This is a genomic window from Hoyosella altamirensis, from assembly GCF_014191505.1.
GTDB lineage: Bacteria > Actinomycetota > Actinomycetes > Mycobacteriales > Mycobacteriaceae > Hoyosella > Hoyosella altamirensis.
The window spans coordinates 573,723-689,065 of record NZ_JACHWS010000001.1; the positions used below are offsets into that span (position 1 = coordinate 573,723).

Annotated in this window: 102 protein-coding genes, 3 tRNA genes and 3 rRNA genes (2 of these 108 cut by a window edge); 76 read left to right on the forward strand and 32 right to left on the reverse strand. The window is 61.9% G+C overall.

Translation table 11 applies throughout. The features are described 5' to 3' along the window. Both FHU29_RS02805 and FHU29_RS02810 read right to left on the reverse strand, forming a co-directional pair. Positions 1–167, reverse strand: partial view of a phosphoribosyltransferase gene (locus tag FHU29_RS02805; RefSeq protein WP_064439760.1) — the 5' end (the start) only. It extends 466 nt beyond the left edge of the window; only the first 167 of its 633 coding nucleotides appear in the window; the start codon lies at positions 165–167; its stop codon lies beyond the left edge, outside the window. 95 nt (positions 168–262) lie between these two features. Continuing rightward, positions 263–1,072 carry a hypothetical protein gene (locus FHU29_RS02810; RefSeq protein ID WP_157095005.1) on the reverse strand — a complete coding sequence of 270 codons (810 nt, stop codon included), beginning with the start codon at positions 1,070–1,072 and terminating at the stop codon, positions 263–265. A 189-nt stretch (positions 1,073–1,261) separates the two neighbouring features. On the opposite strand from FHU29_RS02810, the gene FHU29_RS02815 reads away from it, so the two are divergent. After that, on the forward strand, positions 1,262–3,025 hold the full coding sequence (locus FHU29_RS02815; protein WP_064439762.1) for a DEAD/DEAH box helicase: 1,764 nt from the start codon (positions 1,262–1,264) through the stop codon (positions 3,023–3,025). Here FHU29_RS02815 and FHU29_RS02820 read toward each other — a convergent pair. Further along, positions 3,005–4,144: a glycosyltransferase gene (locus FHU29_RS02820; RefSeq protein ID WP_064439858.1), complete on the reverse strand. Its 1,140-nt coding sequence runs from the start codon at positions 4,142–4,144 to the stop codon at positions 3,005–3,007. The genes FHU29_RS02815 and FHU29_RS02820 overlap by 21 nt on opposite strands. A gap of 126 nt (positions 4,145–4,270) precedes the next feature. Between FHU29_RS02820 and FHU29_RS02825 the strand changes: the two genes are divergently transcribed. After that, positions 4,271–4,786 (forward strand): DUF6328 family protein, encoded by a 516-nt coding sequence (locus FHU29_RS02825; RefSeq protein ID WP_064439763.1) that lies wholly within the window; start codon positions 4,271–4,273, stop codon positions 4,784–4,786. Here FHU29_RS02825 and FHU29_RS02830 read toward each other — a convergent pair. Further along, a complete protein-coding gene (locus FHU29_RS02830; RefSeq protein WP_064439764.1) occupies positions 4,779–5,546 on the reverse strand; it encodes a hypothetical protein in 768 nt (255 codons plus the stop codon). The genes FHU29_RS02825 and FHU29_RS02830 overlap by 8 nt on opposite strands. A gap of 188 nt (positions 5,547–5,734) precedes the next feature. Between FHU29_RS02830 and FHU29_RS23600 the strand changes: the two genes are divergently transcribed. From FHU29_RS23600 to FHU29_RS02850, 4 genes are all read left to right on the forward strand, one after another. Further along, positions 5,735–6,574, forward strand: coding sequence for a helix-turn-helix domain-containing protein (locus tag FHU29_RS23600; RefSeq protein ID WP_198156521.1), 840 nt, complete (start codon positions 5,735–5,737; stop codon positions 6,572–6,574). 68 nt (positions 6,575–6,642) lie between these two features. Then, positions 6,643–7,224 carry a dihydrofolate reductase family protein gene (locus tag FHU29_RS02840; RefSeq protein WP_064439765.1) on the forward strand — a complete coding sequence of 194 codons (582 nt, stop codon included), beginning with the start codon at positions 6,643–6,645 and terminating at the stop codon, positions 7,222–7,224. Positions 7,225–7,322: 98 nt separating this feature from the next. After that, complete coding sequence (locus FHU29_RS02845; protein ID WP_064439766.1) at positions 7,323–7,766, forward strand: hypothetical protein; 444 nt, start codon at positions 7,323–7,325, stop codon at positions 7,764–7,766. Positions 7,767–7,788: 22 nt separating this feature from the next. Then, on the forward strand, positions 7,789–9,486 hold the full coding sequence (locus tag FHU29_RS02850; RefSeq protein WP_074390811.1) for a hypothetical protein: 1,698 nt from the start codon (positions 7,789–7,791) through the stop codon (positions 9,484–9,486). Between the two features lie 27 nt (positions 9,487–9,513). Here the strand turns inward: FHU29_RS02850 and FHU29_RS02855 are convergent, their stop codons facing one another. From FHU29_RS02855 to FHU29_RS02865, 3 genes are all read right to left on the reverse strand, one after another. Beyond that, a complete protein-coding gene (locus FHU29_RS02855) occupies positions 9,514–10,140 on the reverse strand; it encodes a Type 1 glutamine amidotransferase-like domain-containing protein (RefSeq protein ID WP_064439768.1) in 627 nt (208 codons plus the stop codon). An 11-nt stretch (positions 10,141–10,151) separates the two neighbouring features. Beyond that, positions 10,152–10,877 carry an AMIN-like domain-containing (lipo)protein gene (locus FHU29_RS02860; RefSeq protein ID WP_064439769.1) on the reverse strand — a complete coding sequence of 242 codons (726 nt, stop codon included), beginning with the start codon at positions 10,875–10,877 and terminating at the stop codon, positions 10,152–10,154. A 62-nt stretch (positions 10,878–10,939) separates the two neighbouring features. Next, complete coding sequence (locus FHU29_RS02865; RefSeq protein ID WP_183377457.1) at positions 10,940–11,827, reverse strand: DUF4349 domain-containing protein; 888 nt, start codon at positions 11,825–11,827, stop codon at positions 10,940–10,942. Between the two features lie 145 nt (positions 11,828–11,972). Here FHU29_RS02865 and FHU29_RS02870 point away from each other — a divergent pair, with 145 nt between their 5' ends. From FHU29_RS02870 to FHU29_RS02880, 3 genes are all read left to right on the forward strand, one after another. Continuing rightward, positions 11,973–13,025, forward strand: a complete 1,053-nt coding sequence (locus FHU29_RS02870) for a CobW family GTP-binding protein (protein ID WP_064439770.1) — start codon at positions 11,973–11,975, stop codon at positions 13,023–13,025. Next, on the forward strand, positions 13,022–14,656 hold the full coding sequence (locus FHU29_RS02875; RefSeq protein ID WP_064439771.1) for a hypothetical protein: 1,635 nt from the start codon (positions 13,022–13,024) through the stop codon (positions 14,654–14,656). Before FHU29_RS02870 ends, FHU29_RS02875 begins: the two co-directional genes overlap by 4 nt. Positions 14,657–15,264: 608 nt before the next feature. Beyond that, positions 15,265–15,600 carry a hypothetical protein gene (locus FHU29_RS02880; protein ID WP_183377458.1) on the forward strand — a complete coding sequence of 112 codons (336 nt, stop codon included), beginning with the start codon at positions 15,265–15,267 and terminating at the stop codon, positions 15,598–15,600. Between the two features lie 24 nt (positions 15,601–15,624). Here FHU29_RS02880 and FHU29_RS02885 read toward each other — a convergent pair whose 3' ends face one another. Then, positions 15,625–16,077 (reverse strand): HIT family protein, encoded by a 453-nt coding sequence (locus tag FHU29_RS02885; RefSeq protein ID WP_064439773.1) that lies wholly within the window; start codon positions 16,075–16,077, stop codon positions 15,625–15,627. Positions 16,078–16,260: 183 nt separating this feature from the next. On the opposite strand from FHU29_RS02885, the gene FHU29_RS02890 reads away from it, so the two are divergent. Together FHU29_RS02890 and FHU29_RS02895 are read left to right on the forward strand one after the other, a co-directional pair. Further along, on the forward strand, positions 16,261–17,490 hold the full coding sequence (locus FHU29_RS02890; RefSeq protein ID WP_064439861.1) for an MFS transporter: 1,230 nt from the start codon (positions 16,261–16,263) through the stop codon (positions 17,488–17,490). 11 nt (positions 17,491–17,501) lie between these two features. Next, positions 17,502–18,518 (forward strand): ABC transporter substrate-binding protein, encoded by a 1,017-nt coding sequence (locus tag FHU29_RS02895; protein WP_157095007.1) that lies wholly within the window; start codon positions 17,502–17,504, stop codon positions 18,516–18,518. Positions 18,519–18,664: 146 nt separating this feature from the next. On the opposite strand, the gene FHU29_RS02900 is transcribed toward FHU29_RS02895, so the two are convergent. The 3 genes from FHU29_RS02900 to FHU29_RS02910 all read right to left on the reverse strand — a co-directional run bounded on the left by FHU29_RS02900 (position 18,665) and on the right by FHU29_RS02910 (position 20,413). Next, positions 18,665–18,737: transfer RNA gene (locus FHU29_RS02900), tRNA-Arg, on the reverse strand. Positions 18,738–18,830: 93 nt separating this feature from the next. Continuing rightward, a complete protein-coding gene (locus FHU29_RS02905; RefSeq protein WP_064439775.1) occupies positions 18,831–19,520 on the reverse strand; it encodes a DUF305 domain-containing protein in 690 nt (229 codons plus the stop codon). Then, positions 19,517–20,413: a DUF3105 domain-containing protein gene (locus FHU29_RS02910; protein ID WP_064439776.1), complete on the reverse strand. Its 897-nt coding sequence runs from the start codon at positions 20,411–20,413 to the stop codon at positions 19,517–19,519. Before FHU29_RS02910 ends, FHU29_RS02905 begins: the two co-directional genes overlap by 4 nt. A gap of 220 nt (positions 20,414–20,633) precedes the next feature. Here FHU29_RS02910 and argS point away from each other — a divergent pair, with 220 nt between their 5' ends. From argS to prfA, 8 genes are all read left to right on the forward strand, one after another. Further along, positions 20,634–22,286 carry an arginine--tRNA ligase gene (argS, locus tag FHU29_RS02915; RefSeq protein WP_064439777.1) on the forward strand — a complete coding sequence of 551 codons (1,653 nt, stop codon included), beginning with the start codon at positions 20,634–20,636 and terminating at the stop codon, positions 22,284–22,286. Beyond that, entirely contained in the window at positions 22,283–23,701 is a 1,419-nt protein-coding gene (gene lysA / locus FHU29_RS02920) for a diaminopimelate decarboxylase (RefSeq protein WP_064439778.1), read from the forward strand. Before argS ends, lysA begins: the two co-directional genes overlap by 4 nt. Beyond that, the gene (locus FHU29_RS02925; RefSeq protein ID WP_064439779.1) at positions 23,698–25,029 is read left to right on the forward strand and encodes a homoserine dehydrogenase; all 1,332 of its coding nucleotides are present in this window, start codon (positions 23,698–23,700) and stop codon (positions 25,027–25,029) included. The genes lysA and FHU29_RS02925 overlap by 4 nt, the downstream gene beginning before the upstream one ends. A gap of 14 nt (positions 25,030–25,043) precedes the next feature. Next, on the forward strand, positions 25,044–26,126 hold the full coding sequence (thrC, locus tag FHU29_RS02930; RefSeq protein WP_423785867.1) for a threonine synthase: 1,083 nt from the start codon (positions 25,044–25,046) through the stop codon (positions 26,124–26,126). A 23-nt stretch (positions 26,127–26,149) separates the two neighbouring features. Next, complete coding sequence (gene thrB, locus FHU29_RS02935; protein ID WP_064439781.1) at positions 26,150–27,100, forward strand: homoserine kinase; 951 nt, start codon at positions 26,150–26,152, stop codon at positions 27,098–27,100. A gap of 381 nt (positions 27,101–27,481) precedes the next feature. After that, positions 27,482–29,464, forward strand: a complete 1,983-nt coding sequence (gene rho, locus FHU29_RS02940; RefSeq protein WP_232322936.1) for a transcription termination factor Rho — start codon at positions 27,482–27,484, stop codon at positions 29,462–29,464. A 152-nt stretch (positions 29,465–29,616) separates the two neighbouring features. Further along, on the forward strand, positions 29,617–29,847 hold the full coding sequence (gene rpmE, locus FHU29_RS02945) for a 50S ribosomal protein L31 (RefSeq protein ID WP_064439783.1): 231 nt from the start codon (positions 29,617–29,619) through the stop codon (positions 29,845–29,847). A gap of 81 nt (positions 29,848–29,928) precedes the next feature. Then, positions 29,929–30,999, forward strand: a complete 1,071-nt coding sequence (prfA, locus tag FHU29_RS02950; protein WP_064439784.1) for a peptide chain release factor 1 — start codon at positions 29,929–29,931, stop codon at positions 30,997–30,999. A 53-nt stretch (positions 31,000–31,052) separates the two neighbouring features. Here prfA and FHU29_RS02955 read toward each other — a convergent pair whose 3' ends face one another. Continuing rightward, complete coding sequence (locus FHU29_RS02955) at positions 31,053–31,541, reverse strand: hypothetical protein (RefSeq protein WP_064439785.1); 489 nt, start codon at positions 31,539–31,541, stop codon at positions 31,053–31,055. 108 nt (positions 31,542–31,649) lie between these two features. Between FHU29_RS02955 and prmC the strand changes: the two genes are divergently transcribed. The 14 genes from prmC (at position 31,650) to FHU29_RS03025 (ending at position 44,302) form a co-directional block, all read left to right on the forward strand. Beyond that, complete coding sequence (gene prmC / locus FHU29_RS02960; RefSeq protein WP_064439786.1) at positions 31,650–32,519, forward strand: peptide chain release factor N(5)-glutamine methyltransferase; 870 nt, start codon at positions 31,650–31,652, stop codon at positions 32,517–32,519. Between the two features lie 82 nt (positions 32,520–32,601). Further along, positions 32,602–33,264 carry an L-threonylcarbamoyladenylate synthase gene (locus tag FHU29_RS02965; protein WP_064439787.1) on the forward strand — a complete coding sequence of 221 codons (663 nt, stop codon included), beginning with the start codon at positions 32,602–32,604 and terminating at the stop codon, positions 33,262–33,264. A 20-nt stretch (positions 33,265–33,284) separates the two neighbouring features. Next, complete coding sequence (locus FHU29_RS02970; RefSeq protein WP_064439862.1) at positions 33,285–34,571, forward strand: serine hydroxymethyltransferase; 1,287 nt, start codon at positions 33,285–33,287, stop codon at positions 34,569–34,571. A gap of 107 nt (positions 34,572–34,678) precedes the next feature. Beyond that, positions 34,679–35,779, forward strand: a complete 1,101-nt coding sequence (locus tag FHU29_RS02975; protein WP_221194799.1) for a glycosyltransferase family 4 protein — start codon at positions 34,679–34,681, stop codon at positions 35,777–35,779. 96 nt (positions 35,780–35,875) lie between these two features. After that, positions 35,876–36,358, forward strand: coding sequence for a Cg1360 family ATP-synthase-associated protein (locus FHU29_RS02980; RefSeq protein ID WP_064439788.1), 483 nt, complete (start codon positions 35,876–35,878; stop codon positions 36,356–36,358). A 293-nt stretch (positions 36,359–36,651) separates the two neighbouring features. Continuing rightward, complete coding sequence (gene atpB, locus FHU29_RS02985; RefSeq protein ID WP_183377459.1) at positions 36,652–37,452, forward strand: F0F1 ATP synthase subunit A; 801 nt, start codon at positions 36,652–36,654, stop codon at positions 37,450–37,452. Positions 37,453–37,576: 124 nt separating this feature from the next. Beyond that, complete coding sequence (locus FHU29_RS02990; protein WP_013808049.1) at positions 37,577–37,822, forward strand: ATP synthase F0 subunit C; 246 nt, start codon at positions 37,577–37,579, stop codon at positions 37,820–37,822. Between the two features lie 2 nt (positions 37,823–37,824). Continuing rightward, positions 37,825–38,379 carry a F0F1 ATP synthase subunit B gene (locus FHU29_RS02995; RefSeq protein ID WP_064439789.1) on the forward strand — a complete coding sequence of 185 codons (555 nt, stop codon included), beginning with the start codon at positions 37,825–37,827 and terminating at the stop codon, positions 38,377–38,379. A 5-nt stretch (positions 38,380–38,384) separates the two neighbouring features. Beyond that, positions 38,385–39,200, forward strand: coding sequence for a F0F1 ATP synthase subunit delta (locus FHU29_RS03000; protein ID WP_064439790.1), 816 nt, complete (start codon positions 38,385–38,387; stop codon positions 39,198–39,200). A gap of 109 nt (positions 39,201–39,309) precedes the next feature. Next, positions 39,310–40,950 carry a F0F1 ATP synthase subunit alpha gene (gene atpA, locus FHU29_RS03005; RefSeq protein WP_064439791.1) on the forward strand — a complete coding sequence of 547 codons (1,641 nt, stop codon included), beginning with the start codon at positions 39,310–39,312 and terminating at the stop codon, positions 40,948–40,950. Between the two features lie 48 nt (positions 40,951–40,998). After that, positions 40,999–41,973, forward strand: a complete 975-nt coding sequence (locus FHU29_RS03010; protein ID WP_064439792.1) for a F0F1 ATP synthase subunit gamma — start codon at positions 40,999–41,001, stop codon at positions 41,971–41,973. Positions 41,974–41,978: 5 nt separating this feature from the next. Next, positions 41,979–43,427, forward strand: a complete 1,449-nt coding sequence (gene atpD, locus FHU29_RS03015) for a F0F1 ATP synthase subunit beta (RefSeq protein ID WP_064439793.1) — start codon at positions 41,979–41,981, stop codon at positions 43,425–43,427. Positions 43,428–43,433: 6 nt separating this feature from the next. Continuing rightward, entirely contained in the window at positions 43,434–43,802 is a 369-nt protein-coding gene (locus FHU29_RS03020) for a F0F1 ATP synthase subunit epsilon (protein ID WP_083962242.1), read from the forward strand. Between the two features lie 71 nt (positions 43,803–43,873). Continuing rightward, positions 43,874–44,302: a DUF2550 domain-containing protein gene (locus FHU29_RS03025; protein ID WP_064439866.1), complete on the forward strand. Its 429-nt coding sequence runs from the start codon at positions 43,874–43,876 to the stop codon at positions 44,300–44,302. Here FHU29_RS03025 and FHU29_RS03030 read toward each other — a convergent pair. Further along, positions 44,297–44,902, reverse strand: coding sequence for a cob(I)yrinic acid a,c-diamide adenosyltransferase (locus FHU29_RS03030; protein WP_064439794.1), 606 nt, complete (start codon positions 44,900–44,902; stop codon positions 44,297–44,299). The genes FHU29_RS03025 and FHU29_RS03030 overlap by 6 nt on opposite strands. A 50-nt stretch (positions 44,903–44,952) precedes the next feature. Between FHU29_RS03030 and murA the strand changes: the two genes are divergently transcribed. The 4 genes from murA to rrf all read left to right on the forward strand — a co-directional run bounded on the left by murA (position 44,953) and on the right by rrf (position 51,834). Next, on the forward strand, positions 44,953–46,209 hold the full coding sequence (gene murA, locus FHU29_RS03035; protein WP_064439867.1) for a UDP-N-acetylglucosamine 1-carboxyvinyltransferase: 1,257 nt from the start codon (positions 44,953–44,955) through the stop codon (positions 46,207–46,209). 423 nt (positions 46,210–46,632) lie between these two features. Next, positions 46,633–48,154, forward strand: a 16S ribosomal RNA gene (locus tag FHU29_RS03040). A 343-nt stretch (positions 48,155–48,497) separates the two neighbouring features. Then, a 23S ribosomal RNA gene (locus FHU29_RS03045) occupies positions 48,498–51,629 on the forward strand. Between the two features lie 87 nt (positions 51,630–51,716). Beyond that, positions 51,717–51,834, forward strand: a 5S ribosomal RNA gene (gene rrf, locus FHU29_RS03050). Together the 16S, 23S and 5S rRNA genes form the textbook arrangement of a ribosomal RNA operon. Before the next feature lie 54 nt (positions 51,835–51,888). On the opposite strand, the gene FHU29_RS03055 is transcribed toward rrf, so the two are convergent. Continuing rightward, entirely contained in the window at positions 51,889–53,469 is a 1,581-nt protein-coding gene (locus FHU29_RS03055; protein ID WP_064440335.1) for an adenylate/guanylate cyclase domain-containing protein, read from the reverse strand. A 118-nt stretch (positions 53,470–53,587) separates the two neighbouring features. Here FHU29_RS03055 and nucS point away from each other — a divergent pair, with 118 nt between their 5' ends. The 3 genes from nucS to FHU29_RS03070 all read left to right on the forward strand — a co-directional run bounded on the left by nucS (position 53,588) and on the right by FHU29_RS03070 (position 56,799). After that, positions 53,588–54,247 carry an endonuclease NucS gene (nucS, locus tag FHU29_RS03060; protein ID WP_064440115.1) on the forward strand — a complete coding sequence of 220 codons (660 nt, stop codon included), beginning with the start codon at positions 53,588–53,590 and terminating at the stop codon, positions 54,245–54,247. A 126-nt stretch (positions 54,248–54,373) separates the two neighbouring features. Next, positions 54,374–56,449: a transketolase gene (gene tkt, locus FHU29_RS03065; RefSeq protein ID WP_064440116.1), complete on the forward strand. Its 2,076-nt coding sequence runs from the start codon at positions 54,374–54,376 to the stop codon at positions 56,447–56,449. A gap of 26 nt (positions 56,450–56,475) precedes the next feature. Then, on the forward strand, positions 56,476–56,799 hold the full coding sequence (locus FHU29_RS03070) for a hypothetical protein (protein WP_074390853.1): 324 nt from the start codon (positions 56,476–56,478) through the stop codon (positions 56,797–56,799). Positions 56,800–56,828: 29 nt separating this feature from the next. On the opposite strand, the gene FHU29_RS03075 is transcribed toward FHU29_RS03070, so the two are convergent. Further along, on the reverse strand, positions 56,829–57,800 hold the full coding sequence (locus FHU29_RS03075) for a coiled-coil domain-containing protein (RefSeq protein WP_157095058.1): 972 nt from the start codon (positions 57,798–57,800) through the stop codon (positions 56,829–56,831). 99 nt (positions 57,801–57,899) lie between these two features. Beyond that, positions 57,900–58,367, reverse strand: a complete 468-nt coding sequence (gene mce / locus FHU29_RS03080) for a methylmalonyl-CoA epimerase (protein ID WP_064440117.1) — start codon at positions 58,365–58,367, stop codon at positions 57,900–57,902. A 139-nt stretch (positions 58,368–58,506) separates the two neighbouring features. Here mce and FHU29_RS03085 point away from each other — a divergent pair, with 139 nt between their 5' ends. The 4 genes from FHU29_RS03085 (at position 58,507) to FHU29_RS03100 (ending at position 61,495) form a co-directional block, all read left to right on the forward strand. Beyond that, positions 58,507–59,694, forward strand: coding sequence for an acetyl-CoA C-acetyltransferase (locus FHU29_RS03085; protein WP_064440118.1), 1,188 nt, complete (start codon positions 58,507–58,509; stop codon positions 59,692–59,694). A 40-nt stretch (positions 59,695–59,734) separates the two neighbouring features. Continuing rightward, complete coding sequence (locus FHU29_RS03090; RefSeq protein ID WP_064440119.1) at positions 59,735–60,115, forward strand: DUF3817 domain-containing protein; 381 nt, start codon at positions 59,735–59,737, stop codon at positions 60,113–60,115. Positions 60,116–60,145: 30 nt separating this feature from the next. Next, positions 60,146–60,457 (forward strand): MTH1187 family thiamine-binding protein, encoded by a 312-nt coding sequence (locus FHU29_RS03095; protein ID WP_064440120.1) that lies wholly within the window; start codon positions 60,146–60,148, stop codon positions 60,455–60,457. Between the two features lie 72 nt (positions 60,458–60,529). Continuing rightward, positions 60,530–61,495, forward strand: a complete 966-nt coding sequence (locus tag FHU29_RS03100) for a tetratricopeptide repeat protein (RefSeq protein ID WP_083962287.1) — start codon at positions 60,530–60,532, stop codon at positions 61,493–61,495. Here the strand turns inward: FHU29_RS03100 and FHU29_RS03105 are convergent. After that, positions 61,489–62,907, reverse strand: coding sequence for a neutral zinc metallopeptidase (locus FHU29_RS03105; RefSeq protein ID WP_341478956.1), 1,419 nt, complete (start codon positions 62,905–62,907; stop codon positions 61,489–61,491). The genes FHU29_RS03100 and FHU29_RS03105 overlap by 7 nt on opposite strands. Next, on the reverse strand, positions 62,889–65,126 hold the full coding sequence (gene glgB / locus FHU29_RS03110; protein WP_064440122.1) for a 1,4-alpha-glucan branching protein GlgB: 2,238 nt from the start codon (positions 65,124–65,126) through the stop codon (positions 62,889–62,891). Before glgB ends, FHU29_RS03105 begins: the two co-directional genes overlap by 19 nt. Positions 65,127–65,262: 136 nt before the next feature. Between glgB and FHU29_RS03115 the strand changes: the two genes are divergently transcribed. From FHU29_RS03115 to FHU29_RS03140, 6 genes are all read left to right on the forward strand, one after another. Next, on the forward strand, positions 65,263–66,075 hold the full coding sequence (locus FHU29_RS03115; protein ID WP_064440338.1) for an ABC transporter ATP-binding protein: 813 nt from the start codon (positions 65,263–65,265) through the stop codon (positions 66,073–66,075). A 47-nt stretch (positions 66,076–66,122) separates the two neighbouring features. Continuing rightward, on the forward strand, positions 66,123–66,902 hold the full coding sequence (locus tag FHU29_RS03120) for an enoyl-CoA hydratase/isomerase family protein (RefSeq protein ID WP_064440123.1): 780 nt from the start codon (positions 66,123–66,125) through the stop codon (positions 66,900–66,902). A gap of 59 nt (positions 66,903–66,961) precedes the next feature. Continuing rightward, on the forward strand, positions 66,962–67,981 hold the full coding sequence (locus FHU29_RS03125; RefSeq protein ID WP_423785861.1) for a class I SAM-dependent methyltransferase: 1,020 nt from the start codon (positions 66,962–66,964) through the stop codon (positions 67,979–67,981). 15 nt (positions 67,982–67,996) lie between these two features. Further along, positions 67,997–69,172, forward strand: a complete 1,176-nt coding sequence (locus FHU29_RS03130; RefSeq protein ID WP_064440124.1) for a THUMP-like domain-containing protein — start codon at positions 67,997–67,999, stop codon at positions 69,170–69,172. A gap of 87 nt (positions 69,173–69,259) precedes the next feature. Then, positions 69,260–70,372: an alanine dehydrogenase gene (ald, locus tag FHU29_RS03135; RefSeq protein WP_064440125.1), complete on the forward strand. Its 1,113-nt coding sequence runs from the start codon at positions 69,260–69,262 to the stop codon at positions 70,370–70,372. A gap of 11 nt (positions 70,373–70,383) precedes the next feature. Further along, positions 70,384–71,133, forward strand: coding sequence for an acyltransferase (locus FHU29_RS03140; protein WP_064440126.1), 750 nt, complete (start codon positions 70,384–70,386; stop codon positions 71,131–71,133). A 92-nt stretch (positions 71,134–71,225) separates the two neighbouring features. On the opposite strand, the gene FHU29_RS03145 is transcribed toward FHU29_RS03140, so the two are convergent. From FHU29_RS03145 to FHU29_RS03160, 4 genes are all read right to left on the reverse strand, one after another. Next, positions 71,226–72,068, reverse strand: a complete 843-nt coding sequence (locus tag FHU29_RS03145) for an SDR family NAD(P)-dependent oxidoreductase (protein WP_064440127.1) — start codon at positions 72,066–72,068, stop codon at positions 71,226–71,228. A gap of 64 nt (positions 72,069–72,132) precedes the next feature. Beyond that, positions 72,133–73,362, reverse strand: coding sequence for a glycosyltransferase family 4 protein (locus FHU29_RS03150; RefSeq protein WP_064440128.1), 1,230 nt, complete (start codon positions 73,360–73,362; stop codon positions 72,133–72,135). Continuing rightward, positions 73,359–74,903 (reverse strand): 1,4-alpha-glucan branching protein domain-containing protein, encoded by a 1,545-nt coding sequence (locus tag FHU29_RS03155; protein WP_064440340.1) that lies wholly within the window; start codon positions 74,901–74,903, stop codon positions 73,359–73,361. The genes FHU29_RS03150 and FHU29_RS03155 overlap by 4 nt, the downstream gene beginning before the upstream one ends. A gap of 59 nt (positions 74,904–74,962) precedes the next feature. Continuing rightward, positions 74,963–75,748 carry a class I SAM-dependent methyltransferase gene (locus FHU29_RS03160; RefSeq protein WP_064440341.1) on the reverse strand — a complete coding sequence of 262 codons (786 nt, stop codon included), beginning with the start codon at positions 75,746–75,748 and terminating at the stop codon, positions 74,963–74,965. 236 nt (positions 75,749–75,984) lie between these two features. Here FHU29_RS03160 and FHU29_RS03165 point away from each other — a divergent pair, with 236 nt between their 5' ends. The 9 genes from FHU29_RS03165 (at position 75,985) to FHU29_RS03205 (ending at position 85,938) form a co-directional block, all read left to right on the forward strand. Then, positions 75,985–76,770 carry an electron transfer flavoprotein subunit beta/FixA family protein gene (locus FHU29_RS03165; RefSeq protein ID WP_064440129.1) on the forward strand — a complete coding sequence of 262 codons (786 nt, stop codon included), beginning with the start codon at positions 75,985–75,987 and terminating at the stop codon, positions 76,768–76,770. A gap of 46 nt (positions 76,771–76,816) precedes the next feature. Further along, positions 76,817–77,776 (forward strand): electron transfer flavoprotein subunit alpha/FixB family protein, encoded by a 960-nt coding sequence (locus FHU29_RS03170; RefSeq protein ID WP_064440130.1) that lies wholly within the window; start codon positions 76,817–76,819, stop codon positions 77,774–77,776. A 207-nt stretch (positions 77,777–77,983) separates the two neighbouring features. After that, positions 77,984–78,832, forward strand: a complete 849-nt coding sequence (locus FHU29_RS03175) for a GNAT family N-acetyltransferase (RefSeq protein WP_064440131.1) — start codon at positions 77,984–77,986, stop codon at positions 78,830–78,832. 20 nt (positions 78,833–78,852) lie between these two features. After that, complete coding sequence (locus tag FHU29_RS03180) at positions 78,853–79,710, forward strand: lysophospholipid acyltransferase family protein (RefSeq protein ID WP_183377461.1); 858 nt, start codon at positions 78,853–78,855, stop codon at positions 79,708–79,710. Between the two features lie 85 nt (positions 79,711–79,795). Continuing rightward, positions 79,796–81,016, forward strand: a complete 1,221-nt coding sequence (locus tag FHU29_RS03185) for a cysteine desulfurase family protein (RefSeq protein WP_064440133.1) — start codon at positions 79,796–79,798, stop codon at positions 81,014–81,016. Continuing rightward, complete coding sequence (gene mnmA / locus FHU29_RS03190; protein WP_064440134.1) at positions 81,016–82,143, forward strand: tRNA 2-thiouridine(34) synthase MnmA; 1,128 nt, start codon at positions 81,016–81,018, stop codon at positions 82,141–82,143. The genes FHU29_RS03185 and mnmA overlap by 1 nt, the downstream gene beginning before the upstream one ends. Next, entirely contained in the window at positions 82,140–83,240 is a 1,101-nt protein-coding gene (locus FHU29_RS03195; RefSeq protein ID WP_064440135.1) for a uroporphyrinogen decarboxylase/cobalamine-independent methonine synthase family protein, read from the forward strand. Before mnmA ends, FHU29_RS03195 begins: the two co-directional genes overlap by 4 nt. Before the next feature lie 51 nt (positions 83,241–83,291). Next, entirely contained in the window at positions 83,292–85,358 is a 2,067-nt protein-coding gene (gene ligA, locus FHU29_RS03200; protein ID WP_157095090.1) for an NAD-dependent DNA ligase LigA, read from the forward strand. Between the two features lie 16 nt (positions 85,359–85,374). After that, positions 85,375–85,938 (forward strand): GNAT family N-acetyltransferase, encoded by a 564-nt coding sequence (locus tag FHU29_RS03205; protein WP_232322951.1) that lies wholly within the window; start codon positions 85,375–85,377, stop codon positions 85,936–85,938. Here FHU29_RS03205 and FHU29_RS03210 read toward each other — a convergent pair. Next, complete coding sequence (locus FHU29_RS03210) at positions 85,882–86,532, reverse strand: ACT domain-containing protein (RefSeq protein WP_064440138.1); 651 nt, start codon at positions 86,530–86,532, stop codon at positions 85,882–85,884. The two genes, FHU29_RS03205 and FHU29_RS03210, sit on opposite strands and share 57 nt — an antisense overlap. A 176-nt stretch (positions 86,533–86,708) precedes the next feature. On the opposite strand from FHU29_RS03210, the gene FHU29_RS03215 reads away from it, so the two are divergent. From FHU29_RS03215 to gatA, 3 genes are all read left to right on the forward strand, one after another. Continuing rightward, positions 86,709–87,356, forward strand: a complete 648-nt coding sequence (locus tag FHU29_RS03215) for an antibiotic biosynthesis monooxygenase (RefSeq protein ID WP_064440139.1) — start codon at positions 86,709–86,711, stop codon at positions 87,354–87,356. A gap of 70 nt (positions 87,357–87,426) precedes the next feature. Beyond that, a complete protein-coding gene (gene gatC, locus FHU29_RS03220; RefSeq protein WP_064440140.1) occupies positions 87,427–87,726 on the forward strand; it encodes an Asp-tRNA(Asn)/Glu-tRNA(Gln) amidotransferase subunit GatC in 300 nt (99 codons plus the stop codon). Next, positions 87,723–89,207 (forward strand): Asp-tRNA(Asn)/Glu-tRNA(Gln) amidotransferase subunit GatA, encoded by a 1,485-nt coding sequence (gene gatA, locus FHU29_RS03225; RefSeq protein WP_064440141.1) that lies wholly within the window; start codon positions 87,723–87,725, stop codon positions 89,205–89,207. Before gatC ends, gatA begins: the two co-directional genes overlap by 4 nt. A 6-nt stretch (positions 89,208–89,213) precedes the next feature. On the opposite strand, the gene FHU29_RS03230 is transcribed toward gatA, so the two are convergent. The 3 genes from FHU29_RS03230 to FHU29_RS03240 are packed head-to-tail and all read right to left on the reverse strand — an operon-like array spanning position 89,214 to position 93,131. Continuing rightward, positions 89,214–89,894 carry a response regulator gene (locus FHU29_RS03230; RefSeq protein WP_064440142.1) on the reverse strand — a complete coding sequence of 227 codons (681 nt, stop codon included), beginning with the start codon at positions 89,892–89,894 and terminating at the stop codon, positions 89,214–89,216. Next, entirely contained in the window at positions 89,891–91,483 is a 1,593-nt protein-coding gene (locus FHU29_RS03235; RefSeq protein WP_064440143.1) for a sensor histidine kinase, read from the reverse strand. The genes FHU29_RS03230 and FHU29_RS03235 overlap by 4 nt, the downstream gene beginning before the upstream one ends. A 37-nt stretch (positions 91,484–91,520) precedes the next feature. Next, a complete protein-coding gene (locus FHU29_RS03240) occupies positions 91,521–93,131 on the reverse strand; it encodes an SLC13 family permease (protein WP_157095062.1) in 1,611 nt (536 codons plus the stop codon). 221 nt (positions 93,132–93,352) lie between these two features. Here FHU29_RS03240 and FHU29_RS03245 point away from each other — a divergent pair, with 221 nt between their 5' ends. Next, positions 93,353–94,384, forward strand: coding sequence for an ATP-dependent 6-phosphofructokinase (locus tag FHU29_RS03245; protein WP_064440144.1), 1,032 nt, complete (start codon positions 93,353–93,355; stop codon positions 94,382–94,384). A 22-nt stretch (positions 94,385–94,406) separates the two neighbouring features. After that, positions 94,407–95,948, forward strand: coding sequence for an Asp-tRNA(Asn)/Glu-tRNA(Gln) amidotransferase subunit GatB (gatB, locus tag FHU29_RS03250; RefSeq protein WP_064440145.1), 1,542 nt, complete (start codon positions 94,407–94,409; stop codon positions 95,946–95,948). Between the two features lie 6 nt (positions 95,949–95,954). On the opposite strand, the gene FHU29_RS03255 is transcribed toward gatB, so the two are convergent. Then, a complete protein-coding gene (locus FHU29_RS03255) occupies positions 95,955–97,097 on the reverse strand; it encodes a PQQ-dependent sugar dehydrogenase (RefSeq protein WP_064440343.1) in 1,143 nt (380 codons plus the stop codon). 91 nt (positions 97,098–97,188) lie between these two features. Between FHU29_RS03255 and FHU29_RS03260 the strand changes: the two genes are divergently transcribed. After that, entirely contained in the window at positions 97,189–98,346 is a 1,158-nt protein-coding gene (locus FHU29_RS03260) for a DoxX family membrane protein (protein WP_064440146.1), read from the forward strand. A gap of 71 nt (positions 98,347–98,417) precedes the next feature. On the opposite strand, the gene ilvD is transcribed toward FHU29_RS03260, so the two are convergent. Further along, positions 98,418–100,259: a dihydroxy-acid dehydratase gene (ilvD, locus tag FHU29_RS03265; protein ID WP_064440147.1), complete on the reverse strand. Its 1,842-nt coding sequence runs from the start codon at positions 100,257–100,259 to the stop codon at positions 98,418–98,420. Between the two features lie 71 nt (positions 100,260–100,330). Then, positions 100,331–100,774: a PH domain-containing protein gene (locus FHU29_RS03270; protein WP_064440148.1), complete on the reverse strand. Its 444-nt coding sequence runs from the start codon at positions 100,772–100,774 to the stop codon at positions 100,331–100,333. Positions 100,775–101,085: 311 nt separating this feature from the next. Here FHU29_RS03270 and FHU29_RS03275 point away from each other — a divergent pair, with 311 nt between their 5' ends. From FHU29_RS03275 to ilvC, 3 genes are all read left to right on the forward strand, one after another. Next, positions 101,086–103,110, forward strand: a complete 2,025-nt coding sequence (locus FHU29_RS03275; RefSeq protein ID WP_064440149.1) for an acetolactate synthase large subunit — start codon at positions 101,086–101,088, stop codon at positions 103,108–103,110. Continuing rightward, positions 103,107–103,610: an acetolactate synthase small subunit gene (gene ilvN / locus FHU29_RS03280; protein ID WP_064440150.1), complete on the forward strand. Its 504-nt coding sequence runs from the start codon at positions 103,107–103,109 to the stop codon at positions 103,608–103,610. Before FHU29_RS03275 ends, ilvN begins: the two co-directional genes overlap by 4 nt. A gap of 117 nt (positions 103,611–103,727) precedes the next feature. Then, complete coding sequence (ilvC, locus tag FHU29_RS03285; protein ID WP_064440151.1) at positions 103,728–104,741, forward strand: ketol-acid reductoisomerase; 1,014 nt, start codon at positions 103,728–103,730, stop codon at positions 104,739–104,741. 85 nt (positions 104,742–104,826) lie between these two features. Here ilvC and FHU29_RS03290 read toward each other — a convergent pair whose 3' ends face one another. Continuing rightward, entirely contained in the window at positions 104,827–105,477 is a 651-nt protein-coding gene (locus tag FHU29_RS03290; protein WP_064440152.1) for a chymotrypsin family serine protease, read from the reverse strand. Positions 105,478–105,796: 319 nt separating this feature from the next. Here FHU29_RS03290 and serA point away from each other — a divergent pair, with 319 nt between their 5' ends. Together serA and FHU29_RS03300 are read left to right on the forward strand one after the other, a co-directional pair. After that, the gene (serA, locus tag FHU29_RS03295; protein WP_064440153.1) at positions 105,797–107,392 is read left to right on the forward strand and encodes a phosphoglycerate dehydrogenase; all 1,596 of its coding nucleotides are present in this window, start codon (positions 105,797–105,799) and stop codon (positions 107,390–107,392) included. A gap of 14 nt (positions 107,393–107,406) precedes the next feature. Beyond that, complete coding sequence (locus FHU29_RS03300; protein ID WP_064440154.1) at positions 107,407–108,420, forward strand: 3-isopropylmalate dehydrogenase; 1,014 nt, start codon at positions 107,407–107,409, stop codon at positions 108,418–108,420. A gap of 36 nt (positions 108,421–108,456) precedes the next feature. Here the strand turns inward: FHU29_RS03300 and FHU29_RS03305 are convergent, their stop codons facing one another. Next, positions 108,457–109,722 carry an MFS transporter gene (locus FHU29_RS03305; RefSeq protein WP_341478958.1) on the reverse strand — a complete coding sequence of 422 codons (1,266 nt, stop codon included), beginning with the start codon at positions 109,720–109,722 and terminating at the stop codon, positions 108,457–108,459. A gap of 112 nt (positions 109,723–109,834) precedes the next feature. Here FHU29_RS03305 and FHU29_RS03310 point away from each other — a divergent pair, with 112 nt between their 5' ends. The 4 genes from FHU29_RS03310 to FHU29_RS03325 all read left to right on the forward strand — a co-directional run bounded on the left by FHU29_RS03310 (position 109,835) and on the right by FHU29_RS03325 (position 112,458). Further along, the gene (locus FHU29_RS03310; protein WP_064440155.1) at positions 109,835–110,611 is read left to right on the forward strand and encodes a fumarylacetoacetate hydrolase family protein; all 777 of its coding nucleotides are present in this window, start codon (positions 109,835–109,837) and stop codon (positions 110,609–110,611) included. Positions 110,612–110,638: 27 nt separating this feature from the next. After that, a complete protein-coding gene (gene gltX / locus FHU29_RS03315; RefSeq protein ID WP_064440156.1) occupies positions 110,639–112,117 on the forward strand; it encodes a glutamate--tRNA ligase in 1,479 nt (492 codons plus the stop codon). 97 nt (positions 112,118–112,214) lie between these two features. Then, positions 112,215–112,286: transfer RNA gene (locus tag FHU29_RS03320), tRNA-Gln, on the forward strand. Positions 112,287–112,385: 99 nt separating this feature from the next. Next, positions 112,386–112,458 (forward strand) — tRNA-Glu (locus FHU29_RS03325). A 62-nt stretch (positions 112,459–112,520) separates the two neighbouring features. On the opposite strand, the gene FHU29_RS03330 is transcribed toward FHU29_RS03325, so the two are convergent. Then, the gene (locus tag FHU29_RS03330; protein ID WP_041451129.1) at positions 112,521–113,222 is read right to left on the reverse strand and encodes an IclR family transcriptional regulator; all 702 of its coding nucleotides are present in this window, start codon (positions 113,220–113,222) and stop codon (positions 112,521–112,523) included. A gap of 142 nt (positions 113,223–113,364) precedes the next feature. Between FHU29_RS03330 and leuC the strand changes: the two genes are divergently transcribed. Together leuC and leuD are read left to right on the forward strand one after the other, a co-directional pair. Then, a complete protein-coding gene (leuC, locus tag FHU29_RS03335; RefSeq protein ID WP_064440157.1) occupies positions 113,365–114,822 on the forward strand; it encodes a 3-isopropylmalate dehydratase large subunit in 1,458 nt (485 codons plus the stop codon). 26 nt (positions 114,823–114,848) lie between these two features. Continuing rightward, positions 114,849–115,343 carry the 5' portion of a 3-isopropylmalate dehydratase small subunit gene (gene leuD / locus FHU29_RS03340; protein ID WP_064440158.1) on the forward strand. It continues 111 nt past the right edge of the window, so the window shows 495 of its 606 coding nt (coding positions 1–495); it begins with the start codon at positions 114,849–114,851; its stop codon lies off the right edge, out of view.

Consider the following 115,343-nt stretch of genomic DNA (forward strand, 5'->3'; position numbering starts at 1 on the left):
TTCCGCACCACGATGATGTCCAAATCGGCGCGCAACGCGTCTGCGATCGCGGAAGCGACGGGCACGCCACCGCGCGGCAGCCCCAACACGACGGGTGAGTCGTCAATGAACTTGCGTAGTTCGCTGGCGAGAACCGCACCCGCTTGCTGTCGGTTCGTATACGTCATGGCGCTCACCGGTCCTTCGCAGCCATTATCTCAGGCCTGCCCGTCTCGCGAAGAAGGGAAGATATAGCGGTCTCCGGCGAGGGATTTCAGTGGAACTACACCATATTCCTGAGCGCGGGCTGTTCGGGAACTTTCGCCGTGCCTGATAAGTACCACCTAAGAATCGTAAATCGGAGCGTACCCACCGGTACCCCTAACGCGTCGGCAGTATTTGAAACGCTGTCGAACGCCGATGTCGCTGCGGACGGGCTTGCTGTGAGCTTGAGCAATGCCATTACGGCGCTTGCCTCCAGAGCCGGGTCGATTGGACTGGTCAGGGCCAGCAAGTGTCGCCATGAGCGGTCGACTGGATCGCCTAGGCCCGTTCTCCACCCTTGCTCGATTACGGCTCGGCGACTGGTGTCCGCCAGCGCCTTCGTGAGGTCCAGTGCCGAGTTCACGCCAGCACGGTAAAACGCGTCTGCGACGTGAAAGATTCCTGCGGCGCACACGGCTGGGCCGTCGCCTGTGTATCGACGCCGGAAGTTCCCGACCTTGCCCGCCCAGATCGCCGGCCCGCCGACGTCATCAAAAGTCTCGAGCAGATCCCGCAGGCCGTCGTTATTGCCGAGGTGCCCTCGAGTGGCGCGATAGGCCTGATAACGATCGATCACGTTGCTCACGGCGATGAAGTCTGAGCACGTTGCCTGGGCAGCTTCGATAGTGCACAGCGCGAGACTTTGGGCGAGCGCGCTGCGGGGAAGCCAGCCGGAACGAGGACCGAGCACACTCTGACAGATTGCTGCGACGTCTGCCACGTAGCCCGGAGCGCTTGCCGCGACGCCGCCGTTCAGCGACGCATCTGACGCGTTGTACGCCGGTCTGCTTTCGGGCCGCCGCACCGACGATGTTGCTAAAGCACTCACGATCCCTCCCGGTGCTTCCGCGCTGGTCCGGCCGGTTAGCCAAAGACCTTCCTGGGTGATGTATCGCACGCTCTAGCCTGAGTGTTGCACCTATCACGAAAGAATCACGGAACCGACGCGCCGGGCGTTTTCACCAATGGGGGACACGCGGTAATAATGCTGCTCAAGAGGCAGTAGACTGAGTAGCTAATGAGTAACAGTGAACCCGACCAGGCTTCGTTCGCCGGTCTTGGAATCGACGATCGAGTGCTACGGGCACTGGGAGACGTCGGCTATGAAACCCCGTCGCCCATTCAGCTGGCGACCATCCCGCACCTCGTCGCGGGCCGCGACGTCGTTGGTCTTGCCCAAACGGGAACCGGAAAGACCGCGGCGTTCGCAACCCCGATCCTGACGAGAATTGACGAAGAGCACGCACGGCCTCAGGCGCTGGTCCTCACGCCCACTCGTGAGCTCGCCATTCAGGTCGCGGAAGCGTTCGGCCGGTACTCGGTACACCTGCCCGGCATCCGTGTGCTCCCCATCTATGGTGGTCAGAGCTACGGTGTCCAGCTGTCCGGCCTGCGCCGCGGCGCTCACATCATTGTCGGCACTCCTGGCAGGGTCATCGACCATCTGACACGCGGCACCCTCGACATCTCGCAGCTGAGATTCTTGGTCCTGGATGAAGCCGACGAAATGTTGAAGATGGGCTTCCAGGAGGATGTCGAGCGCATCCTCGCGATGGCCCCCGAGGGGCGGCAGTCCGCGCTGTTCTCGGCCACGATGCCGCGCGCGATCCGCGAGATCTCCCGCATGTACTTGCGCGATCCCGCAGAAGTCACAATCAAGTCCACAACGAAGACCTCAGATACGATCAATCAGCGCTGGGTTCTGGTTTCGCACGCACGTAAACTCGACGCCCTCACCAGGTTCCTCGAGGTCGAGCCGTTCGATGCGATGCTCATCTTCGTGCGGACGAAGCAGGCTACTGACGAGCTTGCGGAGAAACTGCGGGCACGCGGTTTCGCGTCGACGTCGTTGAACGGTGACATTCCGCAGCCTGTGCGAGAACGAATTGTCGGCGAACTCCGTGCGGGGAAGATCGACATTCTGGTGGCCACAGATGTGGTGGCGCGCGGACTTGATGTCGAGCGCATCTCTCACGTTGTCAACTTTGATATTCCTACCGATAACGACTCCTACGTTCACCGCATCGGCCGAACCGGACGGGCCGGCCGCAGTGGAGAAGCGTTGCTGTTCGTCACACCTCGTGAGCGGCGACTGTTGCGTTCCATCGAGCGCTCGACTGGCCAGCCTTTGGAAGAGATTCAGGTTCCTACCGTCGAGGACGTGAACGCGCAGCGCGTGTCGCGATTCGAGGATGCGATTACGGAAAACCTATCGAATCCGGACCTCGCGCTCTTCCGTCGACTGATCGAAGGATACGAGCGCGAGCATGACGTGTGCATGGCAGATATCGCCGCCGCGCTCGCAGTGCAATCAACAGACGGCGATACCTTCTTCCTGAAGCCAGACCCCCCGGAGCGTCCGCGCAGCGAGCGTCCTGGGCGGGAAGGCCGCGAAAAATCCGGCAGCAAGTTCTCAGATAAGCCCGTCGGCGGTCGCCGCAGGGCAGCTGGCGATCGCCGGATGGCGACGTACCGAATCAACGTCGGAAAGAAGAACAAGGTCGCTCCAGGTGCGATCGTTGGTGCTCTCGCGAATGAAGGCGGACTGAATCGCGACGACTTCGGATACATCGATATCCGGTCGGACTACAGCCTCGTGGAGCTTCCCGCGGAGTTACCTGGTGAGGTATTCGACGCGTTGCGTGCGACCCGGATCGGTGGGGTCCGTATCGGCCTTCGCAAGGACGACGGTGCTCCCCGCGGGAACGACCGCAGCGGTGACAGAAATCGGCCCGCGAAATCTGATGACAGGCCGCGAAAGTCATTTCGGGACCGAGGCTAGCAGCGTCAAGCCAGCAGTTCGGGTGAGAGCGTCGAGCATTCCGGCTGCGGACGCTCCCCAGCCGAACTGTTCGGCACGCGCGCGAGCCGAAGCGCGTAAAGTCTCGCGGGGCTGCTGCACGAGACCCGCGATCGCGTCAGCGAACGCGCCATCTGTGTCTGCGGCTACTGCGCCGCAACCAAGAGTGATGATCTCGTGCAGCGCGGACGAGTGAGAGGCCACTACCGGCGTCCCTGAGGCCAGTGACTCGAGCGCTGAAAGACAGAACGTCTCGTGTGGTCCCGGTGCAAGGGAGACATCCGCTGTGGCGAGTAGTGTGGCCAGTTGCTGCTGGTCGTCGATAAACCCTGAAAATGTCACTGGAATTCCGCGGGCTCTCCGTTCGAGTCGCTCGCGCCGGGGCCCGTCACCGGCGATGACCAAACGGACGCGGTAGCCGGCATAGTGCAGCGCCCGTGTCGCGTCGATGCTGCGCTCAACGTGCTTCTCCACCGAGAGTCGCCCGCTGTGAACGAGGAGGACACCGCCGTTCGGCATCAGCCTGCGGTGCATTTCCTCGCTCCGGAGGGCCGGATGATAGCGGTGCGTGTCAACGCCGAGGGGCACCCGGCGAACGTTGGTGGCATCGATCGACCGAAACTCCGCGGCAGCGAATTCTGTCGTACACACGACGGTGTCGTAGTCTCGTGCCATGTGCGCGTTAGCGGTGTTTGCCAGTCGCTGTGCCGCCTGCACTGGCATGATCTGGCCGAGCAATCTGTCCAAGCGCTCATGTGAAACGACGACGCTCGGGATCCCTCGCTTGCGGGCCCAGCGGCCGAAGCCGCGCAGGGTCAGCCTGTCCGAGACCTCCACCGCGTCGGGGGCGACTCCGCGCAGCACATCAGCGACCCGCCGAGGATCTGCCACTCGATACCCGCCTGTGCGCGGAAGCAGCAGCGAAGCGAGGGTAATCCGGCGTACGCCGCAGGGGAGGACTTCTTCTAGATCTCGGGGCCCCGGCACGACAATGGTGACATCATGGCCCACCGCTGCGTAGGCAGCACCCCAGTTGTTAAGGGCAGTGCGCAAGCCGCCCGAGCGAGGTCCGTAGAAGTTAGCCAATTGCACGATCCGCATCAGTGGATGATCGGCGCGCGACACCTACGCGGGGTTGTACCGGGATGGTCGACGCGTGAATACGCGATGAACAGCAATTTCGGTATCGCCGCTGCAGGCTGGATCCCGGACTAATATTGAGTCCCTATGAACAGCGAAGATCGCGCACCGTCGGCGAAACGTCGGTCGGCGGCGGACGCTGAGCCGCATTACACAAGGCTCAGTCGCAATATGACCGATCTGCTCAGCGAACTGCGTGTGGCTCAAGCGTCGGTGCAGATTCTGTTCGGCTTTCTTCTGGCAGTCGCGTTCACTAAACGCTTCCGTGAGGCTTCGACCTTCGAGAAGAGTCTGCATCTCATCGCGGTCCTCCTCACCGCCCTGTCAACGGCGTGCCTTGTTGGACCGGTGGTCTGGCACCGAATGCTGTTCGGAGAGGGTTTGCGCAGGGAAGTGGTGACTGCCGGAAATCGTGCTGCGCTGATCGGCACCACAGCACTTTTCGGGGCGATCGCCGTGGTCATTGCGCTCATCGTCAAGGTGACATTTGGACCTGTCGCCACAGCAATCGTGGCGGCTGGGATTGTCGCGATGTTCATAGCAATGTGGTTCGTACTACCCCTGCGTCTCAGGGCGGCGGCGCGCAAGAGAGACGCTAATTGACTGCTATTGGATCTTCCAGTTCCGTGAATACGGTATTTGCGAGCGTCGGCTCAAGCAAAACGCGGTGAGAAGCGTTCCATCTGCGGATCGACACGACCAGATCAACATTGGCGACGTCTAGTCGCTGGGCGACCGCATGCACAACGGAGGACAGTCCCTCTGCATCGCCTGTCACGCTGGGAAGGTCGAGCACCGTACGCATGAATGGTAAGCAGCTTTCCATAGACCATGTGGACTCCACAGGGATGACGCCCGCGATTGTAAGCAAGTAGTCCCAGTTCGCCGCGAAGCCGTGGCTCACAACCGAGCGCCAGGCCCGCACTAGAAGGGCCCGCGTTTCGGGATGTCTCTGAAGAGCGGCGAGATCAGCGGTCGAGTCCACACGCAGCCCGTAGAACGCGTCGGCTGCTTTACCGATCGACCGGGCCTTTACCCGTTGTGCTGGGCTGGAGTCGCGGCGCTTGTAGGTCGCGACTTTGCCGGCCCAGGCATGAGCCGATCCGGATTCCTCAAATGTTCGCAACAACGCGCGTATCCCGTCGGCGAGCTCGACGACACCCTGCGCTGACCTATATGCGCAGTAACGATCTGCGACTGAAAGTGCCGTGGGATAGTGCCCTGCAGTTGCCTGGATCGCGTCGATCACGCAGAGGCCCAGACTTCGGCGATACCACTCCGCTGCCGGCCACACCTCTGGCGAGCCCAGATGGCGGCGGCACCCAGCAGCGACACGATCGAGCACATGCGCTGACAAATCCACGCCAGGCCTCCGTCCGTTGAGCTCCTAGCAGCCTTTCATCCAGAGTACGAGAACTTTGCGGGACGAGGTGGCGAGCCGCGAGCCTCCTAGCTGGTTCTCAGGTTTATCTGAGGGACTGCAGTTCTGCGAACAACTGGCTCTTCACCATGCAGGGGGTAGTGGGGCGCGGCGTCGGCGATACTGTGGGCGTGGAGTACGTGTCCAAAGTGCCGCGATCGCCGCTGGACGGACTGATCGACGACCTTTACTACCTGGAGGGTGTGTCGCCGTACTCCAGGCTGCTGCTGCCGGCGGCGCCCGCGCCGTTGCTCATCGTCAATCTCGGGGAGCCGTTCCACATCCGCGCCGGCACCGCCGACGAGGCGGCGGAGTACGCCGACGGCTGCGTGGTCACCACGCCCACCCGCGCGTGGGAGTTCGGATACCCATCCCGGACCCGGTCCGTCGGCGTCCACTTCAAACCATGGGGGCTGGCGCCGTTCCTGCCGGTGCCCGCGGCCGAGTTGTGCGACCGGCCAGCGTCGGTAGGTCAGGTTTGGGGCCGGCCTGCCGCGGTTGAACTGCGAGACCGACTTGCCAGTTCAGACGGAGCCCACGAGATGATGATGCTGCTCGAAGATGAGCTGACGCGACGGCTGCGCGAGATCGACGGCCTTGACCTCGTACGTCAAATGAGTAGCGCCATCGCGGCGACCGGCGGAGCGGTGGCGATCGGCGACCTCGGCGTCGCAACCCGCGCAAGCAGCACCTATGTGGCAAAGCGGTTCAAGGAAGTCGTCGGCGTCACGCCGAAGCGACTGGCTCGCAGCTACCGCTTTACCTCCACCGTGTTGGCGATCGACATCGCCGCACCAATCGACTGGGCCGACGTTGCCTCCCGCGCGGGCTACTTCGACCAAGCCCACTTCGTCCACGAGTTCCGGGAGTTCACCGGGCTCACGCCGACCCGGTACGTCGAAGTCCGGCAGCGGTTCCTGCGTGATCACCCCGACCATGTGCTGGAGGGCTGGCCGCTCCCGGCCGATTGATTTCCTACAAGAACGACAGCTCACGACACGCCAAACTTGGGGCACCCCACAGTAGAGGAGGAAACCCCGTGGGCAAGGTAACCATGTACGCGTCGATGTCGGTAGACGGCTTCATCGCGGACGAAAACGACGATCCCGGTCCGCTGTTCGAGTGGCTCACCAGGGGTGACGTGCCGCTGGATGAGAGTGGCTTCTTGAAGGTGTCGCAGACGTCTTTCGACTACGTCCGGCCCTACTGGGACCAGGTCGGGGTGACAATCGCCGGGCGCCACGTCTTCGACATCACGGACGGCTGGGACGGGACGCCGCCGAGCGGGATCGACCACGTCGTTGTCGTGACACACCGGCCGGCACCCGACGGCTGGGACCCCGAGGCGCCGTTCCACTTCGTCGACAGCATCGATGCAGCCGTGACCAAGGCGCAGGAGCTCGCGGGTGACCGCATCGTCGAGTTCGCCGCCGGCGACGTCGGCGGCCAGGCGCTTGCTGCGGGCCTGATCGACGAGGTGCGCATGGACGTCGCGCCCGTCGTGTTCGGGTCCGGCAAGCGCTACTTCGGGTCGGTCCACGCGCAACACCTGTTGGAGGATCCTGACGTGGTGATTCAGGGCACCCGGGTGCTTCACTTGCGCTATCAGGTGCGCCGTTGACCGATCGGAGCGGGTACGCGGTGAAGTCTGCTTCCGACGGACAGCCCCAGGGGTGAAGAGCCACAAAAATTGTCATACCCCGTCCGTAGTGTGCGGCCATGATCATCGTGAGCACCGCAGTAGCGAGTTCCGTGGCAGAGGGCGCAGGTCGGGAGTTCGTGTGGTCCTGGGTGGACCACATGGGCGGTAGTGGGATGGGGGAGTCGCACGGCACTTCGGATAATGCACACTTGCGTGCGGTACTTGATTCGGTCAAAAGTCACCCAGGTGCCGAACCTTTGATGGTCGAGTCGGGATCGTCAGTTCTGGCCGAGCAGTGGAACGTGGGGCGTGGATCCGGCCGGTTGGCCGCGGAGGTCGTCGGCCTCGATGACTGTCTCCTGGCTGAGCTGGGCGATGTAGTCGCAAAACGGACGGGTCCGGTCAAAGTGCGATGGGCGCGCGGTGAGGTTCTCAGCCATTACCAGGCAAAGGCGGCGCAGCTAGCAGCGTGTTCGACCACGGTTCGGCAAGAAATTCGGGGTACGTTGGCATCGTGCTGATTCTGAAGTAGGGGGAGTTCTTGTGCGTAGTCGGGTAAAGGGGCTTGTAGTTGCTGCAGTATGTGTCGTAGGCGTTTCTCTATCCCCGGGGTGCGCGATCCCAGGCCGGGCCGGAGACAATGCCCCCGCGCAAGTGAACGACTACGTCCCGGAGGAGACTGACTCTGAAACGGGACACCCGCTCCCAGAGGTAGTGAGCGACGGTGACGGCGGGCTGGCACTCTCTGCCTCACAGAAGTTCTTCGGCAGAGCGCCCTTCGTCGTCCTCGCGCCTGAGGACGATCACGATGCGATAGCGCGGGGCGCTTCGCTGGCGGTGGCAACGTCTGTTCCGTTTCTCGTTGTCGGCCCCGCCGACGTAGCGGCGATCGCTCAGGAGCTCGACCGCCTCAGTACCGGCACTGCAGTGGCGATTGGAAGTGTTCCAGCGATTGACGGTGCGGACATTCTTGCGATCGACGGGAGCCCACAGCAGCTCAGCGATCTCACCGGACTCACCTTCCGGCAAGAAGAACTCTCGGACATCTCCGAAGCCGGCGCGGCACTTGCTGCGCTTGACTCGAGTGAGCACGATCTGCTGACCATTCCGTCGGCAGCGACGGAGCCAAGCGAGGCCGCCGTTGACATGTCCGTGGATGCGACCCTCCCCAGCTTTGGGCGCGGCAGCCGGGACACACAGGTGGTCGTCTTCACTTCACCCAATGGTGCTGCCGAACCTGGTGAGCGGGCAGATCACGTCGCGGCGACTGCAGTGGCAAAAGCAGCGGGAGCGCAGGTCGTGGTACTGCCTGCGCCAGACCCGAGGGTGAACCAGGAGTCCGTCGATGCGGTGAGGGAAAACGCGGACGCGACCATTCTCGCGCTGGGGAGCCACTTCGGAACTTCTGCACAGATACGGGAGCGAATCGACAGCGCACTTAATGTTGCGGAGCTACCTGGCGGGGGCCAGCTGATTTACCCCGGCAGGCGAATGATTGCCTTGTACGGCCACCCGGGTGTGCCGGCGATGGGAGTGCTCGGTGAGCAGGGACCAGACGATGCAATCGCCCGCGCACGCGAGCTGGCAGGGCTCTACGAGGACTATTCAGGTGAAGCGGTAATACCGGCACTTGAGGTCATCGTGACCGTGGCTTCGGTCTCTCCGGGAGTGGACAACCAGTACTCGAATGTGTCGCGGGTCGAGGATATCCGCCCCTGGGTTGATGCCGCGCGTGATCAGGGCACGTACATTGTTCTCGATCTACAGCCTGGCCGCACGGACTTCCTGACCCAGGCCAAGCTGTTCGAAGAGCTGCTAGCGGAACCGCACGTTGGTCTCGCGCTTGACCCGGAATGGCGACTTCGCCAAGACCAGGTTCATCTCCGGCAGGTCGGGCAGGTTGATGCGAGCGAGGTTAACGAGGTTATTGAGTGGCTGGCCGATTTGACCGCCGAGCACAACCTTCCACAGAAGCTTCTGGTACTGCACCAGTTCCAAACTCGCATGATCACCAACCGGGACCAGCTCGATACGAGCCGTGAGGAGGTCTCCCTCCTGATCCATGCCGACGGTCACGGGGTGCCCGCTCAGAAGATGGACACGTGGAACGTCTTGAAGCAGGACCTGTCTGACGAAATTTGGCTTGGCTGGAAGAACTTCTACGACGAGGACTCGCCGACGTTCACACCAGCCGAAACGATGTACGTTGAGCCAGCGCCGTGGTTTGTCTCATACCAGTGATCTCTGACCACTCCGGCTGTTGGGTCGTTAGTCGGTCACGATGGTGAGGACTTCGCTGTCGCGGAGGGTGCGAAAATCGACGCCCTCGCGCGTATAGCGATGAATCAGTTCGTCAACACGCTCAGGGTGTTCGTGGCCTTCCGACTGATAATGCGGAACGATCTGGAATGTCACGATCCCCAAACCGTCCCAAATCGGGGCGGCCGCACAAACGAGGGGCACGTCCGCGGGGTCGTCGAACAGTTCTAGGCCGCGGAGAGTCGGTGACAGGATGCACGCTCCGGCGCTGTATCCGCCGTACGCGATGGCCCCGGTGCTGACGAGTTCCTGCAAAGCGACGTCCGCGCCGCTTTGCGCCATGCGGGCCCGAAGGACGAAAGTATTGCCACCACGAACCCATATAAGTGGAAACGTCCGCAGATGTTCTAGCGTCTCGTTCGGTGCGCTAGTGAAACCACGCAGGTCAATTTCTTCGGGCTCGTAGCCGAGCGGTCGTAGCATTGTGAACTCGCTCGTTACCGCCCAGTCACGTGCCGCGGACGGCCATCCGTCTGCGGCATTCGCGATGACACCCACTCTGCACGGCGGGGCACAGAGACGTTTCAATGCACCCGGATCTGGACCCAGCCGGTACGAAGCGAGAAAGAGGCGCATGCGCCAGGCAGCTAGTCAGCGATGTCGATGACTACACGCGTCGGGTTCTGCAATGTGCTGACCCGATAAGGCTTGTCGCTGTTGCGGACTCCCACGAAGATCTGCGCTACTCCTTCGTAGAAGCTGCCGAGCTGAACTTGGGCGACTGACCCTGATGCGGGACCACCCATGGTGCGAGGCCCAGCATATGGATCCACGCCGGTGTCGAACGGGTAGCCCCATCCACTGATGTTCACCTGCAGGATGGTGGCACCCTCCACCGGCAGGAGATGGCCCGAACCCGCTTCGTATGCTGCGTCGACGTAGCGAGCGTCGTAGCCAGGCTGATTGCCCTGCCCATCCATGTCGATCACGATTCGGGTGTACCCATCGTGCTGACCGGTGCGTACCCCTGTGACACTGAGGAACGTCCCGTCGCCTTGTGCTTGCGACTGTGGCCCTGCGTGACCGTCGAAATTGGACACCGCAGGGGGCGCTGGCGCCGCCTGCCCGGGCGGCTCGACCGGGGCGGGCGGCTGGGCATCTGGTGACTCTGCGGGGGATGGCGACGGTTCCGGCGTGAGGTCCGTTCCCGTCGCTGCACCTTGCGGCGCCTGGGTCGGCGTCACCGTCGTGGTGGGCGCCGCAGGCGTATCAGTGTCTGGTGACGAGCAGCCACCCGCGACGACGACTGCTGCGATAGCAGCCAGGGTGACTGTCCGACGCGCAAAGCGCTGATTCAAGGCCCGATGCTTCATGGCTCGATCGTATGAAACTCGCCGCTGAGTGGGTCGCGTTGCGATAACAGTTTGGCGAGGATCTAGCGGCGGCGCGCAACTAACCTCACCGCGAGATAGATGATGCCGCCTCCGAGGAGGAAGAACCCAAGCCATGGAAGTGAAAGCCCAGCACCGATAATCGCTGTCCGGACTGCCGAGAGTAACGCTTCCCACCCCTGCTGGACCCCGCCCCAGAACCCAGCTGCAGGGTTCTGCTCGCCAGCGGGACGCTGCGTGAGTGAGAGCGTGATCGTCGAAAGCGAGACCTGGTCGGCTAGATAGGTGCGTCGCGCTTGGAGACTCTCCAACTCGGCCTGCCGCTGCGAGAGGGCGTTCTCGCCGGCGATGAGATCCTCAGCTGAGGTAGCGCCGGAAATTATCTCCTGGAGCCGCTCTATTGAACGCGTCAGCGAATCGATCCGCGCGTCGATATCGATTACTTCGGTCGTGACGTCGCGCGCGGAGACGGTGACTTCCTCAACGGTGCCCAGTTCGCGGAATTCATCTATGACCCTGTCGAGTTCGCTCGCAGGCACTCGGATGGTGAGCCGTGCTGACCCTGCGGAGTGCGCTATTTCGGGACGCTCCGTTCGATCGTCAACACGCCCCTCGACAGACTCTGCGATCCGTGTCGCTTCGGCCGCGCTCGCGGCAGCATCATCAACGCGGATCATCATGTGCGCGGTCTGGATGATTTGTCGCCGCATTGCATCCGCGTCATCGGGAGCTGTCGGGCTTGACTCAGGGAAAGTGCCGTCGCTGCGAAAATCTTCGGACATGCCCGGGACATCGCGGGCCGGAGAACTGTATGAATCGTCGCCGTCGCTACAACCTGCAACCACGAACAGGAGCGAAGCGAGAATGAGAGCTGCGGCGCGCGTGATGCCGAACGTGAGACGCCGGGGCTGACCAGCCTTCGTGTGAGCCATATATTGAAGGTACGCGCCGACGTTGACGACTGTGGGCACACTCTTTGTGTCGGTGTGCCCGACTAGGATTGGGCCGATCACGAAGCCGGTGCCGTACGTGGCGCGGCTGAAGGCCAAGGGGCTGGATGACCAAAGGAGGTGGGCGTTGTCGCGCAAGTCCATCCCGGTGCTGGTGATAGCGGGATTTCTAGGGTCCGGAAAGACGACGCTCCTCAACTACTTGCTCAGGCACAATCGCGGCACACGCATCGGTGTCATGGTCAATGATTTCGGTGCTATTAATATTGACGCGCTGTTGGTCGCCGGTCAGGTGGACGTCATGGTTTCACTGAGCAATGGCTGCATTTGTTGTGAGGTCGACACGGGAGACATCACGGATATGCTCGGAAAGCTTGCTAACGCCAAGCCGAGTGTGGACGTAATCGCGGTCGAAGCCAGTGGCGTTGCCGAACCGGGAGCGCTAGCGAGGCTGGTGCTTTCCGCAGATGATCCTCGCTTTCATTTCGCGGGGCTGGTCCTTGTCGTCGATGCCGAAGCGTCCGCGCACGAGCAGCACCCGGAACTCGCCCAGCACGTTCGGGTAGCGGACCTGGTGCTGCTCAACAAATCTGATCGCATCGCTGCCGATCAGCGTGCGGAACTGCGTAACCAGATCGCGCTGCCGAATCCGAAGGCGCCTGTTGTTGATACGGCGTTCTGTCGCGTCGATCCCGAGCTTCTGTTCGACCCCGTGTCGCGTCCTCGGCGCTCGCGCCAGGCTGAGCAACTTTCCTTCGATCAGCTGCTCGAGCAAGACGATCATCATCACCACCACCATCCGCCGTATCAGTCTGTCGCGTGGTCATCAGGCCGGCCTCTGCACCCCCGCAGATTTGTGTCCTTCCTTGAAGAACGGCCACCCGGCCTCTACCGGGCGAAAGGGGTGCTCGACCTCGGTGATTACGGTGACGGGTCGCGGCTTGTTTTGCAGTTGGTCGGCAGATCGCTCCGAGTCGAACGTGGCACATGGGGGACCGCGGAGCGTCCTAATACACGACTTGTGTTTATCGGGCTGGACATCGACGAGGCCGCGCTTGCTGCAGGCCTCAACGCGTGCGTTGTCACTGACGACGACGGTCCTGACGAGTACGCGGCGCTCTCTGTGTTGAGGTACGTGCAGAACGACGACACATTTCACGACGAAGTGATATTTCAGTGAGTGATGATTTCGGCGTCCGGCTACCCACACATGTCCTGACGGCCGCGGAGATCACGCACGACGTGCTCGTGACGATGCCGGACATCGCACCGTTTTTGAGTCTTGGCGGTGGCGAATGCGTGACCCACTTGTACCTCCGCCGGGGAACACTGTCCGGTTTTGCGCCGGGAGACATCGTGGGCGTTGTCATCGGCCGTACTGACACGAAGGTTCTTCGCGTAGACCGCGACAGATTGACCCGTCCTCGCGCTGACCTGCGTACCCAGGTACGCCGCTTCGTGGGTGAGCGTGAGGGAACCCCGGGCGGGCTCCACTCGCTGGTGGCCTACCTCTGCGGCGCTGATCCAGAGTTCTGCCGGGAGCCGTCGCTGCCCCTCAGCGAACTCTTGGCTCGCTATCGAGTTTCCCGGGACGGCGACCGCGTGGGCCTGGACAAATTCGACTTCGTGAAGTGTCGCGACGAGGAGCAGATTAAGTTCCTCGTCGCGGCGCACGGAATGGACGTGGACGAAGCGACTGCCGTCGCGACTATTCACAACCGGGTACGTGGTGCACTCGGTGGCCCTGGCACTGTAGATCTTCACAGAGACGTCATTCGATGTGCAGCGCTTATCGAGAGCGCAGGTGCTGCGTACGGGCTGATCGCTCCCTGGCTGTTTGACGAAATGTATCGATCGCAGATTCTCGATCTGCTGAGCGTCAGCGTGGCCCAGACATCGCATGCTCAAGCCGCGGCCGTCCTTGCCTGGGCTTGCGGCGCGATCGCAGGGGCAGAGGGGCTGACGGATGATGTTGTCGCCTTCGCGCACCGATGCATTCGTGAGTCGCCCGAGTGGGGTCCTGGTATTGAGTTCGCCGCCGAGGTCGCGATTGATCGCGGCGAGTTCGATGAGGCTCAGCGAATAATCACCGGGCTGCCACGACGCAAGCGAAAGGGTCTTTCACCGCATTCCATGCTCCCAGCTTTGATGCGCGAAGCGGAGCTTGCGCCGCGCATATCGGAGCTGGACATAGCCACAGGGCTCTATCGCAAGCTTGTTCGCTTCACCAGATCCGACCCGTGGGCTCGGATGGCGCTGATCGAGATCGCGCACGAACTCACCGTTGCCAACGCGTTTTGGCATGTCTCGAATGTATTTCCTGCCCCCGGCGACAGCGGGCTGTCGTGTCTTGTTTCCGACCCCTTGGTGGTCTCTTGCGTCGCGGTCGAAGGCGGAATGCTGAGTCATTTTTTGCGAACGCGGGGCGGGCTCCTGCCTAATAACGAACGCGCACTGATCGAGCGGTGGGCGGGAGTTCGTCGTCGTCTGTTCGTCGTCGATGCCGCAGGCGATGAAGATAACCTGCTGACGCTCACCACCGTGGAAGGCGAAGTGAGCACATGCTACGTATCCGCTGAAGTGCGCGGGAAGGTCGTTCAGGGTGGAACCGTACTCGCATGGTCGGTGCCGCTGCCGAGTGGTGTCAGTGCCGTATTCTCGCTCTGCACCGTTCCCGTGCCTGCTGCGGCGGTGTTTGATGAATTGGCCCGTTCCGCACCGACTCCACGCGAGCTTCTGGCTGCGCTGCAGTTGATCGAGGGAGACACCGGAGTAATGGGACGCGGCTCTGTCGCAAATTCTGTTCCGTGAACGATGCGCAGAATCCGTCGGAGCGTTTCACGAATCATAGTTTCCTCAGAAATCCGTGATGCTTGTGTATGTGTTCTGTGACCCAATTGTTTCCAGTAGTCACACGAGTCGCAACGATCCCAAAGTGGGCAGCCGGAGGGTCATCTGTCTGACTGACAGGTGAGAGTGGACGGTCATTCCTCCAAGGTGCTTGTTAGGCACCAAGAGGCGACGTGTTCCGAATCCATGAACATGCAGGTCAGCGACACCAAAGTGATGCGCTAGTTGCTTCGGATCTCGTGCGCGCGATCGCACTGACTTGTGCAATATTTGTGCAAACCTTAAAGATTCTCTCCATCTGTTATCCTCCTGTGATAAGGGTTTCAGCGGTGTTATCTGTGCGTTTTGTAAACATCATCAAACGGTGGTGTTCATTGGGCTTAGGTGCGGCTACGATAAAAATTGTCCAGGCCGGCGAAAGTTGTGCGGGCCTCACGGGCTATCTACCCGATTAGCTCCTGTCTGCCTGACTGGAGCGGAACCATGAGGGAGGTCGCGGAGGCGACTGCGCAAATCTGAGCCCATCCGAGGTCGGGGTCGGTCGGGCTTGGTGGAGAGTTGGAGAGATGATGACGGTGACATCTGGCACCCGCGAGCTTGTTCGCGCGATCCTCGCATACGAGTGCGCTGACGGCCTTGCTGATCGCCAGTCGATCGAAGCGATACGCAACGGCGATATCGAATACTGGATGAGCGCCATAGAGTCCTCTGCGCTGTTTGCGCCCGGCGAACTTCGCCGGATGAGGTTCGTCTTCGAATCCGATCCGGAACAATTGATAGCGGTCATGCTCGAGGGCGCGGATGAGTTGCGCGAGCGGCGTTCGGGTTCTCATCTCCGAAACCCGCAATGGGTTTCGGAGATTGCTTCTCGCTCACACTCACCAGGTTCGAGAGCGACGGGATAACAGCAGGAGGCGACAGCCTGCCGATCAGGTATCTAGTCCTGCGTCACGTGCGGCCTCATTGATAGCCGCACGCAGCAGTGCTGCCGTCTCGGGCAGTCCCGACGCGCGCCGTGTAAGTAGCCCTCCCGCGAGCCGCATTTTGTCGCCGTGGCGTCGCGGAATCACGTGGATATGCGTGTGCGGAACGGTTTGAAAGGCGGCTTCGCCGTCGTTTATCACGATATTGGCGCCCTCGGCTCCAATTCTCTTGTCCCGGACAGCTCGCGCGATCATTTGCGCAGTCGAGAATACTTGCGCTCCTAACTGTTGCGGCAGTTCGGTCAGGTCCCCCGCATGAGTTCGGGGGATGACCAGCGTGTGACCGCGCTTAATCGGTCGAATGTCAAGAAAAGCGACAACATTCTCATCCTCGTACACGACGTGGGCGGGGCCGGACCCTGCCACGATGCTGCAGAAGATGCAATCTTGCTGATCCATCACCCAAGTGTGACGGATCGCTCGGCCTCGAGATCGGGAACTTCCCGATGTCGCCTCGTCTAGTGATCGAGGAACTGAAGCCGCTGTGGCGGATCCCGAGTCGGCACCATAGGCTCAGCCACGATGGGCAGGTTCATTCGCCGCCGACAGTCGGCGCCAACGTCAGACAGTCACCGGGACACCATGCGGCAAATATGGGTGCTGGTGGCTGCTGCATTTGTCATTGCGCTCGGCTTCGGCCTCATAGCCCCTGTGCTTCCCGAGTTTGCGAGAAGCTTCAACGTGGGTATCACGGCGGCGTCCGCGATCGTGAGTGTGTTCGCGTTGACGCGCCTGATATTTGCGCCAGCGAGTGGGCAGTTGGTGCAGAAACTCGGTGAACGGCCGGTCTACCTCGGGGGACTCGCCATAGTCGCGGTGTCCACCGCGGCGTGCGCCGCCGCGCAGAACTACTGGCAGCTCATGATCTTTCGTGGGCTCGGCGGCATCGGTTCCACGATGTTCACGATTTCAGCGATGGCGCTTCTGATCCGGCTGGCGCCCCCGGATATGCGCGGTCGCGTCAACAGCTTGTACAGTTCGGCGTTTCTGCTTGGCTCGATCGGGGGACCGCTGATTGGCGGATTGCTCGGCGGCCTGGGGCTTCGGGTGCCGTTTATCGCCTATGCCGCAGCTTTGGTTGTGGCAATCATCGTGGTCCAGACCCAGCTGAGCCACACGGGGCCGGGGGGAGGCGGAACGCAATCGGCACGCGAAGAGTTCCTCGTTCGGGACGCTATCAGGGACCCGGCGTACCGGGCCGCCTTGCTGACCAACTTGGCGCATGGCTGGGCGACGTTCGGCGTCCGCGTGGCCGTCATCCCGCTCTTTGCTGTCGCCGCGCTGACGGCCGGTCCCCGGCTGGCAGGGTTAGCTCTCGCTGCGTTTTCCGCAGGCATGGCGTTCATTTTGATTACGGCTGGGCGGCTCTCTGATCGTTACGGACGAAAGCCACCAACGGTCCTAGGATTGTTCGTCGCCGGTGGCGCAACGATTGCACTGGGCTTGTCGGACGTCACCTGGGTGTTTCTTGTTCTGTGTGTGGTCGGTGGCATGGGGACGGGCTTGTTCGTCCCCGGGCAGCAGGCAGCCGTGGCCGACATCATCGGATCGGACCGCAACGGTGGCAGGGCACTTGCAACCTTCCAGATGACGTCGGACTTCGGTGCCATTGTCGGACCGATTCTCGCGGGTCTGATTGCAGAGCAGGTGTCGTTCGGTGCAGCATTCGCGCTAACGGGCGCGATGCTGGTCGCGGCGGCGATCTATTGGCTCTTTGCGCCCGAGACGATCGTCCGTGCCGCGCATGAGGCGCGCACCGAATCATCGGATCACCCCCGTGTTGATCCCGGCAAGCGGCCTGAAGAAGGGTGACACTGAACGCTATGACCCGTCACCGTGTAATCGCTTTGTTGGTTGCGGTTTCTGTTCCGCTTGCCGGTGGCTGCACAATTGGCGACGTCAGCGACCGTACGGAAGAAACAGAGCCACCTACCGCTTTTCCCGCGACAGTCGAGAGCTGCGGAGAAGCGGTCACCGTGCGCGCAGCCCCCCAGAACGTAGTAGTCAACGACCCGGCGGTCTTTGAGCTTCTACTCGAACTCGGGCTACAAGACCACCTAGCGGGCTATGCAGGCGCGGGCGATCAGCGGAACATCCCCGAACAGTATGCGGAGCACTACGCCAACATCCCCGCGCTCAATTCGGAGGACTTCACTCTGGAGGACATCCTCGAAGCTGATGCGGATCTTGTGATCGGCGGCTGGATGCAAGGATTCTCGCAACAAACTGGGCTGACTCCCGATGCGCTGCGGGACGCGGGGATCCCCAGCTACGCGCTTTCCGAAACGTGTCGGCGCGTTATCGATAATTTGCCTCCCGCGTCGGTCGATGAGTACTTCGATGATGTTCGGAATATCGGTGCTCTTTTCGGTGTCAGCGATCGGGCAGACCAGTTGATATCCGAGTGGCAGCGGAAGATCCTCGACGTTCAGGCGTGCGTCAGCGACAGCCCGCGGCCGCCCGCCCGAACCGTGACGATCAGCGGGGGAGACGACGAGATCGCTGAAACCGCACCGGGACTGACCTTTGCGAGCTTCCTCGATCGCCTCGCTGGCGGCGAAAATATCTTTAGCGACGTGCCCCGGTTGTGGGGGGCGATGTCGTGGTCAGCTGTTGCGGAGCGTGATCCTGAGGTCATCGTCGTAGTGGACAACGCAACAGGACCCTCGCCCGAGGAGACATTGTCACTGATTCGGTCTAGGCCCGAGTTGAATGACGTCGAAGCGATTGTCAGCGACCGCGTGCTGGTGCTTCGACGCAGCGAAGTCTATGCGGGCCCATTGCTCGGCGATGGTGTCGCAGCGCGCGCGTCGGTAATGCACCCCGACACATGCGGTTAGGGACCGGCGCGCTGGGGTGTTCCGGGTTGTCCTGAGATTTACCGGAGCGACCTGAAATATCCATTGAAATGTCCAATCTGACGGTTTTCCGTTGATCAGATGGACGCCGCAGCAGCCAGAATGGTTCCGGTCGGATTCTTGTTAAGTGCCCTCGGCAGGATTCGAACCTGCGACACCTGCCTCCGGAGGGCAGTGCTCTATCCCCTGAGCTACGAGGGCCTGCAGCTGTCCGTGAGGTCATCACGGCGGCTGCAAGCGTAGCGCATTCCATTGGGAATTGCTGAATCGCCAGTTCGTGGCGTGTTCAGCAATTCAGTTCATCGGCAGCGGTTCCGCACCACGCTGGTCCAGCATCATTGTGATCAGTCCGATTTCCTTGGTTTGGCCGTCCAGCATGGAACTCGCGATGTTGCGGACAACCGGCACGTCTGCGTGCTCAATTGCGTACTCCATCATGGGGATCCCACCGTCATGATGGCGCAGCATCAACTGCAGGAAGAGCACATCTCGTTCTGTTCCTTGTGCAGCCCGGAGTTGTGCCATCTCGGCTGGTGAAGCCATCCCAGGCATCTGGCCCATTGGTTCGCTGTGGTCCATGTGGCCGGCATGGTCCTCGTCGTCCGGATCCATCCAGCCCATGAACCCATTGAGGGGCAGCAACGGCTCATCCCAGATCTGGAGCCATCCGTGCATCTGGCCAATCTGGTTCTCTTGGCCGGTGAGGATGTCGAAAGCGAGGTTTCGTACCTCGGCGTCCTCAGTCGTGGTCAATATCGCGGCGGACATCTCGGTCGCCTGGTGATGGTGCACTGACATGTCCTGCAAGAAGCCAATGTCAACTGCGCTCGGTGCAGGTTGGGAGTCCGTGGTCCCGCCTACGCGCTCGGAGACCAGTCCGAGCGCGAAACCCACTGCTACAAGAAGCGCTCCGACGACAAGCGCCACCAGTCGGCCCTTGCCACGGTTAGGCGCATTACTGTGTGCGTCTCCCTCAGGACTCACTGGCCACCGTCCTCGCCAGCGTCAGGTTCCGCAGGTACGAGGTCATCGATCTCTCCTTCTGGAAGATCGAGTTCGGAGAAGAGGTCTTCCATCGTGTCGGCATCGTCTGCGGCGCCAGAACCGTCCATGCGCACAGCTTCCGGTCCGGGCGGGTCAGCTTCGAAGGGGCGGGGATTCTCAGGGTCGAAGCTGCCTGGGATTGTCGCGCAGCTAGCGCCAACCTCGGGGCTCGTGTACGGATTGAGCCGCAGCGCGCCGATGAAGTGCGTGATGCGCTCATCCTCTGCGTTGTCGAGCTGGAGCTGCCTGCCCCACGATTGCAGCGAGATTGGGGAATCCTGGCCAGGATAGGGCGACATGAAGAGATAGCTCTGGCCTTCGACTCGGCTGCGCAGCCGGTCAACGTCGTCCGCACTGGCGAGTTCAGGTTCGTAGGTGATCCATACTGCGCCATGCTCGAGTGAGTGGACGGCATTTTCGTTGCGAATGGCATCGTCGTAGACGATGCCATTGCAGGTAGCCCAGGCTGCGTCATGAGGCCCACCGATTGGTGGCGCGTGATCATATGCGACGCGCTGGTCCGGATTGACGTGGACGTTGTTGAGTTCCTCCACAGTGACAACGCCTTCAATATCCTGTGCCGGATCGGGGTTCTCAGCGGTAGGGGCCCACCGTTCGGCCTCCATCGTTTCCATGTACCTGGGCCAGAGATTCCAGGCAATGACTGCAACAAGGGCGATGACGCTGAGTACCGCTCCCACAGTCAGCCACGGGATGTTGATGCCAGAACTCGCGATCCCTGAGCGCGACGACTTCCCGCCTGCCTTCTTCCGGGCAGCCTTGATCGCCTTGGCGGACTTCGCCGCGTCTTTACTGCTATCGCCGCTTGCCATCCTCTGTTCTTTCCTCACTGACGTGTATTCGGCCGCAGCCAAAATTTTGCGGCTTCCGGGCCGGCCTGTCTCGACCAAGTCGATCGTGCCACGCCGGCATGGTATAGCTGCCCAGATAGGGGCGCCACCACTCTACGTTTCGTTTCGCTGGCACGCAGTTGCCGGCATACCGGATGGCGCATTTAGCAGTTGTCATGGTGTCGCCATAGGATGGTTCCCTGTGACTCCTGCTGATCTCGCCGAGCTTCTCCGCAGTACCGCCGCCCGTGTAATCACCGACCGCGGGCTTGACGTGCGTGTGCTTCCTGAGCATCTCACGCTGGAACGCCCCCGCAATCCGGAGCATGGGGATTACGCGACGAATGTGGCGATGCAGGTAGCGAAGCGGATCGGTACTTCGCCGCGAGAGCTTGCCGGCTGGATCGCGGAAGCGCTGTCTGATTCCCCTGATATCAGTACCGTCGAGGTCGCCGGGCCAGGATTTCTCAACATCCGCCTCGAGCCGAACGCGCAGGGCAAGATAGTCGCTGCGATTCTCCAGGCTGGCAGCCACTACGGCTCTGGTAACGAGTACGGCGGCCGCGCGGTGAACCTCGAATTCGTTTCGGCGAACCCGACGGGCCCGATCCATCTCGGTGGAACCCGATGGGCAGCTGCGGGTGATTCGCTGGGCAGGCTGCTGGAGGCGCAAGGCGCGAAGGTGACGCGCGAGTACTACTTCAACGATCACGGTGCGCAGATCGACCGTTTCGCGCGTTCGCTCGAGGCCGCTGCGGCCGGCTCGCCGACGCCGGAGGACGGTTATGCCGGTGAGTACATCACGGAAATCGCCGGTTCGATCCTGACCGAGCGGCCTGAGGTGCTGGAGCTGCCCGCGGACGAACGTCACGAGATCTTCCGTTCTTTCGGTGTGGGGATGATGTTTGAGCACATTAAACGCACGCTGCACGAGTTTGGTACTGACTTCGACGTGTACTTCCACGAGAACTCGCTCTTCGCGTCGGGCGCGGTTGAGCGTGCGGTCGCTGATCTCAAAGAGAACGGCAATCTGTACGAGAATGAGGGCGCGTGGTGGCTGCGGAGCACCGCGTACGGCGATGACAAAGACCGTGTTGTCATCAAATCCGACGGAAACGCAGCCTATATCGCGGGGGACATCGCGTATCTGCGCGACAAACACGAGCGTGGTTTCGGACTCTGCATCTATATGCTCGGCGCTGACCATCATGGGTATATCGCGCGCCTGAAGGCGGCTGCAGCGGCCCTCGGGTATGACCCTGATTCTGTCGAGGTGCTCATCGGCCAGATGGTTAACCTTGTTCGCGACGGAAAGCCCATCCGGATGAGCAAGCGGGCCGGCACAGTCATCACCCTTGACGACTTGGTTGAGGCAATTGGCGTTGACGCAGCGAGGTACGCGCTCACGCGCACTTCGTTTGACAGCGGCCTCGACATCGATCTTGAACTGTGGGCGAGCGCATCTAACGAGAACCCCGTCTACTACGTCCAATACGCCCATGCCCGTCTGTGCTCCATCGCGCGCAATGCAGCTGACCTGGGTGTTGTGGCTGATTCGCCAGAGTTCGGCTTGCTCACGCACGATCGTGAGGGCGACCTGATCCGGACACTGGGTGAGTTCCCGGCAGTCGTGAAGAGCGCTGCGCTGCTGCGGGAGCCGCACCGTGTCGCCCGCTATCTCGAGGACCTCGCGGGCGCCTACCACCGGTTCTACGACAAGTGCCGGGTGCTGCCGCAGGGTGACGAGACGCCCGCTGGAATTCACAGCGCGCGCCTCGCGTTGTGCCACGCGACCCGGCAAGTTCTGTCCAATGGCCTGGCGTTGCTAGGCGTTTCTGCACCGGAGCGAATGTGAGCGCACACCCAGCGGGCCCAAAGCATGCCGAATTCGCGCATGCACCGGGCATCTCAGAGCGTCCAGATAACCCCGAAGCGCTCTCGGCGCTTCCTGGAATCGTCTGGCCACGGAATGCTGTCCGTGATGAATCCGGCGTTGTCGCGGTTGCGGGCGTACGCGTCACCGACCTGGCGGAACAGTACGGGACGCCGCTCTTCATCGTGGACGAGGATGACTTCCGCTCGCGCTGCCGCGAAATCGCCAGCGCATTCGGTGCTCCGGAGCGTGTCCACTACGCTTCGAAAGCTTTCCTCAGCAGCCATGTCGCACGATGGGTCGCTGAGGAAGGTTTATCCATTGATGTGTGTTCCGGTGGAGAACTTGCTGTCGCGCTTCACGGCGGATTCCCGCCAGAGCGAATAGCTCTGCATGGGAACAATAAATCAGCTGCGGAACTCGAATACGCAGTGGGCTCAGGCGTCGGTCACGTTGTACTCGACTCCGCTATTGAGATCGAGCGGCTAGATCGTATCGCTGCCGCACAGGGTGTCGTCCAAGATGTGCTGATCCGCATCACTGTCGGTGTCGAGGCGCACACACACGAATTCATCGCTACAGCGCACGAGGACCAGAAGTTCGGCTTTTCGCTCGCCGGTGGAGATGCGCTCGACGCGGTGCGCAAAGTGTTCGCGTCAGATAACCTTCGCCTTGTTGGGCTGCACAGCCACATCGGCTCGCAGATCTTCGACGTCGACGGTTTCGAACTCGCTGCTCACCGGGTGATCGGACTGCTGCGGGAGGTCGTCTCCGAGTTTGGCGTCGAGAAGACACAACAGATCAGCATGATCGATCTCGGTGGTGGTCTGGGTATTGCCTATTTGCCAAGTGATGATCCGCCCCCAGTTGATGAGCTTGCCGCGAGCCTGTTGAGAATTGTGGAGTCCGAAAGCGAGCGAGTCGGCCTGTCCGCTCCGGTGCTGACCGTCGAACCTGGTCGCGCGATTGCGGGGCCGGGCACCGTCACCGTTTATGAAGTCGGCACAGTGAAGGACGTGAAACTCGGTGCTCACGCCCAGCGCCGCTACCTCAGCGTTGACGGCGGAATGAGCGACAACATTCGTACGTCACTGTACGGAGCTGAATACGATGTACGTTTGGTGTCGCGGCGCAGCGAAGCCCATCCTGTAGTGGCACGTATTGTAGGTAAGCACTGTGAAACGGGGGACATTGTCATCCGGGACACGTGGATGCCCGACGATGTGGGGCCAGGGGATTTGCTGGCGGTGGCTGCCACCGGCGCGTACTGCTATTCAATGTCGAGCCGCTACAACATGCTCGGTCGTCCTGCGGTGGTGGCGGTACGTGATGGAAAAGCCCGGCTCATGCTGCGCCGGGAGAGTGTTGATGATCTGCTCAGCTTGGAGGTCGAATGAGTAGCGAACAGGCCAGCGGCTTGGTGCCCGAGCGGACGCTCGGTATCGCCGTCCTCGGCCTCGGGAACGTCGGCAGTGAAGTGGTGCGCTTGCTCACCGCGCACGCTGACGAATTGCAGGCACGCGTCGGCGCCCGTCTTGAGATCAAGGGCATAGCAGTGCGGAACGTCAGTCCTGATCGGGGCGTGCCCGTCGAACTGCTGACTGACGATCCCGCTGCCCTCGTTTCCCGTGACGATGTCGATATTGTCGTCGAGGTTTTCGGAGGGATCGAACCGGTTCGCACTCTGATTCTCAATGCTCTGAACAGCGGCAAGTCTGTCGTGACCGCCAATAAGGCGCTGCTTGCGGATTACACCGGTGAACTCGCAGCAGTAGCGGACGCAGCTGACCTCGACCTGTATTTCGAAGCCGCAGTGGCGGGGGCGATCCCAGTAGTGCGCCCTCTTATGCAGTCTCTCGCCGGCGACCGTGTGAAGCGCGTAGTCGGAATCGTGAATGGCACAACGAACTTCATCCTGTCCGCGATGGGGGAGACTGGTGCGGATTACGCTGAGACGCTTGCTGAAGCAAGCCGTCTCGGCTATGCGGAGGCTGACCCGACTGCGGACGTCGAAGGTTTTGACGCGGCGGCCAAGGCAGCGATTCTCGCGTCGATCGCATTCCATACCCGCGTGACCGCCTCGGATGTTTATCGGGAAGGCATCTCGGAGATATCGGCTGAGGACCTAGCATCCGCAGCTGACCTCGATTGCACAATCAAACTTCTTGCAATCTGCGAGCGGGTAACGGATGACACTGGTCGCGAACGGGTTTCGGCACGTGTATATCCGGCGCTGCTCCCAAATGCGCACCCACTCTCCGCGGTCAACGGTGCTTTCAACGCTGTCGTGGTTGAAGCCGAGGCTGCTGGCCGGCTGATGTTCTACGGGCAGGGCGCGGGCGGTGCGCCAACTGCATCCGCTGTACTCGGCGACCTCGTGAGCGCGGCTCGTAACAAGGTGCACGGAGGCAAGGGACCCGACGAGTCCACTTATGCGAAACTTCCGGTCATGTCGATCGGTGACACACCAACCCGCTACTACGTCCGCATGGAGGTAGCAGATCGCACCGGCGTGCTTGCGGCTGTAGCTCAAGAGTTCGCGAATCACGGCGTGAGTATCTCCACCGTCAGGCAGTCCGGACTCGCCGACGCCGCGACGCTAGTGGTCGTCACTCATCGAGCGCCTGACGATGCGCTGTCGAAGACTGTCGCAGCCCTCACTAGCAGGGATTTCGTTAACACGGTGACAAGCGTGATCCGACTGGAAGGTACCTCGGAGGAATGACAGGATCGACTGCGATGCCCCGCCAAAACCCAGTGCACCGCGCGTGGCCGGGCCTCATCGAGGCATACCGGGACCGGCTCGCTGTCGGCGACGATTGGACGCCGGTTACTTTGCAGGAAGGGGCAACTCCCCTGATTCCGGCCGGGTACCTCTCAGAGTTGACTGGCTGTGAAGTGTATTTGAAGGTCGAGGGGCTGAATCCCACCGGCTCGTTCAAGGACCGCGGCATGACAATGGCGGTGACGGACGCAGTCGCGCGCGGTCAGCGCGCGGTGCTCTGTGCCTCCACCGGAAACACGTCTGCATCTGCAGCTGCGTATGCCGCAAAGGCGGGGATCACCTGCGCCGTACTGATTCCTGCGGGCAAAATTGCGATGGGGAAGCTCGCCCAGTCAGTGATCTACGGTGCAAAGATCATTCAGGTCAACGGCAACTTCGACGACTGCCTGGAACTCGCCCGGAAAGCGACGGCCGAGTTTCCGCAGATCGCTCTGGTCAACTCAGTAAACCCCGCCCGGATTGAAGGTCAGAAGACGGCGGCGTTCGAGGTGTGCGACGTTCTGGGACGCGCACCCGATGTGCATGCGCTGCCGGTGGGCAACGCAGGCAACATCACTGCCTACTGGCGTGGCTACTCTGAATACTTCTCGGATGGCGTCACTGCGTCGAAGCCCAGAATGCTGGGTGTGCAGGCAGCTGGAGCCGCACCGCTCGTCAAGGGCGAGCCGGTGAAGAATCCTGAAACGATTGCAACAGCCATCCGCATCGGTGCGCCAGCCTCATGGGAGGGGGCTATGACCGCGCGCAACGAATCCGGTGGACAGTTCCGCGCCGCAACGGATGACGAGATTCTGGATGCGTATCGGTTGCTCGCCTCTCGCGAGGGAGTATTCGTTGAGCCAGCCTCGGCTGCGAGCGTGGCAGGTTTGCTGGCAGCGCACGCCGAAGGCTGGGTCGAAGCGGGATCGACAGTGGTCTGTACCGTCACGGGAAATGGACTGAAAGACCCCGATACGGCATTGCACGGGATTCCGGAGGTCGAAGCGATCCCAGTTGATCCAGTATCAGTAGCGCGTGCTCTCGGTCTGGCAGAATGACTGACCTCATGTCTCACGAGGAGATGGCGACCGTCCTGCCGGACGGGCTGACGGCGACCGCTGAGGTTCCCGCGTCAAGCGCGAATCTCGGGCCGGGGTTCGACTCTCTCGGTATCGCACTTGGCCTGAACGACACGATTGGCGTCACCACTGCACCAGCAGGTCTCGAGATTACCGTCGAGGGCGCCGGTGCGGGTGAGGTGCCGCTGGACGATTCACATCTCGTCGCGCAGGCTGTCTTTCGTGGGCTGGGGGCAGCGGGAGTCACACCGAAGGGGCTCCGCATCACCTGCAAGAACACTATTCCGCATTCTCGCGGTCTTGGTTCCTCTGCATCTGCGGCGGTAGGCGGTCTGGTTGCGGCTAACGGTCTCGTGGCTCAGTTCGCCCCAGATCGCGTGCTTTCTAATGACCAGCTCGTTCAGTTGGCCTCGGCGTTCGAGGGGCATCCTGACAACGCCTCCGCGAGCGTGCTTGGCGGGGCTGTGGTCTCGTGGACGCAGGCAGCAGATGACACGAGTCCCATCGCAGGCTGCTCAGCCGAATGTTCCTATTTCGCGACGCGCCTCGAGGTTCACCCAGATATCAGGGCTGTGGTCCTCGTCCCGGAAACACGTTCGTCGACGTCACAAACGCGCGGAATTCTGCCGACTCACGTGACGCACCGTGATGCGGTGTTCAACGTAAGTCGCGCAGCTCTTGCTGTGGTTGCACTAACGACACGCCCGGAGCTGTTGTTGGCTGCGACCGAAGACCGGCTTCACCAAGCGCAGCGCGCCCCGGCAATTCCGCTCACAGCTAGGTGGGTGTCCCTCCTGCGGGGGGCAGGCATTCCAGCGACTGTCTCCGGCGCTGGCCCCGCGGTTCTCGCGCTCACGGTGCGCGATATTCCGGCCGCACTAGTGCGGCGAGCTGATGCTGAAGGACTCTCGGTGCACGAACTCACCATCGCCGATGGTGCTCGCCTGATATGAAATAAATGAGAGAGGTTTCGGCCTGCGTGTCAAACCTGATATTCTTGGCAGCGGATTCAGCCACAATTACGCTGTCTCACAGTCCGCACGTTGTGCTCCTCGCATCAAGACTCTCAACTTGAGTTGTCAATCCAGGGGATGTTTAGGACGTTCGAGTGAACTTCAGTTTGCTGGGTGCACGGACGGCGCTCGACTAAGTCAACCAAAAAGGCACCTCTCGATGTTCGAGCATGAGGCGGACCGCTCAACCGCGGGAAAGCGCACATGGTAGACGTGCGGCAACTCGGAGCCCAGATCAGACGCTGGGCTGCGAGACAATCCCCCAATTCGGCGACACGCGAATCGGGGAAGGAAAGGATCTCCGTGACGGAAACGGATGTGATGACGAGTCCAGACGCTGAGGCTGCTGTTGCTGCTGCCACGAAGCGTGCACAAGCCCGAAAGAGTGCCGGCCTCGCTGGCATGGTTCTCACAGAATTGCGTGCTCTCGCAGGAAGCCTCGGGATTCGCGGCACGTCAGGCATGCGTAAGAGCGAACTGATCGCGGCTATTCAGGAACGCCAGCGCGCTGCTAGCTCGGAAAGCGCTGACAAGCCTGAACCGAAACCAGCGACCGCAACCGACAAACCTGCTGACGACGCCGACGCGAGTGCTCAAGCTCCTGCACGGGGCCGTCGGCGCGCGTCCAGGCAAACCGCTGACACCGGAGCAGACGGGGCGAACAAGGCCGCTGAGCCAGCAGCACCGCCCCAGACCTCAGCACCGAAACAGCCGGTCGAATCGACAGAGGCCGCTGCTCCAAGCACGTCGGCTGACCAGCCGGCGCCAGGCGCCGACGCAGAAGCCGAAGGCCCGCGCCGCCGTCAACGACGGGGTGGCACTCGCAAAGCCGCCGGTGACGTGGAAACGGCGCAGGCAGACAAAGCGGACGAAGCGCCTCGTGAGACTCGTGAACGCGGGCGTTCAGCGCCCGCGCGGGAGTCACAGGGCTCGAAGGACGCCGGTGAATCCAGCGATCGCGGTGACGATCGGCGCAAGTCGCAGGAAACCGAGCAGGATACGCGTTCCGGCGGTGACGGGCAGCGATCCGGGCCGCGTGATCAGTCGGATGATGACGAGTCGGGCCGAGGGCGCCGCGGCCGCAGGTTCCGGGAGCGTCGGCGCAACCGTGACCGCGGTGGCAGTGACAACGCGGATACCGATGTTCGCGAGGATGACGTCCTGCAGCCTGTTGCAGGCATCCTCGATGTCCTCGACAATTACGCTTTCGTTCGAACGTCCGGATATCTCGCCGGGCCGAACGATGTTTATGTGTCCATGAACATGGTTCGTAAGAATGGATTGCGTCGCGGCGACGCAATCACCGGTGCGGTACGTGTGCCGAAAGAGGGTGAGCAGACTAATCAGCGACAGAAGTTCAACCCGCTGGTGCGTCTTGACACTATCAACGGTGTTGCACCCGAGCAGGCGCGGAAACGACCTGACTTCGGGAAGCTCACACCGCTCTACCCGAATGAGCGGCTACGTCTCGAGACCACTCCGAACGTCCTCACCACACGTGTGATCGATCTGATCATGCCAATTGGCAAGGGACAGCGTGCGCTCATCGTCAGTCCGCCCAAAGCCGGTAAGACGACGATTCTGCAGGACGTGTCCAACGCAATTGCAGTGAACAATCCCGAGTGCTACCTGATGGTGGTTCTCGTTGACGAGCGGCCTGAAGAAGTCACGGACATGCAGCGATCCGTCCGTGGCGAAGTCATCTCGTCGACGTTCGACCGCCCGCCGTCAGACCACACATCGGTCGCTGAGCTTGCGATTGAGCGCGCTAAGCGGCTCGTCGAGATTGGCAAGGACGTCGTTGTCCTTCTTGACTCGATCACTCGCCTTGGCCGTGCGTACAACAACTCTTCGCCGGCATCAGGGCGCATCCTGTCCGGCGGTGTCGATTCGACGGCACTGTATCCGCCCAAGCGATTCCTCGGCGCGGCCCGGAACATCGAGGAAGGTGGGTCGCTGACGATCATCGCCACGGCGATGGTGGAAACCGGCTCACAGGGCGACACGGTGATCTTCGAAGAATTCAAGGGCACCGGAAACGCTGAGCTCAAACTCGATCGGCGGATCGCTGAGCGACGCGTATTCCCTGCAGTAGACGTTATTCCGTCGGGTACTCGCCGAGATGATCTGCTGTTGAACCCCGATGAGTTCGCGGTGCTGCACAAACTGCGGCGGGTGCTCTCCGGACTCGACTCCCACCAGGCGATCGATCTGCTCATCGACCGGTTGAAGAAGTCGAAGAGCAACCTCGAATTCCTGATGCAGGTCGCAAAGACTGCGCCGGGCGCGATGGGCGAGGACTAACTGCGGTGACCTCACTCTGCCCCGGGAATAGCGCGGGGCAGAGTGGAGTTGCGGTAAAGCATGCTGCTTCTGGCATACTTGAGCGGCTACTGAGGTACCGGTTCACGTCCATCGTGGGATGGGCGACCCGGCGACCAGCAAAGGAAGAGGACATGAAGAAGGACATTCACCCCGACTACGTCGCTACGACAGTGGTCTGCGGCTGCGGCAATTCGTTTGAAACGCGCAGCGCGGCGACAAACGGGCGCATCAGCGTCGAGGTTTGCTCGCAGTGCCACCCGTTCTACACCGGCAAGCAGAAGATTCTCGACACCGGCGGCCGCGTGGCACGGTTCGAGGCCCGGTATGGCAAGCGTCAGCGCAAGGGTGCTGCCGCGCAGTAGCTTGAGAGTGAACGCCCGTTCTGTACGTCAGGTGCAGGCCGGGCGTTTTCTTTATTCACATTGTCGAGGGAGAAGGCCACCATGGACAGTCCGTCCGCAATTGACGATCTACTTGCGGAGTACGCGGGCTTAGAGCAGCAACTCGCGGATCCCGAACTGCACGCGGATCCCGCGGCTGCGCGAAAAGCCGGTAAACGGTTCGCGCAGCTTTCCCCGATAATGGCGACGTACCGGAAGCTGAAGGCCGCGCGCGAAGACCTTGCGGTCGCCAAAGAGCTTGCTGAAGATGATGCTTCGTTTGCTGGCGACGTGGCCGCGCTGGAGACCGAGGTAGCGGACCTGGACCTCACCCTTACGAATCTCCTGGCCCCGCGCGATCCGCATGACGGTGATGACGTGGTCCTCGAGGTTAAGTCCGGTGAGGGCGGCGAGGAGTCCGCACTCTTCGCGGCTGACCTCGCGCGTATGTACGTGCGATACGCGGAACGTCGCGGCTGGAAGGCGGAGATTCTTGACTCTGTCATTTCGGATTTGGGCGGCTACAAGGATGCGACTATCTCTCTCAAATCGCGTGACGATGGCCCTGAAGGCGTGTGGGCTCGCCTGAAGTTCGAAGGGGGAGTGCATCGCGTGCAGCGCGTCCCGGTGACCGAATCGCAGGGCCGCATTCACACCTCGGCTGCTGGGGTGTATGTGTTCCCCGAATCCGAGGAAGCTGAAGAAGTTCAGATCGACGACAACGATCTGAGAATTGATGTGTTTCGGTCGTCAGGAAAAGGTGGTCAGGGCGTTAATACCACCGACTCCGCGGTGCGGATCACGCACCTGCCGACGGGGATAGTCGTGAGCTGTCAGAATGAGCGTTCGCAGTTGCAGAACAAGGCGCGTGCGATGCAGGTCCTCGCTGCCAGACTGCAGGCCATCGCTGAGGATGAAGCTGAAGCGGAGGCGTCGGCGGGCCGCAGAAGTCAGGTCAGAACGGTGGACCGGTCGGAGCGGATCAGAACGTACAACTTCCCGGAGAACCGGATTGCTGATCACCGGATCGGTTTCAAAGCGCATAACCTCGATGCCGTTCTCGGCGGCGAGCTTGACCCCATGCTCGACGCGCTCGCCGAAGCTGATCGGCAAGCGCGCCTGCAAGCGGAGTAGAGCTGAGATTTCTGGGGTCAGAGTGGTGAGGGCCGAGAGGCTCCCCGCAGCAGTTATGGGGCCGTTTGGGCGGCAGGTGCCGAGGGAACCTGGTCCGTTGTGACGCCCGGGAGCAGCAGGCATAGCTCACCACGCGCGTTCTCGTAGAGACCGTACATAGCGGATACGACCGTCCCCGCGCCTGTCTCTACCAGTGTGATGGGGCGCACGAAATCTTCGTCTAGTTCTGTAGGCTCGAGATCCTCGGTGCCGAACAGTAGATTTCCAGTCTCCAGCTGGCTGAGATTCAGCCAGGAAACCATTGCTCCTGGGCCGCCCCGCTCGTTGATGACGTACGCGATGAGTTCCGGTGGCAAGTTGTTGTCGTCAGCTTGTACGTAGCTGTGTGGCGCGGCGATTCCGCCGGAGCAGAACACCGGGTTTGGCGGTGTGTCGAAAGGCTTTGCCTGCGCCGCGATGGGGGCGGCTACGGCGAGTGCCCCTGCAGCCGCGATAGCGATTGCTGGGCGTACCGCTGGTCTGCGGATAGTGGTGCGTTTCATGGTGATTCCTCCAGGGAGTGCGACAAATTCAGGCTAGTCGAAGCGGACATTTGCGGGCATAGTCACGCAGTTCCGTTATCGACCCGATTCTCATGGGAACCTATTGGGGTGACTCGACAGTCTTTGCGCGCATCGCTGCGTGATGCGATCCAGGTCCTGAACGATGCGGCTGTGCCGAGCCCGGCCGCGGATGCTGAGCTCATCGCCGCGCATGTGCTCGGTGTTGAGAGAACGAGACTTGGGCTGACTCCATTTTTCTCAGATGGTCAGGCGGAAGACTTCGATAACTTGATCGCGCGCAGGGCTAGACGTGAGCCGCTCCAATACATCACCGGCGTTGCCGCGATGGGGGAGATCGACCTGGCCGTGGGCCCGGGTGTTTTCATTCCCCGGCCAGAGACCGAACTTCTGCTTGGCTGGGCTCTAGCATCACTCGAGGCGTGTGGGGCCCATCCGCCCCGTGTCATCGACCTGTGCAGCGGTACCGGAGCGCTTGCACTCGCAATCGCTCACGCAAGGCCGGATGCTGACGTTCACGCAATCGAGATAGACCCGGTAGCGCTGGAGTGGCTGCAACGCAATCGGCAGTTGCGGGAAGCCGCGGGCGATAGCGCCATCACCGTATATGAAGGAGATGTCACTGATTCATCGCTCCTGAAGGAGTACACGGGCGGCATCGATGTGATCGTTGCGAATCCGCCGTACGTGCCCTCAGCGGCAAGTGTGACCGCTGAGGTCGCTGATTTCGAGCCACCAGTTGCGGTTTTTGCAGGGCCGGACGGCCTGGATGTCATCAGGCCTATGGTCGCCAATGTTGCCCGGCTGCTGCGTAGTGGGGGAGCTGTCGGGATCGAACACGACGATTCGAATGGTGCGGGCGTGCGCGCGATCCTCGAGGGGCACGGTGGCTTCTCGGACGTTGTCGAGCACCCCGACCTCGCTGGGAAGCCGCGTTTCGTAACCGCCATGCGGATATGAGCGAAGCCGGAGGTCTGGCGCAGTACGGGACACGATGCGGGGTGCTCGCAATGCTGGCGCGAAGCGATGACAGGATTGAAACGTGAGCACTGTTTACGACTGCACTAGCAGTGAATCGAGGGCGACTGGTGTCGCCGCCGCCGTTCAGGCCGTGAGAGCGGGAAGGCTGGTCGTACTGCCCACGGACACTGTGTACGGCATTGGCTGCGACGCGTTCGATTCGCATGCCGTTGGTGCACTTCTGGCGGCGAAGGGCAGAGGCCGGGAGATGCCCGTTCCTGTTCTGGTCGGGTCCTGGACCACAATCGACGGACTCGTGCTGTCGGTCCCGACGCGAATACGGGCGTTGGTGGAGGCCTTCTGGCCCGGAGGTCTCAGCATTGTCGTTGAGCATGCGCCATCACTGTCCTGGGATCTCGGCTATACCCGAGGAACTGTGATGCTGCGAATGCCGCTCCATCCGATCGCGCTTGAGGTCCTGCGCGAGGTCGGACCAATGGGCGTTTCCAGTGCGAATAAGTCGGGGCACCCGCCCGCGACGAGTGCGGCTGATGCTGAGGCCCAGCTTGGCGATTCGGTTGCGGTTTATCTCGACGGCGGCGAAAGTCAGTTTGGAGTTGCGTCCACCATCGTCGACTTGACGGGCGAAACGCCGCGAGTGCTTCGGGAGGGAGCAGTCCAGTTGGGCGCGATAGCCGAGGTCCTAGGCATGCAACCAGACGAATTGGTCCTGCCTGCCTCCTGAGCGATGAAAGGATCGTGGCTGTGAATACACCTTTCTGGGGCCCGGACTGGGAGTCGCTGGAGCAATCCGACCCCGCGATAGCTGACATCCTGCTCGGCGAACTCGGCCGGCAGCGCGATGGTCTGCAATTAATCGCGAGTGAGAACTTCACCAGCCCCGCAGTTTTGGCGGCGCTTGGCTCAACCCTGGCGAACAAGTATGCAGAAGGGTATCCCGGGCGGCGCTTCTACCCGGGCTGCGAATTCGCGGACCAAGCGGAATATCTCGCAGCCGAAAGGGCAAAAGATCTGTTCGGCGCAGAACACGCCAACGTGCAGCCGCATTCGGGCAGCAGCGCAAATCTAGCCGCGTATGCAGCCTTCGCGCAGCCTGATGACCCGGTGATGGCGCTCAGTTTGTCGCATGGAGGACATCTGACGCACGGGTCGCGCGTGAACTTTTCCGGGCGGTGGTTTACGCCGATTCCGTACCGGCTGCGCAAGGACACAGAACTCATCGACTACGACGAAGTCCGGGATCTGGCGCGCCTGCACAGGCCGCGAATCATTCTGTGTGGTGGCACGGCGTACTCACGACTCATCGATTACCGGATCTTCCGTGAGATCGCGGACGAGATCGACGCGATTCTCTGGGTTGACGCGGCGCACTTCATGGGGCTGGTAGCAGGCCAGGCGATTCCCTCTCCACTCCCATACGCGGACGTGGTGACAGCGACTACCCACAAGACGCTCCGTGGTCCTCGTGGTGGGCTGATTCTGTGCAGGGATGAGCATGCCAAGGCAATTGACCGCGCGGTGTTCCCATTTAGCCAGGGCGGTCCCATGATGCACTCGATTGCTGCCAAAGCAGTTGCTTTCAAGGAAGCCGCTTCAGAGGAATTTGCGGAGTACGCACGGAGAACAGTCAGTAATGCGGGAGCGCTAGCAAAGGCTCTCGAAGACAACGGTATGCGTGCGGTGACTGGTGGCACCGATACCCACCTGGCCGTACTAGATCTGAGTCCAACCGGCGTTAACGGCGCCGATGCCGAGCGTCGCTGCGCTGCCGCCCGGATATTGCTGACCAAGAATGCGATCCCGTTCGACGCGATGCCACCGCGGACACCTTCAGGAATTCGAGTCGGAACTGCAGCGATCGCAACCCAGGGCTTTGGCCCCGGCGAGATGGACCGGATCGGCGGACTCATTGCGCGTGCTGTCACAGCTGAACGGGGCACGAAGCGCGGAAACGCAATTCTTGCTGAAATTGCTGATGAAGTGGGGGAGGTTGTGACAGCCAAGCCCGCTTACGCCCGTGGCGGGGCATGATCTTCTGATGCTTCACGGTAGCGTCTGTGAACGTGAGCGCCACTGATCCCGTGATTGACATCCTTGCGCAGCCAGGTGGTGGCGCTGGCGTGCCCATCCGCGAGCTCATGCTGATCTGCCTCACAGCCGCAATCGTGACCTTCCTGGGTACAGGTCTCATACGAGTGCTCGCCACGCGCGGTGGTGCGGTCGCCTACCCCCGCGATCGTGACGTCCATGTCGCACCCACGCCCCGTATGGGCGGCGTGGGCATGTTTCTCGGCATTGTCGCCGCGATGTACCTCGCACAGCAATTGCCGGCCTTGACGCGCGGCTTCGAATACACCACCGACATTCAGGCGGCCGTAATCGCTGGTGCGGTGATCGTGGTTGTCGGGATGATCGATGACCGCTGGGGCCTCGATGCTCTTACGAAATTCATGGGCCAGGTAACCGCAGGTGGTGTCCTCGTCATCTTCGGCGTTTCTTGGTACGTCCTCTATTTGCCGTTCGGAGATGGTACGACCGTCATTCTGGACCAGCTCCAAGCTGCTGGCCTCACCGTTTTTCTTACAGTGCTGATGGTCAACGCCATGAACTTCGTAGATGGATTGGACGGACTCGCGGCGGGGCTTGGGCTGATCGCAGCCCTCGCCATATGCGCCTTCTCGGTCGGGATGCTGTTTGATCAGGGCGGCGATGTCAGTGTGTACCCGCCGGCGATGCTGGCCGCCGCGTTAGCGGGTGCTTGCCTGGGTTTCCTGCCGCACAATTTTCAGCCCGCACGGATCTTCATGGGCGATTCAGGATCGATGCTGATCGGGCTCATGCTCGCGGCAGTATCGACCAGCGCATCCGGCAAGATCAGCCTCGATCTTTACGGCCCGCGTGACTTGCTTGGGCTGCTAGCCCCCATCCTCGTGGTTGTGGCGGTCATGTTCATTCCGTTGCTTGACTTGTTGCTCGCGGTGATACGCCGGACTCGGGCCGGGCGGAGCCCATTCAGTCCGGACAAGATGCACCTGCATCACCGTCTGCTCGAGATCGGACACTCTCACAGGCGAGTGGTACTGGTGATCTATGGGTGGGTAGCACTCCTCGCTTTCGGAGCCGTCGGCGGTGCGCTCATCGATCGCCGCATCGTGCTGCCGGTATTCATTGCTGGTGCTGTCCTGGCTTTGGTCATCACTATGGTCCCGCGTTTCAGCCGGTCAGGACGTCGTTTCTGATTTTGTCGGTGGTGCCCGTTAGGCTGGTTCACCGTGAGCACCCCGACAAATGGTTCAGGCAATTCCACCTTCTCGGAACCAGAAGAGGCGAGCGGGATGAAGGATGAAGTCCCAGCACGATTGCGGCTGGCCCCGCCCGATGATCCTGTAGCACCACTGCGGGCCGCAGTGCGCTACGGCGTAATCGGGCTGATCACGCTGGCGATCGTCGGTTCCGTGGTTTCGTACCTCCTTGCTGGTCTTCCGGGGCTCTGGGGAGCACTCATCGGCTCCGCGGTGGGGGGTGGCTTCATTCTCTTCACTGCGCTGAGCGTGCTCTTCTCGGCGCGTTTCAACGCGATGACGGCGGGTGCTGTCATTCTTGGTGGGTGGGCGCTGAAGATGCTGCTCGCGCTGATAGTTTTCGCCTCGCTGGCGAATATGACGTTTTATAGCCAGCCAGCACTTGCTGTAGTTGTCATCGCTGCGCTGCTGCTGGTGCTTGGAGCAGAGACGTACGGGGTCCTCAAGCAGCGCGTTCCTTACGTCAGCCCGGGCGCTGAAGATGTGACTTCACCCACAAATCACGACGAGAAGTAGTACTACAACCTGTAGTTTATCGATACAGACTTCCCCCTGCCTACACAATGTCGTAGAGAAGTTGATATCGTCACCGACTAGCAAGACCGGCTTCACGGCGGAAACAGACATGCCGCCCGATCGCCGTGTCCTGCAGGCGCCGAGCATGAGGGGTGGGCCCACAGGCCTACTTCGTGTGAGACGCCGGGCCCAGTGGTGTGCTGAGTAGGTGCACCCAGGCTTGCGAGATCGTTCGTGCCCGATCATGCCGCGGGTTTTCTGCGGCCGAACAACGGAAGAGACCGCTGAGCGTCATGAATCTGGCTGCCGGTACTTTCAGCCCACCGTCGCTGAAAGACTTCTTTCCGCCCGCCCTGCTTTTCGAGGGCACACCTTTCGAACTCGACCGCTTGATGCTGATCCGGATCGTTGTGGCGACGCTCCTCGCATTGTTCTTCGCGATGGCGCTGCGCAACCCTCAGATTGTTCCCCGCGGTGTGCAGAACGTCGCGGAAATCTTCCTCGATTTTGTGCGCATCCACATCGCGGAGGAGATTCTCGGCAAGACGCAGGGAAGGCGATTCTTCCCGCTGATTGCCACTATCTTCTTCCTTGTCCTGGGGTTGAACCTGACGGGTGTTATTCCGTTCCTTAACATTTCGTCGAACGCCCGCATCGGTATGCCGATCGTCCTGGCGGCCCTTGCCTACATCGTGTTCAACTACGTTGGAATCTCGAAATACGGGTTCTTCCGCTACGTCAAGGCCAGCATCGTTGTCCCAGGCGTTCCGAAGGCACTCCACATTCTGCTGATTCCGATCGAGTTCGTCTCGACGTTCGTCCTGCGGCCTTTCACGCTCACCGTCCGTTTGATGGTCGCGATGCTCGCAGGTCACATCATGCTGGTGCTCTTCTTCAGTGCGACATGGTGGTTCTTCACCGCAACGGGCCCTGGAGCTCCCGAGCTCTGGTTGCGTCCGTTCGGACTGGCATCCCTAATCGGGGGCGTCGCCTTCACATTCTTTGAACTGCTCGTCATGTTCCTCCAGGCGTACATCTTCGCGATGCTGACATGCGTTTACATCGACTTGGCGCTGCACGCAGAGGAACACTAGCTCCGCAGGTGGACACGGCGACTTGACCCACTGAAACAACACGAACTACCACCACCCATCTGATACACAAAGACCTGACCCGGCCGATTACCCGGAACGGGCCAACAGAAAGGGAACGAAACACATGAGCAGCATCGCGATCCTGGCGCAGGAAGCGCAAGAGGTCACCGGCTCCGGCTATGGTGCGATCGGCTACGGTCTTGCGGCTATCGGCCCAGGCATCGGCGTGGGCATCGTCGTCGGCAAGGCAATTGAGGGCATCGCTCGTCAGCCCGAGATGGCCGGCCAGCTGCGCACGCTGATGTTCCTCGGTATCGCCTTCACTGAGGCCCTCGCGCTCATCGGTCTCGTCGCCGGCTTCATCTTCTGATCATGGACGCATCGATCGCCATTCTCGCCGCAGAGGAACAGAATCCCCTCGTTCCTGCGGTGTACGACATTGTCTGGTCGATTGTTGCGCTGTCGATCGTCGGCCTTGTCTTCTGGAAGTTCGTGATCCCGAAGTTCAGGGACGTCCTTGAACGGCGCACAGAAGAGATCGAGGGCGGTATCAAGCGGGCGGAGGAGCTGCAAGCTGAAGCTAAGCACGCGCTTGAGCAGTACCGCGCGCAGCTCGCGGAATCTCGTGCTGAAGCCGCAAAGATCCGCGAGGAAGCTCGCAATCAGGGCCAGCAGATCATCGACGAGATGAAGGTTCAGGCTCAAACTGAATCGGACCGGATCGTCGCTAATGGTCAGACGCAGCTGGAGGCGCACCGGCAGCACATTGTTGCTGATCTTCGGACGGACCTGGGGCGCACAGCGGTGGACCTCGCCGAGAAGATCATCGGTGACTCTGTTGCCGATGACGCTAAGCGCGCCGCGACAGTAGACCGTTTCCTCAGCGAACTCGACGCAATCGGCGCAGACTCAGCAACAGGAAAGTGAGCACCATGTACGCAGCGAGTCGTGAGGCGCTCGCAAAGACTCGGGCGGAGCTAGTCGACGCACTGAGCCAAGCGGGCTCGGCTGATGCAGCGGCCGAGGCGGGGGCAGATTTGTTCTCCGTGGTGAATCTGCTCGATGAGAACCGCACCGTTCGGATGGCCGTCGCGGATGCCTCCGCGTCCGCATCGAGGCGTTCCGCGCTCGCTGATGAACTCTTCTCCGGCAAAGTCTCTGCGCCAGCACTCGCCACACTGAAGACTGCGGTCGCGCAAAACTGGTCCGCTCCTTCAGATCTGGTGAACTCCTTGGTTCACGTCGGCCGTATCGCGTACCTGCGTGCGGCGGCCGACCAGGATCAGCTGGAGACGGTAGAGGACGAGACTTTCCGGCTGAGCCGGATCACAGCGGCTAGCCCAGAACTCGAGCAGGCACTGTCGGACCGTTCACGGCCCGCATCAGCCACCGCCGAGCTCTTGAAGAAGCTGCTTTATGGGAAGGCTACGGCGATCACTGAGGCCCTCGCGGTTCAAGCGGTTGCCCGCGCACGCCGTGCACCTGCCGATGAGTTCGCCGCGGTAGCTTCGCTGGCTGCGGAACAGCGTGAGCGTGCTGTCGCCTATGTGCGCAGTGCGGTTGCTCTCTCGGATAGTCAGAAGGAGCGGCTCGCCACGGCACTGGACCGGATCTACGGGAAATCAATCGCTGTGCATGTGGAGGTCGATCCTGAATTGCTGAGCGGTCTCGTGGTACGCGTAGGTGACGAAGTGATTGACGGTAGTGCATCCGGCCGTTTGGCGGAACTACGCAAGGCCCTCAAGTAGCAGCAGACAATGCCGAGATAGCGCCGGGACAGCTTGGCGCAGCTGAAGAACCTAGTGAACAACGGTTACCGTGGTCGGTAACCCACAGACTACCGAGAGCAGGAAGAACATGGCGGAGCTGACGATCTCCTCCGACGAGATCCGTAGCGCGATCGAGAATTACACCGCGAGCTTTACACCGGAGTCCTCTCGCGAGGAGGTTGGACTTGTCGTTGACGCGAGCGACGGCATTGCTCACGTCTCCGGACTTCCGTCGGCGATGTCAAACGAGCTCCTGGAGTTTGCGGGCGGCGTCCTGGGTGTGGCCCTTAACCTTGAAGACCGTGAAATCGGTGCGGTGATTCTCGGTGACTTCGAGAAAATCCAGGAGGGCCAGGAAGTCAAGCGGACCGGAGACGTTCTCTCGGTTCCCGTTGGCGACGGCTTCCTCGGCCGCGTTGTTGACCCCCTCGGTGCGCCGATTGATGGCCTAGGCGACATCGAATCATCAGAGACTCGCGCGCTTGAGCTGCAGGCCGCTTCGGTACTGGAGCGTCAGCCTGTTCACGAGCCGCTCCAGACGGGTCTTAAAGCTGTCGACGCGATGACCCCAATCGGGCGTGGGCAGCGTCAGCTCATCATTGGTGACCGCAAGACGGGCAAGACCGCGGTCTGCGTTGACGCGATCCTGAACCAGAAGGCCAACTGGGAGTCGGGCGACTCCACCAAGCAGGTGCGTTGCATCTACGTCGCGATCGGTCAGAAGGGATCGACCATCGCGGGCATCAAGAGCGCTCTCGACGAGCACGGTGCGATGGAATACACCACGATCGTCGCCGCACCCGCGTCCGATTCCGCTGGTTACAAATGGCTCGCGCCGTACACCGGTTCCGCCATCGGGCAGCACTGGATGTATCAAGGCAAGCACGTTCTGATCGTTTTTGACGATCTCACCAAGCAGGCTGAGGCCTACCGCGCCATCTCGCTTCTCCTCCGTCGCCCGCCGGGTCGCGAAGCCTACCCAGGCGACGTGTTCTACCTGCACTCGCGCCTCCTCGAGCGCTGCGCAAAACTCTCGGATGAATTGGGCGCTGGTTCGATGACGGGTCTTCCGATCATTGAAACCAAGGCGAACGATGTCTCGGCGTACATCCCGACCAACGTCATCTCGATTACTGACGGCCAGGTCTTCCTCGAGTCAGACTTGTTCAACAAGGGCATCCGCCCTGCTATCAACGTGGGTATCTCGGTGTCCCGAGTTGGTGGTGCCGCGCAGACCAAGGGCATGAAGAAGGTCTCCGGTACATTGCGGCTCGAACTTGCCCAGTACCGCGAGCTAGAGTCGTTCGCGGCATTCGCCTCCGATCTTGATGCGGCGTCCCGATCCCAGCTCGAACGCGGCCAGCGTCTCGTGGAGCTGTTGAAGCAGGATCAATTCGCTCCTGTCTCTGTCGAAGATCAGATCGTCACGATCTACCTCGCAGGCCAGGGCGTGTACGACAGCGTGCCCGTTGGCGACATCCGCCGGTTCGACTCGGAAATGCTCGAGGATCTGCACCGAAATGCCAAGAGCGCATTCGAGTCGATCGAGGGCGGCAAGGCATTGTCCGATGAGGCATCGGAAACTCTTCTCGAGGCAGTTGAGAAGTTCAAGCAGGGGTTCATCGCGTCCGACGGTAGCCGTGTAGTCAACGAGCCTGAAGCTGAAGCACTCGATGAGAGTGAAGTTGACCATGAGCAGCTCAAAGTCAAGCGAAAGGTTCGCCGGTGAGTGTGGTAACCGGCGTAATCGAGAGCTATGAAGGGGCGTGACTGACCTATGGGAAGCTTGAGGGAACTGCGCTCGCGCATCAAAACCGTCAACTCGACGAAGAAAATCACCAAAGCGCAGGAGCTGATCGCGACCTCACGGATCGTGAAAGCTCAGGCTCGAGTTGAACAGCACACGCCCTATGCTGAGGAAATCACCAAAGTTATCGGCGAGCTGACCACGGCGTCTCGGTCTCTGGATCACCCGCTCCTCAGCGAACGCGAGAATCCGCAGCGTGCCGCTGTACTTGTGGTCACCAGCGATCGCGGAATGTGTGGCGCGTACAACTCCAACGTCCTTCGCGAAGCTGAGGAATTGATTCAGCTGCTCCACAGCCAGAACCGGGACGTAGTGCTCTACGTCCTCGGCAACAAAGGGCTGATTTACTACACATTCAGAGGGCGTGACGTCGCGGGCTCCTGGACAGGCTTTTCGCAGCAGCCGAGCTATTCGGATGCGTCGCCGGCGAGCACGCATCTGGTCGAACTCTTTATGGCCGGGTCGGGCAATCATGTCGACGCACCAAACGGTGAAGGCACCGTCGAGGGTGTCGACGAGTTGCATATCGTCTTCACCAAGTTCCAGTCGATGCTGAGCCAGAAGCCGCTAGTGCGCCGGATGGCGCCGATTGAAATCGACATCGAGGAAGAGGAACTCAAACTCGGTGAGGACATGCTCAGCAGCGCTCCGGATGCAGATGCGCCGGTAGCTGCGTGGAGCTTTGAGCCGGATGCAGACTCACTTCTTGCTGAGATCCTGCCGAAGTACGTCAGCACGCGAATCTATGCGGCGCTTCTCGAGGCTGCTGCGTCGGAGTCTGCAGCTCGCCGCACCGCGATGAAGTCGGCAACGGATAACGCGAACGAACTCGCGAACTCCTTGACCCGGCAAATGAACCAGGCCCGACAGGCCATGATTACCCAGGAAATCAGCGAAATCGTCGGCGGCGCGAACGCGTTGGCCTCGAGTGCAGGAAGTGACTGATCCAGATGACCGCCGCAGTAACTGAAACCTCACAGAATGGTTCGTCGACCAGCCATGGCCGCGTCGTTCGCGTCATCGGCCCCGTGGTCGACGTTGAATTCCCGCGTGGATCGGTACCTGAGCTTTTCAACGCGCTCCACGCCGAAATCACGCTAAAAGCAGTAGCGAAAACCCTGACGCTTGAGGTTGCGCAGCACCTCGGTGACAACCTTGTGCGCACCATCTCGATGCAACCGACCGACGGTCTCGTCCGTGGCACCCCAGTCGAGGACACGGGTAAACCCATTTCCGTTCCCGTCGGCGACGTCGTGAAGGGTCACGTCTTCAACGCACTGGGTGACTGCCTCGACGCGCCCGGCACAGGACGTGACGGGGAGCAGTGGGGTATCCACCGCAAGGCGCCCGCTTTCGACACCCTTGAAGGTAAGACCGAGATCCTCGAAACCGGTATCAAGGTCATCGACCTTCTCACGCCGTACGTGAAGGGTGGAAAGATCGGCCTGTTCGGTGGTGCCGGTGTCGGCAAAACCGTGCTTATCCAGGAGATGATCACCCGTATCGCGCGGGAGTTCTCAGGTACCTCGGTGTTCGCTGGTGTCGGTGAGCGCACCCGTGAGGGAACTGACCTCCATCTCGAGATGGAGGAAATGGGCGTCCTACAGGACACCGCGCTAGTGTTCGGTCAGATGGACGAGCCGCCCGGAACGCGTATGCGTGTCGCGCTGTCCGCGCTGACGATGGCTGAGTACTTCCGCGATGTTCAGAAGCAGGACGTGCTCCTGTTCATCGACAACATCTTCCGTTTCACGCAGGCGGGCTCAGAGGTATCGACCCTGCTCGGGCGTATGCCTTCCGCAGTGGGTTACCAGCCCACGCTCGCCGATGAGATGGGTGAGCTTCAGGAACGCATCACGTCGACTCGTGGGCGATCGATTACGTCGATGCAGGCGATTTACGTGCCTGCTGACGACTACACCGACCCAGCACCTGCGACGACATTCGCCCACCTGGATGCGACGACCGAGCTTTCGCGGCCAATCTCGCAGATGGGTATTTACCCAGCTGTGGACCCCCTGACCTCGACCTCCCGCATCCTCGAGCCGACAATCGTCGGAGCCGAGCACTTCCGCGTGGCGAACGAAGTCAAGCAGATCCTCCAGAAGTACAAGGAACTGCAGGACATCATCGCCATCCTCGGCATGGACGAGCTCTCAGAAGAAGACAAGATCGTCGTCGGTCGTGCACGCCGCCTGCAGAAATTCCTCGGCCAGAACTTCATCGTCGCTGAGAAGTTCACCGGCGAGCCTGGATCTGTTGTGGCTCTCACCGACACCATCGAGGCGTTCGACCGTGTCTGCAAGGGCGAATTCGACCACCTTCCGGAGCAGGCGTTCAGCAGCTGCGGTGGCCTCGATGACGTCGAGAAGGCAGCGAACAAGCTAGCTGGGAAGTGATCTGCTGTGGCTGAGATGGCAGTTGAACTCGTTGCTGTCGAAGAGCGACTATGGTCCGGAACCGCAACGATGGTGGTCGCGCAGACAACCGAGGGTGAGATCGGCGTCATGCCTGGCCACGAGCCTGTGCTCGGTCAGCTCATCGAAGGCGGTGTCGTGGCGATCACGACGTCGGATGGAGAGCGTATGGTCGCGGCAGTCGATGGAGGGTTCATCTCTATCACCGCACGCTCGGTGACCGTCCTGGCTGAGTCAGCCGAGTGGGCAAAGGATATCGATGTTGATGCCGTCAGGCGGACGCTCGATGAAGCAGGGGATGACGAGGAGGCTGCAGCACGTGCACGTGGCCGCCTCCGAGCCGTGGAACGCCAGTAGCGGCAGCAATGGGCCGCTAGAGATAACCAAGTAAAACCGCGAGTGAGGATGTTCGTCTAGTGGACGGTGGAATGATTCTCCTGATCATTCTGCTTGTCCTGCTAGCCGCCTTCACCGCGGTTTTTCTTATTCGCATCGTTGAATTGCGCAGTGGAGGAACATCGGCGGTCGTCCGGATCCTCCCTTCCGCTAAGTCGGAGGGCTGGCGGCATGGAGTCATCCGCTACCGCGACGAATCCCTCGACTTTTACCGGCTTTCACGATTGATCCCGGGCCCCAGCGTGCGTCTGAACCGTCAGACCGCGGAGATCGAGTCGCGTCGTCGGCCGGACGGGGGAGAGCTCGACCTCATGGACCCCGGCGTGACGATCGTCGGGGTCCGCGCGGGCGGGACTCACTATGAGTTCGGTTTCGAGCGGGGTGCGCTCACTGCGTTTCTCGCCTGGATTGAATCCAGACCACCACGCCGCGCACGGCGGCGCAGTCGCTGGAATTCATGACTCAGGGCTTCTCTCCGCAGGCTCAGGTGATCGGTCACCAGCCGGGCGCCAGAGCACATCGCCGCTGGTGTTTGTGACGCGGCTGAGTATGAAGAGCAGGTCTGAGAGCCGATTCAGGTACTTCGCGGGCAGCGGCGCAGCCGCTTCACCCTCCGACTCAATCAGCAACCACGAGGATCGCTCCGCTCGACGGGCAACGGTTCGTGCGACATGCAGGAGTGCTGATAGCGGTGAGCCTCCTGGGAGGACGAACGATGTCAGCGGAGGCAGCGACTCGTTGAAACGATCGCACCATCCCTCGAGCCGGGTCACGTACTCCTCGGTGATCCGCAACGGCGGATATTTCGGATTCTCTGATTTCGGAGTCGAGAGATCGGCGCCAAGATCGAAAAGATCGTTTTGTATGACCTCAAGAACGTCTCGAATCTCCTGAGGCGGGTTGCCCAGTGCGATGGCGACTCCGATTGCGGCATTTGTTTCATCCGTATCCGCATAAGCTGTGATGCGCGGCGCGGTTTTTGGAACGCGGCTGAAGTCACTCAGGCCGGTAGTTCCGTCATCCCCGGTTCGCGTATAGATTCGCGTTAGATGTACACCCATATCTGCACCGTACCGGCGCAACGGCAGCCGGACCGATAAGCTAGGTGACCGTGAGTGATCGATTTCTCGTGACCGGCGGTGGCCGCCTCTCGGGCGAGGTAGTTGTTGGCGGCGCGAAGAACAGCGTTCTGAAGCTGATGGCAGCCGCGCTACTTGCTGAGGGCACCACAACAATTACTAATTGTCCTGACATCCTGGATGTTCCTCTCATGGCGGAGGTCCTTCGAGGGCTCGGTTGTGAAGTCACGATTGAGGGCGACGTCGTCAGAATCACGACGCCACCAGAGCCGAAGTATCAGGCTGACTTTCCTGCGGTACGACAGTTCCGGGCCTCCGTGTGTGTGCTTGGCCCGCTCGTCGCTCGTTGTCACCGGGCAGTCGTAGCTCTGCCCGGCGGTGATGCGATCGGGTCGCGGCCGCTCGATATGCACCAGGCTGGGCTGCGATTGTTGGGGGCAACGAGCACGATCGAGCACGGGTGCGTGGTCGCTGAAGCTCAGGAGTTACGTGGCGCGGACATCAGACTTGCGTTTCCGTCTGTCGGTGCGACGGAGAACATCCTGATGGCGGCGGTCCTATCCAAGGGGCAGACGACTCTGGACAACGCGGCGCGAGAACCTGAAATCGTCGACCTCTGCATGATGCTGAACCAGATGGGCGCGCAGGTCTCGGGGGCGGGCACGAGCACGCTGACTATCAGAGGTGTCGACAGGCTGAAGCCAGTTACTCACCGCGTTATCGGCGACCGGATTGTGGCGGCCACGTGGGGCGTAGCAGCCGCAATGACACGCGGAGACGTCACCGTCCGTGGTTCCGCGCCTAGTCACATGCAGCTGGTGCTGAACAAGCTGAGTGAGGCGGGCGCCGAAATTACCCACGGTCCGCGGTGGTTCCGAGTGGTTCAGCGGGACCGCCCCAAGGCCGTCAACTTTGCGACACTGCCGTATCCCGGTTTTCCGACCGACCTTCAGCCGATGGCTATCGGCCTGGCGGCGGTGGCTGATGGAACTTCCATGATCACGGAGAACGTGTTCGAAGCGCGCTTCAGATTCGTCGAGGAGATGGTCCGGCTAGGAGCCGATGCACGTACAGACGGTCACCACGCAGTCATCCGTGGCGTCGAGCAGCTGTCGAGCGCGCCTGTCTGGTCTTCGGATATTCGCGCCGGTGCTGGCTTGGTTCTTGCGGGGCTCGTCGCAGATGGGGAGACCGAGGTTCACGATGTCTATCACATAGACCGTGGCTACCCGCGGTTTATCGAGGACATGCAGCAGCTCGGGGGCGATGTCCGACGCGCGTCACCATGATCGTGCCACTCGCTCAACTGCCAGTTTGCGTTCGGTGCAATGGGTGTGTAACTTAGCTGTTCGTCGCCAGCGAGCGGCGGGCCCGGTGAGGGCCAGGAGCTCGCGAAAACCCTTAAGTCGCAAGCAGGATTCAGGTTTGACCTCCTGCGATAATCGAGTTAAGATTGGTGGCTGTGCCCTGAGGGGGTCTGGACTGTTTGGTTTGGGTCTTGGGGTGTGTTGTTTGAGAACTCAACAGTGTTTTGGTTTTTGTTTGATGGTGCCGGGATTGATGACAGTCCTTTGGTGCTGTTGTTTGGATGCCTGATTCAGATCCCTAGTCGGGGTTGGGTGTCTGTTTTTGTTTTTTTTGCCAGTTTTTGGCTCTGTTTTTCTGATCGTGCTCTGGTGCTCCTTTGTGGGGTGTTGGGGTGTGTTTGGTTTTTAACGGAGAGTTTGATCCTGGCTCAGGACGAACGCTGGCGGCGTGCTTAACACATGCAAGTCGAACGGTAAGGCCTTTCGGGGTACACGAGTGGCGAACGGGTGAGTAACACGTGGGTGATCTGTCTTGCACTCTGGGATAAGCCCGGGAAACTGGGTCTAATACCGGATAGGACCTGCTCCTGCATGGGGGTGGGTGGAAAGCGCTATGTAGCGGTGTGAGGTGGGCCCGCGGCCTATCAGCTTGTTGGTGGGGTAATGGCCTACCAAGGCGGTGACGGGTAGCCGGCCTGAGAGGGCGACCGGCCACACTGGGACTGAGACACGGCCCAGACTCCTACGGGAGGCAGCAGTGGGGAATATTGCACAATGGGCGCAAGCCTGATGCAGCGACGCCGCGTGGGGGATGACGGCCTTCGGGTTGTAAACCTCTTTCAGCGCCGACGAAGCGAGAGTGACGGTAGGCGCAGAAGAAGCACCGGCCAACTACGTGCCAGCAGCCGCGGTAATACGTAGGGTGCGAGCGTTGTCCGGAATTACTGGGCGTAAAGAGCTCGTAGGTGGTTTGTCGCGTTGTCTGTGAAAACCTACTGCTTAACAGTGGGCGTGCAGGCGATACGGGCAGGCTGGAGTACTGCAGGGGAGACTGGAATTCCTGGTGTAGCGGTGAAATGCGCAGATATCAGGAGGAACACCGGTGGCGAAGGCGGGTCTCTGGGCAGTAACTGACGCTGAGGAGCGAAAGCGTGGGGAGCGAACAGGATTAGATACCCTGGTAGTCCACGCCGTAAACGGTGGGTACTAGGTGTGGGTTCCTTCCACGGGATCCGTGCCGTAGCTAACGCATTAAGTACCCCGCCTGGGGAGTACGGCCGCAAGGCTAAAACTCAAAGGAATTGACGGGGGCCCGCACAAGCGGCGGAGCATGTGGATTAATTCGATGCAACGCGAAGAACCTTACCTGGGTTTGACATGCACTAGACGCGTCCAGAGATGGGCGTTCCCTTGTGGCTGGTGTGCAGGTGGTGCATGGCTGTCGTCAGCTCGTGTCGTGAGATGTTGGGTTAAGTCCCGCAACGAGCGCAACCCTTGTCTCATGTTGCCAGCACGTAATGGTGGGGACTCGTGAGAGACTGCCGGGGTCAACTCGGAGGAAGGTGGGGATGACGTCAAGTCATCATGCCCCTTATGTCCAGGGCTTCACACATGCTACAATGGCTGGTACAGAGGGCTGCGATGCCGTGAGGTGGAGCGAATCCCTTAAAGCCGGTCTCAGTTCGGATCGGGGTCTGCAACTCGGCCCCGTGAAGTCGGAGTCGCTAGTAATCGCAGATCAGCAACGCTGCGGTGAATACGTTCCCGGGCCTTGTACACACCGCCCGTCACGTCATGAAAGTCGGTAACACCCGAAGCCCATGGCCCAACCCCTTGTGGGAGGGAGTGGTCGAAGGTGGGATCGGCGATTGGGACGAAGTCGTAACAAGGTAGCCGTACCGGAAGGTGCGGCTGGATCACCTCCTTTCTAAGGAGCTTTGCTCTTAGAGATAATTATTGCGGCCTGGCTTGCGTGACCGTTCGTGTCACGGGCTGTGGGCCGTGCCGGGTGGACATCATCAAACAATTTCTCCGCTGTGTGCGGGGTGCTGGAACACTGTTGGGGTTCTGAGGCAGCACGCCTGGTCTCTCCTGTTGTGGGGGGATTGTGTGGGTGTGGTGTTTTCAGGGGCATGGCTGATAGTGCCTGGCGGGAGTGGATGTTCACACGGTGTGTGGGGTCTGTGGCTGGGTGGTGTTGGTTGTGTGTGTTGTTTGAGAGCTGGATAGTGGTGTGACGAGTGTTTATTGCTTGTGATTGATTTTTTGTGTTGTAAGTGTTTAAGGGCGCATGGTGGATGCCTTGGCATCAGGAGCCGATGAAGGACGTGGGAGGCCGCGATAGGCCTCGGGGAGCTGTCAGCCGAGCTGTGATCCGAGGGTGTCCGAATGGGGAAACCCAGCACGAGTGATGTCGTGTTACCTGCCGTTGAATGTATAGACGGTGTGGAGGGAACGCGGGGAAGTGAAACATCTCAGTACCTGCAGGAAGAGAAAACAATTGAGTGATTCCGTGAGTAGTGGCGAGCGAAAGCGGATGGTGGCTAAACCTTGTGCGTGTGATACCCGGCGGGGGTTGCGTATGAGGGGTTGTGGGGCAGTGTTGTTCTGTTACCGCCGTGACAGTCAGATCCAGTGTGTGTGTTAGCGGAAGCCGCTTGGGATGGTGTGCCGGAGAGGGTGAGAGTCCCGTACGCGAAAATGTATGCCTGGTCTGTGACGTTGTACCCGAGTAGCAGCGGGCCCGTGAAATCTGCTGTGAATCTGCCGGGACCACCCGGTAAGCCTGAATACTCCCTGATGACCGATAGTGGATAAGTACCGTGAGGGAATGGTGAAAAGTACCCCGGGAGGGGAGTGAAATAGTACCTGAAACCATGCGCTTACAATCCGTCAGAGCCTTCCCCTTTTGGGGTGGGGTGATGGCGTGCCTTTTGAAGAATGAGCCTGCGAGTTAGTGGCATGTCGCGAGGTTAACCCGTGAGGGGCAGCCGTAGCGAAAGCGAGTCTGAATAGGGCGTTGCAGTGGCATGTTCTAGGCCCGAAGCGGAGTGATCTACCCATGGCCAGGGTGAAGCGTCGGTAAGACGTCGTGGAGGCCCGAACCCACTTAGGTTGAAAACTGAGGGGATGAGTTGTGGGTAGGGGTGAAAGGCCAATCAAACTCCGTGATAGCTGGTTCTCCCCGAAATGCATTTAGGTGCAGCGTCACGTGTTTCTTGCCGGAGGTAGAGCTACTGGATGGCCGATGGGCCTCACCAGGTTACTGACGTCAGCCAAACTCCGAATGCCGGTAAGTGAGAGCGTGGCAGTGAGACTGCGGGCGATAAGGTTCGCTGGTCGAGAGGGAAACAGCCCAGATCGCCGGCTAAGGCCCCTAAGCGTGTGCTAAGTGGAAAAGGATGTGGGACCGCTCAGACAGCCAGGAGGTTGGCTTAGAAGCAGCCACCCTTGAAAGAGTGCGTAATAGCTCACTGGTCTAGTGGTCCTGCGCCGATAATGTAGCGGGGCTCAAGCACACCGCCGAAGCCGCGGCACTCCAGCATGACATCCGCACACCTCTTTGGGGGTGTGTGCAGTGGCTGGGGTGGGTAGGGGAGCGTCCTGCATCCAGGGAAGCAGCCGTGTGAACGAGTTGTGGAGGGTGTGGGAGTGAGAATGCAGGCATGAGTAGCGAAAGCAGAGTGAGAAACTCTGCCGCCGGATGACCAAGGGTTCCTGGGGCAGGTTAATCCGCCCAGGGTGAGTCGGGACCTAAGGCGAGGCCGACAGGCGTAGTCGATGGATAACGGGTTGATATTCCCGTACCCGTGTGGGCGCGTCCGTGGTGAATCGGTGAGACTAACCACCCAGAAGCCCTCTGTCCCGCTTCGGCGGGTGTGAGGGTGGATGCGTGGGACCTGATCCGGTAGTAGCCAAGCGATGGGGTGACGCAGGAAGGTAGTGGGGCCAGTCAGTGGTAATACTGGTGTAAGCCTGTAGCCCGGTGGATAGGTAAATCCGTCTGCCATCAAGGGTGAGAGGTGATGCGACCCCGTTGAGGGGGATTCCATGATCCTATGCTGCCGAGAAAAGCCTCTAGCGAGTTCCCGCATGGCCCGTACCCCAAACCGACACAGGTGGTCAGGTAGAGAATACTAAGGCGCTCGAGTTAACTGTGGTTAAGGAACTCGGCAAAATGCCCCCGTAACTTCGGGAGAAGGGGGACCACGCCCGGTGAGCCACCATTGCGTGGGGAGCTGGGGGTGGTCGCAGAGACCAGAGAGAAGCGACTGTTTACTAAAAACACAGGTCCGTGCGAAGCCGCAAGGCGAGGTATACGGACTGACGCCTGCCCGGTGCTGGAAGGTTAAGAGGACCGGTTAGCCCGTTAGGGCGAAGCTGAGAATTTAAGCCCCAGTAAACGGCGGTGGTAACTATAACCATCCTAAGGTAGCGAAATTCCTTGTCGGGTAAGTTCCGACCTGCACGAATGGCGTAACGACTTCTCTGCTGTCTCAACCACAGGCTCGGTGAAATTGCATTACGAGTAAAGATGCTCGTTACGCGCGGCAGGACGAAAAGACCCCGGGACCTTTACTGCAGCTTGGTATTGGTGTCTGGTTCGGTTTGTGTAGGATAGGTGGGAGACTGTGAAACCCTCACGCCAGTGGGGGCGGAGTCGTTGTTGAAATACCACTCTGACCGGATTGGGCATCTAACCTCGGACCCTGAACGGGTTCAGGGACAGTGCCTGGTGGGTAGTTTAACTGGGGCGGTTGCCTCCTAAAAAGTAACGGAGGCGCCCAAAGGTTCCCTCAGCCTGGTTGGCAATCAGGTGTTGAGTGCAAGTGCACAAGGGAGCTTGACTGTGAGACGTACATGTCGAGCAGGGACGAAAGTCGGGACTAGTGATCCGGCACCCCCGAGTGGAAGGGGTGTCGCTCAACGGATAAAAGGTACCCCGGGGATAACAGGCTGATCTTCCCCAAGAGTCCATATCGACGGGATGGTTTGGCACCTCGATGTCGGCTCGTCGCATCCTGGGGCTGGAGTAGGTCCCAAGGGTTGGGCTGTTCGCCCATTAAAGCGGCACGCGAGCTGGGTTTAGAACGTCGTGAGACAGTTCGGTCTCTATCCGCCGCGCGCGTTAAGAAACTTGAGGAAACCTGTCCCTAGTACGAGAGGACCGGGACGGACGGACCTCTGGTATGCCAGTTGTCCCACCAGGGGCACGGCTGGTTAGCCACGTCCGGAAGGGATAACCGCTGAAAGCATCTAAGCGGGAAGCCCGTTCCAAGATGAGGTTTCTCACCAACACGATTGGGTAAGGCCCCCCACAGACCATGGGGTTGATAGGCCAGAACTGGAAGCACGGCAACGTGTGCAGGTGACTGGTACTAACCGGCCGAGGACTTACACACAACCCAACACAACACAAACACGCGCACACACCACTACCCAGCATCTGAAACAACACACCACCCCTTGCCACAACAAAAAAAGCTTGTCACGGCGGCCATAGCGGAGCGGGAAACGCCCGGACCCATCCCGAACCCGGAAGCTAAGCCCTCCAGCGCCGATGGTACTGCACACGCGAGAGTGCGGGAGAGTAGGACACCGCCGGACATTATCCCGAAAAGACGGGGCGAGAGTACTCGCCCCGTCTTTTTGCTTTCGGCCTTAACTCGGTGTTGAGGCTGCTTTGCTTTTGAGGAATTCCTGCGGAATCACCAGTTCAGTTTCACGGTTTCTGCCGCGCAATGTGACCCGGTCGTAGGATGCCCATTTTTTCGCCTCAGACTTCTTCGCGGCATCAATTGTTTCGCGCGATGCAACGGTACATCCAGGCACCTTCTTTGAGAGATCGGAAAGTCGCGCCGCCTCATTAACAGGATCGCCAATAACGGTGTATTCGAAACGTTCGTGGGCCCCTACGTTTCCTGCCACTGCACGCCCATAGGCAACTCCGATTCCCGCCTCACAGTCCGGGACCTCGCGTTTGAGTCGGTTCATAATCTTACGTGCCGCTGCGAGTGCTGAGCCGGCCGGATCGTTAAGTTCAGTAGGAGCACCGAAGATCGCGAGAGCCGCATCGCCTTCGAATTTGTTGATGAACCCGCCATGGGAGTCGACCTCCTCGACGATCACAGCGAAGAATCTATTCAAAAGGGCGACAACTTCCTTCGGTGGATTGTTTGCGGCGAGCGTCGTAGAACCGATGACATCAATGAAGAAAACAGCAACGTTACGTTCTTCGCCACCGAGCTCGGCGCGATCGCTGAGTGCCTTTTCTGCCACTGCGCGTCCCACGTGCCGCCCAAAGATGTCTCGCATGCGTTCGCGATCCCGGAGGCCGTCGGCCATACGGTTGAAACCGACCTGAAGGTCTCCGAGTTCGGTTCCATCGAAAACGACAACCTTGGCGTCTAGGTCACCCTCTTCGACACGGTGCATTGCCGCCCGAACGAGCCGGATCGGCGCGATCGTCCGCAGCGCTGTGAGGATTTCCATGAGCAGCCCGAAGCAGAGCACAATCGCGCCGAGCGCCAGAATTGCGATGATGAGTTGCTTGATCTCGACGTCATCCCGAATCGCTGCAGCAATAGCGATGATCATCAGTCCCGCAACGGGCACGCCAGTACCGAGACACCAGCCCGCCAGAGAGCGTCCGACCGTACCGACTCTACGGCGGGGTCTGTCACCGGCTGCGAGTGCTTCCGCTGCGATCGGCCGCAGCGCGAATTCGCTGAGCAGGTAAGAAATTGCGCACACCACGATTCCAGCGGCAGCGACGGTGAACGCGATCTTAGCGATGGCGTCCGGTTCGATCACCCCGTAGAGGACCGTGAACAACACGGTCGCAAGTCCCCACAACACGAACTGGATCACCGTGAGCCGCCACGGAGTCGCGAGCGCGGTCCGTTGTTCTTTCGGGGTAGGTTCTTCACCCTCGCGTGACCAGCGGAGGTCCTTGAGCGCGCGTTTGGTGCCCCACAGAATACCGATCAGCAGTGCGAGCCCGACGTAGGCGGGAACAACGACGAAGTTGGGAATGAGGAACTGAGTGTCGCGGAGGACGTCAGGGCCCGGCACGACGAACGCAACCAGCGCCAAAAGAATTGCCACACCGATGACGTTTGCGCTCACGATGAACACGGTGAGCAGTACCTGAATTCGGACGCGCCGCTTGAACCTGCCTTCGCGCTCGCTACCCAGTAACCACGAGCCCATGGGGGAGTCCAATGACGGTAGTAGGCGCATAGTCTTGAGACTAGGCGAGTGGCCGCGATGATTTGCGGCATTGTCGGGTGGCAGATGTGCGCTGGCCATTCGGCGCGGCCGTTAGGCCGAGTAAGTCTCGCGCCCGTATGGTGAACGGGTGCGTTTAGTGATCGCTCATTGCCAAGTTGACTATGTAGGCCGATTGACGGCGCATCTGCCGATGGCGAAGCGCCTGCTCATGGTGAAGTCGGACGGCTCGGTCCTCGTCCATTCGGATGGTGGTTCGTATAAGCCACTGAACTGGATGTCACCTCCTTGCTGGCTGACTGAAGAGCCGGACAAGTGGGTGGTGCGCAACAAAGCTGGGGAAGAGTTGATCATCTCGATCACCGAAGTCCTGCACGATTCTAGCCACGAACTGGGCGTAGACCCCGGTTTGGTGAAGGACGGTGTTGAAGCGCACCTGCAGAAGCTGTTGGCCGAACATGTGACGACTCTGGGTGACGGCTGGACTTTGGTGCGGCGCGAGTTTCCGACAGCGATTGGTCCCGTGGACCTGATGTGCCGGGATGCTTCCGGCGCATCCGTCGCGGTTGAGATCAAACGCCGCGGCGAAATCGATGGGGTTGAGCAGCTCACCCGGTACATCGAACTGCTCAACCGCGACCCGCTCCTTGCTCCTGTTCGTGGGGTGTACGCCGCCCAGCAGATCAAACCGCAAGCGCGCACCCTCGCAGAGGATCGCGGTATCCGGTGCGTCGTGCTCGACTACGACGCTCTGCGTGGTGCGGAGTCAGCTGACTTACGGCTCTTCTAAAGGAAAGCGGTGTGCGGTAGCCGCCGTGGATATTCGAATTTTCTCGCCCAGATTGGTGCCGGTTCCGGTGATGTTGTCCCTACGCTAGGGGTGCGGGTGTGCTCAAGCGAAGACTGAGGAGTGATCGTGGTCGCGACAGAATCTGCAAAAGCGCTCGATGAGTTGTGCGTGAACACCATCCGGACCTTGTCCATTGACGCAGTTCAGGCCGCGAATTCTGGGCACCCAGGAACGCCTATGGCGATGGCGCCAGTGGCGTACACGCTGTGGCAGCAATTCCTCAGGTACGACCCTACTGCGCCAATCTGGCCGGACCGGGACCGATTCGTGCTGTCCGTGGGTCACGCATCGGCTTTGCTCTACTCGATGCTTCATTTGTCCGGTGTTCGCTCCGTCAACCCCGACTACGAAACTCTCGGTGATCCGGCGGTCAGCATCGATGACCTTCGCAACTTCCGGCAGTTGGATTCCAAATGCCCGGGACACCCCGAATACCGCTGGACAGCAGGTGTCGAAGCAACCACCGGCCCACTTGGGACGGGCCTGGCCACGAGTGTCGGCATGGCTATCGCGGCCAGGTGGCTCGCAGCGTATTTCAATCGGCCCGGATTTGACCTGTTCACGTACAACACCTACGCCCTATGCGGTGATGGTGACCTGATGGAAGGTGTTGCCGCGGAGGCCGCATCGCTTGCGGGGCACCTTGAACTATCGAACCTCTGCTGGATCTACGACAGCAACGAGATCAGTATCGAAGGCAGTACGGAACTCGCGTTCACCGAAGATGTGGCCACCCGCTTCATTGGCCACCGCTGGCGTGTGCTGCGTGTTCGCGACGCCAACGACGCGAGCGCCCTGGCTGCGGCGGTGAGTGAATTCCAGAGTGAGACAGAGCGGCCCACGCTGATCATCGTTGACAGCCAGATCGGTTACGGAGCGCCAACGAAACAGGGAACGGCTTCGGCACACGGTGAACCGTTGGGGGAGTCCGAGGCCGCGGCGGCAAAGCGCTTCTACGGCTGGCCGGAAGATGCGCAATTCCTTGTCCCCGACGGTGTGTATGAGCATTTCGCCGACGGTATCGGTGCCCGTGGACAGCAATTGCGGAACGAGTGGGAGATTCTCTTTGACCGGTACCGGAGTGAGTACCCGGAACTGGCAGGCCAGCTGGATGCGATGCTGCGCAGGCAGCTGCCTGACGGCTGGGACGCGGAGATACCCGAATACCCAGCCGACGCAAAGGGTGTCGCCACACGCAGTTCCTCAGGCGAGGTGCTCAATGCGGTAGCGACAAAGTTGCCATGGCTGCTGGGTGGCTCAGCCGACCTGGCACCGTCGACGAAGACTCGCCTGACGTTCGATGGCGCCGGCGATTTCAGTTCCGGCGACCTCGGGGGCCGGAATCTCCATTTCGGGGTGCGGGAGTTCGCATCGGCGGCGGTGGCGAACGGGCTTGCGCTCGCGAAAATCCGCGCTTATTGGTCGACGTTCCTCATTTTTTCTGACTTCGCGCGGGGTGCGATACGGCTATCCGCGCTGATGGAACTGCCTGTCATCCACATCTTTACGCATGATTCGATCGGGGTCGGTGAAGATGGCCCGACCCACCAGCCTGTGGAGCACCTCGCTTCGCTGCGGGCGATTCCGGGGCTCGACGTGTTCCGGCCCTGCGACGCCAACGAGGTTGCTGAAACATGGCGAACGGTGATGCCCCTGCGTCATGAGCCTGCAGCGATCGTGCTCACCAGGCAGAACCTCCCCACGCTGGACCGTCGGCGATACGGCGCGGCGGCAGGCGTTGCGCGCGGCGCCTACATACTCGCGGATCCGCCCGGCGGCGAAGCGCCCGACGTCATTGTCCTCGCAACGGGCAGCGAAGTTCATATTGCTATCGCCGCGTACGAGCAGCTCACAACTGAAGGAGCACGCGTCCGTGTAGTGAGCATGCCGTGTCAGGAACTTTTCGATCGGCAGCCCGCCGAATACCGGCGAACGGTTTTGCCGCCACATATCACTGCGCGCGTCGCGATTGAGAAGGCATCGACGCTTGGCTGGGACCGCTACACAGGATTCGAGGGAACGATAATCGGCATGCACACCTTCGGAGCGTCTGCGCCCTTGAAGGAGCTTCAGACAAGGTTCGGTTTCACTCCGGATAACCTCACGGAAACGGTTCGCGGGTACCTCGAGCCGACGGTGTGACCGTCCTTCCCGCTACCATCGTTGTCGTGCCACGCCGGAACATTCCACGTCGGCGGGAGCGCGGCGGATCGTCTGCGCGCCCGCCGTTGTCGCATGCCGGGGTTTTCAGCACCAGGATCGAACGCGGTGATGGGTTTGATCCCAGTGCTGAATATTCAGTTCGTGACATACCGGGAGCGGCAGCGGCAAAGACTTACCGATGCCCTGGGTGTGACCAGATAATTCCTGCGGGTATGCCGCACGTCGTCGCATGGCGCAATATGCACGGCGGCGAAGAGGATCGTCGGCACTGGCACAAGGGCTGCTGGAACGGCAGACGGACCCGGACCGTCACTCGTCGATGGTCCTAGGGTCCGTCTGCCGTTGGTGCTCAGCCAGGTCAGGAGTGCTGTGACTCCGAGGTGGACCGTGGTGCCTGCTCAGGAGTCTGACGCCCGTTGTTGTGCTGCAGAGAAGCGATCTCACGCTTGTTCGCAGAGGTCGTTCGCGCTGCATCTTCGAGCAGGTCTCGCTCCTGATCAGTCTGGTTCATGAGACTGGGGAAGCTATCGAACTGTTCGCGCACCTTGATGATCTGCGACAGCAGCGAGTCACGTGCAGCCCCGAGATCCTCTGCGAGTTTCGATGCGTAGGAGATCCGGTCGTTGGCCTGCTGGCTGGCGGTGCGGACCCGATTATCCGCATCGGCCTGTGCTTCCTTGACGGTTCGCTCGGCCTCCTTGCGTGCCCGGTCGCGAAGTTCTTCGATCTCACGCAGAGCGGTTGTACGCTTCTCCGCCATCGTCGTGCTGAAGTCGTCCTGCTCCTGACGCTGCTGAGCGGCTGTCTCCGCCTCGATCTGGCGCCGCTTGGCCTCTGCGCCCTCGATGATGCGTTCTGCTTCTGTGCGGGCCCGCGCAAGCGTTTCTTTCTGCTCTGCCTCTAGGCGTGCGCGACGCTGGGTCCACTCCTCGTACTCCCGGTTTTGGCGAGTCTCAAGTTCGTGGGCGTTCTGCTCGGCGACAGAAACAATTTCGGCCGCTTCCGCCTGCGCATCAGCGCGTGTCTCGGCGGCTTCGTCAGCTGCAAGCCGCAGCATTCTGGCGATACGGTCGCTGACGTCGGCGGCGGACGTTGGCGTGGTGACTAGCTGGTCCACCTCCTCACGCAGCGCCTGTATGTCAGCGCGTGCCTCATCGAGTTGGTCGGCTAGGTCGTTTGCCTGCGCGGCGATCGCGTCGCGGTCAGCTGCAGTGACGCGGATTTCCGCGTCCAGCCTGCTGAGCTGCTCGTGAACTTCGGCGCGGTCGTAACCGCGCATTGCGATGCTGAACATCGTGCTTTGTGGTGTCACGTCGGTCAATCGCGCCATCTGAATCAGCCTTATCGTGCGGGTGAGCTGGGTGTCGAGCTGGGGCGGTCCGGTGACCACTCGGCTCTGATGGGACCAGTGTGCACTTAGTCACGATGATTAGTGGTTCGGCACGCCGTGCGCAGGTTCGACTAGTTCGACCAGGACCCCGCCAGCATCTTTTGGATGCAGGAAATTGATGCGTGAGTCGGCTGTACCGCGGCGCGGCTCGTCGTAAAGCAGACGGATGCCCTTAGCGCGAAAATGTTCGGCTGCGGCGTTCAGGTCGGTGACGCGGTACGCGAGCTGCTGCATGCCAGGGCCGTTGCGATCGAGAAAACGTTTGATGGTTGATTCGTCTGTTAGCGGGGAGAGAAGCTGAAGGGCTGTCGAGGTGGTGGCGCCTTGTGCCGAGTTCGCGGGCACGAGCATCGCTTCTTCGACGCCCTGGGCTTCGTTGGTTTCCCGGTGTGAAACAACCAGACCGAACGAAGCGCCGTACCAGTCGATAGCTGCATCGAGGTCGGCAACAGCGATGCCGACGTGATCGATCTGCGTGATGAGCTCAGAGATTTCAGTGGTGGACATAGAAGCAAAGGTATCGCCAGGTGCTGCGCGAGCGCACGGCAGGAGGACGCTCGGGCGTCAACGGCGGCTAGTAGCCTGGTCGTGATGCGCTCAGTGTGCAGGATCTGGGTGCCGGAAGTCCGTCCTTATGGAGGTTCACATGACGTCGTCGGTCATCGTATCGGGTGCGCGTACACCAATTGGCCGTCTGCTTGGTTCGCTCAAAGGGCTCTCCGCAGCGGACCTCGGCGGTGTCGCGATCAAAGGCGCGCTGGAAAAGTCGGGTGTGACGCCGGAGGCCGTGCAATATGTGATTCTCGGCCACGTACTGCAGGCAGGTGCGGGACAGTTGCCAGCACGGCAGGCTGCCGCGGCAGCAGGGATCCCGATGACGATCCCCTCGGTGAACGTGAACAAGGTGTGCCTGTCAGGTCTCAACGCCATCGCAGTCGCCGACCAGATGATCCGTGCCGGCGAGGCTGACGTGATCGTCGCGGGCGGTATGGAGTCGATGAGTAATGCGCCCCACCTCCTTCTGAACAGCAGGGAGGGCACTAAATACGGCGATTCCGCACTCGTCGACCATATGGCCTTCGACGGACTGCGCGATGTCTTCACCAAAGAAGCAATGGGGGCGCTGACCGAGAAGCGCAACGACAGCGACGCGGTCAGTCGCGAGGAGCAGGACGAGTTTGCTGCGACATCGCATCAGCGTGCGGCCCGGGCGTGGAAAGACGGCCTGTACGACGACGAGGTCGTGCCAGTTCCAGTCCCGCAGCGTAAGGGCGACCCTGTCGAGTTTCGGTCCGATGAGGGTGTGCGTGGCGATACGACTGCGGAATCACTCGGGCGGCTGCGTCCCGCGTTCCGCAAGGACGGCACAGTGACTGCGGGGAACGCTTCGCAAATCTCTGACGGCGCTGCTGCGGTAGTGGTTATGAGCCGGGCGAAGGCCGAGTCGCTGGGACTCGAGTGGCTCGCTGAGATCGGCCCGCACGGGATGTCTGCGGGGCCTGACTCTACGCTGCAGTCGCAGCCTTCGATGTCTATCCGGAACGCTTGTGAGAAGGCCGGTCTCACCGCATCAGAGCTGGATCTGATCGAGATCAACGAAGCTTTCGCGGCGGTCGGAATCGTCTCTGGACGCGAACTGGGTGTCACGTCCGAACGGATCAACGTCAACGGCGGTGCGATTTCGCTGGGCCATCCGCTGGGCATGTCGGGTACGAGGATTGTCCTGCATCTAGCGCTCGAACTGCAGCGCCGAGGTGGGGGTGTGGGTGCCGCCGGTCTCTGCGGAGGTGGCGGCCAGGGCGACGCACTCATCGTCCGAGTCCCCAAGCGTTAATACGACACCACGTAGTACTTGTCGGCGGTGATGAGGCAGAATGGCATTCATGCGTGAATTCTTCAACCTCAGCACCTCCGCCAAGCGTTTCCGATTCATCGCCGTTACCGAGGCGCTGACCTGGGTAGGCTTGCTTGTCGGCATGTTCTTCAAGCACGTCACCCAGACGACCGAGATCGGCGTCAAGATCTTCGGCCCGATTCACGGGCTTGCGTTCGCGCTCTTCGTAGTGATCGCGCTGGCTACTGCGCGCGAGCTTCGCTGGTCATGGCAAGTGACTGGGCTGGCTCTTCTCTCGAGCATTCCGCCCGTCGGGACTGTCGTTTTCGAATGGTGGGCAGTCCGTAAGGGGCATCTCGCCGAACTATCCAAGCGTTACCTGGGGTCGAAAACCCCGACGGAGAGTGTGCCGGTTCCGTAGGAAGGCCCCGAGAGCTAAGGAGGACGGTTCATGCTCCTCGCATTTAGTGTCAGCCCCGCGGCGGGGGACGATTCCGGCAGTGTGAGTGCGGCAGTGGCTGCGGCTATCCGCGTCGTACGTGAAAGTGGCCTGCCGCATGAGACCACCGCCATGTTCACCACCGTCGAAGGCGAATGGGACGAGGTAATGGCGGTCGTGAAGCGCGCGTGTGACGCCGTCGGCCAGTATTCGTCCCGCACCAGCCTGGTGCTCAAAGCCGATATACGCCCGGGCTTTACTGGTCAACTGCAGGCAAAAGTTGAGCGCGTGGAGTCCCTCCTCTCGGATTCGCCTGACCCATAGCGGCTGGCTTCGTGACGTACTAGTCACGGAGCCGCTTCGTGACTAAGCGCGATTTCATGCCACACTGGTTGCGTGACTCGACCTGGACCTCAGTCGGCGTCGGCCGCGAGCCGCGCTGGATCCTTCCCAAGTTCACTCGCCGGGGCCGTAGATCTTGCCGCCCTGAAGGAGCGCGCTGCTCAGAAGGCTTCGCCGACACAGCAGAATTCCGCCCGTCCGGCGCCCGGTGACGGCCCCTCGCTGATTACCGACGTAACCGAGCAGACGTTCGAATCCGATGTGATCGAGCGCTCAAACAGGGTGCTCGTCGTTGTCGACTTGTGGGCCGCGTGGGCTGAACCGTGCAAAGAGCTGTCACCAATCCTGGAGCAGCTCGCGAGCGAGGCTAACGGCAAATGGGTGCTCGCGAGAATCGACGTTGATGCGAACCCGCGCATAGCTCAGGCATTCGGTGTGCAGTCGGTACCGACCGTGGTTGCGATCGCTGGCGGGCAGCCGGTGCACGCGTTCGCAGGCATGCAGTCGGAGCCGCAGATCAGGCAGTGGCTCGGCGAGTTGCTGAAGGCAGTGGAAGGCAAACTTCCAGGCGAGGCGCAGCAAGACGCCGATGCTGTCGCTGAGCCTCCGCGTGACCCGCGGATCGAAGCCGCGGAAGATGCGCTTCAGAATGGTGATTTCGCGGCAGCTGAAGCTGCCTACGCGCAGATTCTGAATGATGAGCCGCGAAACACCGAGGCCAAGGCCGGCGCGAACCATGCACGTTTCCTCTCGAGGGTGCAGAATCTCACGCCCGAGGCCGCGGAGATCGCGGATACGAATCCGAACGATATCGACGCTCAGCTCGACGCCGCCGATTTCGAAGTGGTCAACCGCGAGCCAGAAGCGGCATTCGGACGGCTGATCGGCCTGATCAGGTCGACAGCCGGTGAGGACCGGTCACGCGTGCGTGAACGTCTGATCTCGCTGCTTGATCTGTTCGATCCCGCTGATCCGCTGGTTCTCACTGCGCGGCGAGACCTCGCTGCCGCCCTCTACTGACTCGAGCAAGAGTCCGCTCCGTGCATGATGCCGCTGCGGAAGGCTTCCACGCGGTCGAACCCGCTGGCCGTCGCTGCGCCCTCCACATCGCTGGCGATGAGGCCGTGGGCCAGCAGCTCACCGAGCGCTTCGTCGAGATCGCCGGGCGAGAGATAGATCCGCCCAATTGAGGCGTGTGCTGCCTGGCCAGCCCACGCCCCAGTCATACATGCGGCAGCGAGCGCGGCGTTCGGGCCCTGGATTGGCAGGCCACGATCGTGCAGGCTGGCGATTGCCAGCCGTGAGGCAACGATGCTGAACGCAGTGAAATCGCCCCGAATTGCGGTGGGGAACGGGCCAGGAGACAGCACTGGCTGGCCCCGTTCACTGAGGCCATCAAGATCGATTTCGAGGCCACGGTGGTCAGGGCAGTAGTTGACGGGATAGGTCCCATGGGAGCATCCGGGAGTATCTCGCTCAAAGATGAGAGCGGGCGGCGCTTCAGCGGGGAAAAGTTCGAGAAACGAGTCCGCGACGAGCCGGACAGTGCCCTCGGTTATTGGCAGCTCCCCCGTGTCGTGGGGTCCAGCGAACTCGTGCGGCACAATTGTCCGCCGCTGCTCGAGTTCATCCTCACCGATGAGGGCGCATCGTTCAGATCCCTCAGTGAAACCAAGCTGAAGTGCGGTAACCCGATCGAAACCGGAGCCGTGTCCAGTCTCTGGTGCGGTGAGGTCGTGGTCTCTGATCGCAACCATTGCTGCGAGGACAGTGCTCAAGCCCTCACCAGTGTTCAGCGTGAACCAGCGGGAGTTCCCGTCCGTCACGTGGCGGAGGTATACCCCGGCATAGCAATCAGCTTGCTGTTCCCATACGAGCAGCGGGTAGCCGCGTAGTTCCCGGTTGTTGTCGAGGAAACCCGCCTGCGCCGAAATCGCATGTCCGAACTCATGCGCCATGATGGTAGCGACTCCGAGCTGACCGAAATGCTGCTCGACATAAGGCAGCAGGACCCCTCGGTCCCAGCCGATCGAATTGTCGATCGGGCAGTACGCGGCATTTTCGAGGCCAGAGGTGGTGATTTCGCAGAAGACTCCACTGTCCGGCACCGCGGCGGCAGCGTCCCACGACAGGAAGAGCGTCAACGGTGTGAAGGGACGCGGCGAGACCGATCTGAATTCTCCGGTCCAGAATTCGTTCAGGTCACTCAGTGCGCTCATCGCGATCAGGTCAGTATCAGTCTGTGCGCCGCCAAAAGCCCTGACGGATGGTGGCGGGGCTCCATCCCGGAGCCCGTTCGGTCCGTCGGTGCCCCCGCCCGCGCCGACATCAGCTGGCTGGGAGCATGCTGTGACTAGTGCGAGCACAACGACGAAAAACGTGAATGCCCTCGAAGTATGTTCTAGGTGGGCTCTCACAGCGGTATGAACCACATGGCAGTCAGTGGCGGCAATGACAGCACAACGGAGGCGGGCCGGCCATTCCAGGGCTCGGGTTCTGCCGTGACGTAACCGAGGTTGACGTTTCCCGAGCCCCCGAACTGTTCAGCGTCGGTGTTCAGTATTTCCCGCCACCTTCCGGCGGTGGGAAGCCCAACACGGTAATCGCTTCTCAGCTGCGGGGAGAAGTTGACTATGCAGGCGACGACACGGTCGCCCGAGGCGTGCCGAAGATACGACACCACGTTGTTGCTGTTGTCGCTCGAGTCAATCCAGGAAAATCCATCAGCCGCCCCGTCACATTCCCACAGCGCGGGGTGAGTTCGGTACAGCCGGTTGAGTTCGCGGACGAGTTCGGCGATGCCAGCGTGCGGGCCAATGGCGGTGCGGTCATCACGACTTTCAAACCAGTCAAGCCCGCGCACTTCGCTCCATTCCGCCGACTGACCGAACTCTTGTCCCATGAAGAGGAGTTTCTTACCCGGATGCGCCCACATGTGACCGAGGAGCGCGCGCACGCCCGCTGCTTTGGCCGTGTCCTTCCCGGGCATACGCGACCACAACGTCCCCTTGCCGTGAACGACTTCGTCGTGGCTGAGCGGCAGAACGTAGTTCTCTGACCAGGCGTACATCAGCGCGGAGGTGATGTCGCTGTGGTGCATCGGCCGGTCGGAGTACGGCCTTGCGACGAAGTGCAGAATGTCATTCATCCAGCGCATGTTCCATTTGAATGTGAAACCTAACCCGCCCAGCGCCACTTGCCGCGTCACCTTGGGCCAGGTGGTCGAATCCTCGGCGATCATGATTGCGCCGGGCGAGTGCTGCTCGACCGCTGAGTTGAGTTGCTGCAGGAAACTGACCGCCTCGAGGTTTTCCCGGCCCCCGATCTCGTTGGGCTCCCAAGCGCCGGGCGGCCGCGAATAATCGAGATAGAGCATTGAGGCAACAGCGTCGACACGGAGACCATCCACGTGGAACTCGGTCAGCCAGTACAGCGCGTTGGCGATCAGGAAACTGCGAACCTCGGGTTTGCCCCAGTCGAAGATGTAGGTGCCCCACTCTGGGTGTTCACCGCGCTGCGGATTGGCGTGCTCGTAGAGCGCGGTTGAGTCGAAACGCGCTAGCGCCCAGTCATCGCGCGGGAAATGTGCGGGTACCCAGTCGAAGATGACGCCGATCCCGGCCCGGTGGAGCTGGTCGATGAGGAATTTCAGATCGTCAGGAGTGCCATGACGCGCGGTGGGGGCGTAGTACGAGCTCACCTGATATCCCCAGGATCCTCCGAAGGGGTGCTCGGTCAACGGCAGAAACTCGACGTGCGTGAAGCCAGCGTCGCTGACGTAGGGAATCAGCTCAGCCGCGATCTCGCGATAGGTGAGGCAACTGCCGTCATCGTGTTTGCGCCAGGACCCTGCGTGCAGTTCGTACACGCTGAGTGGCCGTTGCGGTGCGTTTGAGTGTCCCGCCTGTTCTTTGCGTGCCCGCATCCAGATCGAGTCGGCCCAAAGATAGCGGGAGGCGGTGATGCGTGACGCGTTGGCTGGCGGGATCTCCGTGGCGAACGCCATTGGGTCGGCCTTTTCGACGACGCGGCCGTCGGGTGTGTGGACGCGGAATTTGTACAGCTGTCCGATCTCTGCTCCTGGAACGAGGACTTCCCAGACCCCGGCGTCAAGCAGCCGCATCGGGAATGTGCGGCCGGACCAGCGGTCGAAATCACCGGTGACGGTGACGCCCTCCGCATGCGGTGCCCACACGGTAAATCGCACTCCGGCAGGAGATTTGGAATCCGTGCCGACTACGGGTTGCGCGCCTAGTACGTGCCACAGCTGATAGTGGATTCCTTCAGCGAAGGCTGCGAGGTCGGCGTGATTGAGGGTTGGCGCACCGCGGTAGCCGTCGCGGCCGCGGTGGCGTTCGCGCGCGTACGTGGCGGTAAGCCAATAGTCGCCGATCTCGTCTACGGGGAGCAGCGCGCCAAAGAGCCCGCCTCCCAAAGCGTCGAGCCGGGTTTGAACACAGGGGTCTCCGGGAGCCTCGAGGGTCACGCCCGAGGCGTATGGCCTCAGTGCCCGGATAAGGAGCCCGCGGGCGGTGCGGTGCACACCGAGCAGTGAGTGCGGATCACTATGGCGGCCAGCCATGAGCTGTTCGAGCTCCTCAGGCGGCGGCGCGGCGGGATGCGCTGAACCGCTCACCTCGCTGTCACACATAACTGAATCCTGCCACCTCGCTGGGGGCCCGCTGGGGCAGGGGCTCGTTGCGACGCGCCGTGTTCGTGATTGTGAGGGAAGGACAATACCGACACACGTGCCCCTCGGCGCGACGCGCGACGGTTCGTACGCCAAGATGGAGGGCGTGCAAGAACCTGATCCGGATCTGCTAATCGAATTTGACAATGTTGCGCTGCGACGTGGCCGAAACACCCTAGTTGGCCCGCTGAGCTGGCGCGTAGGGCCTGGAGAGCGCTGGGTCATACTCGGCCCGAACGGGGCGGGGAAGACCTCCTTGCTGCGGATCGCGGCGGCGGAGTTGCATCCCACCTCGGGCAGCGCTCATATTCTCGGCGAGACACTGGGCCGGACCGATGTAAGCGAGCTGCGCCCGCGCATCGGCCTCTCGTCAGCGGCTATCGCGCAGCGTGTTCCTAGCGGTGAGCGTGTGGCGGATCTCGTTGTGTCAGCGGGATACGCCGTTCTGGGACGCTGGCGTGAGCAGTACGACGAAATCGACCACGACCGTGCGCGTGAGATGCTCGCGGCGATTGGTGCCGATCACCTTGTCGACCGGCAGTACGGAACTCTGTCGGAAGGCGAGCGCAAACGCGTCCTGATAGCGCGTTCGCTGATGACCGACCCAGAACTGCTCCTGCTCGATGAGCCAGCGGCAGGCCTCGACCTCGGTGGCCGGGAAGATCTGGTGGCTCGCCTTGCGGACCTCGCGGGGGACGACATGGCTCCGGGCATCGTGCTTATCACCCATCACGTGGAGGAAGTTCCGCAGGGTTTCACACACGTGCTGATGCTGCGCGACGGCACGGATGTCGCTCAGGGCCCTCTCGACGAGGTCATGACAGCAGAGAACCTTTCGGAAACCTTCGCGCAGCCCATCGTCCTCTCAGCGGAGGACGGACGTTACTTCGCACGTCGGGACCGGCGGTAGAGTCGGCGTCTTCGTTTCTGTCAGCGGAACCGGGTAGCCTGCCTTGCATGGCTGAATTTGTCACCCTTGACGTGTCCGATGGCATCGGAACGATCCGTTTGAACCGGCCGCCGATGAATGCGCTGAACCGGCAGGTTCAAAGCGAACTGATCGATGTGTCGCGTGAGGCCACGCGCAGGGCGGATGTCAAAGCCGTCATTGTTTTCGGTGGTGAGAAGGTCTTCGCCGCTGGCGCCGACGTGAAAGAAATGGCCGACATGTCGTTCCAGGAGATGTCGGAGGCCATCGCGGGGCTTCAAGCTGGGCTTAGCGCGATCGCGTCGATTCCGAAGCCCACCGTCGCGGCGATCACCGGATACGCGCTAGGTGGCGGGCTCGAGGTCGCGCTCGGCGCGGACCGTCGTATCGCTGGCGACAACGCGAAGCTGGGGGTTCCGGAGATCCTGCTCGGCGTGATCCCAGGAGGCGGTGGAACGCAGCGTCTCGCGCGCCTGGTCGGTCCCTCACGCGCGAAAGACATGGTTTATACCGGTCGCTTCGTCAAGGCCGACGAAGCGCTGTCGATCGGCCTCGTGGACGAGGTCGTGGCCCCGGACGAGGTTTACAACGCAGCTCGCGCTTGGGCGTCTCAGTTCTCAGGGGGCGCGTCCCGGGCGCTCGCTGCTGCGAAAGCAGCGATTGATCAAGGTCTCGATACGGACCTCGACACCGGCCTCGCGATCGAGCGCCATTTGTTCGCAGGTTTGTTCGCGACTGACGATCGTTCCATCGGCATGAAATCATTTATCGAAAATGGCCCCGGCAAGGCCGAGTTCACCGGCCAATAGGCCCGTGCTCACTCTGATCCACGACGTACTGACAGGACCAGCAGACTACTATGACGACGATGTCTAGCGACGCAGACCCGACCACAGCCGCACAGGGGCCTACAAACAATGGCCACCCACCGGTGGACCCCGCTCCGCGACCCCGCGCAACCGCCGAGGAAGTGGCCGCGGCATTTGAGGACACCAAGCTTGCTCAGGTGCTTTACCACGACTGGGAAGCGGAAACATACGACGAGAAGTGGTCGATCTCGTACGACGAGCGCTGCATCGACTATGCCAGGGGCCGGTTTGAAGCGATCGCGGGTGACGAGCCGCTGCCGTATGGGCGGGCGCTCGAACTCGGTTGCGGAACGGGCTTCTTCCTGTTGAACCTCATGCAAGCCGGTGTTGCCGAAATAGGTTCGGTGACGGACCTCTCGCCCGGCATGGTCAAAGTTGCGCTGCGCAACGCGGAGCATCTCGGCCTCACCGTGGACGGGCGAGTGGCGGACGCGGAGGGAATCCCCTACGACGATGCCACGTTCGATCTTGTGGTGGGCCACGCCGTTCTGCATCACATTCCCGACGTCGAGAAGGCGCTTACCGAAGTGCTACGTGTCTTGAAGCCGGGCGGCCGCTTTCTCTTTGCAGGCGAACCGACCACCGTCGGGAACCTGTACGCCCGCAAGCTTGGCCAGGCGACGTGGTACGCAACGACCAACATCACGAAGCTGCCGATGCTTCGTACCTGGCGGCGTCCGCAGCAGGAACTCGATGAATCATCGCGGGCGGCGGCTCTGGAAGCGGTAGTTGACCTGCATACCTTCGACCCTGCGGAACTCGAGAGGATCGCAGCGTCAGCAGGCGCTGACGACGTCCGTGTGCGCACGGAAGAGTTCGCGGCCGCGCTGCTTGGCTGGCCGATCCGGACGTTCGAGGCGGCTGTTCCCGAAGAGAAGCTGACCGTCAGTTGGCGACTGTTCGCTTACCATGCGTGGAAGAAGCTCAGCTGGCTCGACGAAACGGTGCTCCGCCACATTGTGCCGAGGGGCTACTTCTACAATGCGATGATCACTGGTGTGAAGCCTGCTAGCTCGTAGAGTCGCGCTACCACGGTGGGATACCGTTTCAGCCTCGCCGACATCAGGTTTCTTCGCTCAGATCAGGGCGTGGAAGCTCTTGCGTCGGCGGCTGACCTGGAACTAAGCGAACGCAGCCTCATCGCGGATGCAGGCCATCTACGGCGGTGGTGGCCGGAGTATGCGGCTGCGCTCGCTGAGACAGTGCGATTGCGCCGTAAAGCCCGAACCAAGCTCTGCGATGCGGAGGATTGGCTCTTTACGCAGGACGCGCTCCAGCAGGCAACACCAACAGCTGTTGCCCGGCACCGAGCTGTCCGGCTCGCAAGCAGGGCGGTCCACGATGTGACCTGTTCGATCGGTGCGGATCTGCGAGAGCTATGTCGCGAATCGCGGGTGGTGATCGGCAGTGACGTCGATCCCGTCAGATTGGCGATGGCGACGGTAAACGTGCCAGATGCTCTGCTGGTCCGGGCTGATGCCCTGAAACCCTGCTCGCGAGACGCTGTGATCGTCGCGGACCCGGCACGCAGAACCGGTGCGGGCCGCACGTTTGACCCGTCAGCGCTACAACCGCCGCTACCGGATTTGGTGGACGCCTGCGCGGGCCGTGACTTCGTCGTCAAGTGTGCCCCCGGTCTCGATTACCTGAAGCTGGAGTGGAGCGGCGAGGTGGAGATCGTTTCCCTCGACGGCGCAGTCCGCGAATGCGCGCTCTGGTCTCCCGGACTGACTGAACATCCAAATCAGACTCGCGCGACGCTGCTGTCCAGCACCGGCGCCTCCTTCACGCTGACCGGCGATGAGCCGGATGATATTTCCGTCGGCCCGCCTGGACAGTGGATCGTGGATCCTGACGGTGCGATTGTGCGTGCGGGCCTGGTGCGCCACTACGCCGCACGATTTGGGCTCTGGCAGCTGGATCCGCGCATCGCGTACCTCACAGGAGACATTGTGCCCCCGGGTGCGCGCGGCCATCGTGTCCTCACCAGCGTGCCGCTGAGGGAAAAACAGGTACGCCGCGAGTTATCCAGCCGCGATTGTGGCAGCCTCGAGATCCTCGTCAGAGGCGTTGATGTTGATCCCGATGCGCTGCGGAAGCGGCTGAAACCGCGCGGCTCGCGTGCCCTGAGCCTCGTGATCACACGCATCGGCAGCCGGGCGGAAGTGTTTATCTGTGAACCGGTGGCGGCACATCAATCCGCGAGCTAGGCCATCCACGTGAATCTTTGACTCAAGTAGCGTGCGCGGCGCGCGTCGGCGTGCAACGCTCGGAACTGAAGACGAAGGGAGGCCTCGATGCGAATTGGAGTCCCTCGGGAAACCAAAAGCGGCGAGAATCGCGTGGCGCTGACGCCTGCGGCGGTGCTTGATCTTTGCGCGGCAGGACATGACGTATTTGTCGAGGTGGGCGCAGGAGCGGGATCGTCTTTCACGGATTCGGATTTCGATGCCGCTGGCGCGCAGATCGTCGGCACAGAGGATGCCTGGGCTGGCTGCGAACTAGTGGTCAAAGTCAAGGAACCGCAGCCGGAGGAGTACAGGTACCTGCGATCAGATCTCACGCTCTTCACATACCTGCATCTGGCGGCGTCCAAAGAGTGCACGGACGCGCTCGTTGCGAGTGGTGTCACCGCGCTGGGGTACGAAACGGTCGAGCTCGCCGACGGTTCACTGCCCTTGCTGACGCCTATGAGTGAAATCGCTGGCCGCCTCGCCACCCAGGTAGGTGCGTGGGCGCTGCAATCAGCTAGTGGGGGACGGGGCGTCTTGCTCGGCGGCATCGCTGGCGTCGCGCCGGCGAGCGTCGTCGTCATAGGTGCGGGCAGTGCCGGGAAGCAGGCGATCGACGTCGCGGCTGGAATGGGCGCCGATGTCACCGCGTTCGACAAGAACCCTGCGCGGCTGCGCAACTTGATGGAGCGGTACGGCAACCGGGTCCGGACGCTCATGGCGACGTCGTCGATGGTGGAGGATGCAGTTCTCCAGGCGGACCTGATTATCGGTGCCGTGCTCGTTCCGGGAGCACGTGCACCGAAACTGGTCACGAACGAGCAGGTCAGCCAGATGAAGTGGGGAAGCGTACTCGTTGACATCGCGATCGACCAGGGCGGTTGCTTCGAAGATTCCAGACCGACGACGCATGCGGAACCCACGTATCAGGTTCACGGCTCCTCGTTCTACGCCGTGACGAACATGCCCGCAGCAGTCCCGCACACTTCGACGTCGGCGCTTGTTCACGCGACACTGCCCTACATTCAGCACATTGCCCGGGACGGGTGGAAAACAGCCATTCGTGCTGATAAGGCGCTGGCACTGGGGGTCAATGTCACGGCGGGAGCAATCACGGAGGAGCCTGTCGCAGTAGCTCACGGGCTTCCCTATACGCCACTCGACGAGTCAATCTCGTAGGCTAACTCCCCATGACGAGTATGTGGGGTTCGCCGTACCGCTCGCGGTGGCGTGCGCGGAAGCAGAACGACGGCCAGGCGCGGTTTCTTTCGGTGTCATCGCTCCGCTGGGTGATCCGGAATAAGGCCTACACGCCTTGGTATCTGATTCGCTACTACCGGCTGCTGAAGTTCCGCATCTCGAACCCGCACGTCATTCTCCGTGGAATGGTGTTTCTCGGCAAGAACGTCGAGATTCATGCCACGCCCGGTCTCGGCAGACTCGAAATCGGGCGCTGGGTACATATCGGCGATGGGAACGCCATCCGCTGCCACGAGGGATCGTTGCGGATAGGCGACAAGGTTGTGTTCGGTCGGCAGAACGTCGTCAACACCTACCTCGATATCGAATTTGGCGACGCCGCGCTGATCGCTGACTGGTGCTACATCTGTGATTTCGACCATGTCATCGAAGACATCAACATGCCCATCAAGGATCAAGGCATAGTCAAGGGGCCTACGCGGATCGGCGCCGATACCTGGATTGCCACCAAAGTGACGGTGCTGCGTAACACCGCTGTGGGACGTGGCTGTGTCCTCGGAGCCCACGCCGTGGTCAAAGGGGTGATTCCAGACTTCAGCATCGCAGTAGGCGCGCCCGCGAAGGTTGTCAAGAACCGAAAAGACATGTGGGAGAAGTCAGCGGAGGAGCGGCGCAAGCACGCAGAAGCACTGGCAGACATCGAACGAAAGAAGCTCGGTGACGTGCGTGACGTCGGATAAGCCCACCGAGCGCATCTAAGGCGCAAGGCCCCGTGCGCGCCCTGGTGATTGCCAGCGCGAGCACGAGGCCGAATGCCCGGTTGAGAGCCTGCTTATTCTGCAGATTCTTTCGATTCGCGGCCCTTGAACTCCTCCATGCTGTGATAAACACCGAGGACCCGTCCAGCCAGGAAGTCCCATGCCTTCGTAGGCAGTACGCCCTTGAGGCCCTTCGACAGCAGCACCGTCTTAGGCAGGAATATCAGCGGAGTGCCGTTCTTCATGCCTTCCCAGCTCTTGTCGACGACTTCCTGCGGCTTCAGGATAGGAGCCAGCAGTGGGCCTTTCGCGCCTTCGAACATGCCGGTGTCGATGTAGCTCGGGCACACAGTGGTCACCTTGACATGCTTGTGGCCCTCCTGCTCGAGTTCGAGACGGACGGAGTCGCTCCAGCCCAGCGCAGCCCACTTGGAGCCGGCGTATACCGACATCTTCGGGTTCGCAACGGTGCCTGCCGCGCTGGCGAGGTTGATGATGCGTGACTCGTCCTCACGCTCGAGCATCCCGTTGATGAAAGCGCGCGTGATGTACATCGGTGCGAGCACGTTGATGTCGATCGTGAACTTGGTGTCACGGATGTTGTCGTGGTCCCAGAAGTGCTTGCCCCGAACAACTCCTGCGTTGTTGATCAGTACGTGCGGTGCACCGTACTGTTCGTTGACTTCCTGAGCGGCCTTCTCAATCTGGTCGAGATCGGCGACATCGACAACCTGAGCATGGACCTTGCCGCCGGCCTCTTCGAGAGCCGCGGCTGTCTTCTCGAGCTCCGCTGCGTTGATGTCCCAGACAATGACGTAATCGGCGCCGTCTTTGACTGCCTTCTCGGCAAACAGACGGCCCATTCCCATGGCCGCACCCGTGACTAGCACGGTCTTACCCTTCACTGAAAAACCCATAGCGGTCAGCCTATCCCTTGTGATTGAAGTATGGTGAACCGCTCCGCAGGGTGGAGGGAGCCGCTCAGCGTCCTGGCAGTGGGCGCTCGACGATAGTGGGGCGCGCCAGGGTCCGGTGTGGACGTTTGCTCGTCGTCTTGTATACCTCAGATGTAGCAAACGAAACCGAGGACCAGTCGAATTCCCGAGTGAGACGTCTGCGCGCCGCCTCGGCCATATGTTGCGTCAGTTCGGGCTCGTCGAGTGCATTCCGGATGCAGCTTGCCAGGCCTGCCGTATCGCCCGGAGCGAACGTCCGGCCGGTCACCCCGTCGATCACGGCCTCACCGAGGCCGCCAGCGGTTGAGGTGATGAGCGGCGCCCCGGTTGCTGCCGCCTCGAGAGCGACAATGCCGAACGGCTCGTAGCGGCTGGGCAGCAGGATCGCATCGGTCGTGTAGAGCCAGTCCAGCAACCCGTCATGATCAAGAGTTCCGGCAAATTTGACTGCGCGGGCCACACGGGACTCGCGGGCGCATTGCATGAGCCACTCAAGCTGCGTCCCGGAGCCCGCGACCGTCAGTGTCGTGCCGGGGTGAGTTTTCCGGACCTCGCGCAATGCCTTGATCGCGTCCTGCACGCCTTTCTCGTATTCCAGCCGGCCCGCATAGAACAAGCGAGCGGGGCCGCTGTGCGCTACCCGCGGCTGGTAAGCCCATGTAGCCGTGTCTATGCCGTTGTGGATAACAGTTACTGGCGAGAGAGCGGGCCCGAACAGCGCACACACTTCGTCTCGCATCGACGCGGAGCAGGTGATCAGCGCATCGGCTGCGTTCGCCAGCCACCACTCGACTGAATGGACCTGTTTATTGATGCGGCCCGACACCCAGCCGCTGTGCCGTCCAGCCTCTGTTGCGTGGATCGTCGCGACAAGTGGCACGCGGAGGTGTTCGCTGAGCGCGACCGACGGATGCGCGACGAGCCAGTCGTGAGCGTGGATGACGTCAGGCCGCCACTCTTCGCTCAGCTGCAGGCCCGCACGGACCATCGCGTGCCCCATGGCGAGGGTCCAGGCGATCATGTCTTCGCCAAAGATCAGGTGCGGCGGATCTTCGGCGACCGCGAGGACTCGTACACCTTCGGCGTATGTGTCGGATGTTGGGTGCGTTGACGCATCAGTTCCGGAGGGCTGACGTGACAGCACGACGACCTCATTACCAGCTTCGGCCAGGTGTACAGCCAGGTTGTGGACATGCCGTCCGAGGCCGCCCACGACGACGGGCGGATACTCCCAGGAAACGATGAGGACTTTCATCGAGCTACCTCACTTCCTGCCGTGAGCAGACGGCTATCAAGTCCCGGGAACAGGCCGTCAGCATGCCGCCACCCTGCGGCGAGTGCGTGGGCGCGGGCTTCGTCGCCGCTCAGCGCAGCGGCCGCGATCTCGCGCGCGGCGTGTGCATGTTTGTGCGCGCGGTCGCGTGCGTAGTCCACCGCTGAGTCCTTGGTGACCATAAAGGCCCAGTCACTGGCGAGGCAGAGCAGGGCCTCCCGGATTATCTGATCCGACACGGCGTCCCGGGTGCTTCGGGGCAGATGTTCGGCCCGCTTCTTTACTGCCGTCAGCGCGAGTTCCGCGACCTCGGCGTTGAGCTGAACGAGGTCCTGGACATCGTCACCGGCCCACACCCGCCAGTCCTTGCCGGACCCCCAGGAGGAGTCCGGAAGCTGCACTGGGGCGCCAACGTAACCGCCGTCGATGGCGTCCTGCAGGGTCCCGACCTGGATACCCGCCTCGGGCAGCCGCCGCAGCACGAGCTCAAGCCATTCGGGTCCTTCATGCCACCAGTGGCCGAAGAGTTCGGTGTCGAAGGCGGCAACGACTAGCGCTGGACGCCCGATGCGCGCCGACTCGTCAGCGAGCCGCCGCCGGACTATCTCGACGAAGTCATCGGCGTGCTCGTCGAGCGCGGCGGCAGCGCGGTGCGGATCGTACGGAGCCTTGCGCTCGGCAGGAGTGTTCTTGCTCGTCACGCGCGCGGGCTTCAGTCCAGTGGGGTGGTGATAACTGTGGAAGTCTCGGTAATCGCGGTGCCCCGGATACCCGGACTTCGGCGACCATACGCGGTAGCTGACCTGCAGATCGCGGCCGAAAGCGACTACCCCGGATGTTCCGACGGGGCGTCCGAGGCTGGTGTCACCGCGCAGGCTCGGTCCGTCAACGAGGAAGTGCGACACTCCGCTGCGCTGGTACAGCGACTCGAGGCCTTGCGTGTATGCGCACTCTGGTGCCCAAATCCCCGCGGGTTGTGTGCCGAAACGCTGTCGAGCATCTCGAAGCCCCTGCTGGAGCGCGAAAGACCTGAGTTCTGGGTCCAGTAGGGGCTGGAACGGGTGCGTCAGCGGCCCGCCGAGCAGCTCAATCGCACCCGCGTCGGTGAGAGACCGAATGAGGCCTGCTCCGCCGTGGCGCCAGTTTTCTTCGAAGTCTGCGAGGGCTGCGGCGGAGGCGCGATGCTCGCGGCCGCCGAGCCGTCGCAACGACGCCGCTGATGCGGCGCCGCTATCGCCTGCGCGGGGTGTGGCAAGTGCTGCTTCGTGGCTACGCAGCTGCCAATTACCGAGCCAGTCATGCATGCCCGCGAGGGTGTACGGGTCGTCAAGCTGGGCGGCGAGGACTGGGGTGACGCCCAGACTGACCAGCCGTGACCGGCCTTCGTCGGCGAGGCGGCGAAGAACACTGAAGACCGGCTGATATGTCGCCGCCCACGATTGGTAAAGCCATTCCTCGCCTACGGGCCAGCGGCCGTGGTGCGCGAGCCATGGCAAATGGCTGTGCAGAACCAGGCAGAACATGCCCGGCACGCTGCCCTCGCTGTGATTCTTCGCGGAACTGGGGTGCACGGTTGTGGATGTCACCCCTTCACCGCGATAGCGACGAGATCGAGGCTGGCGTCAATGTCGGCTTCTAAGAGAACGAAATCGTCTGCGGTCACCCCCGCTACGTCCGCGCTCAGTGCTTCCGGCCACGGCGTTCCAGCGACGGCATATTTGAGTTGCTCGTCGATGAGGGAGCCGCCGTAGCGGGTGTCGAGTTCTTTGAGGCGGCCGCCATGGTGAACGCCGGTCATTGTCGTAAGATCGAACCCGCCGTCGGACAGCAGTTCCGCGAGCTCGGACGCGGACAATTCGCGCGTGTGGAACGGGTTGAGCGGGGTCTCGCGACCAGGGGAGAAGGTGATGCGGTTTGGTGTTGAAATAAGCAGTTCACCACCAGGGCGAAGCACCCGGTGGCATTCCTTGATGAACTGCAGCTGGTCCCAAAGATGTTCGATCACTTGAAAATTCACGACGACATCGACGGAATCATCCGCGAGGGGGAGCGCAGCGAGGTTCGAGCGGACCGGCGTGATCGCTGGGTATCGCCGACCGGCATGCTCCGCGGCCTGCTGGTCGTAGTCGAGGCCGATCACGCGGTCCGCAGCGTCGGCGAGCAAAGCGGCGCCGTACCCTTCGCCGAAGCCCGCGTCGACCACGACTTTGCCGGTACACCGAGCTAAAAGGTCTAGGTAGACGATCTCGTGACGCCTGAACCAGTAGTTCTCTTCAGCAATACCGGGCACGGTTCGCTCACCGGTGAGGGGGAGGTGCTCGGAGGGTGCGGTATCGCGTGCAGGGTCGCGCTCGGGGAGATCAGTCATTGCGCCGGTGAAATCAGTCACCCACGCAGACTACGACCACTGCGGCGTAACTCTCGAATCTCTCTGGCACCCGCTACTGCCATTCTCACGATCAATAGAGTATGTTCACCTTGGTACTTGCACATAAGTTACTCGCCGGTAACATAGGTGTGGGTAGTGGTCATCGCGAGACGCGACGACCGAAGAGTTACCGGAGCCTGAATTTTCCACCACTCGCAGGAGGTCAAGTAAGACCCATGACAAATGTAGTCGTCTTGATCAAGCAGGTCCCCGACACATGGTCTGAGCGCAAACTGAGGGAAGATGATTACACCCTCGACCGTGACGCTGCTGACCCTGTGCTCGACGAGATCAATGAGCGTGCAGTTGAAGAAGCGCTCCTCATCAAGGAAAAGCATGGCGGCGAGGTGACTGTGCTTTGTGCCGGGCCTGATCGTGCAACCGATGCCATCCGCAAGGCCCTATCAATGGGCGCGGACAAGGCGATCCACGTGAACGACGAGTCACTCCACGGAAGCGACGCAATCCAGACGGCGTACGTTCTCGCCGCGGCTCTTGGCACCGTTGAAGGCACCGAGATTGTCATCACGGGTAACGAGGCCACGGACGGCCGGGTCGGTTCGATTCCCGCGATGATTTCCTACTACCTCGGCATTCCGCAGCTTACGCACCTGCGCAAGCTGGATATCGAGGGCGAGAAGGTCACCGGCGAGCGCGAGACTGACGAAGGTGTTTTCGCCCTCGAAGCGTCACTTCCCGCGATCGTGAGCGTCAACGAGAAGATCAATGAGCCGCGCTTCCCGTCCTTCAAGGGCATCATGGCCGCGAAGAAGAAGCCCATCGAGACCCTGACGCTGGCTGACCTGGGTGTTGAGGCTGATGTCGCGGGTGTCGCGAATGCCGCGACGACGGTGACGGGCGCGACACCGAAGCCACCGCGTGCTGCAGGTGAGAAGGTCGCCGACGAGGGTGACGGCGGCAACGCGGTCGCGAAGTACCTCATCGGCCAGAAGATCATCTGATCCTCGCCCCTCAATCACCAGACAGCGCAAACAAGGAGTCGTATCAATGGCAGAAGTACTTGTGCTCGTTGAGCACTTTGAGGGTGCTCTGAAGAAGGTCACCAGCGAACTGATCACCGCTGCCCGGAACATCGGTGAGCCATCGGCAGTCGTCGCTGGCGCGCCGGGGACCGCAGCCGCACTCGCGGATGACCTCAAAGCCGCCGGTGCGGAGAAGATCTACGTCGCCGAGTCTGACGACGTTGAAACCGTTCTCATCACGCCGAAGGTTGACGTGCTCGCCGCGCTCGTCGAGCAGGTGAGCCCAGCAGCAGTGATCACTGCAGCGACAATCGAAGGCAAGGAAGTTTCCGGGCGTCTCGCCGCGGCGATCGACGCTGCGCTTCTCGTCGACGTCACCGAAGTCCGTTCAGACGGATCGGCTAACCACTCCATCTTCGGTGGTGCGTGGAACGTCGACGCCAAGGCATCAGGTGACCGTATCCCGGTCATCAGCGTGCGTCCGGGCGCAGTGGAAGCCGAGCCGCAGGCAGGTGCTGGTGAGCAGGTCACCGTCGAGGTGCCCGCCCAGGAAGAAGGCATTACCCGGATCACGAAGCGCGACCCTGTCGTTGCTGGCGATCGTCCGGAACTCACTGAAGCCACCATTGTTGTTTCCGGTGGCCGCGGTGTCGGCAGCGCCGAGAAGTTCTCAGTCGTAGAGGAACTCGCCGATGCACTCGGCGCAGCAGTCGGCGCTTCCCGCGCCGCTGTCGACTCGGGTTACTACCCGGGCCAGTTCCAGGTCGGCCAGACCGGTAAGACGGTTTCGCCGAACCTCTACGTCGCGCTGGGTATCTCTGGTGCCATCCAGCACCGTGCGGGTATGCAGACGTCCAAGACCATCATCGCGGTCAACAAGGACGAGGAAGCCCCGATCTTCGAGATCGCGGACTACGGCATCATTGGCGACCTGTTCAATGTGGCTCCGCAGCTCACCGAAGCGGTGAAGAAGCACAAGGGCTGAGATCGTCAGACAGTCAGTCAGAGCCCCGGCTTAGGCCGGGGCTCTTGCTGTCTCGGGACTAGTTTCTGTCTAGTTCACGCTCTCGTTTCGCTCCGGTCGCACACCGCTCCACAGTGCGTCATCTCGGACGAAACGTTCATCGGCGCGGCACAACGCTGTCACCTTCGCGTCGCCCGCGCGCCTATCTGCCTCGGTAGACACCGAGTTATGACCACTTCCTCGGTGCTGATACCGGCCCCGGCCGTACGACGCGACATCGCTCCGAACGGGCCCAAGGGGCCGCGCTACTCACTGGTGCTCTCCACGGATCGCGCCGACATCCGCGCTGTGCAGACGTTGCGCTATGAGATATTCCGGTCGGAACCGGGATTCAGCGATTCGATAGGGGAGGACGGTCGCGATGCCGATCGCTTCGACGAGTTCTGCGACCACCTTCTTGTGCGGGACGAGTCGAACGGCGAAATCATCGGCTGCTACCGGATGCTGCCGCCTGAAGCCGCGCATGCTGCTGGTGGCTACTACACCTCAACGGAATTCCGGCTTACGGGTTTTGATGGCATCATGCCGTCGACAGTTGAGATGGGCCGTGCCTGCGTCCATCCCGAACACCGGAATGGAGCTGTCCTCAGCCTTATGTGGGCGGGGATCCTGCAGTATTTGACCCTGACAGGAAACGCGTGGGTGCTCGGTTGCGTCTCAGTGCCAGTGCAGTTCAGCCCCGGTGATGTGCCCGGTGCGAATGTTCGTGCCGTACGTGACGTCCTTCATGCGCGGCACCGTTGTCCACCACCAATGGACGCTCACCCTTTCCGGCCGGTGGTGCTCGACGGGCGGGGACTGGACGAGATCGCTGCTCCGGAGCGGGTTCGAATGCCTCCTCTGCTGCGCGGGTATCTGCGACTCGGAGCCCGTATCTGTGGGGAGCCGGCTTACGATCCCGCCTTTGGTGTGGCCGATTTCGTCACTGTGCTCGGGGTGCGGCACGCAAATCAGCGGTATCTCGAACGCCTCCGGTCGGCAGCCACGAGTTCGTCAGCGCCAGGGGACAACCGATGAGCCTTCCGCAAGGTTTTCACGTGACCACTGCGCACGCGTGGATGCCACTGAGCCCGTGCGGTGCGGGATGTATCCCGCCCGATCGACCAGGTGCTGGTCGCTGGATTGCTGCCACGCGACTCTTCCGCACCGCGGGGGTGCTCGCAGCGGCGCCTGCGCTCTTCACGGTTCAGCCGCTGCTTCCGGGAGCTCAGCGAGTGCGTCTGCAGTGCGCGTTCTCTCGTCTGCTGCTCGCAAGTCTCGGGTTGCGGATTGTCGTGGTAGATAAAACGGGCGGCGTGCACCCGCAGCAACGGGGCGTGCTGATTGTCGCCAACCACGTTTCGTGGCTTGATCCGGTGGTGATATCCGCGATAGCGCCGAGTTCCTTCGTCGCACGAGCAGACATGCTCACCTGGCCGGTGATCGGTCAGCTAGCGCGATGGGCCAGGACGATTCCGATTGCGCGTGAGAATTTGCGGGCACTTCCCGGAACGCTGCACGAAGTGACGCGGAGGCTGCGGGCCGGACATCGGGTTGCGGTCTTCCCTGAGGGCACCACCTGGTGCGGCCGGTCCTGGGGCACATTTCGTCCAGCGTTCTTCCAAGCGGCTTTCGATTCGGCGGCGAGTGTCGCGCCTGTCCATATTCGATACACCGACGCGGCCGGGAAGTTGAGGACGGAGCCGTGCTTCGTCGGCGACGATGGTTTCGCGCAGGCATTTCTGCGCGTCCTCCGACTCCGCGACACCACAGTGGAGATCACCCTTCTGCAGCACGAACCGCCAATCGGGGACAGGAAGACGCTTGCGGCACGGTGCCAGGCGCACTTACGGGAGTCCAGCTTCGCGCAGGTGACCTTCGACGGATCTTTCTCGCCGGATCCCATCGTGGCGTGATTCGGGGCATGGGAGGCCCCGCCCGAATGTGCTCGCGCACGGTATTCGTTTCTCGAGGGGGTGCGGGACTATCCTGGCTAACGCCATGACTTCGCCAGGACATTCGGTATACCTCGATCACGCCGCTGCGACCCCACTGCTGCCTGAGGCGCTCGAGGCGATGACCGCTGCCTATCGCCACGCCGGAAATGCAGCCTCGCTGCATGGTTCCGGGCGGGCCGCGCGCCGGCTCGTGGAGGAATCCCGTGAGTCGATCGCGGAATCGCTCGGCGCGCGTCCCTCTGAAGTCGTTTTCACCTCCGGCGGAACGGAAAGCGACAACCTCGGGGTAAAGGGAATTTTTTGGGCTCAGCGTGCTGCGGATCCACGCCGCAAGCGCATTATCGCGAGCTGTGTGGAACATCACGCGGTACTTGATGCCGTTGAATGGCTCGCGACCGACCAAGGAGCGGAGGTCACGTGGCTGCCCGTCACCCCTGAGGGCGCTGTGGAGTCGGCTGCCCTGAGTGCTGCTCTCGCGCTGGAACCCGACGATGCTGCATTGGTGACGGTCATGTGGGCCAACAATGAGGTCGGAACAGTCAACCCGATTGCTGACCTCGCCCGAATTGCACGTGCCGCGGGTGTGCCGATGCACAGCGACGCGGTACAGGCCGCAGGGCCACTGCCAGCGCGCTTCTCCGAAAGTGGACTGTCAGCGATGAGCATCGCCGCCCACAAGTTCGGTGGGCCGCATGGTATCGGCGCCCTGCTGCTGGGCCGCGACGTGGCTTGCGCGCCGCTGTTGCATGGTGGCGGCCATGAGCGTGATGTCCGTTCGGGAACGCCTGACGCGCCAGCAGCGGCAGGTATGGCGGCTGCGCTCCGTGTCGCTGCTGAACGCCGCGAACGCGCGAGCGCTCACGCCGAGCGGCTCCGTGACCGGCTCATCGACGGAATTATGGCGATCGCGCCCGACGCGCACATCAACGGTACGACGTCACACGACCGGCTGCCCGGTCTCGTCAACGTCACCTTCCCCGGTTGTGAGGGTGACTCGCTTCTCATGCTTCTCGACGCGCAGGGGATCGAATGTTCTACCGGCTCGGCCTGCACGGCTGGCGTCGCACGAGCGAGCCATGTTCTGATCGCGATGGGTCTCGATCCTGTCGTGGCGCGGGGGTCACTGCGTTTCTCGTTCGGGCATACCTCCGTCGACAGTGATGTTGATCGTGTTCTGGCGGCTTTGCCGCATGTGCTTGATAGGGCCCGCGCTGCGGGGTTTGCCAGTGCTGGTGCCAGTAGCACCTCGGAGAGGGGGTTGTAATGCGTGTTTTAGCTGCGATGAGTGGCGGTGTTGATTCCGCGGTGGCCGCGGCACGCGCCGTGGCTGCAGGCCACGATGTTGTGGGGGTCCATCTTGCGCTTTCCGCCGCGCCCGGAGCACTGCGGACGGGGTCGCGTGGGTGCTGTTCGCGTGAAGACGCCGGAGATGCGCGCCGAGCGGCCGACATCCTCGGTATCCCTTTTTACGTCTGGGACTTTGCCGACAAGTTCAAGGAGGATGTGATTGATGACTTCGTTGCGTCCTACGCGGCTGGCGAGACCCCTAACCCCTGCTTGCGTTGCAACGAGAAGATCAAATTCTCGGCATTGGCTGAGCGTGCATACGCCCTGGGCTTCGACGCGGTGGTGACGGGGCACTACGCCCAGTTGCGGGACGGTGTGCTGCGCCGCGCGGTCGATGCCGAGAAGGACCAATCGTATGTGCTCGCGGTACTCACAGCCGAGCAACTGGCGCGCGCGATGTTCCCGGTGGGTGACACTCCGAAGCCGGAGATCAGAAGTGAAGCGGCACGGCTGGGACTTTCCGTCGCCGACAAACCAGATAGTCACGACATCTGCTTCATTCCAACGGGCAATACGCAGGCTTTCCTCGGTGCACGGATCGGTGTGCGGCCCGGAAAGGTCGTGGACAGCGGGTCCGGAGCAGTGCTGGGTGAGCATGAGGGCGTGCACGGTTTCACCGTGGGGCAGCGCAAGGGACTGGGTTTGCCCGGGCCTGCTGCGGACGGTAAGCCCAGGTATGTGACGGAAATTGATCCGGAGACCTCGACTGTGACGGTGGGATCCGCCGCTGACCTGGAGGTGTGGACGATCACCGCCCGGGACGCGATCTGGACGTCCGGTGCGGCACCTGAGGGTGCTTTTGACTGTGTCGTCCAGGTTCGTGCGCACGGCGGAACTGCTGCCGCAACGGCGGAACCTGAGGGGAGTGGCATGCGGATTACGCTGGCCAGCCCGCTTACCGGCGTGGCACGTGGCCAGGCCGCGGTGCTGTACCGCGAGGACCCCGCCGGGGACATCGTGCTGGGCAGCGGCACTATCGCAGGCACAAGCGCACAGCGCTCTGGACGTGTCGCGGCCCACGCAGGCAGCACTGAATCTCGGTGAACGTCTTTGCAACCGCCACCGGTGCGGGCTCATGGCCGGGCACCGAGCCCCATGAGGCTGCACGAGTCATTCTCGGTGAACTGTCCGGCGAGGGATCGCTGCCGTATCTGCCTGAACTTCCAGCGCGCGGCGTCGGTGCGGACATGATCGGACGTGCGGCGGGACTGCTGATCGATGTACCCGTTGACGCCTCGCCATCGGGGTACCGGTTAAGCGCAAAGCCTGGGGCTCTGTGGCGGCGTGCGCGCGAGTTCCTGCTGCGTGACATTGATGCGTTCGAAGAGCAATGGGAACGGGGAGCGCACGGAAGCGATGTGCGTGCGGTCAAGATCCAGGTGTCTGGACCCGTCACGCTCGCAGCGAACCTCGAATTACGCAACGGCCACCCGGCGCTCGACGACGCGGGAGCCACCCGGGACATTGCGGAATCGCTGGCTGAAGGAGTGGCACAGCACGCGGCGGATTTGGGTCGCAGGCTCGGCGTGCCAATCGTGTACCAGATCGACGAACCTCAGCTCGCGGCCGCGCTGGAAGGGCGAATCCGTGGAGTAAGCGTGCTCCAGCCGGTGCGCTCCCTCAGTAGTTCTGAGGCGGAAACATTGCTGCAGAAAGTCATTCGCGTTCCTGACGCGACGATGGTGCACACGTGTTCGTCATCGGTACCGTGGGGTGTGCTGTCTCGACTGAAAGTTGCCGCGGCCGGACTGCCTGTGGAGGCGGAAAGCTCCCGCCTGGCGGGGACCGAGATCGATAGTATTGGCGAATTCCTCGATAGTGGCCGGACTCTCGTGTTCGGTGTGGTGCCCACCGGTTCGGGGGCCGCCCGGTCGGCGGAGGAACTTGCGCAGCGCGTCGTGGCTCTAGGGTCCGCGGCGGGCTTCGAACAGAAGGTTCTGGTGCGGCAGGCTGGAGTTTCCCCAGAATGTGGCCTAGCTGGCGTGTCTGCAGCGGCCGCGAAACGCGCGTCCGTCCTCGCGCGCGACGTCATGAAGCAACTCGCCGCCAGCTGTTGGACTGTCTCCGCCGATCCGCTATCGAAACCCGCTATATCGCGGCAATCGTTGCCGGATCGCGCAGCGGACGACGGGTCCAGCTGAGGATCCGGCGTCAATGTCAGTGCGCTGCGTTAATCTGCCGTGGTGGCTGATGTGACAGCGAATGAAGGTCCAGCGCCCGATGAGGCGCGCGAAGAATGGCAGCGGCTTGCGGAGGACGTACGCGGGCATCAGTTCCGCTACTACGTCAAAGACGCGCCGATCATCAGCGACGGCGAGTTCGATGAGTTGCTGAAGCGGCTCCAGGTTCTCGAGGACAAGTACTCGGATTTGCGGACTCCCGATTCGCCTACGCAACTCGTTGGCGGTGGCTTTGCGACCGAGTTCGCACCGATCGACCACCTCGAGCGGATGCTCAGCCTCGACAACGTCTTCAGCGAGGACGAACTTCGCGAGTGGACGCATCGCGTGGAGGCTGAGGCTGGCACAGACCTGCACTATTTGTGTGAGCTGAAGATCGACGGTGTAGCACTGAGTCTGGTGTATGAGAAGGGCAGGCTGGTCCGGGCCGCGACCAGGGGGGATGGCCGGACGGGTGAGGAAGTCACGCTCAACGCCCGCACGATCGATGATGTACCCGAGAAGCTGAGCGCAACCACCGATTTCCCGCTCCCTGATCTGCTCGAAGTGCGTGGGGAGGTGTTCTTCAGACTCGAGGACTTCGCAGCGCTGAACGCGGCCCTGACAGGGGAGGGAAAACCACCGTTCGCGAACCCGCGCAATTCGGCAGCAGGTTCACTGCGGCAGAAGAACCCGGCCGTCACGGCTCGCCGGAAACTCAGGATGATCTGCCATGGAATCGGCAAGCGCGAAGGATTCACACCGCAATCGCAGTATGAGGCTTATCAGGCGCTGAAAGCCTGGGGGCTGCCAGTTTCTGACCACACCATGCGCGTTCGTGGTGCGGACGAGATCGTCGCTCAGGTGCGACTGTGGGGGGAACAGCGCCACGAGATCGAGCATGAGGTGGACGGGCTCGTCGTGAAGGTTGACGAGGTGTCGGTGCAGCGACGCCTCGGTTCGACGTCCCGCGCTCCCCGATGGGCGACTGCGTACAAGTACCCACCGGAGGAGGCAACCACCAAGCTGCTCGATATCCGGGTCAACGTCGGGCGCACCGGCCGGGTCACGCCGTTTGCGTACATGGAGCCGGTGACGGTCGCGGGTTCAACCGTGTCGCTCGCCACGTTGCACAACGGTGATGAGGTGAAACGCAAAGGTGTCCTCATTGGCGACACTGTGGTCATCCGTAAGGCAGGAGAAGTGATCCCGGAGGTTCTCGGGCCTGTGGTTGACCTCCGCGACGGCACCGAGCGCGAATTTGCGATGCCGTCGGTATGTCCGGAATGCGGTGCCGTGCTTGCGCCGTCCAAGGAGGGGGACGTCGATATTCGCTGCCCAAATCAGCGAACATGCCCGGCGCAACTGCGGGAACGAGTCTTCTACATTGGCAGCCGTGGCGCGCTGGACATCGAGGGTCTGGGTTATGAAGCGGCCACCGCTCTGCTGGCCCACAAGGTGATCACCGATGAAGGCGACCTGTTCACCCTCACCAGTGACGATCTCCTGAAAACCGAACTGTTCCGCACCAAGGCGGGAGCGCTGTCCGCCAACGGCAAACGCTTACTCGAGCATCTCGAGAAAACGAAGTCACAACCGCTCTGGCGGGTCATCGTGAGTCTGTCCATACGACACGTCGGCCCCACAGCCGCGCGTGCACTGGCTACCGAGTTCGGGAGCCTCGACGCGGTCGCGGCAGCATCCCTGGAAGAACTCGCCGCGGTTGATGGCGTCGGGCCGACAATTGCGCAGGCCGTCACCGAGTGGTTCGACGTGGACTGGCACCGCGACATCGTTCGGAAGTGGGCTGACGCGGGGGTGCGGATGGCCGACGAACGCGACGCGTCGATCGCCCGGACGCTCGAGGGGCTCTCCATCGTCGTGACGGGGTCACTTGACGGGTTCTCGCGAGACGAGGCGAAGGAAGCAATCCTGACACGAGGCGGAAAAGCAGCAGGGTCCGTGTCGAAGAAGACCGCGTTTGTCGTTGTGGGTGACGCGCCCGGCTCGAAGTACGACAAGGCGGTTGACCTCGGGGTCCCTGTGCTCGACGAAGAAGGATTCCGGAAGCTGCTTGCGGACGGCCCCGATGCCGTGTGAACCCGTTGAGCCCCTCGTGACAGCCTCGCCGCCGCATTTGGTCATCAGACCGATAGAGGCACGCGACTTTGCGGCGGTGTCTCTGATTACCGTTGAGTCGTACCGGCCCTTTATCCGCCCAGACGACGACTATTTCGCGTTACTTGCGGATACGGAACGGCGCGCGAGCGCCTCGGAAATCGTCGTAGCCGAAGTATCTGGGCAGGTTGTCGGCTCACTGACGATGGTGGAGTGGGGGAGCCCGTATGCGGACGTCGCGCAACAGGATGAGCTCGAATTCCGGATGATCGCAGTGAACCCTCGGGCACGCGGTCACGGAGTGGGAACGGCCCTCGTCGAATACGGCATCCGCGTTGCGCGGGCGCGCGGACGCAGCCGGGTGGTGCTTTCCACCATGGACGTGATGGTCGAGGCGCGGCGGATCTACGATCGTCTCGGCTTCGCCGAAGCACCCGACCGGCGATGGCACCCGGCGATCAGTGTGCTGACGTTCCCACTCCACCGCGGGGCAACCGGACAGCGGTCACAGCAGAATAGTGCCGATGATCCCCGCAAGGTAACCGAGTCTCGCGACTTCTGACGGCCGGAAGTCCGGTCCGCCTGGGCGGCCGAGCACCAGCGCCATCTCCTTTTGCCCCAGTGGCGAAGCCACCAGCGACGTCGCCATGTCTTTCCACGGCCCCGGAACCCAATCGGCCTCCTGATCGAGCATGAGCGGTTTCTTCAGCGGCATCCAGGGCAGTTCCTTGGGCCGGGTTTCGGGCGCGCCGGAACTAGTTGCGACCAGATAGGTGCCGTGCGGTCCCTCCGCTACCACTGCCGCCCAGCCGACCCTGAGCACACTTGGTGCACCGTCGACCAGAACCTGGATCCGGTCGCTGCTTGCCATCGCGACCTGATCGATCAGCTCAAGCTCGCGGTGCGTGTCCAGCATGTCCGCGTAGGGGCGGATCGAATCGACGCTGACGCCCTCGAGCCTCTCAGCAGCGGTGATGAGTGTGTCCGGCAGCGAGCCGGGAGCCATCTCGACGACAAGATCGTCCACTGCGTAGTCCGAATACCGTTCGACCACGTCGAGGGAAATGATGTCGGCTCCGACAGAACCGAGCGCGAGCGCCAGCGCTCCCAGGCTGCCCGGACGATCCGGCAGCTGGACCCGCAGCAGATACGACATTGATGACGCCCCTCTCAAGCTTGCTGTGTAGCTCTAGCCATCGTCGCACCTTTGCGTCCCAATGTCCGACTCCACACTCGGGTTTGAAACCTCCCCGACCTCATTGGCGAGAACATGTGATGTCCCGTTCACGCGGAGCTAACCAGCGGAAATCTCCGGCGCACAAGACTTGATCCATGGCAGCTCCCACAAGGACTAATTCAGGCCGTTCGCCAGCCTCCACCGTCACAACATCGGTGGTTCGTGAGGTGGAATCGGGCCGTGAGGAAGATTTCGTGCGGTGGACAGAGGCAGGTATTTCGCTGGTGCGAACGTTCCCAGGGTTTCTGGGTGCTGGATGGGTACGAACATCCGCGTCCTCGCAGCGCTACCACGTTCAGTACAGGTTCTCTGACGCTGCGTCGCTCCGCGAGTGGCTGAGTTCTCCTATGCGCAGTGCCTGGATCGCGCATGGCCGCGCTTTCTCGAGGGAGGCCGCGGTGCATCAGCGCACTGGAATCGAAGGGTGGTTTTCTCCATCGGAGCGCGTTGACGCCGTCCCAGCCGGTGCTCTCAGCGCGGGCGAACCTTCGGCGCGGAGAGCTTCGCCGCCGCGGTGGAAACAAGCTATTACGATCTGGCTGGGATTCCTGCCGGTCAGTCTGGTCCTCAATGCGTTCCTCATGCCGCACTTAGGGGCGGCGAACCTGCTGTTACAGACTCTGGCGATGACTGCGGTGTGCACGCCAGTCATGGTGTATGTGGTGCTGCCGTTTTTAACGTCTCAGCTGGCTCGCTGGCTGTATCAAGACCCGCCCGCTGGGCCTGCACGGCGCGCGAGATGAGAGACGAAGGCAGCTACGGCTAGGCTAGGCGGGTCCACGTTCGCGAATTCTCCGGAAAGGGGCCACAGCAGTGCCTGCCATCTCCCGCGACGAGGTTGCCCACCTCGCCCGGTTGTCCCGGCTTGCGCTGACCGAAGCGGAACTCGACGAGTTCGCTGGCCAGCTCGACTCGATTCTCAACCACGTCAAGGCTGTCTCCGAGGTAGCTGCTGACGATGTTCCCGCGACAGCGCATCCCGCAGCGACCGCCAACGTCTGGCGTGACGACGTCATCCAGCCAGGTTTGACGCAGGAGCAGGCGCTATCCGGCGCTCCCGAGGTCGACGAAAGTCGCTTTGCTGTGCCTCAGATCCTGGGGGAAGAACAGTGACGGACGATGTGACACGGCTTTCGGCGGCGGAACTCGCGGACAAGATCCATTCCCGCGAGGTGTCTGCTGTTGAGGTCACGCAAGCCCACCTGGACCGTATTCGTGCGGTCGACGGGCAGTACAACGCCTTCCTGCACATTGCGGATGACGAAGCGCTCTCGGCGGCCCAGGCTGTGGATGAGGCGTTAGCACGCGGTGATGAAATGCTCTCACCGCTCGCTGGTGTGCCTCTCGCGCTCAAAGACGTTTTCACGACCTCCGACATGCCCACCACTTGCGCATCGAAGATTCTCGAGGGGTGGGTGCCGCCGTATGACGCCACGCTGACGGCTCGACTGCGGCAGGCCGGAATCCCCATCCTCGGTAAGACGAACATGGACGAGTTCGCGATGGGGTCATCCACTGAAAACTCGGCGTATGGGCCTACCCTCAACCCCTGGGGTGAGAAACGCATTCCGGGCGGTTCAGGAGGCGGCTCAGCCGCAGCGCTGGCCGCTTTCGAAGCGCCATTGGCGATCGGAACTGACACCGGCGGCTCGATCCGTCAGCCCGCCGCGATGACGTCCACCGTGGGCGTGAAACCCACTTACGGAACTGTCTCGCGCTTCGGGCTCGTCGCCTGCGCGTCGTCTCTGGATCAGGGTGGGCCGTGTGCCCGCACTGTTCTCGACACTGCGCTGCTGCACGAGGTGATCGCCGGGCACGACCCGCGTGACTCCACCTCGATCGACACGCCCGTCCGCCCAGTCGTCCAGGCCGCGAAGGAAGGTGCGGAGGGCAGCCTCAGCGGCGTCCGGGTGGGTGTGGTCAAGGAGCTGCACTCGGACTCGTACCAGCCCGGTGTCATCAGCACCTTCGACAAGGCGGTGGAAGCGCTGCGAGGTCTCGGCGCCGAAGTAGTCGAAGTGTCGTGCCCACATTTCACGTATGCACTTGCTGCCTACTATCTGATCCTGCCGAGCGAAGTGTCGTCGAACCTCGCACGGTTTGATGCGATGCGGTACGGACTGCGAGTGGGCAATGACGGGACCAGAAGCGCCGAGCAAGTGATGGCTGAGACCCGTTCCGCGGGATTTGGCAAAGAGGTCAAGCGACGGATCATGATCGGTACCTACGCGCTCTCCGCGGGGTATTACGACGCCTATTACGGCCAGGCGCTGAAAGTGCGGACCCTGATCGCACGGGACTTCGATGCAGCGTACGAGCAGGTTGACGTCCTGGTCGCGCCTACCAGCCCCTTCACCGCGTGGCAGCTCGGCGAGAAGGTTGACGATCCGATCGCGATGTACCTCTCCGACCTCTGCACGCTGCCCACAAACCTTGCTGGTCATTGCGCAATGTCAGTTCCAGCTGGTTTGTCCCCCGATGACGGACTGCCTGTAGGGCTGCAGATCATGGCGCCCGCACTTGCGGATGAGCGCCTGTACCGGATTGGTGCGGCATATGAAGCTGCGCGGGGGCCGCTTCCTGCGGCTGTCTGAGTGCGGTCAGCGGCGGCGCCACCGGAAGATCATTTCCGGGCGCCCCTGGCTGCCGTAGCGGGGAGCGCGATCAGCGACGCCCTGCTCGACGAGATGTTCGAGGTATCGGCGAGTGGTCACGCGCGCCATGCCAAGTTCGTCGGCGAGGTCACTAGCCGAAATGCCTGCCTCGGTATGCATTCGGAGAGCATCGACTACGGCCGTCAGGGTAGTTTCGCTCATCCCCTTAGGAGGGGGTGCACTATGCCCACCGCGCAGCGCGCCAAGTGCCCGGTCCACATCTTGCTGGGCAGTGTCAGTGCCGGACTGCGTGAGCTGTTCCCGGAACTCACGGTAGCTCTCGAGCTTCGCCTTGAACGCCGCAAAGGTAAACGGTTTCAGCAGATAGTGCACCACGCCGTAGGCAACGACGGAGCGGACGATCTGCACATCGCGAGCTGAGGTGATCGCGATGATGTCCACGAGGTGCCCACGGGCCCGGAGCCCGCGGCATACATCGAGGCCCGTCATGTCGGGCAGGTAGAAGTCCAGCAAGATGAGGTCGACATCATGCGCCCCAAGGAACTCCCATGCCCGGGCCCCGCTGCTCACAACACCTGCGACGGCAAACCCGCTCACACGAGCGACGTACTGAGCATGCGCGTCGGCGATACGCGCGTCGTCTTCGACTATGAGCGTCTTGATCAACGGTCACCCCTGCTTGCCGGGAGACGAACAGTCAACACGGTTCCCCCATTAGCCTCCACCTCAATTGTGCCGCTGTACTTGGCCAGTATCTGCTTGACGAGAGCTAACCCGAGCCCGCGTCCATGCGGCGCTTCCGCGGTTTTCGTGGACCAGCCGCGTGTGAAGATGTCGTCGATATGCTGAGAATCGACACCTTTGCCGGTATCCGTGACAGTCAGAACGAAGGCGCTTTCACCGGTCATCGCTGATACAGATACCCGTCGTGGCGGTGGGGCGGCGACGGCGGCATCGATAGCGTTATCGACGAGGTTGCCCACGATCGTGACCAGGTCTCTTGGGGAGACGTCCTGGATCGTGACGGCTGTGTCTTCCGAGATGATGAGTTCAACACCCTTTTCGTGCGCCTGCGCTGCCTTGCTGAGAAGCAGTGCCGCCAGTGCTGGTTCCTCCACCGCCCCGAGGACGCGATCTGTCAGTTGCTGAGCAGCCTGAAGTTCGACGGTCGCGAACTCGACGGCCTTCTCCGGCTGACCCAGCTCGATCATCGTCACAACGGTGTGCAGGCGGTTCGCGGATTCGTGAGCTTGTGCGCGCAGCGCCTCGGCGAAGCCACGCGCAGAGTCGAGTTCACCAGTAAGTGTTTCAAGTTCAGTATGGTCGCGCAGGGTCGTCACAGTGCCGAGTGTCCGCGAGTCCTTCTGCGCGATTTCTGTGTTCACCACAAGCACACGGTCGCGGAAAACGATCAAACGGTCAGCAACTGGTTCGCCGCTTGTCAGCAGCAGTGTGAGCGGTTGATCGAGCCCGAGTTCACTGACGGGTCTGTTCTCCGCGGCTTCGGACAGGCCAAGAAGCCGCTGCGCCTCGTCATTGGCGAGAATGAGCCGGCCCTCCGTGTCGACGATGAGCAGCCCTTCGCGGACGGCGTGCAGCACAGCATCATGCTGCTCGTACATCCGCGTGATTTCCGTGGGTCCCAGCCCGAGTGTCTGGCGGCTGAGCCGCCGGCTGATCAGCAACGTGCCACCAGCGGCAATGAGGAGCGCCCCGCCCGCAGTGCCGATAAGCAGGGGAACTCGCTCCCTGACCTCCCTTCCTAGCTGCTGCTGCAGTATGCCGATCGACACGAGCGCGGTGATCTCGGTGCTGCCATCAGTGGCGGGGCGGATGGGAACGACCGCGCGAACTGACGGGCCGAGAGTGCCCTCGTACGTTTCGGTGACGACCCCGCCCGCCAGCGCAGCATCGACAGAACCGATGTACGGCTGCCCGATGAGTGACTCGTCGGGGTGCGAAAAGCGAGTGCGGTCCGGCGCCATGAACACAATGAAGTCGCTCCCGGTTGCTGCGACGAGGGTCGATGCGAGTGGCTGAAGCTGAGCTGCCGGATCTTCACTGCCCAGTGCCTCATGTACTTCGGAGAGTTCAGCGAGGGCCGATGCAAGCACTAGTACGCGCCGTTCTGCGGCAGCTTCGCTGATCCGCCTGGTATCGAAGTAGGCGAGCGCTGATCCGGCGATCACGAGAAGAGCGATGACCGCCAGCTGCAGAGCAAAGAGTTGCTGTGCAAGGCTGAGCGGTCGTCGCATCGTCCAAGTGTTCCAGATCACGATGGAACCGGGAGATTCAGAGGCTTATTCCCATTCCCCAGCTGCCCAGAAGGAGGACTGCACCCGTGATCAGGAAGACGCCGATGATATTCAGCCACACACCGGCGCGGATCATCTGGCCCATGGTCACGTATCCGGAGCCGAATACGATCGCGTTCGGCGGGGTGCCGACGGGGAGCATGAAGCTGCATGTCGCGGCAAACGCAGCGGGAACGAGGAGCAGCATCGGGTCGATTCCGAGGCCGAGCGCGACTCCGCCGAGGACGGGCAGGAACGTCGCCGCGGTGGCGGTGTTGCTCGTCAGCTCCGTGAGGCCAAGGATCAGTAAGCACACGGCCGCGATCATCAGGACCGTGGGCAGCACGCCGAAACCATCGACCTTGGTTCCGATGTAGGTGCTCAGACCCGTTTCCTGGACCGCTTTCGCGAGGCTCAGACCGCCGCCAAAGAGCAGGAGAACACCCCAGGGGATGCCGGCCTGCGCGGTTTTCCAGTCCATGGCCATCGCGGCACGGCCATTCTTGACAGCCGCAGGAATCATGAACAGCGCAATCGCCGCGGCGATACCGATGGTGGCGTCATCGAGGTTGGTGATGAACGGAAGCCGCTCGGTGAGTGCGTCCCATTCCGTCAGCGGAGTGCGGAATACCCAGAGCATCGCAGTGGTCGCGAAGACGAGCAGAACAACCCATTCACCGCGTGACATCGGACCGAGTTTGTCGAGTTCGCGCTGGATGATTTCTTTGCCGCCAACGACGTTGGTCAGCTTCGTCGGGTAAATGACGCGAGTGAGCAGCACCCAGGCGATAAAGAGAAAGACCACGGCCAGAGGTACGCCGACCTTCATCCAGTCGGCGAAGGTGATGGTGATGTCTGAGTAGGTTTCCTCGATGAAGCCCGCGAGGATCAGGTTCGGCGGGCTGCCGATCAGTGTCGCAAGGCCGCCGATGGTCGCGGCGAACGCAATCGCCAGCATGAGGCTTGTGGCGAAGTTCTTTGTGTCTTTGTCAGCGAAGATGTCAGATACGGGCCCGGTGCCCTCAGCCGCCGAGTCGATGCCCTTTTTAGCGGCAACAAGAGCCAGGACACTGATGCCGATAGGGAGCATCATGAGGGTCGTCGCTGTGTTGCTCACCCACATCGACAAGAACGCGGTGGCAATCATGACACCGAGGATGAGTTGTCGCGGTTTCGTTCCCACAGCGCGCATCACAAGAAGTGCGATCCGTTTGTGCAGGTTCCACTTTTGCATCGCGAGCGCGATGATGAAGCCACCCATGAACAGGAAAACCGTTGGCGAAGCGTAAGGTGCCGTCGCCTCGGAGAGTTCGAGCACTCCGAGGGTGGGGAACGCCACGATTGGCACAAGCGATGTCACGGACAGTGGCAGCGCCTCGGTCATCCACCAGACTGCGATGACGATCGCCACGGCGGCAGTGATACGTGCGGCGCTCGAGAGCGCGTCGTCGGCTGGGATGAGTAAGTAGGCAACGAGGCCCAGAGCAGGCCCGAGCAGTCGGCCGAACCAGAGCCTTCCTTGAGGAAGCAGGGCCTCGTCTGCCCCCGGGCGGGGACCGGCAGAGCCTCTGGCTCGTTCCTCCGCATCCTCTAGTGTTGTGGTGGTCATAGGTGACACCTCCGAAACGTGACTTCGCTTACGTTGTGATCTGAATGTGTCAGCTACCACCCCGGCTGTCGCCGTTGTGTTCTTAATGGTCGCGAACAGCGAAACGTCCGATTCATGCCACGGCCCTGGTTCGACAGCGTCACTGTTCCGTCCGGATTCCCGTAAGGTCAGTACCTGATTGTCTGGCTGATTGCTTGCTTGCGTGATAACCGGAGGGTGGCATGCGGATAGGGATTCTCACAGGTGGCGGCGACTGCCCTGGGCTGAACGCAGTCATCCGGGCAATTGTCCGCACGAGCGAGAACCGTTATGGCAGTTCTGTCGTCGGATTTCGGGATGGGTGGCGCGGGCTGCTCGAGGACCGGAAAGAGCGGCTTCGATTCGACGACCGAGTTGACTCGATACTCGCGCGCGGCGGCACCATTCTCGGCACCGCCCGGGTGAACCCCGAAATCCTTCGTTCGGGGCTGGACCGCATCCAGCAGACGCTCGATGACAACGGCATTGACGTGCTGATTCCTATCGGTGGAGAAGGCACGCTGACGGCGGCACACTGGCTATCCGAATCGGGTGTCCCGGTCGTCGGAGTGCCGAAAACGATCGACAACGACATCGCGTGCACCGACTACACGTTCGGTTTCAACACTGCACTCGCGATCGCGACGGAAGCGATCGACCGGCTGCACACCACAGCGGAGTCACATCAGCGTGTCATGCTGGTGGAAGTGATGGGGCGCCACGCTGGCTGGATCGCACTGCACTCCGGGCTCGCCGCTGGTGCGCACCTCACCCTCATTCCAGAGCAGCCCTTCGATGTCGACGAGGTCTGCTCGATGGTCAAACGCCGTTTCCAGCGCGGGGACAGCCATTTCATCTGTGTCGTCGCCGAGGGCGCTGAGCCGAAACCCGACTCGATGACGCTGCGCGAAGGCGGTGTCGACGAATTCGGTCACAAGCGGTTCACCGGGGTGGCCCAGCAACTCGGCGCGGAAATTGAGCGGCGCATCGGCAAGGAAGTTCGTACCACGGTGCTCGGCCATGTCCAGCGTGGCGGCACTCCCACCGCTTACGACCGGGTCCTCGCGACGCGGTTCGGTATCAACGCGACTGACGCGGCGCATACGGGAGAACACGGCAAGATGGTCGCGCTCCGGGGAAGCGAGATCGAGCTCGTTTCACTCGGGGAAGCCGTCGACCACCTGAAGGTGGTCCCGCGGAACCGCTACGACGAGGCCGCGGCATTCTTCGGCTGAAACTCGAATAGACTGCTCAGTCATGACTGCGAGCCCCCGGATCGACGCTCCCCGAAACGGACAGACTGTGGAACCGCTTGAATACGACGAGGTCCTCGAAATTTACGAGCCTGTGCTCGGTATGGAGGTCCACGTTGAGCTGCACACCGCTACAAAAATGTTCTGTCCCTGCCCGACCACTTTCGGTGCCGAACCGAACACCCAGGTGTGCCCCGTGTGCCTGGGGCTTCCTGGTGCGCTCCCAGTTGTCAACAAAGCCGCAGTCGAATCGGCGATCCGGATTGGTCTCGCGCTGAACTGCTCGATTGCGCCGTGGAGCCAGTTCGCGCGCAAGAACTATTTCTACCCAGATCAGCCCAAGAACTACCAGATCTCCCAGTATGAGGAACCGATTGCCTCCCACGGTTACCTCGATGTTGTGCTTGATGACGGCGAGACGTTCCGCGTCGGCATTGAACGCGCCCACATGGAAGAAGACACCGGCAAGCTTCTCCACGTGGGTGGTGCGACCGGCCGGATCGAAGGCGCGACTCATTCACTGCTCGACTACAACCGTGCCGGCGTGCCGCTGATCGAGATCGTCAGCAAACCAATCGAGGGTGCCGGCGCGCGGGCGCCGGAGGTCGCGCGCGCCTATGTGGGTGCGTTGAGGGACTTGCTCAAGGCGCTCGACGTGTCCGATGTTCGTATGGACCAGGGCTCGCTGCGCTGCGACGCGAACGTGTCGCTCAAGCCGATCGGGGCGAAGGAGTTCGGCACCCGCACGGAGACCAAGAACGTGAACTCGCTGAAAAGTGTCGAGGTAGCGGTGCGGTACGAAATGCGCCGTCAAGCAGCGGTGCTGCAGGCAGGCGGCGAGATCATTCTGGAGACACGGCACTTCCAGGAAGCCGGCGGGACGACCAGCGCGGGACGGCCGAAAGAAACCGCCGATGACTACAGGTACTTCCCAGACCCCGATCTGCAGCCCGTTGAGCCCGACGCTGAATGGATCGAAGAACTACGCGGGACGCTCCCGGAGCTTCCCTGGATCCGCCGTGCGCGGATTCAGGCTGACTGGGGCGTGTCAGCCGAGGTGATGCGCGACATCATCAACGCCGGCGCACTTGACCTGATCATTACGACGGTGGACGCGGGCGCACCTGCCGAGGCCGCCCGCTCCTGGTGGGTGTCGTATTTGACACAGAAAGCCAACGTCGAAGGGGTTGCATTAGAAGAACTGCCGATCACCCCTGCGCACGTCGCTGCCGTCGCCGAGCTTGTCAGCAGCGGCAAGCTGACCAACAAACTCGCGCGTGAAGTTGTAGACGGTGTTCTCGCTGGTGAGGGAGACCCGGAGACGGTCATGAAGTCGCGTGGCCTGGAAATCGTGCGTGACGACTCGGTGCTCCAGAAAGCTGTCGACGACGCGATCGCCGCCAACCCTGGAATCGTTGAGAAGATCCGCAGCGGCAAGGTGCAGGCGGCTGGCGCGATCGTCGGTGCCGTGATGAAGGCAACCAAGGGGCAGGCCGACCCTGCGCGAGTCAAGGAACTCGTCATCGAAGCATGTGGGCAGTCCTGAGAAGCCTTAGTCTGGGCTGATTCCGCCGCCCCCGTCCGGCGGAATGATGAACACACGGTCATCACTGTCGACGGGGTCCCCGGAGGCCTTGTTCACCGTCCCGGCCCACACTTCGCCCTCAGGCCCCCGGGCGGCACCGTAAACCTGACCGTAGCGGCCTTCCACCGCGAACACTGGGTCGCCGGTGACAATGCCTGTCTCACTGCTGATTTCGACGAAGCTCACGGCTTCACCGCCAACGAGCGCCACCGCGATCTCGTTGTCCAGCGCCGCGCACTGCGAAGTTCCCGGCGAGTCGCTCCACACCCACAGGGGTTCGAGCGAGCCGGCGTCGCCCACGCGGACGAGGCGATCGCCGCCCGGCGTGCGGTCGGTCGCATACAGCGTCCCGGTGACGGGGTCCGTGCACGCGCCGCCGGTACCGGTGAGGCCGCTCGCGACGATTTGCGGATCGCCCGGGTTCGCAGGAGACGGCGAAGCGAGCCGCAGTATCTTCCCCGCGAGTGATCCGGGATTTGCCGCGGCGGCAGGATCTCCCGCATCGCCGGTGCGGATGACCAGGCCACCGGCAGCGTCGAACGAGATCGAACCACCGTTGCCGGTACTGCCCTTAGGGATGCCGGTAAGGACCGGACGGGGCGTGTCGCCCGGAGCGACACGCACGACCCGGTTATCTGAAGGCGTCGAGATGTAGGCGAAAAGCAGCCGATCCTCAAAGAACGTGGGGGATAGCGCGACATCGAGGAGCCCGCCATCCCCGCTGCCGTCGACGTCGATCTGGGTGAACTCGTCCGGTTCGGTCTCCGGCGCGACAGTAAGGACCCTTCCCGTCGTTCGCTCGGTTACGAGTGCGGCGCCGCCCCCCGGCAGCACGGTGAGACCTGCCGTCGGTTCAAGGCAGGTGGCTATCACGGCCGGATCGGGATCTACGCAGGGGCCCTCTTCTTCCGGAGCCTCGTCTTCAGTGGTCGGCGTCTGGTTGGGGTCGGGCGGAACGAGTTCCGCGAAACCGCCGGCGGTGGGTTCGGGTTCAAACGGCGATGCGAGCGAGTCGTCAAACCTCGCGCACCCGCTGAGTGCAACGAAACCGAGCAGGCCTGCTGTGACCGCCATGGTCGCCGCCGGACGTGCCCGATGCGCATGTGACATGCCACCAACGTAACCGAAAACACGCCGTCCTTCCGTGGCACGCCACTTGCCTACCGGACTCTGCCCCCCATTCGGACCTACGCTGGTGACCATGACCGACAAGCGTGATGACGCCAGCGATCCGCAGCCGTATGACGCCCCAGCCACGGCCCCCAGTCCGTTCGACCAGAACACTGAGGAGATTCCGGCGAAGGGCGCTGCTGACGCGGATTCTGGCCCGGCGACGGAAGCGATGCCCACCGTGCAGCCTGACGACCAGAGTGGGGATTTCGGCGATGCCGCCGGCGGCAGTGACACAGCACCTGGCTTTGCCTGGTCACGGCCGGGAACAGAGACAGGGGCGGCAACCGAACCTGTGGCTACGCCGGGCGAGTATGGCGCGCAGGTGACGCGCGGACGTCCTCCGCGCCCCTCAGCCACGGCTGGCTACACTCCGCTCGTTGACGACGACGACCTCGGTCTTCGCGAGTCTGAAGCCACTGAGCAAATACCAGTTCAGGACCCGGCCCCGCCGCAGGCATACAGCAGTGCTCACACCGAAATCCTAGAGAGGCCCGAAGAGATGTCGTATGTTCCTGGCGGTCCGGGTGCTGCGACAGGTCCGTTTGCGTCCCAGCAGCCCTATGGCGAGCAGGACCCGTGGGGGGCCGGTGCGGCCGGTGCACAGTCTGCCTACAGTCCCATGCAAGAGGACATGCAGCGAGAACCAGTCGCGGTCCCGCCCGCGCAAGTAGTCCCGGAGGGGCGCGGCACACTCGAATTCGGTTTGTTCATTCTGCGCTTGCTGATCGGTGGCGCCCTTATTGCTGATGGCGTGCGCCACCTGCTTGGGCAGTCCGGTGGGCTCGGCATGGGTGGCCTTGAGACGCTGTTCGCCGACGCGGGCTATCAGTCCGCCAGCATCGTCGCGATCGCGGTGATGAGCGCCCAGATAGGCGGTGGCCTGCTCCTGCTCCTGGGACTTGCGACACCCGTCGGTGCGGCGGTGTCCGTCGCAGCGCTGATGAACGTCTGGCTTGCTCACCAAACCGCAGAGCCGGGCTTACAGGGCATCGGCACGCCCGAACTGGAAGTAGCGCTCGTGCTCGCTGTCGCCGCGGGTGCGCTCGCACTCACCGGCCCCGGACGCATCAGTATGGAACGCAGTGCAGGATGGTCGACACGGCCACGCTGGGGATCGAGTGTGCTTCTGTTCCTCGGCATTGTCGGTGGCGCGTGCGCGTGGATTTTCCTCAGCGGCCAAGTCTGATCTATCCGCTGGGAATCGGGAAGGATTCTCCCTCGCCAAGAGGGAAAATCCTTCCCGATTGTGTTTCCGGGTCAGCGGACCTCGCGCACCGCACCGCGGTCGGCCGACGTGGCCAAAGCGGCATAGGCGCGCAGCGCGGTGGTGACCGGACGCTGGCGCTCGCGCGGACGCCAGGGGCGTTCTGTCGCCTCCATCTTGGCGCGCCGCTCCTCGAGCACATCCTCGTCGATAAGCAGCGCGAGTGTGCGGCTGCGTATATCGATCAGGATCTGGTCCCCATCCTCGACGAGGCCGATTGCGCCACCTGCGGCCGCTTCTGGCGACATGTGTCCGACGGAGATGCCTGAGGTCCCGCCAGAGAAGCGTCCATCGGTGATGAGCGCACATTTCGCGCCCAGCCCGGCACCCTTGAGGAATGCCGTTGGGTGCAGCATTTCCTGCATGCCTGGCCCGCCCGCGGGGCCCTCGTACCGGACGACGAGGATGTCCCCGGGCTGGATCTCGCGCCGGAGAATGACGCTGACTGCTTCTTCCTGGCTCTCGACCACGCGCGCGGGCCCCTGGAAGCGCCACAGCGCCTCGTCGATTCCGGCTGTTTTGATCACGGCGCCATTCGGTGCGAGGTTCCCGCGGAGCACAGCAAGCCCGCCGTCCTTCGTGTACGCGTGTTCCACGTCCCGAATGCATCCGCCTTCTGCGTCGATATCGGGGGAGGCCCAGACGTTCGACGTGGAGAAGGGTTCGGTCGTGCGGACTCCGCCAGGTGCGGCAAGAAAGAGTGCCCGTGCTTCCTCACTCGCCTGCGGTGAGCGGATGTCCCAGGCGTCGAGCCATTCACCCATCGACGGGGTGTGCACGGTGCTGAGAGAGTCGTCGAGCAGACCGCCGCGCCGCAGCTCACCCAGAATGGCGGGGATCCCGCCAGCGCGATGAACGTCCTCCATGTGGTAATCGGAGTTCGGTGAGACCTTCGCGAGGCAGGGCACCTTACGGCTGATCGCATCGATGTCTTCGAGGGTGAAATCGATCTCGCCTTCTTCAGCGGCGGCGAGGATGTGCAGAACGGTATTCGTTGACCCGCCCATTGCCACATCGAGCGCCATTGCGTTGCCGAAGGCGGCCTTGGTTGCGATGTTGCGCGGCAGGACCGACTCGTCGTCGTCGCGGTAGTACCGGGCAGCCGCATCAACGATGACTTTTCCGGCACGGGTGAATAGCTCGCGACGGTACGCATGCGTCGCAAGAGTCGAGCCGTTGCCTGGCAACGCGAGGCCAAGCGCCTCGGTGAGGCAATTCATGGAGTTGGCGGTGAACATGCCGGAACAGGAACCGCAGGTCGGGCAGGCGGACCGCTCGACTTCATCGAGCCCAGCATCGTCTACCGCGGGGTTGGCACTCGCGGAGATCGCGGTCACGAGGTCCGTGGGCGCGTGCGCCACGCCGTCGACGACGACGGCTTTGCCTGCTTCCATCGGCCCGCCGGAGACGAAAACGGTCGGTATGTTGAGGCGCATCGCTGCGTTGAGCATTCCCGGTGTGATCTTGTCGCAGTTCGAGATGCACACCAGCGCATCGGCGGTGTGCGCGTTGACCATGTACTCAACTGAGTCGGCAATGATTTCCCGGCTTGGCAGCGAATAGAGCATGCCGCCGTGGCCCATGGCGATGCCGTCGTCGACGGCGATGGTGTGGAACTCGCGCGCGACTCCACCCGCTTCGCGGACCGCCTCAGCAACGATCTCGCCGAGATCCTTGAGGTGCACATGGCCCGGTACGAACTGGGTGTACGAGTTGGCGATGGCCACGATCGGCTTTCCGAAATCGGAGTCGGTCATACCGGTCGCACGCCATAGGGCGCGGGCGCCGGCTGCGTTTCGGCCGACGGTTGTTGTGCGGGATCTCAAGGGCGGCATGGTGCTGAGTACCTCGTTGTCGGGAAAGTGGGGAACCAATCACTCTAGGCAGCGTCAGTTCCGGGCTCGATCTATTTTTGGGCGGACGCGTGCAGGTCGGGGATCCGGCCGCCGCTGAGAGGTGTGATCTTAGGCAAGTCATTGAACGTCACGGCGGGCAGAGGTACTGAGCTTCCGTCGTGGAGGACTGCCCGGGCTGACTTGTACTTCGGGAAGGTGAGCCCTTTGATGTCGCTCCAAGAAATGTGACGTGTGCCGCGCAAGGTTCGTACATCAACGGCGCTCTCAGATACCCTTGTACGGACTCGCAAAATCCAGATTGCGAGAACAATCGGGATTGCGCCGAGCCATCCGAACAGGACGGGCTGGGCACTCGCCGGGACAGCTACACACACAGCGAGGAGGAGGACTCCCAGCAGCGTCAGGCGCGAGATGCGGATGGTTTGTACCGGCCGTTCTCGCTGCGGCAGCGGGCCTTGTGGTTCTGCTGGCTTTACTGAGTCTGCTTCGGGCACCCCTCCATACTCGCATCCCGGTCCAAACACCCCCGTCCAGGCATCCCGAAATGTGGGATGCAGGGATGAATCAGATTGACGCCAGGAGCAGGTCTTCATTAGCGTCGGTCGCGTGAACATAACTGCGGTACTCGTAATCGGCTTGCGCGTCGTCGCCTGAGTCGTTTTCGAACGTATCCGCCAGCACGACGCGCACCCTCGTTCCGCAGAGACCTGCGAGCGGGGGTTTTTTCGTGCCCGCAGTAGCATGTGGAGTGATCCAGATCACGGCACGAACCGAGGATTGCCGGAACCAACAAGAGGAACTTGCAGTGAGTGCACCGACAGCACGGCCAACGCCAGGCCCGCAGCCAGGACATTCCGCCGCGGGACACGCTTCCGCGCGGCAGAGTGAGGCCAGTGGTGCCCAGAGTGGGCAGCGCACCGACACAGGAGTGGGGGCGACGCCGGCCAGTTTGCCGACGACCCGTCCCGGAGCGCCTGAACGAATGACCGGAGCCCAGGCGGTCGTACGATCGCTTGAAGAGCTACACGCGGACATCGTCTTCGGTATTCCCGGCGGCGCGATCCTCCCGGTATACGACCCGATGCTTGATTCCAAAAAGGTGCGCCATGTGCTTGTGAGGCACGAGCAGGGCGCCGGTCACGCCGCGACTGGGTACGCCCAGGCCACCGGCAAGGTCGGTGTGTGTATGGCGACGTCAGGACCCGGCGCCACCAACCTCGTCACCCCACTTGCGGACGCCTACATGGATTCGGTGCCGATGGTCGCGATCACAGGCCAGGTCGGCCGCCCGCTCATCGGTACGGACGGCTTCCAGGAAGCCGACATCGCCGGTATCACAATGCCGGTGACCAAACACAACTTCCTCGTCACGGAAGGCGACGACATCCCGCGAGTGATGGCTGAAGCCTTCTACCTTGCTTCAAGCGGACGGCCCGGACCGGTTCTCGTCGACATTCCCAAGGACGTGCTGCAGGGCGACATGAACTTCGTCTGGCCGCCAGAGATGCGACTGCCCGGATATCGTCCGGTGACCAAACCCCACGGCAAGCAGGTGCGCGAGGCTTCCCGCCTGATCGCTGCCGCGAAGAAACCGGTGCTGTACGTCGGCGGCGGTGTTATGAAGGCAGAAGCCTCGGAACAGCTGCTGAAACTCGCGGAGCTGAGCGGCATCCCCGTCGTCACCACGCTGATGGCGCGCGGCGCCTTCCCAGACAGCCACGACCTGAACCTCGGCATGCCCGGTATGCACGGCACCGTCGCGGCGGTTGCGGCACTGCAGCGCAGTGACCTCCTTATCACTCTCGGTGCGCGGTTCGATGACCGTGTCACCGGGAAGCTGTCGACTTTCGCGCCAGATGCGAAGATCATCCATGCAGATATCGACCCAGCCGAAATCGGCAAGAACCGCCACGCCGATGTGCCCATCGTCGGTGACTGCAAGGAAGTCATCGTCGAACTCACCGATGCGATCGCGTCGGACCGTCAGACCGGCCGTGTCCCCGACATTTCCGAGTGGTGGAAGTACTTGAGCGGTGTGCGGGAAACGTACCCGCTGAGCTACGGTCCGCAGAGTGACGGTTCACTGTCGCCGGAGTATGTCATCGAGCAGCTCGGTAAGCTCGCCGGTCCGGAAGCCGTGTACGTGGCTGGCGTCGGCCAGCATCAGATGTGGGCAGCGCAATTCATCCGCTACGAAAAGCCGCGCACCTGGCTGAACTCAGGCGGTCTCGGGACCATGGGGTACGCCGTTCCTGCTGCGATGGGCGCCAAAATGGGCGTGCCCGACACGGAAGTGTGGGCGATCGACGGTGATGGCTGCTTCCAGATGACCAACCAGGAACTCGCCACCTGCGCGATCGAAGGCGTGCCGATCAAGGTTGCGCTCATCAACAACGGCAACCTCGGCATGGTGCGTCAGTGGCAGAACCTCTTCTACGAGGAGCGGTACTCCAGCACCGATCTCTCCACCCACTCCCTGCGCATCCCGGATTTCGTCAAGCTGGCCGAGGCCCTCGGCTGTGTGGGCATTCGTGTCGACAAAGAAGAAGACGTCATCCCCGCCATCAAGAAGGCGCAGGAGATCAACGACCGCCCGGTCGTCATCGACTTCATCGTCGGCGCTGACGCTCAGGTGTGGCCAATGGTCGCTGCAGGCACCAGCAACACAGAAATCATGGCCGCCCGCGGCATCCGGCCACTGTTCGACGAAGACGAGTCGGCCGGGGAGTCGCCGGCGAAGCTCCACAGCGTCATTCAGACTGAAGACCAGGCTGTCGCATACCGGGAGCAGCAGCGCAAACAAAGTGCAGAAGGGGACGACACCAAGTGAGAACTACGCACACGCTCAGCGTTCTCGTCGAGGACAAACCAGGCGTGCTAGCACGAGTGGCGTCCCTGTTCTCCCGCCGGGGGTTCAACATCGAGTCCCTCGCGGTCGGACCGACCGAAATCAAGGGCATGTCGCGGATGACCATCGTCGTCATCGTCGATGAACAGCCCCTTGAGCAGGTCACCAAGCAGCTGAACAAGCTCATCAATGTCCTGAAGATTGTCGAACAGGACTCCGAGAACTCGGTGGCTCGTGAACTTGTTCTGATCAAGGTCCGGGCTGACACCGCTTCACGCGCGCAGGTAATCGAAGCTGCACAGCTCTTCCGGGCGAAGATAGTTGACGTATCGCCAGAATCGCTCACTATCGAAGCTACCGGCACCCCGACGAAGCTCGAAGCCCTACTCAAGGTGCTCGAACCTTTCGGAATCCGGGAGCTCGTCCAGTCAGGCGTCGTCGCTTTGGGGCGCGGTCCCAAGTCGATCAGCGCGACCCGCTAGCCTCATCCGGGGTGTCGCCTTCAGAAAATTGGTATTCAAGGCGGTGCCCCGGATACATCGTTTAACCGTGTGCGGCGCGATCGCCCGTACCTCACTAGTGCAGAAGGGAATTCACACGTGGCCGTCGAGATTTTCTATGACGACGATGCCGACTTGTCGATCATCCAGGGCCGCAAGGTGGCCGTTATTGGATACGGCAGCCAGGGACATGCGCACTCGCTGAGCCTTCGGGACTCAGGTGTCGATGTGCGCGTCGGCCTCAAGGAAGGCTCGAAGTCCCGGGCAAAGGCAGAGGAACAGGGTCTGCAGGTCCTCACCCCGGCAGAAGCTGCCGAGTGGGCTGACGTGATTATGATCCTGGCGCCGGACACCGCCCAGGCTTCGATCTACACGAACGACATCGAGCCGAACCTCAAGGACGGTGACGCGCTCTTCTTCGGTCACGGTCTGAACATCCGCTTCGGGCTGATCAAACCGCCCGCTGAGGTCACTGTTGCGATGGTCGCGCCGAAGGGCCCGGGCCACCTCGTTCGCCGTCAGTTCGAAGACGGCAAGGGTGTACCCGCGCTCGTCGCTGTCGAGCAGGACCCGAAAGGTGAAGGCCTCGCCCTCGGCCTCTCCTACGCAAAGGCGATCGGCGGCACCCGTGCGGGTGTCATCAAGACCACCTTCGCTGAGGAAACCGAAACCGATCTGTTCGGTGAGCAGGCTGTGCTCTGCGGTGGCACAGAGAAGCTGGTCCAGACCGGCTTCGAGGTGCTGATCGAAGCTGGCTATGCACCTGAAATCGCCTACTTCGAGTGCCTTCATGAGCTCAAGCTCATCGTTGACCTTATGTACGAGGGCGGAATCGGACGGATGAACTACTCCGTCTCCGACACTGCTGAGTTCGGCGGGTACCTCTCGGGACCGCGTGTCATCGATGCGGACACCAAGTCGCGGATGCAGGACATCCTGGCTGACATCACGTCAGGCAAGTTCGTCGAGCGCCTCGTGGCGAACGTCGAGAACGGCAACAAGGAACTCGAGCAGCTGCGCAAAGAAAATGCGGAGCATCCGATCGAGGTCGTTGGCGCAAAGCTTCGCGGTCTGATGAGCTGGGTTGACCGGCCGATCACCGAAACCGCCTGATCAAGCACGACATAAGCAACGGGGCGTCACTCACTGAGAGTGACGCCCCGTTTGTCGTCTCAGAACGGGAACGGTTAAGCGCCGATTAGATCGGCCGGAAGCCCGCTCCCGGTCCGCCCGCGACAAATGCATCCGCAAGAACGGCTTCCATATTGATGCTGATCTTCGGTCCGACACACGGGACCAGGAAGTAGGCGCTGACCAGGCCGATCAACTGCGTGCCTCGAGTGACTGGGCCGCCGGAGTCGCCCTCAGACACGCACACCAGCCCCCATGTCTCGTTGTAGACAGGATCAACGAACACGGAAATTCCGCAGGTGTGGCCAGTGGAGCGGCCTTGCTTGCACACCAGTTCCGGGAAGTGCGCTGGCCCGCCGGTACCCGTGATCGTGGTGGGTCCAACCGTGCGGACGGGGTTCACACGGGCTGGGTCGAACACGATCACCGCGTAGTCGAGGATGCCGTTGGTGCGGGCAATGTTGCCCACAACACCGGCGCCTGGTGTCGCTTCCGCGGTGACAGGGGCGCCCGGTCCGCCGCAGTGGCCCGCGGTGAAGCCAACGAGGCGGCCGCCGTTGTCGTAACCAATGGTTGTCAGGGTGCACAGGAAGTCGCCTCCGACGACAATCCCGGAGCCACCGCCGAGGGTGGCTCGTGCCTGCTGCGCCTGGGCGGCGGGGAGGCTCATGAAAAGTGCCGCGAAGACGGCGACACCCACGATGAGGAACCGTTTCATCCAGCCACCCCTAGTCTCATGCCTGGCCGCAGCAGCTCTTTGTCCGCTTTCAAGCGACGTGTCAACTATCACAGGCTGAGCGTACGTGACCGGATCGATATGCAGTTGTAATTGGTTGGCCTTAGTACTTGGTACGGATCCGTCCGGCCCCGCACGTTTCCGCTATGTGAGATCTGGGGCCGCGGTGTGGAATGTGGTAGGGGCGCAGACTAGGCTATCTGCGGTCAGCGTGAACGCCGAGTGCACCTTACGTAGTGCGGGGCAGCCCGGCGCACGCAATTAACGAGTCTTTTGAGCACTGAATGAGGAGAGTTCGCACGTGACACCATCTGGCCGTCCGGTAGTTCTGATCGCGGACAAGCTCGCACCGTCCACCGTCGACGCGCTTGGTGGTGATGTAGAGGTCCGCTGGGTTGATGGCCCGAACAAGCCGGCCCTGCTCGAAGCCGTTGCCGACGCTGACGCGCTGCTCGTCCGGTCCGCGACGACGGTCGATGAGGCAGTTCTCGCCGCAGCGCCAAAGCTGAAGATCGTGGCACGCGCCGGTGTCGGTCTCGACAACGTCGACGTTCCCGCAGCCACGGCACGCGGTGTCATGGTGGTGAATGCTCCAACGTCGAACATCCACAGCGCTGCCGAGCACGCATTCGCGCTGCTGATGGCCACCGCGCGCCAGATTCCCGCCGCCGACCTCACGCTGCGTGGCCGTGAGTGGAAGCGCAGCAGCTTCAACGGAACCGAGATCTTCGGAAAGACCGTGGGCGTAGTGGGTCTTGGGCGTATCGGTCAGCTCTTTGCACAGCGGGTCGCTGCCTTCGAGACGAACGTCATCGCCTACGACCCTTACGTTTCCCCTGCCCGCGCCGCTCAGCTGGGCATTGAACTTGTCACTCTCGAGGAGCTTCTCGAGCGCGCCGACATGATCTCGATCCACCTTCCGAAGACGCCGGAAACCAAGGGCCTGATCGGCGCGGCGGAACTCGCGCGCACCAAGAAGGGCGTCATCATCGTCAACGCCGCACGCGGCGGACTCATTGATGAGAGCGCCCTGGCCGACGCCATCAAGAGCGGCCAGGTGAAAGCTGCCGGCATCGACGTGTTCGCTACTGAACCGTGCACTGATAGCCCCCTGTATGACCTGCCCCAGGTCGTCGTGACGCCCCACCTTGGAGCCTCGACGTCCGAGGCTCAGGATCGTGCGGGTACGGACGTCGCGAAGAGTGTTCAGCTCGCGCTTGCGGGCGAGTTCGTGCCGGACGCCGTGAACGTCGCTGGCGGACCAGTGGCCGAGGAAGTTGCGCCGTGGCTCGAGATTGTGCGGAAGCTCGGTGTACTCGCCGGGGTGCTGTCACCAGAGCGGCCGGCGAGCGTTCTGGTGGATGTGCGGGGCGAGCTCGCGAGCGAAGATGTCGACATTCTCAAGCTGTCGGTTCTGCGTGGCCTGTTCTCTGCGGTTATCGATGATTCGGTGACGTTCGTGAATGCTCCCGCGATCGCCGAGGAGCGCGGTGTCAAAGCTGAGGTCACGACCACGGCGGAGAGCCCGAATCACCGCAGCGTTGTCGATGTCCGGATCGTGCTCAGTGACGGTGACATCATCAACGTCGCGGGCACCCTGACCGGCCCGGCCCGCGTCGAAAAAATCGTCAACATCAACGGCCGCAACTTCGACATGCGCGCTGAGGGCATCAACCTTCTCATCCACTACGACGACCAGCCTGGTGCTCTCGGTAAGATCGGCACCCGCCTGGGCGAGGCCGGTATCAATGTTCTCGCTGCTCAGCTCAGCCAGGACACGGACGGTCCCCGCGCCACGATCCTGCTTCGTATCGACCGTGACGTTCCGCAGGAGGTCCGGGATTCGATCGCTGCTGGAGTCGCCGCGTCGAGCATCGACGTCATCGTGCTGGACTGATCGGGGACCACGAAATGAAACTCGCAGTGATTCCAGGCGATGGAATCGGGCAGGAAGTCATCGCCGAAGCCCTCAAGGTGCTCAAGGTTGTCGCTCCTGACGCGGAAACAGCGGAGTTCGATCTCGGGGCGCGCCTTTACAACCGGACCGGTGAGATTCTGCCGGAGTCAGTTCTTGAGGAAGTCCGCGGACACGACGCCATCCTGCTGGGCGCCATCGGTGATCCCTCGGTCCCGCCAGGGGTGCTCGAACGCGGCCTGTTGCTGAAGCTCCGCTTCGCGCTCGACCACCATGTGAACCTCCGCCCGTCGAAGCTTTACAGCGGGGTGATCGGGCCGCTCGCCGGTAACAAGCCTGTCGACGTGGTTGTCGTACGCGAGGGCACTGAAGGCCCTTACATCGGAAACGGTGGCGCCCTGCGGACCGGTACCCCCAACGAGGTCGCGACCGAAGTCAGCGTCAACACTCGTTTCGGGATCGAGCGGGTCGTCCGGTACGCGTTCGATCTCGCGATGACGCGGCGCAAGCACCTCACCCTCGTCCATAAGACGAACGTGCTGTCTTTTGCCGGGGCATTGTGGTCGCGGACGGTCGACGAGGTCGCGAAGGAATACCCCGAGGTAGAAGTGGGGTACCAGCACATCGATGCAGCGACGATCCACCTCGTGACCGACCCAGGCCGATTCGACGTGATCGTCACCGACAACTTGTTCGGCGATATCATCACCGATCTTGCCGCAGCGGTGACGGGAGGCATCGGTCTGGCCGCGAGCGGCAACATCGATGCGAGCCGGGCGAACCCAAGCATGTTCGAGCCGGTCCATGGCAGCGCGCCGGACATTGCAGGCCAGCAGAAAGCGGATCCTACGGCCGCGATTCTGTCGGTAGGCCTGCTGATGTCGCATCTGGGTGATTCCGCCGCAGCGGAACGCATCGATGCTGCGGTCGCGGCGGATCTGGCGGCACGTGAGTCCGGAACCGGTGCTTCGACGAGCGAGATCGGTGACCGGATCGCGGCGGCCATCTAGGGCTGCGATAACAGATTCACCCCAAACGGGACAGGCTCAGAGGAAAGAACCTCTGAGCCTGTCCCGTTTCTTGTGAGACTCTGGGATGCTCACGTGCGTGAGCCGATAGAGCGCGGCACCACGGGCGCCGCGATCAGCGCGCAAGCGGCTGCAAACGCGAATGTGGCGGGAAAACCTACGGCGGTGATCGTGGCACCGAAAGCGGGCGGTACAGCGGCAGCGACGGCGTTCTGGGCCGTGTTGTGGACGCTGAGTACCCGACCGCCCCAGAATGGCCCTGCAATCTCGGCTGCCGCTGTGAACGCGACACCGTTGTCGGCGACCGTGATGACGCCGGCGGCTACGAGGAGCACGATGGCAATCGACATGCCACGCAGATCGGTCAGTGCGAGCGCACCCATCGTGACGGCGGCGGTGACAGCGATGATCCGGATGGGCGCGGTCCGACCATGCGCCCGCCGCGACGCGGCCACCGGCTCCAGCGAGCTGGATCGCGCCAACAAGCAAACCCGCGGTGAACGCGGACCATTCGCGTTCCGTCATCAGCCAGACGAGCGCGAAACTCCAGATCGTGAACTGCGGAATTACTAGCAGTACTGCACTGGCGTGAATGCGGAGCAGGCCGGTGTGCCGTGCGTATGGGTGTTTGCGCAGTTCACTGAAGTGGGGTGAGGTTCGCGACGGCCGCTGCGGATCCGTCACCCAGAGCGCGGTGGCTGCGGCCGCGAGAAGCGTTAGCGCAGCGGGAATCGCTAGCGCCGCGGCGACACCAAATTGCGCTGCGACGGTCGGTATCGACACCGCCGCGGTAGCGACGCCGAGGGGCTGTGCCATCTGGCGGATACCCATCGCTGTGCCACGCCGGTGCACTGGGAACCATCCGATGACGAGGCGCCCGCTCGCCGCGTTGGCGCTGCCAGCAGCCATGCCGCCCGCAAGCAGGATGCCAGCGAGTGCCACCGGGCCGGAAGTCTCGATACCCTCGCCGCGAATCAATTGGTACAGAAGTGGTCCGGCCATTGCTGCTGCGCCCGCGCTCAGCCCGATCATCAGAGTTATTCGTTCGCCCGCCCGGTCGACCAGTAAGCCCCACAACACGAGGGTGAGCATGAGTCCCGCTGTTGTCATTGCGGCGACGGTTCCCGCTGCGGCAAGCGTCAATCGATACTCGCCGTTGGGGTCGCTGAGGGCCGGAATGAGAAATGCTCCACTGGCCACGATCACGGATGACGCTAATTGAGCGGCTGTGCTTATCGCGAGGATGAGCCAGGCTCGCCTGTCTTGCACACCTGATTCAGTCATCGCACACCTCAAATCCCGAATAATGGGACACATTTCCCGAAATATGGATGGTGTCAACTGTACCTGAAGTGCCGGGGCGGACGGCTTCACGGCACCCGCTAGGCTCGTCACCATGCGTCTTGGTCGAATTGCGAGCCCTGATGGTGTTGCCTTTGTCGCGGTTGACGGCGACGAATCCGACGCCACCGTCCGTGAGATTGCCGAGCACCCATTCGGCACCCCCACCTTCACTGGGAGGGTGTGGAAACTGTCAGACGTGCGGTTGCTCGCCCCGATCCTGTCGAGCAAGGTCGTCTGCGTAGGAAAGAACTATGCTGCCCACGCTGCCGAAATGGGTGGCGATGCCCCAGAACAACCAGTGATCTTCATGAAACCGTCGACGTCGATCACCGGACCCGGTGCCCCCATTCAATTACCAGCGTCGTCTGAGGAAGTGCATTACGAAGGCGAGCTGGCCGTTGTCATCGGTCGTCCCTGCAAAGACGTTCCGGCGGCACGTGCGCGTGATGTCATCCTCGGCTACACCGTCGCCAATGACGTCACGGCGCGCGATTTGCAACGTAAGGACGGCCAGTGGACACGGGCGAAGGGTTTTGACACCTTCTGTCCGCTCGGTCCCTGGATTGAGACTCAGATCGATCCAGGCGATCTCCGCATCACCACCGAACTTGACGGTGCGACCGTGCAAGACAGCCGGACATCCTTGCAGATCCACAGAATCCCGGACCTGGTCGAATGGGTCTCACGCGTGATGACGCTACTGCCGGGAGACGTCATCCTCACCGGCACGCCGGAAGGCGTCGGACAGGTGCGTGCCGGCCAGACCGTTTCCGTGACGGTCGAGGGAATCGGTACGCTTTCCAACCCGGCGGTTCTTCGCGAATCCTGATTGGCACTCCCGAACACGAAGTGAGCTATGACTACAGCTGAAACCCCTGTCCGCGTCCGTTTCTGCCCCTCACCTACGGGTGCCCCGCACGTCGGTTTGATCCGCACCGCTCTTTTCAACTGGGCATTCGCTCGGCACCACGGCGGAACCTTCGTTTTCCGCATCGAGGACACTGATGCGGAGCGCGACAGCGAAGAGTCGTACAACGCACTCCTAGACGCCCTCCGCTGGCTTGGTCTCACGTGGGACGAGGGGCCTGAGGTGGGCGGACCCTTCGCGCCCTACCGTCAGTCCCAGCGTCGCGACCTGCACCTCGAGGTCGTGGAGAAGCTCCTTGCAGCGGGGGAGGCGTACGAGTCGTTCTCCACGCCAGAGGAGGTTGAGGCCAGGCATCGTGCAGCCGGGCGAGATCCCAAGCTCGGGTACGACAACTTCGATCGTGACCTCACTGAGGACCAGCGCGCAGCATTCAGGACTGAGGGACGCCGGCCGGTGGTGCGGCTGCGTATGCCGGACCACGACCTTACGTGGAACGATCTAGTGCGCGGCGAAATCACCTTCAAGGCAGGTACGGTGCCGGATTTCGCGCTGACACGAGGTAGCGGAGATCCGCTGTACACACTCGTGAATCCGGTCGATGATGCCGCTATGAAAATCACTCACGTGCTGCGTGGTGAAGATCTGCTTTCGTCAACGCCGCGTCAGATTGCGCTGTACGAGGCGCTGGAAAGGGTCGGTGTCGCGGACCAGGTGCCCCGCTTCGGCCACCTTCCGTACGTGATGGGGGACGGCAACAAGAAGCTGTCCAAACGCGATCCCCAGTCGAATCTGTTCTTGCATCGCCAGCGCGGCTTTATCCCGGAAGGCCTTCTGAACTACCTTGCGCTTCTCGGGTGGGGGATCTCCGGGGACCGGGACATTTTCACACTGCCGGAGATGGTCGAGTCTTTCGAGATCGGTGACGTCTCGGCCAACCCGGCCCGCTTCGACCAGAAGAAGGCCGATGCGATCAACGCTGAGCACATCCGCCTGCTTGCACCTGCTGACTTCGCGCAGCGGCTCCGGACATACCTGGAGCAGCACCACGACCTGCCTGCTGACATCGACGAAGCTGATTTCGCTGCCGCCGCCGACTTGGTACAGACGCGCATTGTGGTTCTCGGCGACGCCTGGGCACTGATGAAGTTCCTGTATGTGTCCGACACCGAATTCTCCGTCGACCCAGCGGCAGCGGCAAAAAACCTCAAGCCGGAATCCGCGACGGTGCTCGACGCGGCTATTTCAGCGTTGGGTGACCTTGGCGAGTGGTCAGCCTCACATATCGAGGCAACACTGAAATCGGCACTCATCGACGGTCTCGAGCTCAAACCGCGGCTGGCTTTCGGTCCGGTCCGCGTCGCAGTGACCGGCTCCCACATCAGTCCGCCCCTTTTCGAGTCTCTCGAGCTGCTAGGGCGCGACAGGTCGCTCTCCAGACTCCAGATGGCCCGAGAAAATCTGAAATAAGCTGCACGTTTGGAAATTCGGGGACTGGGTTTGCTAACCTGTTCTCCGGCCTGGGGCGGTAATGCTTCGCTCGCGATGAGAAACCGTTCCAGGGCATTGGGGTATGGTGTAATTGGCAACACAGCTGATTCTGGTTCAGCCATTCTAGGTTCGAGTCCTGGTACCCCAGCAACAGGGTGACGAGCGATTTTGCAGGCGCGCCCTGGCCAGTTATGCTGGCTGAGCCTTCTGGCTCATGGGCGAAGTTGTGACGACTTCCTCCAGTCCTGGCCCCGTCGTCTAGCGGCCTAGGACGCCGCCCTCTCAAGGCGGTAGCGCGGGTTCAAATCCCGTCGGGGCTACAAAAAGACCCTCATCTCGGTTTTCGAGGTGAGGGTCTTTGATTTTTCCTTGTAGGTTTCTGTTATAGACGTTTCTGTATCGCGTCCGCGGCGGCGAGCAAATCTGCAGCCCACCGGGCACCAGGTTTCCGGCCCATCCGGTCGATCGGTCCGGAGACAGAAATTGCCGCTATGACGGTTCCTGTCGCGTCCCGGATCGGGGCGGCCACGCTGGCAACGCCCGACTCCCGTTCCGCGATGCTCTGTGCCCACCCGCGGCGGCGCACCTCTATCAGCACCCGTTCGGTGAACTGCGCCTCAGGCAGAACTGCTCGCTGTGTGGTGATGTCCGCCCAGGCGAGGAGGACCTTCGCGCCCGATCCGGCGGTCATCGGCAGCCGGGCGCCGACGAGTACCGTGTCGCGCAGGCCAGTCGGTGGTTCCATCGCGGCGACGCACACCCGTTCTATGCCTTCGCGGCGATAGATCTGGACGCTCTCGCCAGTGATCTCCCGTAGCCTTGGCAGTACGAAGGATGCGGCGTCGATTAGCGTGTCACCAGCCGTGGCCGCAAGTTCGGCAAGCGCCGCGCCCGGAACCCATTGGCCCTTCGTGTCGCGCGCGAGGAGTCGGTGCACCTCAAGGCCGACTGCGAGTCGATGTGCCGTGGCACGGGGCAGGCCGGTTCGCTCGCACAGAGTGCTGAGGGAACAGGGCTCCTCCGCGACTGCGTGGAGTACGGCCACCGCTTTGTCCAAAACGCCAATACCGCTATGCTGTCTCACAAGACGATATTAACGTTCCGAATGCTGAGATTCTAGTGGTGGCGGAGAAGTTCCCCACCCGGGACAATGAGATCGGTGGATCCACGGACCGGCCAGCCCATGAATTCCGGTCCATTGGGGTCCTCTGGGATGAGGGTGAGAAATGGCAAGCGAATCTCCCGTGGGCGGTGCAGCAGTGGAGCAACGCCCCCGCACCATGGCTGAGAAGGTTTGGGAAGAGCACGTCGTCGTGCGAGGCTCCGGAGAAGGCGAGTCTCGCGAACCAGACCTGATCTACATCGACCTTCACCTCGTGCACGAGGTGACTAGTCCGCAGGCATTCGACGGCCTCCGTCTCGCTGACCGTCCGGTCCGCCGCCCAGACCTCACGATCGCGACCGAGGATCACAACGTTCCGACTGTGGGCATCGACAAGCCCATCGCGGACCTCGTTTCGCGTACGCAGGTGGAGACACTGCGCAAGAACTGTGAAGAGTTCGGCGTCCGCCTGCACCCGATGGGTGATATCGAACAAGGCATCGTTCACGTAGTCGGACCGCAGCTAGGGCTGACACAACCGGGCATGACCATCGTCTGCGGTGATAGTCATACCTCGACGCATGGCGCTTTCGGCTCCATCGCCATGGGCATCGGCACGTCCGAGGTCGAGCACGTGCTCGCGACTCAAACGCTGCCGCTGCGCCCGTTCAAGACGATGGCGATCAATGTCGATGGCCAGTTGCCTCCTGGTGTCACGAGCAAGGACATCATTCTCGCGGTGATCGCCAAGATCGGCACGGGCGGGGGACAGGGTTACGTCCTCGAGTACCGTGGCGACGCGATCCGCTCGCTGTCGATGGAAGCCCGAATGACGATCTGCAACATGTCGATCGAAGCCGGCGCTCGCGCGGGCCTGATCGCTCCAGATCAGATCACATACGACTTCGTCAAAGGACGTCCGCACGCCCCGCAGGGCGCCGACTGGGATACCGCCGTCGCCGCGTGGGAGCAGTTGAAGACCGACGAGGGCGCGCAGTTCGACCAAGAGGTGTACATCGACGCGGCGGCACTCACGCCATTCGTGACATGGGGCACCAACCCTGGCCAGGGAGTGCCGCTCGGTGAGGCAGTGCCCGATCCAGAGTTGTATGGCGACGAGGGCGCTAAGCAGTCCGCATACAAGGCCCTTGAATACATGGACCTGACCCCGGGCACTCCGATGCGTGACATCGCTGTGGATGCCGTGTTCATCGGGTCGTGCACGAATGGCCGGATCGAGGATCTTCGTGCCGCAGCGGAGGTCCTGAAAGGTCGCACAGTAGCCCCGGGTGTGCGCATGCTCGTCGTGCCTGGCTCGATGCGCGTACGAGCGCAGGCTGAAGCTGAGGGTCTTGGAGCGATTTTCGAAGCAGCGGGCGCTGAGTGGCGGAGTGCGGGCTGCTCCATGTGTCTCGGTATGAACCCAGATCAGCTCGCGCCCGGTGAGCGGTGTGCGTCGACATCGAACCGGAATTTCGAGGGGCGACAGGGCAAAGGCGGTCGCACGCACCTCGTTTCGCCGCTCGTTGCCGCTGCAACCGCTGTCAAGGGCACGTTCGCAGCGCCTACAGACCTGGACTGACTACTTCTCGAACCTGAGGACAACTGATGGAAGCTTTTTCGACCCACACAGGGATCGGCGTGCCTTTGCGGCGCTCCAATGTCGACACCGACCAAATCATTCCCGCCGTCTATCTCAAGCGGGTAACACGAACAGGGTTCGAGGACGGCTTGTTCGCCGCCTGGCGAAATGATCCGTCGTTCATTCTGAACGTGCCCCCGTATCAGCAGGGTTCAGTACTTGTAGCCGGGCCGGATTTCGGAACGGGCTCATCCCGAGAACACGCCGTCTGGGCGCTGTCGGATTTTGGGTTCCGGGTCGTGATCTCCTCGAGATTCGCCGACATTTTCCGCGGGAACTCCGGCAAGCAGGGGTTGCTCGCCGCTCAAGTTGAGCAGTCTGACGTTGAGCTCCTTTGGAAAGCCCTCGAGGAACAGCCTGGCCTTGAGGTGACCGTGGATCTCGAGTCAAAGACGGTTAGTGCGGGAACTCTCATGGTGCCCTTTGATATTGATGACTACACACGGTGGCGGTTGCTCGAA

Coding starts and splice junctions, on each gene's coding strand:
- FHU29_RS02815 (WP_064439762.1), top strand. CDS start 1,262: ATGAGTAACAGTGAACCCGACCAGGCTTCGTTCGCCGGTCTTGGAATC.
- FHU29_RS02820 (WP_064439858.1), bottom strand. CDS start 4,144: ATGCGGATCGTGCAATTGGCTAACTTCTACGGACCTCGCTCGGGCGGC.
- FHU29_RS02825 (WP_064439763.1), top strand. CDS start 4,271: ATGAACAGCGAAGATCGCGCACCGTCGGCGAAACGTCGGTCGGCGGCG.
- FHU29_RS02845 (WP_064439766.1), top strand. CDS start 7,323: ATGATCATCGTGAGCACCGCAGTAGCGAGTTCCGTGGCAGAGGGCGCA.
- FHU29_RS02855 (WP_064439768.1), bottom strand. CDS start 10,140: ATGCGCCTCTTTCTCGCTTCGTACCGGCTGGGTCCAGATCCGGGTGCA.
- FHU29_RS02860 (WP_064439769.1), bottom strand. CDS start 10,877: ATGAAGCATCGGGCCTTGAATCAGCGCTTTGCGCGTCGGACAGTCACC.
- FHU29_RS02865 (WP_183377457.1), bottom strand. CDS start 11,827: ATGGCTCACACGAAGGCTGGTCAGCCCCGGCGTCTCACGTTCGGCATC.
- FHU29_RS02880 (WP_183377458.1), top strand. CDS start 15,265: ATGACGGTGACATCTGGCACCCGCGAGCTTGTTCGCGCGATCCTCGCA.
- FHU29_RS02885 (WP_064439773.1), bottom strand. CDS start 16,077: ATGGATCAGCAAGATTGCATCTTCTGCAGCATCGTGGCAGGGTCCGGC.
- FHU29_RS02890 (WP_064439861.1), top strand. CDS start 16,261: ATGCGGCAAATATGGGTGCTGGTGGCTGCTGCATTTGTCATTGCGCTC.
- FHU29_RS02895 (WP_157095007.1), top strand. CDS start 17,502: ATGACCCGTCACCGTGTAATCGCTTTGTTGGTTGCGGTTTCTGTTCCG.
- FHU29_RS02910 (WP_064439776.1), bottom strand. CDS start 20,413: ATGGCAAGCGGCGATAGCAGTAAAGACGCGGCGAAGTCCGCCAAGGCG.
- FHU29_RS02925 (WP_064439779.1), top strand. CDS start 23,698: ATGAGTAGCGAACAGGCCAGCGGCTTGGTGCCCGAGCGGACGCTCGGT.
- thrC (WP_423785867.1), top strand. CDS start 25,044: ATGCCCCGCCAAAACCCAGTGCACCGCGCGTGGCCGGGCCTCATCGAG.
- thrB (WP_064439781.1), top strand. CDS start 26,150: ATGGCGACCGTCCTGCCGGACGGGCTGACGGCGACCGCTGAGGTTCCC.
- rho (WP_232322936.1), top strand. CDS start 27,482: ATGACGAGTCCAGACGCTGAGGCTGCTGTTGCTGCTGCCACGAAGCGT.
- rpmE (WP_064439783.1), top strand. CDS start 29,617: ATGAAGAAGGACATTCACCCCGACTACGTCGCTACGACAGTGGTCTGC.
- prfA (WP_064439784.1), top strand. CDS start 29,929: ATGGACAGTCCGTCCGCAATTGACGATCTACTTGCGGAGTACGCGGGC.
- FHU29_RS02955 (WP_064439785.1), bottom strand. CDS start 31,541: ATGAAACGCACCACTATCCGCAGACCAGCGGTACGCCCAGCAATCGCT.
- FHU29_RS02975 (WP_221194799.1), top strand. CDS start 34,679: ATGCTGATCTGCCTCACAGCCGCAATCGTGACCTTCCTGGGTACAGGT.
- FHU29_RS02980 (WP_064439788.1), top strand. CDS start 35,876: ATGAAGGATGAAGTCCCAGCACGATTGCGGCTGGCCCCGCCCGATGAT.
- atpB (WP_183377459.1), top strand. CDS start 36,652: ATGAATCTGGCTGCCGGTACTTTCAGCCCACCGTCGCTGAAAGACTTC.
- FHU29_RS02990 (WP_013808049.1), top strand. CDS start 37,577: ATGAGCAGCATCGCGATCCTGGCGCAGGAAGCGCAAGAGGTCACCGGC.
- FHU29_RS02995 (WP_064439789.1), top strand. CDS start 37,825: ATGGACGCATCGATCGCCATTCTCGCCGCAGAGGAACAGAATCCCCTC.
- FHU29_RS03000 (WP_064439790.1), top strand. CDS start 38,385: ATGTACGCAGCGAGTCGTGAGGCGCTCGCAAAGACTCGGGCGGAGCTA.
- atpA (WP_064439791.1), top strand. CDS start 39,310: ATGGCGGAGCTGACGATCTCCTCCGACGAGATCCGTAGCGCGATCGAG.
- FHU29_RS03010 (WP_064439792.1), top strand. CDS start 40,999: ATGGGAAGCTTGAGGGAACTGCGCTCGCGCATCAAAACCGTCAACTCG.
- atpD (WP_064439793.1), top strand. CDS start 41,979: ATGACCGCCGCAGTAACTGAAACCTCACAGAATGGTTCGTCGACCAGC.
- FHU29_RS03025 (WP_064439866.1), top strand. CDS start 43,874: ATGATTCTCCTGATCATTCTGCTTGTCCTGCTAGCCGCCTTCACCGCG.
- FHU29_RS03030 (WP_064439794.1), bottom strand. CDS start 44,902: ATGGGTGTACATCTAACGCGAATCTATACGCGAACCGGGGATGACGGA.
- FHU29_RS03055 (WP_064440335.1), bottom strand. CDS start 53,469: ATGCGCCTACTACCGTCATTGGACTCCCCCATGGGCTCGTGGTTACTG.
- FHU29_RS03075 (WP_157095058.1), bottom strand. CDS start 57,800: ATGGCGCGATTGACCGACGTGACACCACAAAGCACGATGTTCAGCATC.
- mce (WP_064440117.1), bottom strand. CDS start 58,367: ATGTCCACCACTGAAATCTCTGAGCTCATCACGCAGATCGATCACGTC.
- FHU29_RS03085 (WP_064440118.1), top strand. CDS start 58,507: ATGACGTCGTCGGTCATCGTATCGGGTGCGCGTACACCAATTGGCCGT.
- FHU29_RS03090 (WP_064440119.1), top strand. CDS start 59,735: ATGGCATTCATGCGTGAATTCTTCAACCTCAGCACCTCCGCCAAGCGT.
- FHU29_RS03095 (WP_064440120.1), top strand. CDS start 60,146: ATGCTCCTCGCATTTAGTGTCAGCCCCGCGGCGGGGGACGATTCCGGC.
- glgB (WP_064440122.1), bottom strand. CDS start 65,126: ATGTGTGACAGCGAGGTGAGCGGTTCAGCGCATCCCGCCGCGCCGCCG.
- FHU29_RS03115 (WP_064440338.1), top strand. CDS start 65,263: ATGGAGGGCGTGCAAGAACCTGATCCGGATCTGCTAATCGAATTTGAC.
- FHU29_RS03120 (WP_064440123.1), top strand. CDS start 66,123: ATGGCTGAATTTGTCACCCTTGACGTGTCCGATGGCATCGGAACGATC.
- FHU29_RS03125 (WP_423785861.1), top strand. CDS start 66,962: ATGTCTAGCGACGCAGACCCGACCACAGCCGCACAGGGGCCTACAAAC.
- ald (WP_064440125.1), top strand. CDS start 69,260: ATGCGAATTGGAGTCCCTCGGGAAACCAAAAGCGGCGAGAATCGCGTG.
- FHU29_RS03140 (WP_064440126.1), top strand. CDS start 70,384: ATGACGAGTATGTGGGGTTCGCCGTACCGCTCGCGGTGGCGTGCGCGG.
- FHU29_RS03145 (WP_064440127.1), bottom strand. CDS start 72,068: ATGGGTTTTTCAGTGAAGGGTAAGACCGTGCTAGTCACGGGTGCGGCC.
- FHU29_RS03150 (WP_064440128.1), bottom strand. CDS start 73,362: ATGAAAGTCCTCATCGTTTCCTGGGAGTATCCGCCCGTCGTCGTGGGC.
- FHU29_RS03155 (WP_064440340.1), bottom strand. CDS start 74,903: ATGTTCTGCCTGGTTCTGCACAGCCATTTGCCATGGCTCGCGCACCAC.
- FHU29_RS03160 (WP_064440341.1), bottom strand. CDS start 75,748: ATGACTGATCTCCCCGAGCGCGACCCTGCACGCGATACCGCACCCTCC.
- FHU29_RS03165 (WP_064440129.1), top strand. CDS start 75,985: ATGACAAATGTAGTCGTCTTGATCAAGCAGGTCCCCGACACATGGTCT.
- FHU29_RS03170 (WP_064440130.1), top strand. CDS start 76,817: ATGGCAGAAGTACTTGTGCTCGTTGAGCACTTTGAGGGTGCTCTGAAG.
- FHU29_RS03175 (WP_064440131.1), top strand. CDS start 77,984: ATGACCACTTCCTCGGTGCTGATACCGGCCCCGGCCGTACGACGCGAC.
- FHU29_RS03185 (WP_064440133.1), top strand. CDS start 79,796: ATGACTTCGCCAGGACATTCGGTATACCTCGATCACGCCGCTGCGACC.
- mnmA (WP_064440134.1), top strand. CDS start 81,016: ATGCGTGTTTTAGCTGCGATGAGTGGCGGTGTTGATTCCGCGGTGGCC.
- FHU29_RS03210 (WP_064440138.1), bottom strand. CDS start 86,532: ATGTCGTATCTGCTGCGGGTCCAGCTGCCGGATCGTCCGGGCAGCCTG.
- FHU29_RS03215 (WP_064440139.1), top strand. CDS start 86,709: ATGGCAGCTCCCACAAGGACTAATTCAGGCCGTTCGCCAGCCTCCACC.
- FHU29_RS03235 (WP_064440143.1), bottom strand. CDS start 91,483: ATGCGACGACCGCTCAGCCTTGCACAGCAACTCTTTGCTCTGCAGCTG.
- FHU29_RS03240 (WP_157095062.1), bottom strand. CDS start 93,131: ATGACCACCACAACACTAGAGGATGCGGAGGAACGAGCCAGAGGCTCT.
- FHU29_RS03245 (WP_064440144.1), top strand. CDS start 93,353: ATGCGGATAGGGATTCTCACAGGTGGCGGCGACTGCCCTGGGCTGAAC.
- gatB (WP_064440145.1), top strand. CDS start 94,407: ATGACTGCGAGCCCCCGGATCGACGCTCCCCGAAACGGACAGACTGTG.
- FHU29_RS03255 (WP_064440343.1), bottom strand. CDS start 97,097: ATGTCACATGCGCATCGGGCACGTCCGGCGGCGACCATGGCGGTCACA.
- FHU29_RS03260 (WP_064440146.1), top strand. CDS start 97,189: ATGACCGACAAGCGTGATGACGCCAGCGATCCGCAGCCGTATGACGCC.
- ilvD (WP_064440147.1), bottom strand. CDS start 100,259: ATGCCGCCCTTGAGATCCCGCACAACAACCGTCGGCCGAAACGCAGCC.
- FHU29_RS03290 (WP_064440152.1), bottom strand. CDS start 105,477: ATGAAACGGTTCCTCATCGTGGGTGTCGCCGTCTTCGCGGCACTTTTC.
- FHU29_RS03300 (WP_064440154.1), top strand. CDS start 107,407: ATGAAACTCGCAGTGATTCCAGGCGATGGAATCGGGCAGGAAGTCATC.
- FHU29_RS03305 (WP_341478958.1), bottom strand. CDS start 109,722: ATGACTGAATCAGGTGTGCAAGACAGGCGAGCCTGGCTCATCCTCGCG.
- FHU29_RS03310 (WP_064440155.1), top strand. CDS start 109,835: ATGCGTCTTGGTCGAATTGCGAGCCCTGATGGTGTTGCCTTTGTCGCG.
- gltX (WP_064440156.1), top strand. CDS start 110,639: ATGACTACAGCTGAAACCCCTGTCCGCGTCCGTTTCTGCCCCTCACCT.
- leuC (WP_064440157.1), top strand. CDS start 113,365: ATGGCAAGCGAATCTCCCGTGGGCGGTGCAGCAGTGGAGCAACGCCCC.